88 protein-coding genes and 1 riboswitch (1 of these 89 cut by a window edge) are annotated in these 113,504 nt (G+C 74.4%); of the genes, 41 read left to right on the plus strand and 47 right to left on the minus strand.

The genetic code is table 11. The features are described 5' to 3' along the window. The 4 genes in view from B086_RS0111370 to B086_RS0111385 are tightly spaced (each overlapping or abutting the next) and all read right to left on the minus strand, a layout consistent with a single transcriptional unit that may run on beyond the window. Positions 1–1,234: the 5' portion of a beta-galactosidase gene (locus B086_RS0111370; RefSeq protein WP_018566532.1), read on the minus strand. It extends 608 nt beyond the left edge of the window; only the first 1,234 of its 1,842 coding nucleotides appear in the window; the start codon lies at positions 1,232–1,234; the stop codon falls past the left edge of the window. After that, complete coding sequence (locus tag B086_RS0111375) at positions 1,231–2,106, minus strand: carbohydrate ABC transporter permease (RefSeq protein ID WP_018566533.1); 876 nt, start codon at positions 2,104–2,106, stop codon at positions 1,231–1,233. The genes B086_RS0111370 and B086_RS0111375 overlap by 4 nt, the downstream gene beginning before the upstream one ends. Beyond that, complete coding sequence (locus B086_RS0111380) at positions 2,103–3,095, minus strand: carbohydrate ABC transporter permease (protein WP_018566534.1); 993 nt, start codon at positions 3,093–3,095, stop codon at positions 2,103–2,105. Before B086_RS0111380 ends, B086_RS0111375 begins: the two co-directional genes overlap by 4 nt. Next, positions 3,092–4,390, minus strand: coding sequence for an ABC transporter substrate-binding protein (locus B086_RS0111385; RefSeq protein WP_026252317.1), 1,299 nt, complete (start codon positions 4,388–4,390; stop codon positions 3,092–3,094). The genes B086_RS0111380 and B086_RS0111385 overlap by 4 nt, the downstream gene beginning before the upstream one ends. Positions 4,391–4,618: 228 nt before the next feature. On the opposite strand from B086_RS0111385, the gene B086_RS0111390 reads away from it, so the two are divergent. Next, a complete protein-coding gene (locus B086_RS0111390) occupies positions 4,619–5,668 on the plus strand; it encodes a LacI family DNA-binding transcriptional regulator (RefSeq protein ID WP_018566536.1) in 1,050 nt (349 codons plus the stop codon). A 13-nt stretch (positions 5,669–5,681) separates the two neighbouring features. Here B086_RS0111390 and B086_RS0111395 read toward each other — a convergent pair whose 3' ends face one another. Then, positions 5,682–8,768, minus strand: a complete 3,087-nt coding sequence (locus B086_RS0111395; RefSeq protein WP_018566537.1) for an NPCBM/NEW2 domain-containing protein — start codon at positions 8,766–8,768, stop codon at positions 5,682–5,684. A 211-nt stretch (positions 8,769–8,979) separates the two neighbouring features. Here B086_RS0111395 and B086_RS0111400 point away from each other — a divergent pair, with 211 nt between their 5' ends. Continuing rightward, complete coding sequence (locus B086_RS0111400; RefSeq protein ID WP_018566538.1) at positions 8,980–9,912, plus strand: aminoglycoside phosphotransferase family protein; 933 nt, start codon at positions 8,980–8,982, stop codon at positions 9,910–9,912. Between the two features lie 93 nt (positions 9,913–10,005). Here B086_RS0111400 and B086_RS0111405 read toward each other — a convergent pair whose 3' ends face one another. Together B086_RS0111405 and B086_RS0111410 are read right to left on the minus strand one after the other, a co-directional pair. Then, positions 10,006–11,727, minus strand: a complete 1,722-nt coding sequence (locus tag B086_RS0111405; RefSeq protein ID WP_018566539.1) for an MFS transporter — start codon at positions 11,725–11,727, stop codon at positions 10,006–10,008. A 174-nt stretch (positions 11,728–11,901) separates the two neighbouring features. Continuing rightward, on the minus strand, positions 11,902–12,360 hold the full coding sequence (locus tag B086_RS0111410; RefSeq protein ID WP_078531057.1) for a MarR family winged helix-turn-helix transcriptional regulator: 459 nt from the start codon (positions 12,358–12,360) through the stop codon (positions 11,902–11,904). Positions 12,361–12,472: 112 nt separating this feature from the next. Between B086_RS0111410 and B086_RS0111415 the strand changes: the two genes are divergently transcribed. Together B086_RS0111415 and B086_RS0111420 are read left to right on the plus strand one after the other, a co-directional pair. Then, the gene (locus B086_RS0111415; protein WP_026252320.1) at positions 12,473–13,825 is read left to right on the plus strand and encodes an ATP-binding protein; all 1,353 of its coding nucleotides are present in this window, start codon (positions 12,473–12,475) and stop codon (positions 13,823–13,825) included. A 28-nt stretch (positions 13,826–13,853) separates the two neighbouring features. Beyond that, entirely contained in the window at positions 13,854–14,966 is a 1,113-nt protein-coding gene (locus B086_RS0111420) for a tetratricopeptide repeat protein (protein ID WP_018566542.1), read from the plus strand. A 12-nt stretch (positions 14,967–14,978) separates the two neighbouring features. Here the strand turns inward: B086_RS0111420 and B086_RS0111425 are convergent, their stop codons facing one another. Further along, complete coding sequence (locus B086_RS0111425) at positions 14,979–15,986, minus strand: bile acid:sodium symporter family protein (RefSeq protein ID WP_018566543.1); 1,008 nt, start codon at positions 15,984–15,986, stop codon at positions 14,979–14,981. Positions 15,987–16,342: 356 nt separating this feature from the next. On the opposite strand from B086_RS0111425, the gene B086_RS0111430 reads away from it, so the two are divergent. Beyond that, on the plus strand, positions 16,343–20,284 hold the full coding sequence (locus B086_RS0111430; RefSeq protein ID WP_037873305.1) for a glycoside hydrolase family 2 TIM barrel-domain containing protein: 3,942 nt from the start codon (positions 16,343–16,345) through the stop codon (positions 20,282–20,284). Here B086_RS0111430 and B086_RS0111435 read toward each other — a convergent pair. The 6 genes from B086_RS0111435 to B086_RS0111460 form a co-directional block, all read right to left on the minus strand. Beyond that, complete coding sequence (locus B086_RS0111435) at positions 20,274–21,596, minus strand: MFS transporter (protein ID WP_018566545.1); 1,323 nt, start codon at positions 21,594–21,596, stop codon at positions 20,274–20,276. The two genes, B086_RS0111430 and B086_RS0111435, sit on opposite strands and share 11 nt — an antisense overlap. Beyond that, positions 21,574–22,125, minus strand: coding sequence for a GNAT family N-acetyltransferase (locus B086_RS0111440; protein WP_018566546.1), 552 nt, complete (start codon positions 22,123–22,125; stop codon positions 21,574–21,576). Before B086_RS0111440 ends, B086_RS0111435 begins: the two co-directional genes overlap by 23 nt. Before the next feature lies 1 nt (position 22,126). Beyond that, entirely contained in the window at positions 22,127–23,404 is a 1,278-nt protein-coding gene (locus B086_RS0111445) for a type III PLP-dependent enzyme (protein ID WP_018566547.1), read from the minus strand. After that, positions 23,401–24,747 carry a DUF6271 family protein gene (locus B086_RS0111450; RefSeq protein ID WP_018566548.1) on the minus strand — a complete coding sequence of 449 codons (1,347 nt, stop codon included), beginning with the start codon at positions 24,745–24,747 and terminating at the stop codon, positions 23,401–23,403. The genes B086_RS0111445 and B086_RS0111450 overlap by 4 nt, the downstream gene beginning before the upstream one ends. Next, positions 24,744–25,775 carry a phytanoyl-CoA dioxygenase family protein gene (locus B086_RS0111455; RefSeq protein ID WP_018566549.1) on the minus strand — a complete coding sequence of 344 codons (1,032 nt, stop codon included), beginning with the start codon at positions 25,773–25,775 and terminating at the stop codon, positions 24,744–24,746. Before B086_RS0111455 ends, B086_RS0111450 begins: the two co-directional genes overlap by 4 nt. Positions 25,776–26,069: 294 nt before the next feature. After that, positions 26,070–27,560 (minus strand): glycoside hydrolase family 3 protein, encoded by a 1,491-nt coding sequence (locus tag B086_RS0111460; protein WP_018566550.1) that lies wholly within the window; start codon positions 27,558–27,560, stop codon positions 26,070–26,072. Between the two features lie 1,247 nt (positions 27,561–28,807). Here B086_RS0111460 and B086_RS0111465 point away from each other — a divergent pair. The 4 genes from B086_RS0111465 (at position 28,808) to B086_RS0111480 (ending at position 34,533) form a co-directional block, all read left to right on the plus strand. Beyond that, positions 28,808–30,097 carry an AAA family ATPase gene (locus B086_RS0111465; RefSeq protein ID WP_018566551.1) on the plus strand — a complete coding sequence of 430 codons (1,290 nt, stop codon included), beginning with the start codon at positions 28,808–28,810 and terminating at the stop codon, positions 30,095–30,097. A 359-nt stretch (positions 30,098–30,456) separates the two neighbouring features. Beyond that, positions 30,457–30,675, plus strand: coding sequence for a hypothetical protein (locus B086_RS0111470; RefSeq protein WP_026252321.1), 219 nt, complete (start codon positions 30,457–30,459; stop codon positions 30,673–30,675). Between the two features lie 488 nt (positions 30,676–31,163). Further along, positions 31,164–32,438, plus strand: coding sequence for an MFS transporter (locus B086_RS0111475; protein WP_018566553.1), 1,275 nt, complete (start codon positions 31,164–31,166; stop codon positions 32,436–32,438). Positions 32,439–32,574: 136 nt separating this feature from the next. Then, positions 32,575–34,533, plus strand: coding sequence for a bifunctional metallophosphatase/5'-nucleotidase (locus B086_RS0111480; protein WP_018566554.1), 1,959 nt, complete (start codon positions 32,575–32,577; stop codon positions 34,531–34,533). 102 nt (positions 34,534–34,635) lie between these two features. Here B086_RS0111480 and B086_RS39780 read toward each other — a convergent pair whose 3' ends face one another. Further along, positions 34,636–36,201, minus strand: coding sequence for an MDR family MFS transporter (locus B086_RS39780; protein WP_086024204.1), 1,566 nt, complete (start codon positions 36,199–36,201; stop codon positions 34,636–34,638). Between the two features lie 102 nt (positions 36,202–36,303). After that, the gene (locus tag B086_RS0111490; RefSeq protein ID WP_037873282.1) at positions 36,304–37,029 is read right to left on the minus strand and encodes a TetR family transcriptional regulator; all 726 of its coding nucleotides are present in this window, start codon (positions 37,027–37,029) and stop codon (positions 36,304–36,306) included. 229 nt (positions 37,030–37,258) lie between these two features. On the opposite strand from B086_RS0111490, the gene B086_RS0111495 reads away from it, so the two are divergent. The 7 genes from B086_RS0111495 to B086_RS0111525 all read left to right on the plus strand — a co-directional run bounded on the left by B086_RS0111495 (position 37,259) and on the right by B086_RS0111525 (position 45,758). After that, the gene (locus tag B086_RS0111495; RefSeq protein WP_018566557.1) at positions 37,259–38,701 is read left to right on the plus strand and encodes an MFS transporter; all 1,443 of its coding nucleotides are present in this window, start codon (positions 37,259–37,261) and stop codon (positions 38,699–38,701) included. Positions 38,702–38,801: 100 nt separating this feature from the next. Beyond that, positions 38,802–40,346 (plus strand): FGGY family carbohydrate kinase, encoded by a 1,545-nt coding sequence (locus tag B086_RS0111500; protein WP_018566558.1) that lies wholly within the window; start codon positions 38,802–38,804, stop codon positions 40,344–40,346. A 69-nt stretch (positions 40,347–40,415) separates the two neighbouring features. Then, on the plus strand, positions 40,416–42,089 hold the full coding sequence (locus B086_RS0111505) for a glycerol-3-phosphate dehydrogenase/oxidase (protein WP_018566559.1): 1,674 nt from the start codon (positions 40,416–40,418) through the stop codon (positions 42,087–42,089). After that, positions 42,086–43,639 carry an FAD-binding oxidoreductase gene (locus B086_RS0111510; protein WP_018566560.1) on the plus strand — a complete coding sequence of 518 codons (1,554 nt, stop codon included), beginning with the start codon at positions 42,086–42,088 and terminating at the stop codon, positions 43,637–43,639. The genes B086_RS0111505 and B086_RS0111510 overlap by 4 nt, the downstream gene beginning before the upstream one ends. A 37-nt stretch (positions 43,640–43,676) precedes the next feature. Next, positions 43,677–44,303 (plus strand): glycerol-3-phosphate responsive antiterminator, encoded by a 627-nt coding sequence (locus tag B086_RS0111515; RefSeq protein WP_018566561.1) that lies wholly within the window; start codon positions 43,677–43,679, stop codon positions 44,301–44,303. Between the two features lie 7 nt (positions 44,304–44,310). Continuing rightward, complete coding sequence (locus tag B086_RS0111520; protein WP_018566562.1) at positions 44,311–44,613, plus strand: putative quinol monooxygenase; 303 nt, start codon at positions 44,311–44,313, stop codon at positions 44,611–44,613. Continuing rightward, positions 44,610–45,758 carry a zinc-binding dehydrogenase gene (locus B086_RS0111525; protein ID WP_018566563.1) on the plus strand — a complete coding sequence of 383 codons (1,149 nt, stop codon included), beginning with the start codon at positions 44,610–44,612 and terminating at the stop codon, positions 45,756–45,758. The genes B086_RS0111520 and B086_RS0111525 overlap by 4 nt, the downstream gene beginning before the upstream one ends. A gap of 40 nt (positions 45,759–45,798) precedes the next feature. Here the strand turns inward: B086_RS0111525 and B086_RS0111530 are convergent, their stop codons facing one another. Then, positions 45,799–47,001, minus strand: coding sequence for a cysteine desulfurase-like protein (locus B086_RS0111530; protein WP_018566564.1), 1,203 nt, complete (start codon positions 46,999–47,001; stop codon positions 45,799–45,801). 243 nt (positions 47,002–47,244) lie between these two features. Between B086_RS0111530 and B086_RS0111535 the strand changes: the two genes are divergently transcribed. The 3 genes from B086_RS0111535 (at position 47,245) to B086_RS0111545 (ending at position 50,258) form a co-directional block, all read left to right on the plus strand. Then, on the plus strand, positions 47,245–48,729 hold the full coding sequence (locus B086_RS0111535; RefSeq protein WP_018566565.1) for an NCS1 family nucleobase:cation symporter-1: 1,485 nt from the start codon (positions 47,245–47,247) through the stop codon (positions 48,727–48,729). Between the two features lie 25 nt (positions 48,730–48,754). After that, the gene (locus B086_RS0111540; RefSeq protein ID WP_018566566.1) at positions 48,755–49,480 is read left to right on the plus strand and encodes an aspartate/glutamate racemase family protein; all 726 of its coding nucleotides are present in this window, start codon (positions 48,755–48,757) and stop codon (positions 49,478–49,480) included. A gap of 118 nt (positions 49,481–49,598) precedes the next feature. Then, positions 49,599–50,258, plus strand: coding sequence for a GntR family transcriptional regulator (locus B086_RS0111545; RefSeq protein WP_026252323.1), 660 nt, complete (start codon positions 49,599–49,601; stop codon positions 50,256–50,258). 25 nt (positions 50,259–50,283) lie between these two features. Here the strand turns inward: B086_RS0111545 and B086_RS0111550 are convergent, their stop codons facing one another. The 9 genes from B086_RS0111550 to B086_RS46200 form a co-directional block, all read right to left on the minus strand. Beyond that, on the minus strand, positions 50,284–51,162 hold the full coding sequence (locus B086_RS0111550; protein ID WP_018566568.1) for an urease accessory protein UreD: 879 nt from the start codon (positions 51,160–51,162) through the stop codon (positions 50,284–50,286). Between the two features lie 59 nt (positions 51,163–51,221). Continuing rightward, the gene (gene ureG / locus B086_RS39785) at positions 51,222–51,926 is read right to left on the minus strand and encodes an urease accessory protein UreG (RefSeq protein WP_018566569.1); all 705 of its coding nucleotides are present in this window, start codon (positions 51,924–51,926) and stop codon (positions 51,222–51,224) included. A gap of 85 nt (positions 51,927–52,011) precedes the next feature. Next, entirely contained in the window at positions 52,012–52,698 is a 687-nt protein-coding gene (locus tag B086_RS0111560; RefSeq protein ID WP_037873310.1) for an urease accessory UreF family protein, read from the minus strand. A 106-nt stretch (positions 52,699–52,804) separates the two neighbouring features. Further along, complete coding sequence (gene ureC / locus B086_RS0111565) at positions 52,805–54,529, minus strand: urease subunit alpha (RefSeq protein ID WP_018566571.1); 1,725 nt, start codon at positions 54,527–54,529, stop codon at positions 52,805–52,807. Continuing rightward, the gene (locus tag B086_RS0111570; protein WP_018566572.1) at positions 54,529–54,951 is read right to left on the minus strand and encodes an urease subunit beta; all 423 of its coding nucleotides are present in this window, start codon (positions 54,949–54,951) and stop codon (positions 54,529–54,531) included. Before B086_RS0111570 ends, ureC begins: the two co-directional genes overlap by 1 nt. A 37-nt stretch (positions 54,952–54,988) precedes the next feature. Next, entirely contained in the window at positions 54,989–55,294 is a 306-nt protein-coding gene (locus B086_RS0111575; protein ID WP_018566573.1) for an urease subunit gamma, read from the minus strand. Between the two features lie 4 nt (positions 55,295–55,298). Beyond that, positions 55,299–56,261: an urea transporter gene (locus B086_RS39790; RefSeq protein WP_078531059.1), complete on the minus strand. Its 963-nt coding sequence runs from the start codon at positions 56,259–56,261 to the stop codon at positions 55,299–55,301. Between the two features lie 355 nt (positions 56,262–56,616). Continuing rightward, complete coding sequence (locus tag B086_RS0111585; RefSeq protein ID WP_018566575.1) at positions 56,617–58,035, minus strand: sulfatase; 1,419 nt, start codon at positions 58,033–58,035, stop codon at positions 56,617–56,619. Positions 58,036–58,227: 192 nt separating this feature from the next. Then, positions 58,228–58,323, minus strand: coding sequence for a putative leader peptide (locus B086_RS46200; protein ID WP_420712546.1), 96 nt, complete (start codon positions 58,321–58,323; stop codon positions 58,228–58,230). Between the two features lie 98 nt (positions 58,324–58,421). Between B086_RS46200 and B086_RS0111590 the strand changes: the two genes are divergently transcribed. Further along, complete coding sequence (locus B086_RS0111590) at positions 58,422–59,015, plus strand: hypothetical protein (protein WP_018566576.1); 594 nt, start codon at positions 58,422–58,424, stop codon at positions 59,013–59,015. A 43-nt stretch (positions 59,016–59,058) separates the two neighbouring features. Here the strand turns inward: B086_RS0111590 and B086_RS0111595 are convergent, their stop codons facing one another. The 5 genes from B086_RS0111595 to B086_RS0111615 all read right to left on the minus strand — a co-directional run bounded on the left by B086_RS0111595 (position 59,059) and on the right by B086_RS0111615 (position 66,517). After that, complete coding sequence (locus B086_RS0111595; RefSeq protein ID WP_018566577.1) at positions 59,059–60,006, minus strand: DUF4232 domain-containing protein; 948 nt, start codon at positions 60,004–60,006, stop codon at positions 59,059–59,061. Positions 60,007–60,129: 123 nt separating this feature from the next. Beyond that, the gene (locus tag B086_RS0111600; RefSeq protein ID WP_018566578.1) at positions 60,130–61,998 is read right to left on the minus strand and encodes a serine/threonine-protein kinase; all 1,869 of its coding nucleotides are present in this window, start codon (positions 61,996–61,998) and stop codon (positions 60,130–60,132) included. Between the two features lie 92 nt (positions 61,999–62,090). Further along, positions 62,091–63,122 carry an adenosine deaminase gene (add, locus tag B086_RS0111605; protein WP_018566579.1) on the minus strand — a complete coding sequence of 344 codons (1,032 nt, stop codon included), beginning with the start codon at positions 63,120–63,122 and terminating at the stop codon, positions 62,091–62,093. A 26-nt stretch (positions 63,123–63,148) separates the two neighbouring features. After that, a complete protein-coding gene (locus B086_RS0111610) occupies positions 63,149–64,918 on the minus strand; it encodes an adenine deaminase C-terminal domain-containing protein (protein WP_018566580.1) in 1,770 nt (589 codons plus the stop codon). A 45-nt stretch (positions 64,919–64,963) separates the two neighbouring features. Further along, the gene (locus B086_RS0111615; protein WP_018566581.1) at positions 64,964–66,517 is read right to left on the minus strand and encodes a purine-cytosine permease family protein; all 1,554 of its coding nucleotides are present in this window, start codon (positions 66,515–66,517) and stop codon (positions 64,964–64,966) included. A gap of 198 nt (positions 66,518–66,715) precedes the next feature. Between B086_RS0111615 and B086_RS0111620 the strand changes: the two genes are divergently transcribed. Continuing rightward, positions 66,716–67,777, plus strand: coding sequence for a LacI family DNA-binding transcriptional regulator (locus tag B086_RS0111620; protein WP_018566582.1), 1,062 nt, complete (start codon positions 66,716–66,718; stop codon positions 67,775–67,777). A 131-nt stretch (positions 67,778–67,908) separates the two neighbouring features. On the opposite strand, the gene B086_RS0111625 is transcribed toward B086_RS0111620, so the two are convergent. Further along, the gene (locus tag B086_RS0111625) at positions 67,909–68,445 is read right to left on the minus strand and encodes a GNAT family N-acetyltransferase (RefSeq protein WP_018566583.1); all 537 of its coding nucleotides are present in this window, start codon (positions 68,443–68,445) and stop codon (positions 67,909–67,911) included. A gap of 187 nt (positions 68,446–68,632) precedes the next feature. Here B086_RS0111625 and argG point away from each other — a divergent pair, with 187 nt between their 5' ends. Together argG and B086_RS45400 are read left to right on the plus strand one after the other, a co-directional pair. Next, the gene (argG, locus tag B086_RS0111630; protein ID WP_018566584.1) at positions 68,633–70,075 is read left to right on the plus strand and encodes an argininosuccinate synthase; all 1,443 of its coding nucleotides are present in this window, start codon (positions 68,633–68,635) and stop codon (positions 70,073–70,075) included. Between the two features lie 327 nt (positions 70,076–70,402). Continuing rightward, positions 70,403–71,881 (plus strand): DUF4157 domain-containing protein, encoded by a 1,479-nt coding sequence (locus B086_RS45400; protein WP_420712547.1) that lies wholly within the window; start codon positions 70,403–70,405, stop codon positions 71,879–71,881. Between the two features lie 30 nt (positions 71,882–71,911). Here B086_RS45400 and B086_RS0111640 read toward each other — a convergent pair whose 3' ends face one another. After that, entirely contained in the window at positions 71,912–72,298 is a 387-nt protein-coding gene (locus B086_RS0111640) for a VOC family protein (protein WP_018566585.1), read from the minus strand. Positions 72,299–72,453: 155 nt separating this feature from the next. Beyond that, the gene (locus B086_RS0111645; protein ID WP_018566586.1) at positions 72,454–73,113 is read right to left on the minus strand and encodes a TetR/AcrR family transcriptional regulator; all 660 of its coding nucleotides are present in this window, start codon (positions 73,111–73,113) and stop codon (positions 72,454–72,456) included. Between the two features lie 213 nt (positions 73,114–73,326). Here B086_RS0111645 and B086_RS0111650 point away from each other — a divergent pair, with 213 nt between their 5' ends. Then, a complete protein-coding gene (locus B086_RS0111650; RefSeq protein WP_018566587.1) occupies positions 73,327–73,965 on the plus strand; it encodes an SRPBCC family protein in 639 nt (212 codons plus the stop codon). 137 nt (positions 73,966–74,102) lie between these two features. Here B086_RS0111650 and B086_RS0111655 read toward each other — a convergent pair whose 3' ends face one another. Next, complete coding sequence (locus B086_RS0111655) at positions 74,103–75,722, minus strand: alpha/beta hydrolase (protein WP_051115813.1); 1,620 nt, start codon at positions 75,720–75,722, stop codon at positions 74,103–74,105. 142 nt (positions 75,723–75,864) lie between these two features. Next, positions 75,865–78,651 carry a helix-turn-helix transcriptional regulator gene (locus tag B086_RS0111660; protein ID WP_018566589.1) on the minus strand — a complete coding sequence of 929 codons (2,787 nt, stop codon included), beginning with the start codon at positions 78,649–78,651 and terminating at the stop codon, positions 75,865–75,867. Between the two features lie 188 nt (positions 78,652–78,839). On the opposite strand from B086_RS0111660, the gene B086_RS0111665 reads away from it, so the two are divergent. After that, positions 78,840–79,754, plus strand: a complete 915-nt coding sequence (locus B086_RS0111665) for an MBL fold metallo-hydrolase (protein WP_018566590.1) — start codon at positions 78,840–78,842, stop codon at positions 79,752–79,754. A 20-nt stretch (positions 79,755–79,774) separates the two neighbouring features. Continuing rightward, positions 79,775–81,385 (plus strand): carboxylesterase/lipase family protein, encoded by a 1,611-nt coding sequence (locus tag B086_RS0111670; RefSeq protein ID WP_018566591.1) that lies wholly within the window; start codon positions 79,775–79,777, stop codon positions 81,383–81,385. 71 nt (positions 81,386–81,456) lie between these two features. Here B086_RS0111670 and B086_RS0111675 read toward each other — a convergent pair whose 3' ends face one another. Together B086_RS0111675 and B086_RS0111680 are read right to left on the minus strand one after the other, a co-directional pair. Continuing rightward, on the minus strand, positions 81,457–90,279 hold the full coding sequence (locus B086_RS0111675; RefSeq protein ID WP_026252326.1) for a type I polyketide synthase: 8,823 nt from the start codon (positions 90,277–90,279) through the stop codon (positions 81,457–81,459). A gap of 145 nt (positions 90,280–90,424) precedes the next feature. Continuing rightward, positions 90,425–91,276: a LysR family transcriptional regulator gene (locus B086_RS0111680; RefSeq protein WP_018566592.1), complete on the minus strand. Its 852-nt coding sequence runs from the start codon at positions 91,274–91,276 to the stop codon at positions 90,425–90,427. 80 nt (positions 91,277–91,356) lie between these two features. On the opposite strand from B086_RS0111680, the gene B086_RS0111685 reads away from it, so the two are divergent. The 4 genes from B086_RS0111685 to B086_RS0111700 all read left to right on the plus strand — a co-directional run bounded on the left by B086_RS0111685 (position 91,357) and on the right by B086_RS0111700 (position 93,666). After that, positions 91,357–91,902, plus strand: coding sequence for a cupin domain-containing protein (locus B086_RS0111685; protein ID WP_018566593.1), 546 nt, complete (start codon positions 91,357–91,359; stop codon positions 91,900–91,902). Continuing rightward, positions 91,899–92,261, plus strand: a complete 363-nt coding sequence (locus B086_RS0111690; RefSeq protein WP_018566594.1) for a DoxX family protein — start codon at positions 91,899–91,901, stop codon at positions 92,259–92,261. Before B086_RS0111685 ends, B086_RS0111690 begins: the two co-directional genes overlap by 4 nt. 152 nt (positions 92,262–92,413) lie before the next feature. After that, the gene (locus B086_RS0111695; RefSeq protein WP_018566595.1) at positions 92,414–92,989 is read left to right on the plus strand and encodes a pyridoxamine 5'-phosphate oxidase family protein; all 576 of its coding nucleotides are present in this window, start codon (positions 92,414–92,416) and stop codon (positions 92,987–92,989) included. Between the two features lie 149 nt (positions 92,990–93,138). Then, positions 93,139–93,666: a DUF4232 domain-containing protein gene (locus B086_RS0111700; protein WP_018566596.1), complete on the plus strand. Its 528-nt coding sequence runs from the start codon at positions 93,139–93,141 to the stop codon at positions 93,664–93,666. 74 nt (positions 93,667–93,740) lie between these two features. Here the strand turns inward: B086_RS0111700 and B086_RS0111705 are convergent, their stop codons facing one another. The 3 genes from B086_RS0111705 to B086_RS0111715 all read right to left on the minus strand — a co-directional run bounded on the left by B086_RS0111705 (position 93,741) and on the right by B086_RS0111715 (position 95,414). After that, a complete protein-coding gene (locus B086_RS0111705; protein ID WP_018566597.1) occupies positions 93,741–94,415 on the minus strand; it encodes a TetR/AcrR family transcriptional regulator in 675 nt (224 codons plus the stop codon). 71 nt (positions 94,416–94,486) lie between these two features. Then, a complete protein-coding gene (locus B086_RS39800; RefSeq protein WP_018566598.1) occupies positions 94,487–94,996 on the minus strand; it encodes a 3-hydroxyacyl-CoA dehydrogenase family protein in 510 nt (169 codons plus the stop codon). A gap of 37 nt (positions 94,997–95,033) precedes the next feature. Further along, positions 95,034–95,414: a VOC family protein gene (locus B086_RS0111715; RefSeq protein WP_018566599.1), complete on the minus strand. Its 381-nt coding sequence runs from the start codon at positions 95,412–95,414 to the stop codon at positions 95,034–95,036. A gap of 125 nt (positions 95,415–95,539) precedes the next feature. On the opposite strand from B086_RS0111715, the gene B086_RS0111720 reads away from it, so the two are divergent. The 3 genes from B086_RS0111720 (at position 95,540) to B086_RS0111735 (ending at position 99,724) form a co-directional block, all read left to right on the plus strand. After that, positions 95,540–96,544, plus strand: a complete 1,005-nt coding sequence (locus B086_RS0111720) for a helix-turn-helix transcriptional regulator (RefSeq protein ID WP_018566600.1) — start codon at positions 95,540–95,542, stop codon at positions 96,542–96,544. Positions 96,545–96,771: 227 nt separating this feature from the next. Next, complete coding sequence (locus tag B086_RS0111725; protein WP_018566601.1) at positions 96,772–98,028, plus strand: hypothetical protein; 1,257 nt, start codon at positions 96,772–96,774, stop codon at positions 98,026–98,028. Positions 98,029–98,566: 538 nt separating this feature from the next. Continuing rightward, positions 98,567–99,724 carry an LLM class flavin-dependent oxidoreductase gene (locus B086_RS0111735; RefSeq protein ID WP_018566602.1) on the plus strand — a complete coding sequence of 386 codons (1,158 nt, stop codon included), beginning with the start codon at positions 98,567–98,569 and terminating at the stop codon, positions 99,722–99,724. Positions 99,725–99,747: 23 nt separating this feature from the next. On the opposite strand, the gene B086_RS0111740 is transcribed toward B086_RS0111735, so the two are convergent. The 6 genes from B086_RS0111740 to B086_RS0111765 form a co-directional block, all read right to left on the minus strand. Next, a complete protein-coding gene (locus B086_RS0111740) occupies positions 99,748–100,311 on the minus strand; it encodes a hypothetical protein (protein WP_158690383.1) in 564 nt (187 codons plus the stop codon). A 129-nt stretch (positions 100,312–100,440) separates the two neighbouring features. Beyond that, positions 100,441–101,844 carry a purine-cytosine permease family protein gene (locus B086_RS0111745; protein WP_026252328.1) on the minus strand — a complete coding sequence of 468 codons (1,404 nt, stop codon included), beginning with the start codon at positions 101,842–101,844 and terminating at the stop codon, positions 100,441–100,443. Then, a riboswitch (TPP riboswitch) is annotated at positions 101,834–101,929 on the minus strand. (Overlaps the previous gene by 11 nt.) A 75-nt stretch (positions 101,930–102,004) precedes the next feature. Next, complete coding sequence (locus B086_RS0111750; RefSeq protein ID WP_018566605.1) at positions 102,005–103,024, minus strand: DUF2891 domain-containing protein; 1,020 nt, start codon at positions 103,022–103,024, stop codon at positions 102,005–102,007. Beyond that, entirely contained in the window at positions 103,024–103,674 is a 651-nt protein-coding gene (gene pcp / locus B086_RS0111755) for a pyroglutamyl-peptidase I (protein ID WP_018566606.1), read from the minus strand. Before pcp ends, B086_RS0111750 begins: the two co-directional genes overlap by 1 nt. A 63-nt stretch (positions 103,675–103,737) precedes the next feature. Further along, entirely contained in the window at positions 103,738–104,712 is a 975-nt protein-coding gene (locus B086_RS0111760; RefSeq protein WP_018566607.1) for a DUF979 domain-containing protein, read from the minus strand. Continuing rightward, a complete protein-coding gene (locus B086_RS0111765; RefSeq protein WP_018566608.1) occupies positions 104,709–105,428 on the minus strand; it encodes a DUF969 domain-containing protein in 720 nt (239 codons plus the stop codon). The genes B086_RS0111760 and B086_RS0111765 overlap by 4 nt, the downstream gene beginning before the upstream one ends. A 217-nt stretch (positions 105,429–105,645) precedes the next feature. Here B086_RS0111765 and B086_RS0111770 point away from each other — a divergent pair, with 217 nt between their 5' ends. The 8 genes from B086_RS0111770 to B086_RS39805 all read left to right on the plus strand — a co-directional run. Next, positions 105,646–106,398, plus strand: a complete 753-nt coding sequence (locus B086_RS0111770) for a LamB/YcsF family protein (protein WP_018566609.1) — start codon at positions 105,646–105,648, stop codon at positions 106,396–106,398. Beyond that, the gene (locus tag B086_RS0111775; RefSeq protein WP_018566610.1) at positions 106,395–107,042 is read left to right on the plus strand and encodes a 5-oxoprolinase subunit B family protein; all 648 of its coding nucleotides are present in this window, start codon (positions 106,395–106,397) and stop codon (positions 107,040–107,042) included. Before B086_RS0111770 ends, B086_RS0111775 begins: the two co-directional genes overlap by 4 nt. Beyond that, entirely contained in the window at positions 107,039–107,914 is an 876-nt protein-coding gene (locus B086_RS0111780; RefSeq protein WP_018566611.1) for a biotin-dependent carboxyltransferase family protein, read from the plus strand. The genes B086_RS0111775 and B086_RS0111780 overlap by 4 nt, the downstream gene beginning before the upstream one ends. A 94-nt stretch (positions 107,915–108,008) precedes the next feature. Continuing rightward, positions 108,009–109,601: an SDR family oxidoreductase gene (locus tag B086_RS0111785; RefSeq protein WP_018566612.1), complete on the plus strand. Its 1,593-nt coding sequence runs from the start codon at positions 108,009–108,011 to the stop codon at positions 109,599–109,601. A gap of 44 nt (positions 109,602–109,645) precedes the next feature. Further along, on the plus strand, positions 109,646–111,022 hold the full coding sequence (locus tag B086_RS0111790) for a cryptochrome/photolyase family protein (protein ID WP_018566613.1): 1,377 nt from the start codon (positions 109,646–109,648) through the stop codon (positions 111,020–111,022). Positions 111,023–111,087: 65 nt separating this feature from the next. Further along, positions 111,088–111,792 (plus strand): TetR/AcrR family transcriptional regulator, encoded by a 705-nt coding sequence (locus B086_RS0111795; RefSeq protein ID WP_018566614.1) that lies wholly within the window; start codon positions 111,088–111,090, stop codon positions 111,790–111,792. A 119-nt stretch (positions 111,793–111,911) separates the two neighbouring features. Beyond that, entirely contained in the window at positions 111,912–112,445 is a 534-nt protein-coding gene (locus tag B086_RS0111800) for an SRPBCC family protein (RefSeq protein ID WP_018566615.1), read from the plus strand. A gap of 193 nt (positions 112,446–112,638) precedes the next feature. Beyond that, the coding region (locus tag B086_RS39805) for a PP2C family protein-serine/threonine phosphatase (RefSeq protein ID WP_018566616.1) at positions 112,639–113,504 on the plus strand (866 nt) is incomplete at its 3' end.

Raw genomic sequence — 113,504 nt, forward strand, 5'->3', positions numbered from 1 at the left:
GCAGCGGCTCGGCCGAGTACAGCACCAGGCCGGACGCCTGGCCCAGCTCCTCGAAGCTCAGCGGCAGCGGGGCGCGCACCGGCTCGGCCACCGCCCGCAGCGCGCTCAGCAGACCGGGGTGCCGGGTGACCTCCAGGGTGCGCGGCGCGAGCAGCGGGGCGTCGGCGGGCGGGTCGGGAAGCTCCCGGGCCGCACCGGCGCCGGGCGCGGCCAGCTTCTCCCGCAGGGCGTGGAACTTCGGGGTGAGCGCGCCGTGTTCGGCGATGGGCGCGTCCGAGTCGTAGCTCGTGACCGTCGGCTGGAGGCGCTCGCCGTCGTGGTTGGCACCGGCCCAGAGCCCGAAGTTCGTGCCGCCGTGCGCCATGTACAGGCTCACCGAGCCACCGGCGTCGAGGATGCGGCCCACGTCCTCGGCCGCGCTGACGGCGGACCGCACATGGTGCTTCTCGCCCCAGTGGTCGAACCAGCCGTTCCAGAACTCGGCGCAGACGAACGGCTCGTCGGCGCGCCGCGAGCGCAGCAGGGCCGCCGCCTCGTCCGGACGCGAGCCGAACGTCGCCGCCGCCAGCTCGCCGGGCACGCTGCCGCCGTCCTGCATCAGCGCCGTCGGCCCGTCCGCCGTGTACAGCAGCTCGGTGATCCCGCGCGCCACCAGGGCATCGCGCACCCAGCGCAGATAGTCCTGGTCGTCGCCGTAACTGCCGTACTCGTTCTCGATCTGCACCGCGACGACCGGTCCGCCGCGGCCCGCCTGGAGTGCGGCGACGCGCGGGATCAGCTCGTCGAACCAGCGGGCGACGGCGTCCAGGAAGGGCCCGTGGCAGGTGCGCAGCAGCATGCCCGGGGTACCGGTCAGCCAGGCCGGGAGACCGCCGTTGTCCCATTCGGCGCAGATGTACGGACCCGGGCGCACGATGACGTCGAGTCCCGCCTCCTGCGCCAGGGCCGCGAAGCGCGGCAGGTCCCGCCAGCCGTCGAACCCGGCCTCGCCCGGCACGCGTTCGTGGAAGTTCCACGGGACGTAGGTGTCCACGGTGTTGAGACCGAGCGCGGCGAGCCGGTGCAGCCGGTCGGCCCACTGGGCGGGGTGGACGCGGAAGTAGTGCAGCGAGCCGGCCAGGACGCGGTGCGGGCGGCCCGCCCGCAGCAGGGTGCCGTCCGCGTGGGTGAGCAGGGGCGGGGCCGCCTCCGGTGCGGCGGCGGTGTCCGCGGACTGCGGTGCTGAGGTGGTCACTTGACGGCTCCGGCGGTCATGCCCGCGCGCCAGAACCGCTGGAGCGCGAGGAAGGCGATCAGAAGCGGGACGACGGACACCAGCGAGCCGATGACGACCAGCGGGGGCGGCACCGCGACATGGCTGGCGTTCCAGCCGACCAGGCCGACCGTGACCGGCTGAAGCCGGTCGTCGCCGAGCACCATCGCGGGCAGCAGGTAGTTGTTCCAGATCTCCACGAACTGGAACAGGAAGATCGTCACCAGCGCGGGCAGCATCATCCGCACCCCGATGGTACGGAAGATGCGGAACTCGCCCGCGCCGTCCAGCCGTCCGGCCTCCAGCACCTCGTCGGGCACCGTCTGCGCGGCGAACACCCGGGAGAGGTAGACGCCGAACGGGCTGACCACGCTGGGCAGCAGCACGGCCAGCGGGTTGTCGATCAGATGCACCCCGGAGAACATCAGGTACAGCGGCAGCGTGAACAGCACCTTGGGCACCAGCACGGCCGCCAGGACCGCGCCGAACACCGCGCCGCGCCCGGGGAAGTCGTACTTGGCGAGCGCGTACCCGGCCAGCGCCGAGAAGGCGGTGCCGAGCAGGGCGCCGACCCCGCAGTACAGCACGCTGTTGAGCATCCAGCGCCAGAAGATGCCGCCGTCCTGGGAGCTGAGCCGGGAGAGGTTGCCGAACAGTCCGAAGCCGTCGAACCACAGGCCGTTGCCGGAGAACTGGTCGCCGAACGGCTTGGTCGCCGAGACCAGCAGCCACCACAGCGGGAAGAGGAAGTAGAAGGCGGACAGCCCCAGCAGCGCCATGACGGTGACGCGGCTCGCCGGGCGGCTCTCCCGGCGCGAGCGGACCAGGGCGGGCCGGGTGCTCAGCGCGCTCATGCCTGCTCCTCCCCGCGGTGGGTCAGCTTGAAGAACACGAAGGACACGACACCCACCAGGAGGGCCAGGAGGACGGACTGCGCGGCGGCGTACGGGTAGTTGCCCGCCGCGACCGCGTTCTGCGCGGACATGATCGGGGTGAACGTCGAGGAGATCGAGCCGTCGGAGACGGGCTGGAGCACGGTCGGCTCGTTGTAGAGCTGCGCCGAGCCGATGATGGAGAACACGGCGGTGAGGACCAGCGCGCCGCGCACCGCCGGGATCTTGATGCTCCAGGCGATCCGCAGGGCCGAGGCGCCGTCCATCCGGGCGGCCTCCAGCACCTCCGCGGGGATCGACTGGAGCGCCGCGTAGATGATGATCATGTTGTACCCGGCCCAGCTCCAGGTGACGATGTTCGCCACCGACCACAGCACCACCTCGCTGTGGAAGAACGGGATCGAGAAGCCGACCGGGTGCAGCAGCCGGTTGATCGGGCTGGACTGCGAGGAGTACATGAACGACCAGACCAGCGCGGCGCTCACACCGGGGATGGCGTACGGCAGGAAGCTGGAGAGCCGGAAGAAGCCCTTGCCGCGCGCGGAGCGGGAGTCGATCAGCAGCGCGAGGGCCAGGGCCGTGCCGAGCATCACGGGGACCTGGACCAGGCCGAACAGCGCGACCCGGCCGAGCGAGGACAGGAAGGCGCCGTCGCCGAACGCCCTGCTGTAGTTGCCGAGCGGGTCGAAGACCTTGGTCGGGGCGGTCAGGCCGAGGCCGGAGCGGTGCACGGTGAACAGGCTGCTGACCGCCGCGTAGACGATCGGCGCCACGTACATCGCGGTGAACAGGACCAGGAAGGGGGCGCAGAAGAGCAGGGGCCGCAGGCGGCGTGAGCGGGCCGGCCGCGCGGGCGCGGCGGCGGGCGCCGGCCGGGCGGCGCCGGCGGTGCGCCGGCCACCGCCGACGGCCGGCGTCGCGGGAGCCCCGTCGATCACGGACTCGTTCACTCGGCGACCTTCAGGCCCTGCTTCTTCATCTCCGACACGGTCTTGTCCTGCGCGCCGCTGAGCGCGCCCGCGATCGTGCCCTTGCCCGCCCATGCCTTGCCGAGGCCGTCGTCGAGGTCGGCGGCGGTCTTGGTCATCAGCGGGCCCCAGGTCCAGCTGGAGTTGACCTGCGGCGCGGCGGCGGCGAACACGTCGTAGATCTTCTGGCCGCCGAAGTACGGGTCGCCGCCCTTCAGCTGGGGCAGGTCGAGCAGCTTCTTGGCGGCCGGGTAGAGCGCGGCCTTCTCGACCAGCCCGCCGAAGGCGTCGCGGTCGGTGCCGAGCCAGTGCGCGAACTCCCAGGCGCCCTCGGGGTTGTCGCAGCCCTTGAGGACGGCGGTCGCGGAGCCGCCCGCGTTGCCCACCTGGCCGGCGCCCTTGCTCCACTGCGGCAGCGGTGCCACCGCCCACTGGCCCGAGCCGCTCTTCGCACCGCCCTTGATGACACCGGCCTGCCAGACCGCGCCGACGACGGTGGCGATGTCACCGTTGCCGATGCCCGTGTACCAGGCCTGGTCGTACATCGGGGCGCCGCTGATCAGCTTGTCGTCGGCGAGGCCCTGCCAGTAGTCGGCGACCCGCTTGTTGGCCGCGGACGCCATGGTCACCTGCCAGGCGTCGCCCTGGACGCCGAACCATCCGGCGCCGGTCTGCCAGGCGAGGCCCGCGTAGTCGTAGTCCAGGTAGGGCGAGGAGATGTAGCGGTGCGGGTCCGAGGCGTGGATCTTCTTGGCGTCCTCGCGGTACTCGTCCCAGGTGACGGGCGGCTTCAGACCGAGCGAGTCGAAGACCTTCTTGTTGTAGAAGAGTGCCATGGGGCCGGTGTCCACGGGGGCGCCGTAGACGGCGCCGCCGAGGGAGACCGACTGCCAGGCCGCGCTCTGATAGTCGCCCTGGTCGGCGGAGGCGTACTTGGTCACGTCCTTCAGGGCGCCCTGGGCGGCGAAGCTGGGCAGCGTCTCGTAGCCGACCTGGGCCAGACAGGGCGCGTTGCCCGCCTTCACCGCGTTGAGCATCTTCTGGTAGCCGCCCTTGGCGCCCGGCTGCACGGCCTGGTAGGTGACCTTGAGGTCCGGGTGGCTCTTGTTGAAGGCGGCGACGGCGTCCTCGTAACCGGGTGCCCAGCCCCAGAATGTGATCGATCCCTTGCCGGAGGCGGAGGACGAGCCGCCGTCGGATCCGCCGCATCCCGTGGCGGTGAGGGCGAGGCCCAACGCTCCCGCTATCCCGGCAATTCGGGTAATGGATCGCTTCACGGCTCCTCCTGAAGGGCTTGGGTGGTGCGGAGGAGGTGCCTCCGCGAGGCCAGGCGCACGGCATGGGGCAGAGGCCCGGCCGTGGGCCGGCGCGCTGAATGCCGAAACTATGGCAGAGAATGTTATCGATGCCAATAGTGGGGTCCAGGGAAAGCCCCGACCCGGTGAAAGAGCTGATGAACGGCCGTGTGGGCGATATCATCGACGTCCGGTACGAGGAAGGAACCCATGGCGAAGCTCAAGGACGGCGGGGGACGGCCGCCGGGGATGGCGGACGTGGCCCGGGTGGCGGGGGTGTCGGCGCAGACCGTGTCCCGGGTGCTGTCGGGCCACCCCAATGTGCAGGAGAAGACGCGCGCCAAGGTCCTGACCGCGGTGGAGCAGCTCGGCTACCGCCGCAACAACGCGGCCCGCATGCTCTCCTCGGGCCGCAGCCGCACCATCGGCGTGGTGACGCTCCAGACGAACTTCTACTCGCGGGCCGCGGTCACCTCGGGCATCGAGCACGCCGCCGAGGCCGCCGGGTACGCGGTCAGCACCGCGACCACCACCTCGCTGGACACCTCCGCCATCGAGGCCGCCCTGTCCCGCCTGGCCGACCAGGACGTGGAGGGCGTCATCCTGTCGGTGCCGCTGATCCACGGCAGCCCGCGCATCGAGCAGCTCACCCGGGCTACGCCCACCATCACCATCGACGGCTCGCGCACCGACGCCACCGAGGTCGTCGCCATCGACCAGGGCCTGGCCGCCCGGCTGGCCACCCGGCATCTGCTCGACCTCGGCCACGACACGGTCTGGCACATCGCGGGGCCCGAGGAGTGGCTGGAGGCCGCGGCACGGCGCGACGGCTGGCGCAGCACCCTTGAGGAGGCGGGCCGCCCGGTGCCGCCGCCGCTGGAGGGCGACTGGTCCCCGGCCTCCGGCTACCGCAACGGGCTGATCCTGGGCCGGATCCCGGACGCCACGGCGGTGTTCGTCGCCAGCGACGAGATGGCCTTCGGCGCCATCAGGGCCCTGCACGAGCTGGGGCGCCGGGTGCCCGAGGACATCTCCGTGGTCGGGGTCGACGACATCGAGCTGGCCGAGTACTGCTCGCCGTCCCTGACCACCGTCGCCCAGCCGTTCAGCCAGATGGGCACGCTCGCCGTGGCGCATCTGCTGCGGCTGATCGCCGACCCGGGCGCGGTGCCCGAACCGGCCTCGGTGGACCCGCAGTTGATCGTCCGGGCCAGCACCGCACAGGCCGGTGCCCCGGCCCGGGGGGCCGGGGCACCGTAGCGCGGCGGACCGGTCAGCCCGCGCAGTGGAACTTCGCGTCCGCCCAGTCCCCGTGGTCACCGGACTTGGTGCCGTCCGTGTCGGTCACCACCAGGTGGACATGGCGGGCCCCGGCCAGCGGCACGTTCACCGGCAGCGGGTCCGAGGCGCCGCTGACGGTGGGCGAGGACCACACCTTCTTGCCGTCGGCGACGACCGAGAACGACACTCCGCCGTAGCCGTTGATCTCGTCGTCGACACCGGCGGTCGCGGTCAGGGAGGAGCACTGCCCGCCGAGCCAGAACTCGATGTCGGAGTCCGCGTGCACCCCGATGCCCTTGGCGTACGTGGTGCCGTTCAGGGTGAGCGGACGGCCGTCGCCCGCCGCCGACTCCCCGTTGCTCTGATCGCGTTCGGCCGGTCCGTAGCCGTTGGTGGAGCCCAGCCAGGCCAGGTCACTGGCCCAGCTGTCGCCCTTGGGCGGCGCGGGCATGGTGCGCAGCGCGGTCCGCGCGGTGGCGGTGTGCTCCTCGCCCGCCGCCCGGTAGCGGGCGCCGCCGCTCAGCACGGCCTCGCCCGCCGTGGCACCGGCCGGGGCGGTCACGGTGAACCGCGCGCTCACCCGGCGGCCCGGCGCGACGCGGCCCAGCTCCTTGGCCGGTGACACCGTCCAGCCCTCGGGCGCGGTCAGGGACAGCCGGGTCGCGGTGGCGCCGGTGCGTCCCGCCGTGAAGTCCACGTTCACCTCGGCGGAGACCCCCGCGCCCAGCTCCTCGGGCGCGGTGACCGCGAGGTCGCCGGTGGCCCCGGGTACCTTGCCGCCCAGCGCGCTCGCCCCGGCGAGGTCGATCCGGAAGCCGTGCGCGGTGCTCAGCGCGCGGGTCTTCACCTGCACGACCCCGGCCCGGTCGGAGGGGTCGTACCACCAGCCCTGGCCGGCCGCGTCGAAGGCGGCCTTCGAGGTCAGACGGGGCAGCGTCCGGCCGTCCAGACCCACCTGGGCCGGGGCCGAACCGGTGTGCACGGTGAAGGCGTACGGGCGGCTCTTCTGCTTGCCGGTGAAGTCACCGGACTCGGCGCCGACCGCGATGCGCACGGAACCGGCGCCGCTGCGCGGAGCGGTCACCGTCACCGGCTGCTCGCCGTACTTCCCGGCGCGGTGCTGCCGGGTGACGCCGTCGTCCTCGTACAGGGTGAAGGTGCTGCGGCCCTGCGGGTAGACGTCCCAGGCCAGCGGGGAGCCGGCGGTGCGGTCCTGGTAGGAGTTGACGCCCGGCCACATCGGGATCGTGGCGCCCGCCCTGACGAACAGCGGCAGGGTGTCCAGGGGCGCCTGGTAGCCGTTCACGGTGACCGGCCCGTGGTAGGTCCTGCCGGTCCAGTAGTCCACCCAGTCGCCCTTGGGCAGGTAGATGCCGTCGCGGACCGAGGTGTCGCTGTAGACCGGCGCGACCAGGAAGTCCTTGCCGGTCAGGAACTCGTACTTGGCGGCGTCGCCCGCCGCCTTCGGGTCGTCGGGGTACTCCAGCGCCAGCGGGCGCACGGCGCCGACGCCGGTGCGGTTGGCCTCGGCCGCGTACGTGTACATGTACGGCAGCAGCGATTCCTTGAGCTTCAGGTACTTGCGGTTGATGCTGGTGTACGGCTCGCCGTACTGATAGGGCTGCTTGTCCTTGGCGGCCCAGCCGTCCATGGTCATCACGGCCGGCAGGAAGGACTTCCATTGCAGGTCGCGGGTGTACGTCTTGGCGCTGCCGCCGAAGATGCCGTCCACGTCACCGGAGGTGTAGGCCAGCCCCGACATGGTGGCGCCCGCGTACGTCGGGATCTGCCAGCGGATGTAGTCCCAGCTGCCGGACTGGTCGCCGCTCCACTGCACCCCGCAGCGCTGCGCGCCCGACCAGCTCTCCGGGGCCCAGGTGAAGCCGCGCGCGTCGCTGTTGTCCTCGATGCCCCGGTAGGCGGCCTTGCAGCCGTCCAGCGCGAACTTGTAGCCGTCGCCCACCCAGGCCACGTCCAGCTTGGCCACCCGCTGGCCCGCCTTGACCTGGTCGGCCAGCTTGTCCAGGCCGTCCTCGGTCCACAGACCCATCTGCATCTTGCGGGAGTTGAGGCCCTTGGCGGTCTCGGCGAGGTTCTCGTAGCCGCAGCCGTAGCCGTCGTTGACGAGCATCCAGCCCAGCGGCATGTCGTTCTTGGCGTAGTCGTCGGCGACCTTGAGCGAGTCCAGGGTGTGCCGCTCGCCGCGGTTGGCGTTGTGCAGGTAGCAGTCCGAGTCGCCCACCTCCAGGCCGTAGACCGGCGGGAGCATCGGGCGGCCGGTCAGCTCGGTGTACCGGCCGATGACGTCCTTGGCGGTGTTCCCGGCGAAGTAGTAGGCGTCGAAGCGGTTCTCCCGCTCGGTGGTGGTGACCGGGTCGGTGAAGGCGTAGGTGCCGGGCGCGTAGGTGTTGCGGTAGACGCCGTAGCCCGCTGAAGAGAGGTAGAACGGCACCGAGTTGGGGTGGCCGCCCTCGTTCCAGTTGTAGTCGACGCCGACCTGGAGCGTCTTGCCGCGGTGCGAGGTGTTGCCGCTGCCGTTCTGCTCGCCCGTGCCGTAGAACTGCTCGTCGGCGCCGCGCGCCAGGGTCTGGGTGGTGGCGGTGCCGTCCCAGCTGATGCCGCGCGACTCCTCCCACAGCCGGGTGCCGTCGGCGCGGTACAGGCCGAACCGCAGCGCCGACTTGTAGGCGCGCAGGGTCACCTTGTCCGTGGACAGCTCGTAGCGGTCGCCGCGGTCGCGCCAGCGGGTGGCGGGCGCCTTGCCCTGGGGCAGCACGATGTCGGCGCCGACCGGGTCGGTGAACGTGCCGTCGGGGGCGACCTCGATGCGGAAGGTGTCGGCCGTGACGAAGGTGACCCGCGCCTTGGCCGTGCCCGCCGTGAACGTGTAGGCGGCGCCGGAGTGCGAGAAGCCTGTGACCGCGCCGATCACGGAGGAGGCCGTGGCACCGGCCGACTCGGCCGCCAGGGCCGGTGTCGAGGGGCCGGCCGTGGTCGCGAGCACCGCGAGCACGGCCGCGGCCGCCAGTGCCGCCCCCGAGGAGCGGCGGGCCTTTCGTCTGCGGGGTGGAGCGGTCATGTCGATCCCTTCGCACACGTCACTGAACCGGACAATGATGATTGAACGTGCTTGGTAGGGTGCTCAAACAAGCAGAATCAATCACGCGAAGAAGGTATAGCGCACCGCCGTCCCGCTGACCAGAGTGCGCACCGACCCGTTCGACGGGCCTTTCCCGGCAAGGGAATTGCCGGTTCCCGGCAGTGCGCGGGGCCGACGGTAGGGTGCCCGGATGATCGTGGTTCCGGAGGCGTTGGCCCGGGGCACCGTCGCGCGCGAGGGGGCGCCGGGGGCGGCCTGGATCGCCGAGCTGCCCGCTCTGGCGGAGGAGTTGACGCGGCGCTGGGAGTGCGTGCCCGACGGGCCGGTGCTGCACGGGGGAGTCGGTCTTGTGGTCCCCGTGCTCCGGCCCGGCGGGCGGCCCGCCGTGCTCAAGGTGTCCTTTCCGCACCCCGGCAACGTCCATGAGCCGGACGCCTTCGCCGCCTGGCGCGGGCGCGGCGCCGTCCTGCTGCACGCGCGCGACGACGCGCGCTACGCGCTGCTGCTGGAGCGGGCCGGGACCACGCCCCTGGGCCGGCTCGCGGACGGCGACGAACTGGTCGCGGTCGCGGGCCGGCTGAGCCGGCGGCTCGCTGTCCCGGCACCGCCTTGGCTGCCCCGGCTCGCCGACCGTGCCCCCGAGTGGGAGGCACAACTGGAAGCGGACGCACGGGAGTTGCCGCACCGCCTCGCGCCGAGGGCGCTGGGCGCGGCGCTCGCCACCGTCCGTGAACAGGGCCGCGCCCAGCCGGAGCTGATCGTCCACGGCGACCTGCACGCCGGGAACATCCTGCCCGGCGAGCGGGAACCGTGGCTCGCCGTCGACCCCAAGGGATGTGCGGGGGATCCCGCCTACGACGGCGGGACACTGCTCAAGTCCCGGGCGCTGTCCCTCATCGGCGCCGACGACCTCGGCAGGGCCGCGCACCGGATCCTGGACGTCTTCTCCGAGGCCGCCGGGCTCCACCGCGCACGCGTCCGGCGGTGGGCCCAGCTCCATGCCGTCCAGGCGGCGTTCTGGGGGCGCCGCCACGGGTTCCGGGTGGCCCGCCGGGGAGCGGAGCTGGACCGGCTCACGGCGTTCGCCGAGGCGCTGGCGGAACTGCTCGCCGAGGGCGCGTAGAGCCCGCAGAGCGCGTGGGGAGGGCCCGGGGACACCGGCGGGCCGCGGCGCCCGGGGGTGCGCCGCGGCCCGTGCGGTACCGGACCGGCCGGGTCAGACCACGCTGTCGCGCAGTTCGCTCAGCGTGTCCTCGGTCAGCTTCCGGGGAGCGCTGTCGGCGTCGACGAGGACGACCGTGCACTCGGCGGCGCGGGTGAGGGCGGCGGTGAAGCTGCCGTCGGCGAACTGCGCGAGCGGCCCGCGCGGCGAGCGGCCCACGGCGACCGCGCGCGCCCCGACTCCGGCGGCGTGCCGGGCCAGGGCGCGGCCCGCGGCGGCGTGGTCGCCGACGCCGGTCAGGATCTGGCCGGAGGCAGCGACGCCCTGGGCGGCGAGCCGGTCGAGGTGGGCGGTGACCGTGGCCCGCGCCCGCTCGTCGGACTCGGTGTCGACGGCCTGCTCCTCCACCACGGCCGTCTCCTCGACGTGCACGACCTCCAGCGGGCTGCCGGTGTCGCGGGCGATGCGGGCGGCGGCGTCGACGACGGCGGCGGCCCCGTCATGGGCGCCGACGGCGACGACGACCGGCCGGGTACCGGCCGCGGCCGGTGCGCCCACGGGGGTGAGCGCCGGGGCGACGGGCTCGCCGTCACCGGTGTGCGCCTCGGCCCGGCGCAGCAGTCCGTGTCCGCTGGCGAGAACCGGGATGGCGAGCAGGAAGGTGGCGGCGCCCAGGTAGAAGGGGACGCTGAGGTCGGTGGCGTCGGCCAGCTTCCCGGCGACGTAGGGTGCCAGGCCGCCGCCGATGAAGCGCAGGAAGCCGTACGCGGAGGAGGCCACGGGGCGCTCGACCGGCGAGACGAGCATGACCGCCTGGGTGGTCAGGGTGTTGTTGATGCCGATGAACGCGCCGCTGACGATGACCGCGACGATGACCACGGTGGGGGTGGACACCCCGGCCGCGATGACCGCCATCACGATGCCGAGGCCCAGCAGGTTGGCGTACAGGACCGGGGCGGTGCCGTACCGCGCCTGGAGGCGGGGCGCGAAGAAGACGCTGAACGCGGCGACCAGCAGGCCCCAGCCGGTGAAGACGAGCCCGAGTTCATGGGCGCTCAGCTTCATCGGGTACGGCGCGTAGCCGAGCATCGTGAAGAAGCCCCAGTTGTACAGCAGGGCCATGATGCCCATGGTCAGCAGCCCTCGGTGGCGCAGCGCCCTGAGCGGGGCGAGCGGCGAGGTGGGCCGCTTCGGCTTGGGCAGCGAGGGCACGAGGACGAGGGTGGCGACCAGCGCGACGGCCATGAGGACGGCCACGCCGAAGAACGGGCCGCGCCAGCTGACGGCGCCCAACTCGCCGCCGAGCAGCGGGCCGACCGCGATGCCGAGGCCGAGCGCGGTCTCGTACAGGATGATCGCGCCCGTGAATCCGCCGCTGGCGGAGGCGACGATCACGGCCAGCGAGGTCGCGATGAACAGGGCGTTGCCGAGGCCCCAGCCGGCTCGGAAGCCGACGATGCCGTCGATGGAGCCGGTGCAGCCGGCCAGCGCCGCGAAGACGACGATGACGGCCAGACCTATGACGAGGGTGCGCTTGGCGCCGAAGCGGCTGGAGAACCAGCCGACGAACAGCATCGCCACGGCGGTGACGATCAGATAGCTGCTGAACAGCAGCGAGACCTGGCTCGGCGTGGCGTGCAGGCTGTCCGCCAGGGCGGGCAGGATCGGGTCGACCAGGCCGATCCCCATGAACGAGATCACGCAGGCGAACGCCACGGCCCAGACGGCCTTCGGCTGCCGGAACGGGCTGGCCGTCTTTCCGTGCGGTGCACTCATTACCGCTTCTCTCCACTCGGGTGTGTCGGGACGGAACGCTCTCGGGGCCCGGCGGGGCGGGCCGCCGCTGTGGCGGCACGGGGGCGGGTGCGCCGCACCCGTACGGCACGGGGCGGTCCGGGGCAGGCGCCGGTCCGGCGCAGGCCGGGGAGGCGTGTGTCAGGAAGGCGTGTGTCAGGAGGGCGCGGGCCGGTCCTGGACGGCGCGGGCCAGCGCGGGCAGGGCGACGCGCACCGCGTGCTGCTCGGGCCCGGTCAGTTCTCCGACGAGCCGCTCCAGGGCATGCATCCGCTCGGCCCGCCGCTGCCGGTAGACCTCCAGGCCCATCTCGGTGGCCTCCACCAGGACGCCCCGGCCGTCGGTCCGGTCGGCGGTGCGCCGCACCAGGCCCGCGCGCTCCAGACGGGTGACGAGCTGGGTCATGTTGGGCTGCGAGGCGTTCTCGGCGCGGGCGAGTTCGGTGAGCCGCTGCGGCCCCTCGCGGCCCAGCCGCCCGAGCGCCATGGAGGCCGCGGTGCTCAGACCGCCGGCCGTGGCGCTCTGGCGCACGTACCGGACCATCTGCTCCACGGCGTTCATCAGGTCCTCGGCGGTCGCGTCCGCCTCCGGCTGGTCCATAACCCGCTTATGCATAAGCACATTATGCATCTACGTGTACGCTGAAGCAAAGTTCGCGGGGGCGGGCCGGGAGCGGACCCGGGGGCGGGGCGCGGGCGTTGATCACGGCCTCCGTAGGCTGGACGCCATGGCGGAAGACTCTCCCTTGATCCAGAGCCTGCGATCGGCCGTCGCGGCGGCACCCGCGGACGTACCCCTGCGCCTGCACCTGGCCGAACTCCTCCTCGGCGCGGGCCGGTCCGACGCGGCGGTCGCCGAGGTCGCCGCGGCCCTCCAGCACGCGCCCGGCGACGCGCAGGCCCGGGAGCTGATGGCACGCGCCATGGGCATGCCCCAGCAGTCCCCATCCGCATCCGCGCCCGCTGCCGAGCCTCCGCCCGCTGCCGAGCCCCCGGCCACGCCCGAGCCTCCGGCCGCCCCCGGGTTCCCGGCCGCCCCCGCGCAGGAGTCCGCCGCTCCGCGCGGGCCCCGGCCGCCCGCCCCGGAGGGCTTCGACTGGCGGGCCGCCGAGGAGCAGGTCGGCGACATCGTGCCGCCGCGCTTCACCGAGACCCCGCTGGCCGCCGACGGGCAGGACGCACCGGGCGGCGCCGACGCCTGGGACGTGGACGCGCCCGGCACGGTGCGGCTCGCCGACGTCGGCGGGATGCGGGAGGTCAAGGACCGGCTGGAGGCGGCCTTCCTCGCCCCCATGCGCAACCCCGAACTGCGCAGGCTCTACGGCAAGAGCCTGCGCGGCGGACTGCTGCTGTACGGGCCGCCCGGCTGTGGAAAGACCTTCATCGCCCGCGCGGTCGCCGGTGAACTCGGCGCGGGCTTCCTGTCCGTGTCCGTCAACGACGTCCTGGACATGTGGGTCGGCAACTCCGAGCGCAACATGCACGAGATCTTCGAGACGGCCCGCCGCCAGGCGCCCTGCGTGGTCTTCCTCGACGAACTCGACGCGCTCGGCGCCAAGCGCAGCCGTACCGCGCACAGCGGCATGCGCAACACCGTCAACCAGTTGCTCACCGAGCTGGACGGCATCGACTCGGCGGCCAACGAAGGGGTGTTCGTGCTCGCCGCGACCAACGTCCCCTGGGACGTGGACCTCGCCCTGCGCCGCCCCGGACGCCTGGACCGCACCCTGCTCGTCCTGCCGCCCGACGCCCCGGCCCGCGAGGCGGTCCTCCGCTACCACCTGCGCGACCGCCCCGTCGAGAACATCGACCTGGGCCGTCTGGCCAAGGCCACCGACGGCTTCTCCGGGGCCGACCTCGCCCATGTGTGCGAGGCCGCCGCCGAGCGCGCCCTGCTCGACTCCGCGCGCACCGGCACCGTCCGCATGATCGGCACGAAGGACCTGCTGGCCGCGGCCCAGGACGTGGTGCCTTCCACCGGCCCCTGGTTCGCCTCGGCCCGCAACGTGGCCATGTTCGCCAACGAGGGCGGCATGTACGACGACCTGGTCGCCTATCTGAAGAAGAAGCGCAAGCTGTGACCGCCGTCCGGAAGGGGGTGGCCCGGCCGTGACCACCGCGCACCCGGCGCTCGGCCGGGCCGACGGGCTCCTGGGCCTCGGGCGGTACGAGGAGGCCGCCGCCCTGCTGGGCGGCCATCTCGCCGAGCACCCCGACGACGCCCGCGCCTGGCTGCTGCTCGGCCGCGCCCGCCACGCCCTCCAGCGGTACCGCGAAGCCCTCGACGCCTGCGACGAGGCGCTCGGCGCCGACCCGCAGTACGTCGACGCGCTGATCCTGCGCGGCACCGTGCTGCGGCACGTCGACGGCCGCTTCGAGGAGGCCGAGGAGGCGCTGCGCGCGGCGGTGCGCCTCGCCCCGCACCACTGGTACCCGTACGCCCGGCTCGCCGACCTCGTCTTCCGGGCCCGCCTGGTCCGCCGCGGCCAGGCCAGGGGCGGACAGCTGGAGGCGCGGGACCTGACCGAACTGGCGGCGGAGCCGGCCGCCCTCGCGCGCGAGGCGCTGCGGCTGGGCCCGGAAGAGGTGTACGCCCATGAGGTCGCCCAGCTGATCGCCCGGCTGTCGGGCGATACGGCCGCCGCCGACGCGCTGGACCGGGCGATCCTGCGGCTCGACCCGCAGCACCCGGAGGCGCTGGCCAGGCGCACCCGCAAGGTGGCGAGCGCGGCCGGTGTCAGGGCCGCCGAGGCAGCCGCCCTGTACGCGGACGCGCTCGCCGTCACCCCCGGCTCGGCCGCCATGCGGCAGGGCCTGGACCACGCCTCCTACCGCCTGCTGCGCGGGACCCGCTGGCTCGCCCTGCTCTGCGTGGCGCTCTCCGGCGCCGGTGTCGGGCTGTTCTCCTCGGACACCTCCCGCGCGCTGCCCCTCTCGCCGGGGCAGCGGCTGTGGGACCTCGTTCCGATGGCGGTGATCTGGGGCGTGGGCGCGCTGCTGCGCTACCGCAGGCTGCGCGCGGGCGTCCGGATCAATCTGCTCTCGCTGGTCCGCCGCCGTCTGTGGCCGCGGATCGTCCTGGGCCAGGCCGCCTGGGCGATGGTCTGCGCCCTGCTGCTCACCCAGGTGCCGTGGACGGAGCGCGCCGTGCCCGAGTTCCTGTTCTGGGCGGGGCTGCTGCCCACGTTCGTGACCGTCTGGTTCGACCGGAAGATGGGCTGAACCCGCCGGGGCTCACCCTTCGGCGGCGTCCGCGGCGCGGGGAGTGCGCCGGGCCATCCAGGCGGCGACCAGCGCGCCGGAGATGTTGTGCCAGACGGAGAAGACGGCGGCGGGCAGGGCGGCCAGCGGGCTGAAGTGGGCGGTGGCGAGCGAGGCGGCGAGGCCGGAGTTCTGCATGCCGACCTCGAAGGCCATCGCGCGGGAGGCGGGGCGGCCGAGCCGGGTGAGCCGGCCGCAGCCGTAGCCGAGGGCGAGCCCGCAGCCGTTGTGCAGCACGACCGCCAGCAGGACGGTCAGGGCGGCGGACTTCAGGGCGTGCGCGCTGCCCGCGACGACCACCGCGACGATCGCGGCGATGGCCAGCGAGGACAGCCAGGGCATGGCGCCGAGCACCCGGCCGATGTACCGCCCGGCGACCAGGCGCACCACCACACCGCCGAGCACGGGCAGCAGCACCGTCTTGAGGATGTCGGTCACCATCGAGCCCGCGTCGACGGGCAGGTACTGGCCCGCGAGCAGCAGGGTGAGCGGCGGGGTCAGCAACGGGGCCAGCACGGTGGAGACGGTCGCCACGGAGACCGACAGGGCCACGTCGCCGCGGGCCAGGTAGGTGACCACGTTGGAGGCGGTGCCGCTGGGCGCGCAGCCGACGAGGATGACACCGGCGGCGAGCGCGGGCGACAGGTGCAGCAGGTGCGCGATCAGCCAGCCGAGTCCCGGCATGATCACGTAGTGGGCGGCCAGGCCGAGCAGGACCACCCAGGGCCGTCGCGCCACGCCCTTGAAGTCCTCCAGGGACATGGTGAGCCCCATGCAGAACATGATCACGCCGAGCAGATAGGGCACGTCGGTGCCGTATCCGGCGAAGGTGCCGGGGAAGGCGAGACCGGCGGCGCCCGCGGCGATGACGAGGACGGGGAAGACGGTGACGGCCCGGCGGGCGGCGCGGTCGGCAGGGGAGGTCCCGGCCGGGGGCGTGGGGGTACCGGTGGGGGCGGTCGGGGTGTCTGGGCTGCGCATAAGACGCATGTAAATACCATGTATCAATATGCGGCAACGCTGTCTCATTATCCGGACACCGTGGTGAGGTGGGCCGATACGCTTCCGGCCGTTCACCAAGAACGAACACAGTCCGACAGCATCATTGCCTCGGTTGCGTCCGGGTCCTAGGGTGTGCCTGGTTCCACAGCCCCCTCTGCCACCAGCGTCAGCGATCTGTACCGGCGTCAACTTCCGTTCGACATACCGACATCGCTCCTGTCGCCGACCCGGCGACCGACGAAAGCTCGTGTTCGGTTTACCAACAGCATCGGACAGTTGCCGGCGCTCCGCTCCCCACGGCGGCGCACTGTCCAGCATCGAGGAAGGCCATGGTCATGCAGCACCCGCACCCGCCCGCCGCGCACGGTCCCGCCCGGCCGGTCGTCAGCCGCCGCCGTCTGATCGGAGCGGGAGCCGCGGTCCTCGGAGCCTTCGCCGTGCCCGCGCTCCCGGGCCCGGCGTCCGCGGCCGCCGCCGACGGGCCGACGGCCACCGGCGCGGAGTGGAACGGTCACATCGACGTCTTCCGGCTCGGGACCGAGCCCCCGCACACCACGCTCATGCCCTACGCCGGCACGGACCAGGCGCTCAGGGCCGACCGCACCCGCTCCCCCTACCGGCAGAGCCTCGACGGGACCTGGCGCTTCTCCTGGTCCGCCCGCCCCGACCAGGGCGACGACACCTTCTACCGCACCGACCTGGACGACTCCTCCTGGGACACCCTCCCTGTCCCCTCGGTGTGGCAGACGCACGGCCACGACTTCCCGATCTACGTCAACATCACCTACCCCTACTGGGGAGCCAACGGCCTGGGCGAGGAGCCGCAGCCGCCCGCCGCGCCCACCCGCTACAACCCCGTGGGCCGCTACCGGCGCACCTTCACCGTGCCGCGCGACTGGGCGGGGCGGCGGACGTTCCTGCACTTCGAAGGGGTCAAGTCCGCGCACTACGTGTGGATCAACGGCAAGCCGGCGGGCTACCACGAGGACTCGTACACCCCCGCCGAGTACGACATCACGCCGTACCTGGAGCCGGGCACCAACCAGATCGCCGTCGAGGTGTACCGCTACTCGGACGGCGACTGGCTGGAGGACCAGGACATGATCCGGGTGAGCGGGATCTTCCGCTCGGTCTACCTGTACTCCACGCCCGACGTCCATCTGCGTGACTTCAGGCTGGAGACCCCGCTGCGCGACGGGTACACCGCCGCCGACCTGGCGGTGACCGCGAGCGTACGGGCCTACGGCGGCGCGCACGAGGGCCGGTACACCGTGGAGACCCAGCTGTACGACCCGCGCGGACACGCCGTCTGGCCGCGCCCGCTGGAGCAGAGCGCGGACCTCGGCTCGGTGCCCGCCGGACAGGACGTGACGGTGCACGCCTCCCGGACCGTCCCCGCGCCCCGGCTGTGGTCGGCCGAGCACCCCGAGCTGTACACCGCCGTGCTGCGGCTGCGCGATCCGGCGGGCAAGGTGACCGAGACCCTCTCGCACCGGGTGGGCCTGCGCGAGTTCGCCCTGCGGGACGGGCTGATGCGCATCAACGGCAGGCCCGTCTCCCTGCGCGGCACCAACCGCCACGAGATGCACCCCGACCGCGGCACGGCACTGACCCGCGCGGACATGGCCGAGGACATCCGGACCATCAAGCGGCTGAACATGAACAGCGTCCGCACCTCGCACTACCCCAACAACCCGCACTGGCTCGAACTGGCCGACGAGTACGGGCTGTACCTGGTGGGCGAGACCAACCTGGAGACACACGGTATCCGCGACCGGTTCCCCGGCGACCACGCCGACTGGACCCGTGCCTGCGTCGCCCGCGCGCAGAACATGGTGCACCGCGACAAGAACCACGCCTGCGCCGTCATCTGGTCCCTGGGCAACGAGGCGGGCGGCGGCAGCACCTTCGTCGCCATGCACGACTGGATCCGCTCCTACGACACCACCCGGGTCATCCAGTACGAGGGCGACGACCGGCCGGGGATCAGCGACATCCGCTCCGCCATGTACGAGAGCCCCGCCCGGGTCGAGCAGCGCGCGGCGGACACGGGCGACACCCGGCCGTACGTGATGATCGAGTATTGCCACGCGATGGGGAACTCGAACGGCAACCTCAAGAAGTACTGGGACATCGTCCGCCGCCACGACGTGCTCCAGGGCGGCTGGATCTGGGACTTCGTCGACCAGGGCCTCAACTGGCCCACCCCTGAACGCACTTCGCTGACCGAGACGGGACCCGCCGGGCTCACCGGTGAGGTGCTGCCGGCCCACGCGGGCTTCACCCGCGGCGAGGGCGTCTCCGGCACCACCGTCTTCGCCCGCGACGACCGCCTCGACCTCACCGGCTCCCTCACCCTGGAGGCGTGGATCACCCCGCGCGTGACCGGCTACCACCAGCCGCTGATCGCCAAGGGCGACACCCAGTACGCGCTGAAACAGACCGACTCCCGGCTGGAGTTCTTCATCCACGCCGCCGGGCAGTGGATCACCGCGAGCTGGGAACTGCCGGACGGCTGGACCGGGACCGAGCACCACGTCGCCGGTGTCTTCGACGACCGGGCCGGCACCCTCACCCTGTACGCCGACGGCGCGGCCCGCGCCACCCGGGCCACCACCGTGCGGCCCGGCTCCACCACGGCGCCGCTCGCGCTCGGCGGCGACGTGGACAACCCGACCCGCGCGTTCAGCGGCACCATCCGCCGGGCCCGGGTGTACGCGCGTGCCCTGAGCGCGGCCGAACTCGCCTTGGACGCGCGCACACCGGGCGACGAGGGCGTACGGTTCTGGTTCGACGCCGCCACCGCCGGGGTGCGCCGCGAGCGGCCCGGGGAGCGGACGTTCCTCGCCTACGGCGGCGACTGGGGGGACAACCCGAACGACGGCAACTTCCAGGCCGACGGGATCGTCACCGCCGACCGCGGCCACACCGGCAAGGCGGCCGAGGTCAAGCGGATCTACCAGGCGATCGGCGTGAGCCCGGCCGCGGGCGCCGGGGCGCGCGCCTCCGGGGCCCTTTCCTCCGGGGCGCTCACTCTCACCAACGAGTACCTGTTCACCAACCTCCGCGAATTCGACGCGGGTTGGACGCTGGTGGCGGACGGGAAGGCGGTGCGCCGCGGCAGGCTGACCCGCGCGCAGCTCGACGTGGCCCCGCTGTCCCGCAAGGACATCACCGTGCCCCTCGTCCTGCCCGCCGCACCCGCCCCGGGCACCGAGTACTTCCTCGAACTCTCCTTCACCACAAGGGAATCCACCCCATGGGCGGACGCCGGGTTCGAGGTGGCCAAGGCACAGCTCCCCGTCGACGCGGGCAGCCCGGCCGTCACCCCGCGGCCGCTGGAGAGCGTCCCGGCCCTGCGCCACCGGGACGACGGACGCACGATCACCGTCACCGGCCGGGACTTCTCCGTGACCGTCGACCGGAGCACCGGCGTCATCACCTCCTACGAGGCCCGCGGCCGCCGCCTGATCACCTCGGGACCCGTACCGAACTTCTGGCGGGCCCCCACCGACAACGACCGCGGCAACGGCCAGCACACCCGCAACCAGACCTGGCGCGACGCGGGCGCCCGCCGCACGGTGACCGGCGTCGCCGTACGGACCCTGGGCGAGCGGGCCGTGGAGATCGCGGTCACCGGCACCCTGCCCACCACCGTCGCCTCGGCCTACACCACGACGTACACCGTGTTCGGCAACGCCGAGATCAAGGTGGACAACACCCTGCACCCGGGCGCGGCGAGCCTGCCCTACCTGCCGGAGGTCGGCACGCTGCTGCTCCTGCCGGGCCGCCTGGAGCACCTCCACTACTACGGGCGCGGCCCCGAGGAGAACCACTGGGACCGCAACGACGGCACCGACGTCGGGCTGTACTCCGGGACCGTGTCCGGCCAGTGGACCCCGTACATCCGCCCGCAGGAGAACGGCAACAAGACCGACATCCGCTGGGTCGCGCTGACCGACGGCGACGGCAACGGCCTGCTCGCCTCCGGCGAACCGCTGCTGGAGTTCAACGCCTCGCACTTCACCCCGGAGGACCTGTCGCTCGGCGCGCGCCACGACTACCAGCTCACCGCGCGCGAGGAGGTCGTCCTGCGGCTGAACCACCGCCAGATGGGCGTGGGCGGCGACAACAGCTGGGGCGCGCACACCCACGACGAGTACAAGCTGCTCGCCGACCGCGACTACCACTACACCTACCGGCTGCGTCCGCTGAGCGGCGTGCGCGGTGCGACCGGCGCGTCCCGCCGGCCGACCGCGACGACACTCAGGGAGTGAGGCCCTCGGCGACCGGCCGCTCCTCGGCCGCCCGCGGCTCCCCGGCCACCGGGCGGTCCCCGGCCGCCCGGTCGTCCGCAGCCGCCGCCGGGGCGGCCGGGGCGTGGGTGCTCCAGCTGATCCGGGTGCCCGCGAGAGAGACGATCAGCGCCGAGACCGCCACGGCGGACATGCCGACCACCAGACCGCCCCAGCCCGCGATGAAGCCGATCAGGGCGGGCCCGATCAGCAGACCGGTGGTGCCCATGGCCGCCACCAGCGCGAGCGCGTCCGAACCGCCCGCGGCGGCGGCCACGTACACGCACGGGGTGACGGCGGCGGCGCCCAGGCCCACGCAGGCGAAGCCGAGCAGGGTCGGCACGACACCGCCGGCCAGCAGCGCCAGGGCCAGTCCGACGCCCGCCACGGCGCTCCCGCAGACGACCACGCGGCCGTCGCCCCAGCGGGTGCGCCAGCGGTCGGCGAAGACACGGGCCAGCAGCATCATGACCGAGACGACGGCGATGCCCAGGGGTGCCACGGTCGCCGACGCCTTGGCGATGTCCTTCATGTAGAGCGCGGACCAGTCGTTCATGGCCCCCTCGGTGATGGTGCCGAACACCATCGCGCAGCCCATCCACAGGGTCGCGCGTCCGGGCAGGCTCAGGCCCTTGCGGCGCCGCCCGGCGGGCGCGTCCGCCGCCGCGTCCGCGCCCTCGGCCGCACCGGTCTCCTGAGGTGCCGTCCCCGCGGCCGGTTCGGGCTCGTCGAGCAGACCGCGCCGCGCGCAGGCCAGCAGCACCAGCAGCAGCACGAACGCCACGGCGAAGTGCGCCGTGACGGCCGAGGTCACCAGGTTCACCCCGGAGGCCAGCAGCGCGGCGCCCAGCAGGCCCGCGCTGAAGGTCGCGTGCAACTGGGACATCACCGTGCGCCGGAACCGCTTCTCCAGCGCGGCGCCCTGGGCGTTCATGGCCACGTTCAGCGCGCCGACGGCCACCCCGTCGGCGCAGATGATCACCAGCGCCACGGGGTAGTCCGGCGCCTTCGACAGGGCCGCGAGCAGCACCGCCAGGCACAGCCCGGACAGCAGCGACAGCCGCCGCGAGCCGAGCCGCCGCATGAGGTACGAGACCAGCGGGAAGGACACCGCCGCGCCCACCCCGCAGGCCATCAGCAGCAGGCCCAGCTCCTGTTCGGACAGGTCGAGCCGGCTCTTGAGGGCGGGCAGCCGGCTCGTCCAGGTGGCGTACTGGAAGCCGAGGAAACAGAACAGTGCCGCGACGGCCCACTTGGCGCGGGCCGACTCGTCACGGACGCGGAGCACCGTCATCGGCCCGCTTCTTCCTGTTGGAGGGGCCGCGCACAGGCACCCTGGTGGACATGTACAGCGCGTGGGGGCCGTAGCCGGACGGCACCTCGATGTCGCGGTGCGCCCGGTAGCCGAGCCCGCGCCAGAAGCCTTCGAGTCCGGCGACGGCGACCAGCGACATCCGTTCGAAGCCCCGGTCCGCCGCGACGGCGGTGAGATGCCCGGCCAGCCGGGCGCCCAGGCCCCGGCCGCGCAGGCGCTCGTCCACGACCAGGTCGTGCAGATGCAGGTTGGCGGTGCGGTGGGCGGCCCGCTCCGGTGCGGCCAGGTCGGGGAAGGCCGACTCCGGGTAGGGCAGGGCCAGGACGTACCCGCCGAGCCGGTCGCCCAGGTCGAGCACGAAGCAGGTGCCGGGCGAGACGCGGCCCCGGGACTCCAGCGCGGCCTGCCCCTCGGTGAGGCCGCTTCCGGCGTAGGCCGCCGCCTCCAGGGCGGCGACCCGCGGCCAGTCGGCGTCGGCGAGGGCGCGGACGCGCGGTGCGTGGTCCACGTCAGTCCGTCCCCTCCGGCCCGGCCGCCACCCAGGTGCCCGGCACGGCGTACGCCAGCGTGTCCGCCGTCGTGTCCGCCGGGGCGTCCGGCGCGGTGTCCGGCGCGGTGTCCGTCGTGGCGCAGTCCAGCGGGCGGAAGCCGTTGAAGCCCTGGGTCATGTAGCTGGTGGCGTAGGCACCGGCGGACAGGATCCAGACCGGGTCGCCGGAGGCGAGGTCCTCCGGCACCGGGCTCCGGTGGCCGTCCGCGCCGTAGGTGTCGTCGCTGTCGCACGTCGGGCCCGCGACCACCGCGGGCACCAGCGGAGCGCCGGTGCGGCCGGGGAAGACCAGCCGGTGGCAGAGCTGGTCCATCTCGTAGAGGCCGTTGAACTTGCCGCAACTGAGGTAGAGCCAGCGGGCGGTGGCGCCGCCGGGCTGCCGCCGGGTGGTCAGCCGGTACACGTGCGCGCGGACCGCGCCGTGGTCGGCGACCAGGTGCCGGCCGGGCTCCATGACGAAGTCCAGGGGCACGGGACTGCTCTCGCGCAGCCGCTCCATGCCCTCCCGGACGACGGCGAACATCTTGTCCAGGGGCGGGTCGAGCCGCTGGCCGTGCCGGTCGAGATAGCCGAGCGCGGGCAGCCCGCCGCCCAGGTTGACGAGACCGGGCACGATGCCCCGCGCGGCGAGCGCCGTCAGTACGTCGGCGAGGGTGTCGAACGCGTCCCGCCACGCCTCCGCCGTCATCTGCTGCGAGCCGACGTGCACGGACAGCCCGGCGGGGACGAGACCCGCCGCGCGGGCCGTCTCCAGCACCCGCACCGCGTCCTCGGCCGAGCAGCCGAACTTGCGGCTCAGCCCCCACAGCGCGCCCTGGCCGGTGGTGGACAGCCGGCAGAAGACACGGGAGCCGGGGGCGTGCGCGGCGAGGGCCGCCACGTCCTGGACGCTGTCGGTGGCGAAGGTGCGCACACCCAGGCGGTACGCCTCGGCGACGGCCGCGTCGGACTTCACGGTGTTGCCGTAGTGGATCCGCTCCGGGGGCACGCCCCGGGCGAGGCCCTGCTCGATCTCGGCGGGGCTCGCCGCGTCGAATCCGGCGCCCTCCCGGGCGAGGCAGTCCAGCACCTCGTCGACCGGGCACGCCTTCACCGCGAAGCGCACGCGTACACCGGGGAGTTCGGCCAGCAGGCGCCGGTACTGGTCCCTGATCCCGGCGAGGTCGTAGACGAGGCGGTCCGAGTCCGCGGCGGCCAGGGCGCGGGCCAGCCGCGCCGGTATGTCGTCCGTGCTCACCCGCTGGTGCTCCCGGTCCCGTCGGGCCCGGCCGCGTCCTCGCGGGCCGCGCGCGCGAGCGCCGCCCAGGAGTCGGTCAGCAGGGCGAACTCCTCGATGTCGCGCACGGCCTCGTCGAGCAGCAGCTCACGCCGTGTGCTCAGCGACTCGGCGAACTGCGCGTACCGGCCGCCGAGTTTGCGGTAGGCGGTGTCCACGCGGTCCAGGCGCCAGCGGTTCTCGTCCCGGTCCAGGCGCGTGCTCTCGCGCAGCAGTCCGGCGACCGCCTCGGGCCGGACCTGCTGGTCGTCGTCGAGCAGGGCGGGGCCCGCGGCGGCCATCCGCTCGTAGACGAAGTGGAAGTAGAGCATGGACAGCAGGAACTTCACGAACCGCGTCTGGTAGGCGTGGAATCCGGCGTCCGTGCGCCGCTCCGGGGTGTAGAAGTTCTCGATGTGCCGGTTGTGCAGCACCCCGGGCAGGGTGGCGTCGTGCACCAGGTGGATGAGGAAGTAGTCGCTGCCGATGGTGCGGGTGGCCGGGGGCAGCGGCACCCGTTCGTACACGGCGCTGCTGAAGGCGATGTTGCACATGTCGACCCGCATGGGGTCGACGAGCGTCAGCGTCGAGCGGTCGCCGGTGAACGGATCGGTCCCGGCGCCCCGGAAGGACTCCTCGACCAGCTCCCGCCGGCTCTCCTCGGACCAGTGGCCGGGCGCCCACAGGCTCACCACGTCGTGGTAGACGGCCGCGTCCAGCTCGGCCATCTCCCCGATGTCCACGGAGAGTTCACCGATGAAGGAGGCACCGGCCATGGAGACGGGACGCCGGGCGAGGGCCGGGTCGAGCACCGTCTCGGACACCAGCTCCGCCACCTGCGCGGCGGGCCGGCCCAGCGCGGCCACCTCGTGGTGGACGGGGAAGACGGGCGCGCCCTCGAAGGTCTGGTAGGCGCTGTCGGAGTCCCTGCGGTGCACCGAGCGGCAGCCGAGGGCGGCGGCGATCAGGAACACCCGGTCGGTGCAGGCGCCGTAGGAGACGTCGTCCGGCAGCAGCAGCGACAGCAGCCGGTCGGCGTCGGCACATCCGGAGCGTTCGATCACGCGCCGCAGGAAGACCCGCTGCCGTTCCTCGCCGAGGTGGTGGGTGACCACACCCGGCGCGGCGGGCAGCGCGGCCAGGACCCGGGCGTGCTCGGCGCGGGTCGGCTCGTCGCACGAGTCGAGCACGAGCAGGTGGACCTCGACGCCGAAGTGCCCGGCCGCTTGGGCGGCTTCGGCGGCGACGGCCGCGAGGGTGGGGGAGCACGCCCTGTTGGTGGGCAGGGCCAGGCAGATCCGCTCGGGTGCGCTCGGCCCGGTCACTCGGCGTCCTCGCGTCCGCTCCAGGAGTCGAGCCCGAGCAGCTTGCGGCCCAGGCCGTTCAGGGTGGCCGGGCCGTACCGGTCGGCCTCGGGCCGGACGGCGTCCCCGAGCAGCGTCGGGTTCCAGTCCGGGGTGCCGAGCGTGCGCCACGACTCCACGCGCGAGCGCCGCAGCTGCTCGTGCTCCTCCAGCGCGGGCATCATGGAGAGGTACTGCGCGGCGCGCACGCCCTGCTCGGAGACGTTGGGCGCCACCCCGTGCGCCAGCAGGCCGTTGAAGATGAGCAGGTCACCGGCGCGCAGCTCGGGCCGTACCACCGGGAACTCGGCGCGGTCGACGGCCGGCCGGATCGGGTCGCGGTCCTGCGGCTGCTCGATCCGCCACTGTTCGAACCGGCGGAACAGCTCGGGCGCGCACTGGAAGCCGCCGAGCGCCGCGTCGGTGTCGTTGAGGGCGAGGATGCCCTGCACCCGCTGCGGCAGCACACCGAGCGTGGTGTCGACGTCCCAGTGCAGCTCGATGTCGAAACCCTCGTCGGTGGGGGCGATCAGCGAGCGCGAACGGTTGCCCCGGTTGGGCGGGTTGAGGTTGAGCCGGTCGAGGGTGACCCACAGCTCCTCGCAGTCCCACACGTCCACGAAGGCCTCGTAGACCCGCTGGTCCTGCCGGTTGTCCCACAGCAGCTGGTGGTGGTACGCCTCGACGAAGCCGTACACATGCAGGTCGCGGTCCAGGTCCGAGCGGAACTCGCGCTCCTCGTACCAGGTATCGGGGCGGTCCGGGTCCAGGCCCTGGAACTCCCAGGCGAACTCCAGCAGGCTCTTGGCCGCGCCCGGCGAGACGGCGTCACGGACGACGACGTAGCCGTAGGTCTGCCAGAAGGCGAAGTCCTCCTCGGACAGCACGCGCAGCGGCCGGGACTTCTCGATGTCGCGCAGCGGTGTCTGGGCGAGGTAGGTCTCGCCGTCCGGGCTGAAGTAGGGGCGGGCCGAGGGAGCGCGATGCAGATACGGGGCGGATTCCGGCATGGGATCACTCCAGGGCGTGTGGTGCGTGCGGGGCCGAACGGCCGGAACTCGGCTCTGCGCGGGGGTCGTTGGGCGCGCTGGTCGAACCGAGGCCCTCCCAAGGTGGACTAGACCATTTGTGGTGTCAACGCGGGTCTGCCGAAGCTGCCCCCAAGTGCCTGTGAAGTGCCGGTCACCGGCCGCGCCCCTGCGGAACTGCCGGTACGCCGAAGGGCGGCGCGGAGGTACCGCGCCGCCCTGGTGAGGTGTTCCGCCGCCGGGTGTGCCGGGCGGCGGTGGACCGGCCGGTGCCGGTCAGCCCGCGACGATGCGCTCGGCGGCGGCCACCCCGCACACGCGGGCCGCGCCGTGCGTGGCGATGTGCACGGCGCCGCGCGCGGGGGACTGCGGGACGCCCATCTCCACCACGATCGTGTCCGGGCGGGCGGCCAGCAGCGTGTCCAGGGCCGACCGCATCCACGGGTGCCGGTGCTCGTCGCGCACCACGGCCACGATCCGGTGCCCGCCCGCCGCCTTCAGGGCCGCGGCCCCGGCGTCCGGGCCGGCCTCCGCGTCGGTGAAGGTGCCGGTCGTGGTGCCCGGCAGCAGCCGCTCCAGCTCGGCGTCGACCCCCCAGGGCGTCTCGTGTCCGACGGCGATGTTCGGGGCCGGGTTGAACGTGGCGACGTAGACCGGCGCGTCCACGCGGGCCGCCTCGCCGGTGACGGCCAGCGCGCGGCGGGCGGCGACGAGCCCCACCTCCTCGTCGGCCGCGACCTCGGCCTCCGCACGGGCCCGCGCCGTCCAGTGGGCCAGCTCGCGCACCCGCCGCGCGGCGTCCGCCAGCCGCTCCTCGGACAGTTCGCCCCCGCGCACGGCGGCGACCAGCGCGTCGCGCATGTTCAGCACGGTGGCCTCGTCGTGCAGTCCGCCGCCGACGCAGATCGCGTCCGCGCCCGCCTCGATGGCCAGTACGACACCGCGCTCCAGGCCGTAGGCGCGCGAGATGGCCTGCATCTCGATGCCGTCGGTCACGATCAGCCCGTCGTAGCCGAGTTCACCGCGCAGCAGCTCGATCAGGATCCGGTGCGAGAGGGTGCCGGGGCGCTCCGGGTCGAGGGCGGGCACCAGGATGTGCGCGCTCATGACGGCCCGGGTACCGGCCTCGATGGCGGCGCGGAACGGCACCAGTTCGCGCTTGTACAGCGTCTCGGCGTCGACGTCGATGCGCGGTATCGCGTGGTGCGAGTCGACGTTGGTGTCGCCGTGGCCGGGGAAGTGCTTGGTGCAGGCGGCGACGCCGCTGGACTGCATGCCGCGCACATAGGCGGCGGTGTGCCGGGCCACCAGGTCGGTGTCGGCACCGAAGGCCCGTACGCCGATGACGGGGTTGCCCGGGTCGGCGTTGACGTCGGCGGACGGCGCCCAGTTGAGGTTGACGCCGCACTCCGCGAGGCGGCGGCCCAGCTCGCGTGCGACGCGCCGGGTGAGGTCCGTGTCGTCGACCGCGCCGAGCGCGTGGTTGCCCGGGAAGGCGGAACCCGTCCGCACGTCCAGCCGGGTGACGTCACCGCTCTCCTCGTCGATCGCGACCAGGAGATCGTCCTTCTGCGCGCGCAACCGCGCGGTCAGCCCGGCCACTTGGCCGGCGGTGGCGACATTGCGTCCGAACAGGGCGACGGCGGCCAGGCCCTCGTCGATCCTGCGGTGCACCCAGTCGGGCGCCGTGGTGCCGGCGAAACCCGGCTGAAGCACCGCGAGGGCGTCGCGGGACAGGGACTCGTTGCCGGTGGCACTCATGGTCATCGGGGGCGTCATCCTTTCGCGGCGCCGTCGCTCGGACCGCGCTCACAGCCTTGCCTTGCGGGGTGGGGCGACCGGCCGGAACGGCGCCCCCGAACGGGCGGCCGCCCGGTCGTCGGCACCGTCCCGGTCGTCGCCGGGGACGGCGCCGGCACGGTCTCCTCGCGGACGTGCGGCAGGGCCCCCTCCTACAGGTCGTGCGCCGGTGTACGCCTGTCGGCGGGGGCCCGTTGCGCAGCACCGTCGGGTCGGTGAACGGGGCCCGGCACCGATTGGTGTAGACCTTCACCGGCGAGCTTGGCCTAGACTTTTACCCGGCGTCAAGGAGGTCCGACCACCGGGAATCCGTTGTCGCGGCCGGTCGTGCACCGGTGTGCCCGAAGGGGCACAGCCGACCCGTGGTTCACTCAACTGGACTGGACCAATGGCGGGTTGGGGGCTATAACGGGAGGCCGTTGAGGCGGCCGGGAAGGCGGGCCGCGGCCAACGATGTCATCGGCGCCCGGTGCGCGGCCTGCCACGGCCGTGCCGCTCGGGTGCCCGAACGCAACCGCAAGAGCAGCACGTTCTGAACGACGGAGGCGCTGGTGCCCCGCTTACGCAGGCCCGCCGAACCATGGCTCGCCCTCCGGCCCGCCCCCTCGCGCACCGCCGCCCGGCAGACGCCGGGCGACCGCGCGGGCGGCCGCCGGCCACGGCCCGGCCGCACCCCCGGGATCCCCGGCACGTACGAGGCTCCCGGCACCCCCGGAACCCGCGTCACGCGCGCGGCCCCCGAGCCGTCCGCGACGGGGTCGCACCGGTCGGCGCGCCGCCGCCCCGGCCCGCACCGGCGGCCCCCCGCCCCCGTATCGCCGCACACCCCGCCCGCCGAGCAGCACGGCACCCGCCCGGCCGCGACCGGACCGGCCGGCGCGCCCGTCCTCACGGCACCGGCCGCGCCCCGGCGCCGCGCCGACGACGGCCCGGTGCCGTCACGCCCGCGCCGTCTCCGTCCACGCCATCCCTGCCCACGCCGTTCCCGCCCCGCGCGCGACGGCGGCACCCCGCGGGTACGGACCCGCCACGCCCGGTCCCGCCCCCGCCGCCGCGCCCGCACGGCACCCTGACGAACCGCCCGCCGCCGAACCACCGCCGCGCCGCCCCCCGCCCTTGGCCGCGCGCCCTCCCCCTCCCGGCTCACCGACTTCCGCACCCCACGACACACCGATCCAGAGATGTCATGACAAGCACGACGAGATGGGCATGACGTGACCGACACCATCACCCTGGACGCGCTCGCGGCGACCCTGGTCGACGCACGGGAGGCGGCCTGCCTCACCCAGGAGGACCTGGCCCGCCGGTCCGGGCTGAGCGTCCGGGCCATCCGCAATCTGGAGACCGGCCACACCGCACGCCCCCGCAAGCAGTCCCTGCGCCTGCTCGCCCAGGCCCTCGGTCTGCCACCCGGCGAGGTCGGACACCTGCTGCGCACCCCCCGTCCCGAGCCGCGCCCCGCACCACGGCCCGCGGCCCTGTCCGCCGAACTCCCCGCGGCCCCCCGCCCCCGGCTGGCCGGCCGGCAGCCGCTCGTCGACTCCCTGCGCGCCCATCTCTCGGCCCGTGAACGCCCCGACCACCAGCGGCTCGCGGTCGTGGTCGGACCGCCCGGAGCCGGGAAGACCTCCCTGATCCTGCGCGCCGCCCACGGCCTGCGCGACCGGTTCCCGGACGGGCAGATCTTCGTCGACCTGCACCCGCCGGCCTCCGCCCCGCTCACCCCCGACCGGCTCGTCCGCCGCGTGCTGCGGTCGCTCGGCGGCACCCCCGCCCCGGACGGCCCCGAGGAGGCGGGCGCACGGCTGCGGGACATGCTCAGCAGGCGCCGGGTGCTCGTCGTCCTCGACAACGCCGACACCGAGGCACAGGTACGCCCTCTGCTCGTGGACGACGTGCGCAGCGCGGTGCTGGTCGCCGCCCGCCGCGAACTGTCCGCGCTGCCGGGGCAGTTCGCGCACCATGTGGGGGCACTCGGGCGCGCCGACGCCCACCAGATGCTGGAGGACCTCGTGGGTACCGCCCGCACCCGGGCCGAACGCTCGGCCGCCACCGCTGTCGTCGAGTTCTGCGCCCGGCTGCCGCTGGCCCTGCACATCGCCGGTCTGTGGCTCTCCACCCGTCCTCACCGCTCGCTGCGCGACCTCGCCCACCGCCTGGCCGACGAGGAGCAGCGGATCCGCTTCCTGCGCGTCGGCGACCTGTCGCTCCAGGACAGCGTCGCCGCCTACCACCGGGCACTGCCCGCGCACATCGCCGCCCCGCTGCACCGACTCGTCGACCTGCGCGGAGACTTCGGCACCGCGGAGGTGATGGCCCGCGTCACCCCGTCCAGGGAGCACGCGGTGGACCTCCTGGACGAACTGCTCTACCGCCAGGTCACCCACGTCAGCGGCACCGGCGACGACGGGGGAGCGACCCGCTACCGGCTGCACGACGCCGTCCGCCTCTACACCGCCCACTGCGTCCCCGGACCACCCGGCCTGCACGCCCCGGCGGCCTAGACAGCCGGATCCCCGGTGGCCGGGAACATCCGGTCCCGGCGACTTCCGCACCGCTCCGGGGCAGGCCGGGGCTGGTGCACGAGGGGCCGCGGCGGTGGCCCACGACGGAGCCCGAGCCGCGGTGGCGACCGGCCGGGACGAAGCGGCGGTCGCCCGGCTCAAGCCGGAGGAAGCCTGGTTGCAGGTGGCGGCGGGCCGGTGGGAGAGCGCCGCGGCGACCGCCCTCCGGCCCTGGCGCGAGGCGGCCCGCCCGCGCCGCCGTGCCGCGAAGGCCGGGACGGTCCGGTCCCCGTCGCGGCGGGACCTGGGACGGCCTGCCGAAGGCCGCGCCGTTCCACCTGCGCGGCCGGGCCCCACAGGTGCCGGACGAGTCCGCGCCGCGCGCCGAACCGGCCGACGTCACCGGCGATCCGGCGACGCGAGCCTGGCTGCCGCGCCTCCACCGGGCCCGGCTGCTGAGCGCCCTGCGGCGGTACGCGGAAGCCCTGGACACGGCGGGGGAGGCCCGCCGGGAGGCCGAACCCGTCGCGAACACCGCCCTGGACCGCCCCGGCACCCGCCACCGCACACGCCGCTGACGGCGTGGCGCCCGTCGCGGGCCGTCCTCCTTCCGTCGCCCCGCACCTGCTATTCTTCGTCCGATTCCCCGGGACACCTCGACGTCCCCGGCTCCGTACGACCGAGCTGTCGCGGATCCCGCCGCCCCAAAACCGATGATCCGGCGCCCTTCTGAGCGCGCCCACGGACCTGCGGGCGTACGGACCAGCGGGCGTACGCGACGGCGACCGGCCTCCCCGCAGCGGACCGGCGGTCACGGCCGACCACCCGCACAGCACATCTGTAGGGCACACCCGCACGACACACCCCGCTGGCTCCCGCCAGTGGGGTTTCGCTGTTTTTCCCCTCCCCGGTGACGCCGCCACGGCGCCGCCGGGCGACCACCTGTCCGCCGCGGCCCGGCCGCGGCTCACCCATCCCCTAGGGAGCCCCTGTGACGTCCTCGCCCCAGCGCCCGCCGGAACCGCCAACTGCCTTGACCAGCGAAGGCGTTGCCCTGAAAGAGAGCGTGCCCCTGCGCCGTGTCCCCGGCTTCCGCCACTTCTGGATGTCGCGTGCCGCCTCCGGGCTCGGCTCCGCTGTCACCGCCGTGGCGCTCCCCGTGCTGGCCTACCGGCAGACGCACTCGCCGCTGATGGTGTCCCTGGTCGCGGCCTGCGGGACCCTGCCCTACGTGGTCTTCGGACTGATCGCGGGCGCGGTGGCGGACCGGACGGACCGGCGCCGCCTGATGATCGTCAGCGACTGGCTCAACGCGGCCTGCCTCGCCTCCGTGCCCCTCGCCTCGGCCCTCGGCGTGCTGACCGGCGGCCACCTGCTCGTCGTCGCGTTCGCGTCGGCCGGGCTCGGCCTCTTCTTCGACGCCGGTGTCTACGGAGTCGTCCCGGACATCGTCGGCAAGGAGCGACTGGCGGCCGCCAACAGCTCCCTCCAGGGCACGGAGACCGTGGTACGGATCGCCGGGAACGCGCTGGCGGGCGGCCTGATCCTGGTGTTCCGGCCGGCCGGGACACTCGCGCTGGACGCCGTGTCGTACGCCGTGTCCGCGCTGCTCGTCCGGGCCGTCTCCCGCGGCGCCTACGGCCCTCGCGGCACCGACAGCACCGATGGCACCGACAGCACCGTCGGCACCGCGGCGGCGCACGGCACCGCCGCGCCGCCGCCGCGCCCGGCGTTCGCCGAGTCCGTCCGGGAGGGGCTGCGCTTCCTGCGCCGGCATCCCACCCTGCGCGTCATGACCGTGGTCGGCACCCTCCAGTCGTTCTCCGGCGGGGCGATCGTCGGCCAGCTCGTCGTCTTCGCCGACCGGGGACTGGGCATCCACGGGTCCGACGGGCGGATCGGGCTGCTGTACATGGCGTGGAGCGCCGGAGGCATCGGCGGGTCCCTGCTGCTGCCCCGGCTGCGCCGCCGCTTCGCGGCCTTCCCGCTGCTGCTCGGGGTGCTCCCGGCGGGGGCGCTGCTCGGCCTCGCCGTCGTCCGCGCCCCGGACTGGCGGCTCGCCGCGCTCGCGCTGGCCGCGTGGGGCTCGGCCTACCTCGTCGTCCTCGTCAACACCATGACGTACTCGCAGGAAGTGACCCCGGACGCACTCCAGGGCCGCGTCAACACCACCCGGCGCATGCTCTCCTCCGGCCTGGGCGTGCCGCTGGGCGCGCTGGTGGCGAGCGCGCTCACCGTGCGTCTCGGCGTCCGGGCCGGCATGTCCGTCGCGGTCGTGGCCGTCGCCCTGGCCGCCGCCGTCGTCTGGAGCGTCCAACTGCGCCGGTGGGTAAGGAAGTAGCACCAGCACGCTTCGTCCGACCGCGGTTCACCCGTCCCGTCCGCCCACTGTTCATGTGCGGTCCGCCCGACGGTGGCCGCGGGGCCCCGGAGGGCCGGTTGACTCCCGTGGTCGCTCCCATGACCCGGAGGGCCAGATGGCACGAGAGCTCGGACGGCGCACCTTCCTGACCGCGGCGGGCGGTGCGGTCACCGCCGCCGCGGTCGGCACACCCGCCTACGCCACCGACGACGCCCGGGACGCGGGCACCGCGCACGACCTGGTGGACGTACAACTGCTCAACATCACCGATCTGCACGGCTACTTGCAGGCGGCGCCGGGCAGCACCGCCGTCGTCACCGGCGCCGCCGGGAAGCAGTACACCGTGGGCGGGGTCGGCTATCTGGCCGCGCATCTGGAGCGGCTGCGCGACGGCCGCCGCAACTCGCTCTTCTTCGCGCCCGGAGACCTCTTCTCCGGCTGGGAGTTCGATGCCGAGAGCCTCGCCGACGAGCCCACCATCGAGGCGCTGAACCGGCTCGGACTGGACTTCGCGACCGCCGGGAACCACGAGTTCGACAAGTCACCGGCCTTCCTGAACGCGCACATGCAGGACGGCGTGCCCTTCCCGCGGATCGGCGTGGACGACGCCTTCCCCGACTCCACCGGCCGGCGCTTCCGCGGCGCCGACTTCCGCTACTACAGCGCCAACATGGTCTGGACGCGCACCGGCCGCACCGTGCTGCCGCCGTACAACATCGAATGGGTGGACGCCGGACGGGGACGCAGACTGCCCATCGGGTTCATCCATCTGACGGCCGTGGGCACCGACACCGGACCCACCTCCTACCAGCCCGCGCTGTCCTCGCTGGACGAGATCACCACCGTCGACCGCCGCGCCGCCGAGCTGAAGGCGCGCGGCGTCAACGCGATCGTGCTGAGCATGCACGACGGCGCGGTCGCCGGGAGCGACTTCACCACCGGGAGCAACCCCTCGGGCCCCGCCTACGACCTGGCGCTCAGGGTCTCCCCGGACATCGATGCCATCGTCACCGGCCACTGGCACTGCCGCTTCACCATGATGGTCCCGGACCCGGACGGCGTCCCCCGGCCCTTCGTCGAGGCGGGCTGCCACGGCCAGCTGATCAACGAGATCAGCCTGCGCCTCGACCCGCGCACCGGCAAGGTCGTCCGCGCCCTGACCACCTCGGTCAACCACCCCAACACCCGTGACATCGCCCCGGACCCCGAGGTGCAGCAGATCGCCGACTACTGGGAGGGCTACGCCGCGCGGCGCGCCCGTACGCCCATCGGCCGGCAGACCGCCTCCTTCACCCGGGCACGGGACGGCAGCGGCGAGAGCACCATGGGTGATCTGGCCGCCGACTGGGCGCTGTGGGCCGGGCGGCAGCCGCTCGGCCCGATGAACGACGGCAACGCCCACCCGAACACCCCGGCCGAACTCGCCCTGATCGTGGCCGCGCCGCAGACCGGGCAGAGCATCCTGGCCAGGGACCTCGTGCGGGACACCGCGTCCGGCGGGACCGTCACCCTCGGCCAGGCCTGGCAGAGCCTCGGCTACGGCGACCCGGTCCTCACCGTCACCGTCACCGGCGCCCAGCTCCACGACGCGCTGGAGCAGCAGTGGACCGAGGCGCCCGACGGCACCCTGCGCTTCGCGCCGCTGGCCGTCTCGCACAACGTGCGCTGTGCCTTCGACGCGGCCGGTCCGGCCGGTGACCGCGTCGACCCGGCCGACGTCCTGGTCGACGGGCGCCCGCTGGACCTCGGCCGACGCTACCGGCTGGCGGCGACCGCCTACACCCTGCTGGGCGCCGACGGGTTCACCGCCTTCGCCGGCTTCACCGAACCGGTGCGCCACACACGGGACTTCGAGAGCTTCGTGGCGTACGTCCGCAGCCGCGAGGTGCTCGCCCCGGCCGCCCTGGACCGGGTGACCGTCAAGAACGCGTCCGCCGCCGCTGCCCGGGTGGGCGAGGTCGCCCCGCCCCGCGCCGCACGGCGCGCCGACGGCACCGCGGCCGCTTCGCGCGCCGAGGCGGCGCAGCTCGCCCGCGCGGACGGCACGGAGCACGGGTTCCGCGTCCCCTGCTGAGGGCTGAGGGCTGAGGGCTGAGAACGGCGCGCGGCACGGGTCCGTACGCGGAAGGGGGCGGTGCGCACGGCACCGCCCCCTTCCGCCTGGGCGCTCGCGAGGTCAGGCGACCGGGGCCTGCGCGGGCTCGCCCGGCTCGGCGGCGGACTCCTCGGCCAGGCGCTCCATGCCGCTGGTGGTCTTCAGCGGCTTCTCCTTGATGAACACCACGGTGACCAGCGCCAGCAGCGCGCAGGGCGCGGCGACCAGGAACAGGTCGGCGGTGGCCACCCCGTAGGCGTGCTCGACGAGGGAACGCATCGGAGCGGGCAGGGACTTCATGTCCGGGACCCCGCCCCCGCCGCCCTCGCCCTGCCCGCCGGGGGCCGTGACACCGGCCGCCTTCAGGCCCTTGGCCAGCTCGGTGGTGACGCGGTGCGCGAGGATCGCGCCGAGGACGCTGGTGCCGACCGTGCCGCCCATGCTGCGGAAGAAGGACAGCACGGAGGTGGCCGCGCCGAGTTCGGTGGCGGGGACGTCGTTCTGCGCCGCCAGCACCAGGTTCTGCATCAGCAGGCCGACGCCGACGCCGAGGACCGCCATGTAGAGGCTGAGCAGCGCGAAAGGCGTGTCGGCGTCGATGGTGGACAGCAGGGCGAGACCCACGGTCATCGTGACGCCGCCCGCCACCAGGTACCGCTTCCACCGGCCCGTCCTGCTGATCACCTGGCCCGCCACGGTGGACGACACCAGCAGGCCGAGGATCAGGGGCAGGCTCATCAGACCGGCGACCGTGGGCGACTTGCCCAGCGACACCTGGAAGTACTGCGAGAGGAAGACCGTGCCGCCGAACATGGCGACACCGACGAAGAGGCTCGCGACCGTCGTGAGCGTCACCGTCCGGTTGCGGAAGATACCGAGCGGGATGACGGGCTCGGCCGTGCGCGCCTCCACGAAGACCGCGGCGACCAGCAGCAGCACGCCGCCGCCGGTGAGCGCGGCCGTCTGCCAGGATGCCCAGTCGAACCGGTTGCCGGCCAGGGACACCCAGATGAGCAGCGCGCAGACGCCGCCGACGATGAGGAAGGCGCCGAGGAAGTCGATGCGCACCTCGCGGCGGACCGTGGGCAGGGTCAGCGTGCGCTGGAGCAGCACGATGGCGAGCAGCGCGAACGGCACCCCGATGAAGAAGCACCAGCGCCAGCCCAGCCACGAGGTGTCGACGAGGACACCGCCGACCAGCGGTCCGGCCACCGTGCCCACGGCGAACACGGCGCCGAACATGCCGGCGTACTTGCCGAGCCTGCGCGGCGGGATGACGGAGGCCATGACGACCTGGGCCAGCGCGGTCAGGCCGCCGGCGCCGATGCCCTGCACCACCCGGCTGAAGATCAGCAGGCCCACGCCGTGCGAGAAGCCCGCCAGCAGCGACCCGACGACGAACATGCCGAGCGAGAGCTGGAGCAGCAGCTTCTTGTTGTACAGGTCCGACAGCTTGCCCCACAGCGGCACCGTCGCGGTCATGGACAGGAGTTCCGCGGTGACGACCCAGGTGTAGGCGGACTGGCTGGCGCCGAGGTCGGCGATGATCGTGGGCAGTGCGTTGGACACCACGGTGCCCGCGAGGATCGCCACGAACATCCCGGCCATCAGGCCCGACATGGCCTGGAGTATCTGCCGGTTGGTCATGGCGGTGGGAGGCGCCTGCTCGGACGCCTGGGGTGTGGTCACGTCAGCTCTTTCGGCATGGTCGAACGGGTGATGCGGGTACGGAGGGGGAAGGCGCGGGCGCTACGGGCGGGGCGGTGTGGGCAGCCCGGCGGCGAGCAGTTCGAAGACCTCGCGGAAGACGTCGGCGAAGGCGGCCTCCTGCCGGCGGGAACGCCAGTGCTCCACACTGACCCGCACGGCGGTGCTCGCGATCGCCGCCACCAGCCGCGGGTACAGGTCGAGCGGCCGGGCCGCGTCCGCCCGCTCTCCGGCGGCCGGGCCGGGGGAGTCCGCGCCGGGTCCGGCGCCGGTCCCGGCGGCGGGGGCCAGGCGTTCGGCGATGGTCTCGGCCAGCCGGGTCTCGTCGGCCATGTGGGCGCCCAGGGCGCGCACCAGCAGATGCGGCGCGGCGTGCAGGACGTCGGCGTGCAGCGTCCACAGTTCGTGGCTCTGCTCGACCCCGACCAGCTCGGCCGCCACCGCGTCGCGCACGGCCTCCAGCGGGGAGAGCGCGGTGTCCGCGTCGAGCACCGCCTGCCGGGCACGGGCGGCGGCGTCCGCGTCCAGGAGCAGGAAGGCGTCGTCCCGTGACTCGAAGTAGTTGAAGAACGTACGCACCGAGACACCGGCGGCGGCGCTGATGGCCTCCACGGTGACCTGGTCCACGCCCTGCTCGGCGGCCAGCCGCAGCGCGGCCTCGGCGAGAGCGGCGCGCGTCGCCCGCTTCTTGCGCTCCCGCAGCCCGCCCCGGGCCCGCGCGCTCTCCGCTGCCGCCTTCTCCACCATGACCTCCCCCACGACATGCATGGTATGCAAAAATGCACGCCGTGCAAATTCGGGCCACGGGCGATGCCTGATCCCGCCCGCCGCGGACTCTTGACGGCGCCGGTTACTTGTCCTTAACGTCATCCCAGCTTCCGCCGGACTTTCCGCGGAGCTTGGGCAGGCACAGACAAAGACCACCTGTCGGTGGCGTCGTCGTGCCTGTTTTTTCGTGCCCGCGTGCCGCCGGCAGGTCTTCCCCTAAGGCGGACTCATGGCACAGCGTCCAGGCGTCAACGGCGTCGCCGACGTCGTGGCCCTCATCGACGGGCTGGGAAGAATTTCCGGACGGGCGAGGGTCATCTGGTACCTGGTCTTCGGCGGACTGTTCCTCGACGCCTACTCCAACGCGGCGTTGAGCGCGGGCCTCGGACCGATGACCGCGCAGATGGAGCTGAGCAGCACCCAGGTCTCGGTGCTCACCGCCACCGCGCCCGCGCTGGCGATCGTCTTCAACCCGCTCGGCGGCTGGCTCGCCACCCGTATCGGCCGGGTCCCCCCGCTGCTGCTGGCGAAGGTGTTCGCGCTGGCCGGAGCCCTGCTGGCGGCGTTCGCCGGCGGCTTCACCACCGTCTGGCTCGGCCGGGTCCTGGTCGGCGTCGCCTACGGCATCGACTTCGCCGTCGCCATGGCCCTGCTCGCCGAGTACACCCCGAAGAAGCTCAGCGGCCGGCTCAACCTGTGGCAGGCCGTCTGGTACGTCGCCAGCACCAGCAACCTCGCGCTCGCCCTGGTCTTCTTCCACCTCGACGTCGGCTCCGACATCTGGCGCTGGTCGGTCGGCTCGGCCGGCGCGGTCGCCCTCGCGCTGCTCGCCGCCCAGGCCGTCATGCTCTCCGAGAGCCCCGCCTGGCTCGCCGGGAAGGGACGTCTCGCGGACGCCGTGCGCAGCCTCGACCGCATCTACGGCATCAAGGCCGAGGCCGGTACTCCCGCCGCCTCCGCGCGCGCCGCCGAACGCCACGGCGACGTCGGGATGCGCCAGGCGGGCGTGCTCTTCAGGGGCGCCTATCTGCCGCGCACCGTGCTCTCCTCGGTGATCTCCCTCGGCCAGTCCATGCAGTACTTCGCCGTCGGCTGGTACCTGCCCCTGATCAGCCTCGCGATCTTCGGCGAGAGCTTCGAGAAGGCCACGGTGGGATCGATGGTCTTCAACGCCTTCGGCATCATCGGCGGGCTGGCCTCCGCCTACTGCGGGCGCAGGCTCGGGCTGCGGCTCAGCTCGGCCGCCGGTTTCGCCGGGGTCTTCGTGGCGCTGGTGCTGATGGGGCTCACCTTCAACAAGGTGCCCACCGCCGTGGCGTTCCTGCTGCCGGTGCTCTTCATCCTGACCCACTCGGCGGGCCCCGGCGCCAACGGCAAGTCGATCGCCGCCCTCTCCTACAGCAGCGACGTACGGGCCCTGGGCACCGGCGTCACCGGCATGGTCGGCAGCTTCGGCAGCGTCGTCGGACTGTATGTCTTCCCGCAGATCAAGGACGCCCTGGGCCTCGGACACACCTTCCTCGTGCTGTCCGCGGTGCCGTTGCTCGGTCTGATCACCTGTCTGATGATCAAGTGGGACCCGATCAAGTCCGCCGGATCCGCCGCCGACCCGGACGCGGACCCGGGTGCCCCCGCCGCCGCGACCCCCGAGGCCACCGCCGCCACCGGCTGACCGGCGGGTCCGGCAGGACGGCCGGACCGCCGGCGCCGCCGCAGCAGGCCCGTACGCAGCCGTACGCAGCCGTACGCAGCACGAGGAAAGAGCCGCACAGATGCAGACGTCACCGCACCGCGCCCGCACGGGCCGCGCCGTGCTGGCCCTCGACGAGGGCACCACCGGCACCCGGGCCGGACTCGTCCTGGAGGACGGCTCCGCCCACGAGGTCCGCTACCGCGCGATCGAGGTCGACCACCCCGACGACCTCTGCGTGGAACAGGACCCGGTGGAGATCTGGACCGCCACGGTCGACGTGGCACGCGAAGCGGTCGCCCTCGCCCGCCGCGACGGCATCACCGTCACCGCCGTCGCGCTCAGCACCCAGCGCGCCACGGCGATGCTGTGGGACAGCGCCACCGGACTGCCGTTGCTGCCCGCCGTGGTCTGGCAGGACCGCCGCCACGCCACCGAGCTGGCCGGTCTCGAAGCCCGCTGGGACAGCGTGCTGACGGCACGCCAGGGGCGCCCGGTGGGCTCCCGCTCCCCGTTCCTGTGGGCCGCCCGGCAGCTCGCCCGCCACCCGGAGGTGGCCGCCGCCCACCGCGCCGGGCGCCTGCGGTTCGGCACCGTGGACACCTGGCTGATGTGGCACCTCACCGGCGGCGCCGTGCACGCCACCACCCCGACCAACGCCGCCTCCACCGGCGGCTATCTGCTCACCGCGCACGCCTGGGACGAGGAGTGGATCGACGCGCTCGGCTTCCCCCTCGACCTGCTGCCCGGCCTGCTCGCCGACGACGCCGTGTTCGGCGAGACCGATCCCTCGGTGCTCGGCGTACGGGTGCCGGTGGCCGCCTCCATGGGCGACCAGCACGCCGCGCTCGTCGCCCTGGGCGGCCTGGCCACCGGACAGGCCATGGGCATGTTCGGCACCGGCGCCTTCGTCGACGCCGCCACCGGCACCGTGCCCGCCCTGCCCCGCCCCGGCATCGCCGGGGTCGTCGCCCAGCCCGGCCGCCGCCAGGGCGGCACCACCCACTACAGCCTGGAGGCGTACACCTCCACGGTCGGCTCCGCACTGCGCTGGCTCTGCGAGGACCTGCGCCTGTTCGACTCGCCCCGCGAACTGGGCGAGGCCGCCGTCCGCGCCACCGCCCGGCCGGACGCCGGTCCCCGCTTCCTGCCCGCCTTCGCCGGGGTCCGTACGCCCCTGTGGCGGCCGGGCGCCACCGCGGCCCTCACCGGACTGACCCTGGCCACCACCCGCGACGACCTGGCCCGCGCCGTCCTCGACGGCATCGCGCACTCCGTGTGCGACCTCGTCGACGGCGTCGCCGGCACCCTGGGCGCCCCGCTCAGCCGGCTGCGCGTCGGCGGCGGCGTCTCCGGCAGCGACCCGCTGATGCAGACCCAGGCCGACCTGACCGGGCTGGCCGTCGAACGCGTCGCCGACTCCGCCACCGCCAGCCTGCGCGGCACCGCCTACCTCGCGGGCGTCGCCCAGGGCCTGTGGACCTCCCTGGAAGAGGTCGTCGAGGCCCAGCCGCGCGGCCGGACCTTCGAACCCGCGCTGGACACCGCGGGCCGCGCCGCACGCCGCGCCGACTGGCGCGCACTGCTCGACCACCACCTCGACACACCCGAACCGACCCCCCACTGACGGCACCCCCGTGCCGTCACGCGCGGACCGCCCGAGGACCGCGCACCGAACCACCCAGGAGTTGATGTTGTGATCACCATGCCCGCCCGGAAGCCGCGGCGCTCCGCCGCGGCGACCCGTCGAGCCCCGCTGCTGCTCGACCGCGCGGCGGCCAGGCGCAGGCTGGCCGACGACACCTACGACGTCCTCGTCGTCGGCGGCGGCATCACCGGTGCCTACGCCGCCCTGGACGCGGCCTCCCGGGGGCTGCGCACTGCGCTGATCGAGAAGGACGACTTCGCCTCCGGCACCTCCTCGAAGTCCTCGAAGATGGTCCACGGCGGTCTGCGCTACATCGAGCAGGGCAACGTCAACCTGGTCCGCCACTCCCTCCTCGAACGCCACCGCTTCCGCCGGAACGCCCCGCACCTGGTGCACCGGCTGCCGTTCCTCTTCCCGGTCCTGGAGAAGGAAGGCGTCTTCGACGCCCGCCTCGCCAAGGGCTTCGAGGGCCTGCTGTGGACCTACGACCTGGTCGGCGGCTGGCGCATCGGCAAGCTGCACCAGCGGCTCACCGTGCCCGAGGTGCTCGCCCAGGCCCCCACCCTGCGCGCCGAGAACCTCAAGGGCGGCCTGCTGTACTTCGACGCCCGCACCGACGACGCCCGCCTGGTGCTGACCGTCGCCCGCACCGCGGCGGCGCTCGGCGCCACCGTCCTCAACGGCGTCCGCGCCGACGGACTGCTGATGAGCGGCGGCCGGGTCGCCGGGGCGAAGGTCACCGCCGACGGCGACACCTTCGAGATACGCGCGCACGCCGTCGTCAACGCCACCGGAGTGTGGACCGACGAACTCGACGCGCAGGCCGACGCGGGACACGCCCCGCAGGTGCGGCCCGCCAAGGGCGTCCACATCGTCGTCCCCTGGGACAAGGTGCGCATCAACTGCACGGTCACCGTGCCCATCCCGGGCCGTGCCCGCCGCGCCACCTGCACCCGCTGGGGCAACACCGTCGTCCTCGGCACCACCGACGAGGACTACCAGGGCTCCCCGGACGACGTGCACTGCACCCGCCAGGAGATGGAGTTCCTGCTCGAAGGGGCCAACACCGCCTTCGAGGGCAAGCTCACCCCGGACGACGTGGTCGGCTCCATCGGCGGACTGCGCCCGCTGGTCGGCGGCAAGGAGGGCGCCACCCTCGACATGCGGCGCGACCACCACATCACGATCGGCCGCACCGGCATGGTCACCGTCACCGGCGGCAAGCTCACCACCAGCCGCCACATGGGCGAACTCGTCATCGACAAGGTGATGACCGTCCTCGGCCGCAGCGCCCGCAGCCGCACCGCCCGGCTGCCGCTGCTCGGCGGCGCCGGCTACGACGCCGAGGCCGTGGCCGCCTCCGGCGGACTCGCCGCCCACCTGGGCGAACGCTACGGCACCGAGGCCCGCTTCGTCGGCGATCTCGTCCAGGAGGACCCCACCCTCGCCGAACCGGTCGTCCCCGGACTGCCCTACACCCGCGCCGAGGTCGTCTACGCCGCCCGCGCCGAAATGGCCCGCTCCGTCGACGACGTCCTGTCCCGGCGCACCCGCGCCCGGCTGTTCGCCCGCGACGCCTCCGCCGGTGCCGCCCAGGCCGTCGGTGAACTCCTCGGCGCCGAACTCGGGTTCAGCCAGGCCCAGATCGAGCGCACCGTCGCCGACTACCTCTCCTCCGTCCGTCACGAACGGTCCATCCTCCTCGAAGGGGCAGCAGCATGATCAGCCGTCAGACCATCACCCACCCGTTCAACCGCGGCACCTACACGGTCGGCGCGCCCAGCCCCGCCAAGTGGGCCAGGAACACCCCGGTCGGCGACGGACCTGCGGCCCTCCAGACCGACCCGGTCCAGGTCCCCGACAGCGTCGTCGAGGCGCTGCGCGGCGCCGCCCGAGCCGTCCACACCGAACGCGCCGAGGTGGTCGCCCGCACCCGCGACTGGTGGGCCGGATCCATGATCGGCGAGACCGAGGGCCGCCCCGCCACCCCGGACGCGGTCGTCGTGGAGGCCGCCGACGCCGACCAGGTCGCCGCCGTCCTGCGCATCTGCCACGACGCCGGGATCCCCGTCACCCCCTCCGCCGGCCGCTCCAACGTGACCGGCGCCGCACTGCCCGTCTTCGGCGGCGTCGTCCTCGACCTGTGCGGCCTCGACCGGATCACCGGCTTCGACGCCACCTCCCACGTCGTCGACGTACAGGCCGGGATGTTCGGCGACCTCTTCGAGAAGCAGCTCCAGGAGGAGTACGGCGTCACCACCGGCCACTGGCCGTCCGCGTTCGCCCTGTCCACGGTCGGCGGCTGGATCGCCTGCCGCGGCGCCGGACAGCTCTCCACCCGCTACGGCAAGATCGAGGACATGGTCGTCGGCGTCGACGTCGTCCACGCCGACGGCACCCGCGCCACCTACGGCGACTACGCCCGCGCCGCCGTCGGCCCCGATCTGCGCCAGCTGTTCATCGGCTCCGAGGGCACCCTCGGCGTCATCGTCGCCGCCCGGCTGCGCGTCCACCCGCTGCCCGAGTACGCCCGCGCCCTCGCCTACGGCTTCGACACCTTCGCCGAGGGCCTGGACGCCTGCCGCGCCATCCTCCAGCGCGGCGCCACCCCGGCCGTGCTGCGCCTGTACGACAAGCTGGAGTCCGGCACCCACTTCGGCCGGCCGGACACCAACCTGCTGCTCATCGCCGACGAGGGCGATCCGGCCGTGGTCGACGCCGGGATGGACGTGGCCGCCGAGATCTGCTCCGCCCACGGCCCCGAACTCGACTCCGAGGCCGTCTTCGCCCGCTGGCTCGACGAGCGGATGCTGGTCGGCAAGTCCTCCGACGGCTTCACCCCGGGCCCCGGCTTCGTCGCCGACACCCTGGAGATGGCCGCCTCCTGGAAGGACCTGCCCGCCGTCTACGACGAGGTGGTGGCCGCCGTCGAGGCGGTGCCCGGCACCCTCGCCGTCTCCGCGCACCAGTCCCACGCCTACACCGACGGCGCCTGCGTCTACTTCTCGCTGCGCGGCGAGGTGGCCCCCGAGGACCGCCGCACCTGGTACCGCGCGGTGTGGGACGCCGCCAACGCCGTCCTCGTCGCCCACCGCGCCGCCCTCAGCCACCACCACGGCTGCGGACTGCTGCGCGGCCCCTACGTCGCGGACTCCCTCGGCGCCGGCTTCGCCACGTTCACCGCGGTCAAGGCCGCCCTGGACCCGGCAGGCATCCTCAACCCTGGCAAGCTGGGACTCTCCAGCCGCTTCGGTACGCCGCCCCTCTCCTGACCCGCGCGTACCCCGTCCCAGGAGTCAGGCCACCGCCATGAACCCCGCCGCCCGGCCCAGCGCCGCCCTCGACCCGCGCCTCGCCCGCGCCTTCGCCGACGTGCCCGTCGTCGCGTCCGTCGTGGGCGGCAAACCCCTGCGGGACTTCCTGACCGCCCCCGTCAGGGTGTGCATCCTCGCCTCCTTCGCGGTCGGCGAACTGCCCAAGGTCGTGGGGGCGCTGGGGCGGGCCCAGCGGATCGTGTTCGTCAACGTGGACAGCAGCCCGGGACTGGCCCAGGACCGCGGCGCGCTGGAGTTCCTCAAGGAACTCGGCGCGCACGGCGTGGTCAGCACCCGGCTCAACCTCATCGAGAAGGGCCGCCCGCTCGGGCTGCTGACCATGATGAAGGTCTTCGTCACCGACCGCTCCAACCTGCGCCGCAGCCTGGACGCCGTCGCGCACGGCGGCCCCGACCTGGTCGAGATCATGCCCGCGCCGATCACCGGCCGGATGAGCCAGGAGGCCCGGCGCGCCCTGTCGCCGTCCGTCGCCGCCGGCTTCGTCGAGACCGCCGAGGACGTGGCCCTCGCCCTCTCCCTCGGCTCGGTCGCCGCCGCCACCTCCGACCCCCGCCTGTGGCATCTGCGCCGCGACCACCTCCCACCCGCACCCCAGGAGTAGTCCCACCGTGAGCTTCACCGTCATCGCCCGCTACCGCTGCCTGCCCGGCCGCCAGGACACCGTGCTCGGCCTCCTGGACCGTATGGCGGCGGCCTCCCGCGCCGAACCCGGCTGCCTCGGCTACCGCGTCCACCAGGGCACCGAGGACCCCCGCGCCATCGCCCTGTACGAGGAGTACGCCACCGAGGCGGACTTCACCGCCCACTGCGCCGCCGCGCACTTCCAGGACATCGTCCTCGCCCAGGTCGTACCGCTCCTGGAGAGCCGCGACGTGCTGCGCTGCGCGCCCCGCCCGGAGGTGAGCGCGTGAAGACCCGCGCCGCCGTCCTGCGCGAGGTCTCCCGCCGCCGCCCCTACGGCGGGACCCGCCCCCTCGAGATCGAGGAACTGGACCTCGGCGCCCCGCGCGCGGGCGAGGTCAGGGTGCGCACGGCCGCCGCCTCGCTGTGCCACTCGGACCTGTCCGTCGTCAACGGCGACCGGGTCCGGCCGCTGCCCATGGCCCTGGGCCACGAGGCGGTCGGCGTGGTCGAGGAGACCGGCCCCGGGGTCGACCGGCTCGTCCCCGGCGACCATGTGGCGCTCGTCTTCGTGCCGAGCTGCGGCTACTGCGCACGGTGCACCGAGGGCCGGCCCGCCCTGTGCGACCGGGCCGCCGCCGCCAACGGCTCCGGCGCCCTGCTGCACGGCCCGTCCCTGCTCACCGACGCCGCGGGCGAGCGGGTCCACCACCACCTCGGCGTCTCCGCGTTCGCCGAACACGCCGTGGTCGCCCAGGAGTCGGTGGTCCCGATCCCCGCCGACGTGCCGTTCGCCGTGGCCTCGCTGTTCGGCTGCGCCGTCCTCACCGGCGCCGGGGCCGCCATCAACACCGCACGCCTGGGCCCCGGCCGCTCCGCCGTGGTGTACGGGCTCGGCGGGGTCGGCCTGTCGGCCGTGCTCGGGGCCCGCGCCGCGGGCGCGGGCCCGATCGTCGCCGTCGACCCGGTGCCCGCCAAACGCGACCTCGCGCTCCGCCTCGGCGCCACCCACGCCTTCGCCCCCGACGAGGCGCTGGAGGCGGTGCGCGACCTGACCGGCGGGGGAGCGGAGGTGGCCATCGAGGCGGTCGGCAGCCCGCAGGTGATGGCGGCCTGCCTGGACGCGGTGGGCCGCGGCGGCACGGTCGTCCCGGTCGGCCTCCCGGCGCCCGGCCGGTCCCTCGAAGTGCCCGCGCTGGCCTTCGCGGGCGAGGGCAAGAGCATCGTCGGCTCCTACATGGGCGACGCGGTGCCGCGCCGCGACATCCCCCGCTTCCTCGGCCTGTGGCGCAGCGGCCTGATGCCGGTGGAGCACCTGCACACCGGCACCCTGCCGCTGGACGGCCTCAACACGGCCCTGGAGGAACTCGCCTCGGGCCGCGCGGTGCGCCAGGTCGTCGACACCTCGGGACTGCTGTCCGCGACCGCGTCCTGACCCCGCCGTCCCCGCCGCGCCACCGGCCCGTCTCCGCCCGTCACCGGGGGAGGCGGGCCAGCGCAGTCAGCAGCCGGTCGACGTCCTCGGCGTTGCTGTACGGCGCGAGTCCCACCCGTACGCCGCCCCCGTCGCCCAGGCCGAGGTGGCGCGAAGCCTCCAGCGCGTAGAAGGACCCGGCGGGCGCGTCCACGCCGTGCCCGGCCAGATGCGCGGAGACCTCGGCCGGGCGCAGGCCCGCCACGGTGAACAGCAGCGTCGGGGTGCGGTGCGCCGCGCGCGAGTGGACGGTGATCCCGCCGAGGTCCGCGAGCCCCCGTTCGATCCGCTCCCGCAGCACGGACTCGTGGGCCTCCAGCGCGGCGAAGGAGGCGGCCAGACGCGCCCGGCGGCCGCCGCGCGCCGCGCCGTCCAGACCGGCGAGGAAGTCCACGGCGGCAGCGGCCCCGGCCAGCAACTCATAGGGCAGTGTGCCCAGTTCGAAGCGCTCGGGCACGGCGTCACTGGACGGCAGCAGCTTGTCGGGCCGCAGCCCCTCCAGGAACTCGGGCCGGGCCGCGAGCACTCCCAGGTGCGGCCCGAGGAACTTGTACGGCGAGCACACCAGCGTGTCCGCGCCCAGCGCCGCGAGGTCCACCGCCGCGTGCGCGGCGTGGTGCACCGCGTCCACGTGCAGCAGCGCCCCGGCCCCGTGCGCCAGCGCGGCGACGGCCGGGACGTCGGGGCGGGTGCCGATGAGGTTGGACGCCGCGGTGAGCGCGACAAGACGGGTGCGCGGGGAGAGCACCGCCGCCACACGCCCGGGGTCCAGTTCGCCGGTGTCCGCGTCGAAGTCCGCGCACCGCACCGCCGCCCCGGCCGCCTCGGCCGCCTGGATCCAGGGCCGGATGTTGGAGTCGTGGTCCAGGCGCGTCACCACCACCTCGTCGCCCGGCCCCCAGGTCCGGGCGAGCGTGCGGGACAGGTCGTAGGTCAGCTGGGTGGCGCTGCGGCCGAAGACCACGCCCCGCGGGTCGGCGCCGAGCAGATCGGCCAGCGCGCCGCGCGCCCGCGCGACGATGCCGTCCGCGTTGCGCTCGCCCTCGGTGGTGCGGCCCCGGTTGGCCAGCGGACGGGACAGGGCCTCGGCGACGGCGTCGATGACCGGCTGCGGTGTCTGGGTGCCGCCGGGCGCGTCGAAACGCGCCGAGCCGGACTTCAGGGCGGGGATCCGCGCGCGGACCGCGTCGACGTCGAGGGCCATGGGAACTCCTGGTGGGCGCGGGCGGCTCCGGGCGGCGTCGGCTGACGCGGCGCTCCCATGATCGCAGCCAGGACCGCTCCAGGGCAGGGGCAGGCACCGCGAAAAATGGTATTCCATTTTTCGGTCCCGGCTCTTGACGGTGCTCTGCGGCGCTCATTACGTTCTGGTCCACCCGGAAGCGCTCTTCCGTTCTGTGGAAATCACGCACCCCCTCGTCCCTCCCCCCGATCCCAGGAGTCCTGCATGACTGCCCTGGAAGACCGGTCGTCCGTACACAGCGGCACCATGGCCACCAGCTCCGCCCTCTACACCCACGACCTCGCCCCCACGAAGCGGGAAGGGCGCCGCTGGGGCGCCTACAGCGTCTTCACGCTGTGGGCCAACGACGTGCACAGCCTGGGCAATTACGCCTTCGCCCTCGGCCTGTTCGCCCTCGGTCTGAATGTGTGGGGCATCCTGGCCGCCTTCGCGCTCGCCTCCGTCCTGCTCTTCCTCCTGCTGACCCTCTCCGGCTTCATGGGCCACCGGACCGGAGTCCCCTTCCCCGTCATGAGCCGGATCGCCTTCGGCGTCAGGGGCGCGAAGATACCGGCCGCCGTCCGCGGGGCCGTCGCCATCACCTGGTTTGGTATCCAGACCTATCTCGCCTCGTCCGTCCTGAGCATCCTCCTGGTCGCGCTCGTCCCCTCGCTGGGCCGCCTGGACACCAACTCCCTGCTCGGCCAGTCCACCCTGGGCTGGATCACCTTCCTGGCGCTGTGGGCGCTACAGGTGCTCATCGTCAGCTACGGCATGCGGATGATCCGCCGCTACATGGCCTTCGCCGCGCCCACCACCCTGCTCACCATGTGCGCCCTCGCGGTGTGGATGTTCGTCCGCGCGGGCGGCTCCGTCTCCCTCGACGACGGCGCCCCGCTCACCGGCGGCGCCATGTGGCTCCAGGTCTTCCAGGCCGCCGCCCTGTGGGTGGTCGTCTACGGCACGTTCGTCCTCAACTTCTGCGACTTCACCCGCTCCGCGCGCAGCCGCGCCGCCATCGTCCGCGGCAACATCGTCGGCATCCCCGTGAACATGCTCTTCTTCGCCTGCATCGTGGCCGTCCTCAGCGGAGCCCAGTTCACACTGGACGGCCGCGTCATCACCAGCCCCACGGACATCGTCCGCACCGTCCCCCACATGTTCCTGCTGGTCCTGGCCTCGCTCGCCCTGATCGCCCTCACTGTGGCGGTCAACCTGCTGGCCAACTTCGTGGCGCCCATCTACGCCCTGGTCGACCTGTTCCCCCGCAGGCTCGACTTCCGGCGGGCCGGCCTGGTCAGCGCCGTCCTCGGCCTGGTGATCACGCCCTGGAACCTGTACGACAGCCCGGTCGTCGTCAACTACTTCCTCGGCGGCCTCGGCGCCCTCCTCGGCCCGCTGTTCGGCGTGATCATGGCCGACTACTGGCTGCTGCGGAAGGCGCGGGTGAACGTGCCCGCGCTCTACACCGAGGACCCGGACGCCGACTACCACTACCGCCGCGGCTACAACCCGCGCGCCGTCGCCGCGTTCCTGCCGAGCGCCGCCGCAGCCGTCACCGTCGCCCTGGTGCCGTACTTCCACGCCCTGGCCGGCTTCTCCTGGTTCGTCGGCGCCCTCCTCGCCGCCCTGCTCCACACGGCCGTCGCCGACCGCTCCGCACCCGTCCGCGACCTCGACGGCGAGGCCATCGCCGTCGCCGCGGAATAGCCCGACCGAACAGAAGGCCCCCGCCATGCGCATCCTCGTGGTCAACGTCAACACCACCCGGTCCGTCACCGACGCCATCGGCGCGCAGGCCGCCGAAGCGGCCGGTCCGGGCACCGAGATCGTCCCGCTGACCCCCGCCTTCGGCGCGGAGTCCGTCGAGGGCAACTACGAGAGCTACCTCGCCGCCGTCGCCGTCATGGAGACCGTGCGCGCCCACCCCGGCCCCTACGACGCGGTCATCCAGGCCGGATACGGCGAGCACGGCCGCGAGGGACTCCAGGAACTGCTGGACGTCCCCGTCGTCGACATCACCGAGGCCGCGGCGAGCACCGCCCGGTTCCTGGGCCGCCGCTACTCCGTCGTCACCACCCTCGACCGCACGGTCCCGCTGATCGAGGAACGCCTCGACGTGGCCGGACTGAGCGCCCGCTGCGCCTCCGTACGCGCCACCGGCCTGCCCGTGCTCGACCTCGAACGCGACCCGCGCGCCGCCGCCGACGCCATCACCGAACAGGCCCTGCGCGCAGTGTCGGACGACCGCGCCGAGGTGATCTGCCTGGGCTGCGGAGGCATGGCCGGCCTCGCCGGGCAGGTCGCCGAGCGCACCGGGGTCCCGGTCGTCGACGGGGTGAGCGCCGCCGTGACGATCGCCGAGTCACTGGTCCGGCTCGGCCTCACCACCTCCAAGGTGCGCACCTACGCCCCGCCGCGGCCCAAGAAGCTCGCCAACTGGCCGCCGCGCACGGCCTGATCCCGCCGACCGCGGCGCCCGGAGCCGCCGCGGCCCCGGGGTATCCTGACGGGCCGCCCCGCCGCGCGTCCGCACGGACCCGGCCGGTGCCGCGGCGAACGGCGGACGAAGGACGAAGATGACGGAGCCAGGGGACTTCATGCCCGAGTCCGAGCGGGTGACCCGGCAGTTGCGCGACGAGATCCTGGACGGGGTACGGGGACCCGGCAGCCGTCTGGTGGAGCGCGAACTGGCCGAGGCGCTCGGTGTGAGCCGGCTCCCGGTGCGCGAGGCGCTGAAGACCCTGGTGTCCGAGGGCCTGGTGACCCCGCGCCCGCGCACCTGGGCGGTGGTGCGCGAGTTCACCGCCAGCGACGTCGCCGATCTCGACGAGGTCCGCTCGGCCCTGGAGACCCTGGCCTTCCGGCTCGCCGCCCAGCGCCACACCCGCGACGGTCTGCGGCGGCTGCGCGCCGACCTGGACGCCGAGCTGGAGGCGGCCCGCGCCGGTGACGCGGTCCGGGCCCGCCGGTCGGCGGCCGACTTCCACCAGACCGTCACCGCCCTGGCCGCCAACGAACTGCTGAACGAACTCGACCGCGTCCTCAGCAGCCGCATGCGGTGGTTCCGCGGCCGCCACGACGACCTGCTGGGGGTGGCCCGGGAACACGAGGACCTGTACCAGGCGATCGCGGCCCGCGACGTCGCCCGCGTCGAGGCCCTCGTCCTGCACCACCTGGCCACCGGCCGCACCGCGGCCCTCGGCCACCGCGCCCACGACACCCGCGGCGACGCCTGAACGGCCGCGCCGCCGGACCCCCGGGTCAGGTCTTGCGCAGGTCGGGGGCCGGGACGCCGATCAGCAGGCGGCGTACCGCGTCCCAGGCCCCGCGCAGGGCGCGGGCCACCTCGGGCGGGTCGCTGCCCATGATCCGGACCCACGCCCCGCAGTCCTCGGGCAGCACGCTCACGCCGAAGGCGGGCCCGGCGCCGCGCAGGGCCTCGTGCAGGGTGTCGGCGACCTCGGCCGCGGGGGCGAGCGGGGTCAGCACATGCAGGGTGGCCATCAGGTCGTGACCGCCGAAGACCGCGGGACCGGTCACCGCGCCCGCCGCGCCCGGATCCAGACGTACGGTGTCCACCACCAGCGGTTCACCGTCCGGGCGGGTGATCTCCAGATCGCTGAAGAGCAGCCGGTAGGCGTGCCGTTCCCCGCGGGCCAGCCGGCCGGCCGCGACCGTCTCGCCCAGCAGCACGGTGGCCGTCGGATCGGCGGTCACCAGGGTCTGCTGGTAGAAGCGGGCGTCCCGGTAGGGGATCAGCGGGTCGGGCAGGTACTCGACGTAGCTCTCCGCCCCGGCGGTCAGGTGGACGACCTGGGTGGCGTGGTCGAACTCCGTCCGGTGCAGCTTGGTGGCCGCCTGCGTCGTCAGGTGCACGGCGGTGCCCGCTCCGCAGTCGATGTCGATGCGGTTGCGGTCGGCCTGCACGATGCCGCCCCCGGTGGACATCAGATAGGTCACCGGCATGTCCGGCCGCAGCGGGTCCACGTACAGCGGCCGCATGATCTGCAACGGCGACTTCTGGTAGCGGTCCACGAGTTCGGTGCGGTCGCCGACCCGGGCGTAGCGCAGTTCGAGCAGGCCGACCTTGCCGGGGCGCCCGGCGGCCAGGGTGTCCGGCGCGCCGGTCAGCTCGCGCATCCGGGCCGGCACCCGCCGGGGTTCGTAGTGGGCGGGGTCCAGCCGCGCGGGCGCCCCCCTCACGCGGACGCCGCCGGGGCGCCGGCCGGGTCGGCGGCCTCGTGGGCGAGCACGAAGTCGGCGATGGTGTCCAGGCCGTCGCCGGTCAGGGAGTTGGTGAGCACCACGGGCCGGCCCTGCCGTACCGCGTAGGCGTCCGACTCCATCTGCGCCAGGTCGCAGCGCACGTACTGGGCGATGTCGACCTTGTTGATGACGAGGAGTTCGCACTCGGTGATGCCCGGACCGCGCTTGCGGGGCATCTTGTCGCCCTCGGCGGTGTCCAGCACGAACAGGAACAGGTCGACGAGGGCCGGGCTGAAGGTGAGCGTCAGGTTGTCGCCGCCGCTCTCGAAGAGCAGCGTGTCCACCTCCGGGTGGCGTTCCAGGATCTCGTCGGCGGCGGCCTGGTTCATCGTCGGGTCGTCCCGGACGGCGGTGTGCGGGCAGGCGCCCGTCTCGACGCCGACGATGCGGTCCGCGGCGAGGATCCCGTCCAGGGTGCGCCGTACGTGCGCGGCGTCCTCGGAGGTGTAGATGTCGTTGGTGATCACGGCCGGGGTGCGGCCGCGTCCGATCAGCACCGGGACCAGCGCCTCGATCAGCGCGGTCTTGCCGGAGCCGACCGGCCCGGCGACACCCACGCGCAGCACACCGTCGGGGGTGCGCCGGACGAGGTCGTCGTCGTGGTGGTGGGAGCCCTTGACCTGGGTGGGGTCGTGCATGGTGATCCTTGTCGGACGTAGGGACGGGGGAGGGGGGAAGAGGAGGCGGAGGGGGAAGGGAGGCGGTGACGGGGGGCCGGGGCGCTCAGCTCGCGAACAGCCGTGCCTCGGCGCGTTCGTGACGGCCCGCCATGACATCGGCCACCGGGACGCAGCCGCCGAGGTCGGCGAGCTCGCGGTCCAGGGCCGCCGCCACGGTCTCCTCGATCACCGGGGCGGCGCCGTGCAGCACCACCTGCGCCCGCCGGTGGTCGGTGAGCCGGAGCCGCAGCGCGGCCCCGGTGAAACTGGCCGCGAAGGCGAACAGCTCGCAGGTGACGGCCTGTTCGACGGTGAGCCCGTTGCCCGCGTGGACGACACCGGCGACCACCGGCTGGCAGCCGCGCACCGCGCCGTCCCGGTACAGCTCCCGGTAGCGCTCGATCGGGGCCGTGCCGTAGACCTCCGCGGCCAGGTCGAGCAGCTGCCGCCCGGTGCGCACCGCGGCCTGCCGCGCCTCCCGGCCCAGCTTGGTGGCGTGCAGCCGCCGTTCCACGGCCACCACCTCGTCCCAGTCGCCCGCGCCGGCCGCGCGATGGGTGAGGGCGAGCGCGGTGGCGTCGGACGGGCCCACGCTGTGGCGGAGCAGGTCCGCGAGGAGCGCGGGCAGGGTGCGCGGGGTGACCGCGCGCGCCTGCTGGAAGCCCTCCAGGCCGTGCGAGAGGGTGTAATAGCCGCTGGGAAAGGCCGAGTCGGTGAGCTGGAGCCCGGTCAGCAGCGCCGGGATCGGCATCGGGTCGTTCACGCCGGGTGTCCGTTCCTGCCGGGGCCGTCGGTCGCCGTCCGGCCGCGGGGGGACCGCGGGACGCCGGGCGCCCCGCGGACCGTCATGGGTGGGGTCAGACGATGTAGAAGAGCTGGTTGAGCGGAAGGCGCTCGGCCGGTTCGATGGTGGCGGGTTCGCCGTCCACGGTGACCTTGTACGTCTCCGGGTCGACGTCGATGCGCGGCAGCGCGTCGTTGCGGACCATGTGCTGCTTGCCGACGGTGCGGCAGCGCTGCACCGGCTCGATCCGCCGCTGGAGCCCCAGCTCGCCGGGGACACCGGCGGCGATGGACGCCTGCGACATGAAGGTGACCGAGGTGCGCGACCTGGCCCGGCCGTAGCTGCCGAACATGGGCCGGTAGTACACCGGTTGGGGCGTGGGCAGGGAGGCGTTCGGGTCGCCCATCAGCGCCCAGTTCACCATGCCGCCCTTGATGACCAGCTTGGGCTTGGCGCCGAAGGAGTTGATCGGCCAGAGCACGATGTCGGCGAGCTTGCCGGGCTCCAGCGAGCCGATCACATCGGCCGCGCCCACCGCGATCGCCGGGTTGATGGTGAGCTTCGCCAGATAGCGCAGCACCCGCGCGTTGTCGTTGCGGGAGCTGTCCTCGGCCAGCGCGCCGCGCATCTCCTTGCAGTGGTGCGCCGTCTGGAAGGCACGCGCGAAGGACTCGCCGACCCGGCCCATGGCCTGGGAGTCGGAGGAGAAGATGCTGATCACGCCGAGGTCGTGCAGCACCGTCTCGGCGGCGATGGTCTCCGCGCGCACCCGGCTGTCGGCGAAGGACACGTCCTCGGGGATGTCCCGGGACAGGTGGTGGCAGACCATCACCATGTCCAGCAGCTCGTCCACCGAGTTGATGGTGTACGGCAGCGTCGGGTTGGTGGACGCCGGCAGCACGTTGGGCTCACCGGACACCCGCATGATGTCCGGGGCGTGGCCGCCGCCCGCGCCCTCGGTGTGGAAGGTGTGGATGGTCCGGCCGTCGATCGCGGACAGGGTGTCCTCGAAGAAACCGCCCTCGTTGAGGGTGTCGGTGTGGACGGCCATCTGCACGTCGTACTCGTCGGCGACGCGCAGCGCGGTGTCGATGGTGGCCGGGGTGGCGCCCCAGTCCTCGTGCACCTTGAGCCCGGCGACGCCCGCCTCGACCTGCTCGCGCAGCGCCTCGGGCAGGCTGCCGTTGCCCTTGCCGAGCAGCCCCACGTTGACCGGCAGGTCCTCGACGGCCTCCAGCATGCGGTGGATGTTCCACGGGCCGGGGGTGCAGGTGGTGCCGTTGCTGCCGTCGGTGGGGCCGGTGCCGCCGCCGAAGAAGGTGGTGATGCCGTTGGACAGGCCCTCCTGGGCCTGCTGCGGCGAGATGAAGTGGATGTGGGTGTCGATGCCGCCGGCCGTGGCGATCAGGTGCTCGCCGGAGACGACCTCGGTGCCGGGGCCGATCACCAGTTTGGGGTCGACGCCGTTCTGCACATGCGGGTTGCCGGCCTTGCCGACCCCGACGATCAGACCGCCGCGGACGCCGATGTCGCCCTTGACCACGCCCAGCACCGGGTCGAGCACCACGACATTGGTGATCACCAGGTCGAGGGCGCCCTCGCGGTTGAGCGCGGCCGGGTCCTGGGCCATGCCGTCGCGGATGGCCTTGCCGCCGCCGTAGACTGCCTCGTCGCCGTAGGAACCGGCGTTGTGGTCGTACTCGACCTCGACGACCAGATTGGTGTCGGCCAGGTGGAACCGGTCGCCCACGGTGGGGCCGAACAGGTCCGTGTACTGCTTGCGCGGGATGATCGCCATCAGCGGTCGGCCCCCTCGTTCTCGGTGTCGGCGTCGGTGACGCGGTCGGTGCCGTCGGCGGTGAATCCCCGCTCGGTGGCGCGGCGCACGGCGGCGCGCCGGGTGTCGGCGGCGTTCAGACCGCCGTTGACCAGGGCGGCGAAGCCGACGAGCCGCCGGGTGCCGCCGAAGGCGACCAGCTCGACCTCGCGGGTGTCCCCGGGCTCGAAGCGCACGGCGGTGCCGGACGGGATGTCCAGGTGCATGCCGTAGGCGGCCTCGCGGTCGAACCGCAGGGCGCGGTTCACCTCGAAGAAGTGGTAGTGCGAGCCGATCTGCACGGCGCGGTCGCCGGTGTTGGCGACGGTCAGACTGGCCTTCGCCCTACCGGGGTTGATCTCCACGGGGTCGTCCCCGTAGAGGTAGTGGGCTCCACCCGACATCGTTGTCTCCTAGTTCCAGGCGGTGAATCAGGCGGGCTCAGGCGCTGATGGGATCGTGGCAGGTGACGAGCTTGGTGCCGTCCACGAACGCCGTCTCGACCTGGAGGACGGTGAGCATCTCGCGCACCCCGGGCATGACGTCGTCGGCGGTGACGACCTTGCGGCCCAGCTCCATGCACTCGGCCACGGTGTGCCCGTCGCGGGCGGCCTCCAGGACGGCCTCGGTGATCAGCGCGGCGGCCTCGCTGTAGTTGAGCTTGGTGCCCCGGGCCCGGCGGCGGCGGGCCAGGTCGGCCACCACGTAGACGTGGAGCTTGTCGATTTCGCGCGGTGCGAGGTTCATGGCGTCACTTCGCTTTCTCCAACGAGATGCCGGGCCGGTCCAGGGCTGGAACGGCCGCGAGGAAGAGCCAGGTCGTCACGACGAACGGCCAGGTGAAGGGGGACCCGCCGGACGGCTGGGCGAACGCCTGCCAGGCGGCGGTGAAGGGCACCGAGGCCACGGCGGCGAGCGCGGCGTACCCGGCGGTCCACGGGGTGAGGGGCAGGAAGGTGGCGGCCAGGGCTATCGCCACCAGGACCGCGTTGTAGCCGTACAGACCGGCCTCGATCCGGTCGGCGGGCAGGCCCATGGCACAGGCGGTGAGGACCGCGACGACGCTGCCGCAGACCGCGGCGACGGCGGCGGTGCGGGAGGCGACGAGCAGCCCCGCGAGCAGGATCAGGCCCGCGTACCACTGGTCGAGCAGGAAGATCTGCGCGATGCCGTCGCAGCAGGCCCGGCCGAACTCCGCGGCGGACAGGGCGGTGAAGCCGTCCGCGGCGACCGGCGGCGCCGCGGCGGCCGGTGCCGTGGGCAGGGCGATCGCCAGCACCCCGGCGACCAGGCAGAAGGGGGCCGTCAGCGCGGGCAGCCCGATCCGGCCGAGCAGCCGCCCGGCCGCCGCGCCGATCACCGCGCACACCGCGGCGGCCAGCACGGCGAGCACGGCGGTCCGCCACGAGGCGCCGAGCCGGACGACGACCGCGATGCCGGTGAGGCAACCGCAGTAGCCCTCAAGGCCCTTGGCCAGTCCGCCCCGGTCGGCACCCAGGACCGCGGCGGCCGCGGTGGACGAGACCACGCCGAGCAGTCCGTAGACGCCGATGCGCCAGCCGCCCGCGAACAGCGCGAGCGCGAACAGCAGTCCGGTCCAGGCACTGGGGCTGAGGGCGACCTGCGCGATGCCCCGCAAGTGGGTCCGTCCCAGCCGCCCCACGTCGGCGGGTACCCAGCCTCCGGACTGTCCACCCCGCCCTCCAGCAGGCATGCCTTCTCCTCGTCAGGGAACATCTCGGGGCACCAACGAACGCTGACGCACGACGAGAAGCTGCGTGATCAACAACTTGTTGAAGGCTACGCCTGGACCTGACGGGGGAATTTCACCAGCACGATGTGACAGCGCGGTTACGTTTGGAGATCGCCGCTGTTGAACGGGGGTCGGAACGGCGGCCGCCGGGACAGAACTTGATCATGGATTCGAAACCTTGGCACGCCCTTGGGGGTTTCCGGAAGAAAAACCGACCAAAGCGTGAAGGGTGGGGGCGCCGCGTGGGGCGGCTGGTGCGCGCGGCGGGCGGTGCGCCGGGAGGACCCGGCCCGCGCACCGCCCGCCGGCTCGCCGCTCAGGCCGCCGGATAGGGCAGCAGCGTGCTGTCGATCCGCTCCCAGGCGGACCTCAGCCCGGCGAGCAGCGCCGGGCGGTCCGCGGCGAGGTCGGCCTGTTCGCGGGCGTCCGCGACGAGGTCGTACAGATGGTCCCGGCCGTTCGCGTCCCGGTAGTACTTCCAACGGCCGCGCCGCAGCGCCCGGTTGCCGCGCACCCGCCAGAACAGGTCGCGCTCGGGCAGGTCCTCGCCGCGCAGCAGATGTCCGGCGAGGCTGTGTCCGTCCAGCGGGTACGCCGGGTCAGGGCGGGCACCGCCCAGCTCCAGCAGGGTGGCCGTCCAGTCGGGGGAGTACACCGGTTCGTGGCTGACCTGCCGGGCGTCGACGGCGGCCGGCCAGCGCAGCACGGTCGGCACCCGGATACCGCCCTCCAGCAGCTGCGACTTGCCGCCGCTGAGCGGCCACTGGTACGAGAAGCGCTCGCCGCCGTTGTCGCTGGCGAAGACGACGACCGTGTTCTCCTCCTGCCCCGAGCGGCGCAGCGCGGCGAGCACCCGACCGACCGCGGCGTCCAGGTCCTCCACCATCTGCCGGTACTTCTCCACCGAGCCGCCGTCGCTGTGCAGAAGAGCGCCGAGCACGTCGCCCGCGCGGATCCGCCCCGCGATCCGGGCCGCCGTCTCCTCGTCCCCCTCGGTCAGCCAAGGCCAGTGCGGAGTGGTGAAGTTGAGGTTCAGCAGCCAGGGCCTGCCGTGCGGGCGTGCCACGTACTCGGCGGCCCGCTCGGTCAGCACGGTGGTGTAGTAGCGCAGGTCCTGGTAGGTGGCGTCGCCCTCGTACAGGTCGTAGTCGCCGAGCTGGCCCAGCTTGGAGAAGTACTCCAGCGCGCCGCCGAAGTTGCCGAAGAACTCGTCCCAGCCCGACTTGGTGGGGCTGTGGTCGGGCAGCCAGCCGCAGTGCCACTTGCCGATCAGCGCGGTGGCGTACCCGGCCTTCTTCAGCAGCGACGCCACAGTGGGGTGGCCAGGGTCCAGGCCCTGCGTCCGGTCGCCGATGGGCTCGGCCAGACCGCCCCGGGTACGGCCCGGGTAGCGGCCGGTGTAGAGGCTGAACCGGGTGGGCGAGCAGGTCGCCGAACCGGCGTACGCGTCGGTGAAGCGCACTCCCTGGGCGGCCAGCCGGTCCAGGTTCGGTGTCCGGATGTGCGGGGCTCCGTAGGAGGAGAGGTCCGCCCAGCCCAGGTCGTCGCCGAGGATGAACAGGAAGTTGGGGCGCCCGCCGGGCCGGGCGCCCCGGCGGGCTCTGAAGGGCCGTTCGTCCCGGTCCTGGGCGGGCACCGTCGCCGCGTCGGCGGCCGGGGCGGCGACGGCGCCGACCGCGCCGCCGCCCACCAGACCGCCGAAGGCGCGGCGGGAGATGTTCGAAGTGTCGGGCATGCGGGATCCTTGTCCGGGCGCTCCCGGGGGCGGGGCGCGCATCAGTGGAGGGAGCGCCGCCGCGTACGGCGCACGGCACGCCCGGCCCTGCGGACCCGGGCGCGCGGGGCGCGCGGCGACGGCGTACGAAGACGCTCCCCGGAACCGGGAAGCGGGATCACTGCGAGGAGAGGGCCGAGGGCCCTTGAGGGCTCAGCGACAGATCGCGCTGGACTGACGGCACAGATCGACGTGCCGCCGCTCCACGAGCGCGGCGCACGCACCTCGGCGAGCAGCGGACGGCCTCATGCCGAGCGAGGCTGCCAGCCACCCGTCGGCCCGTCAAGAAGGGTCCGGATAGCGGGAATCGGCCGGGGCCGTGCCCGCACACGACCCAGGCTCACGTCGTGGCCCTCCCCGGAGCGGAAGAGATCCGTGCGCTGCACCTGCGGCACGCCCCGACGCAGGAGGCGTTCGACCTGGTGCACACGCACCGCGTGATCGTGCGGCACCTCACCCGCGCACTGCTCGCCCGCGCCCCGGTGCGCGCCGGCACCGAACCGGCGCCGGCCGGTGCGCTCCTCCACGACATCGGCGTCCGCCGGTTCTACGGCCCCGACGGCACCCTGGACGGCGCGGACCACGTCCGGCACGGCGTGCCGGGGCACGAACTGCCGTGCGAGGAAGGGCTGCCGGAGGAACTGTGCCGCTTCTGCTCCCCCCACACCGGTGTCGGCCTCCCCGCACACGACGTCCGCGCCCAGCGGCTCCCGCCACCCGGGGACCGCCTCGCGGAGACCATGGAGGAGCGGGCGGTGATGTACGCGGACACGTTCCACAGCAGGACCGCGCCGCCGGTCTTCCTGACGGCGGCGGCCTACGCCCGCCACGTCGTCGGGTTCGGCGCGGACAAGGTCCGCTCCTTCGACCGGTTGCGCGCGGAGTCCGGCGAGCCCGATGTGCGGGCGCTCGCCGCGCGCTTCGGACACGCCGTGCGGTGAGAGCCGCGGCGGCCGGGGCGGAGCGGCCGTGCGAGGGGGCCGCTCACCCGGTGGTCCCCGGGTCGCGGGTGGCGGGCCGGTCGGGAGTCGTGTCCTTCTGCCAGGCACCGGTGCCGAGCTTCCCCGTGGTGCCGAGGTCCAGTTCGGGGGTCACGGTCACGGGGGCGGCGCCGGGCCCGGCGACCACCCGCACATAGGGCGCGTCGACGGGATCGCTCTCCAGGCCCGTGGTGTTGCGCCAGACCAGCGTGGCACGCGCGCTCTCCCCGGGCGCCAGCACCAGGGGCGTGGGCTCGCCGTCGGCGCCGGTCCCGGTGGCGATCGCGGCGCCGCCGTGCAGGACGCGCACACCGTCGACCGGCCGGTGCCGCTGGTCGAACAGCCGTAGCTGCGGATAGCCGTCGAGCCGGTAGGCGCGCGTCCCGCAGTTCGCCAGATGCAGCCCCACGACGCGCAGCCCCATGGCGGCGTCGCCCCGGTCGGCGTAGACACGTACCCCGGACGGCGGGCAGGGGCCTGTTTCGGACGGTGCCTCGGCGGTGGGGACGCTCCTCACCTTGATGACCCGTACCTGCGCCACGCCGTCCGAGCCCGGGGGCAGCACACCGGGGTCCACCGTGCGCCGCACGGTACGGCCGGGCGCGACCGGCGTCACCGTCTGCACCGCACTCACCTGGGCCGTCGCGGAGTTGGTGAGCAACTGGTAGGTGATCGTGTAGGTGAGGGTCTGCCGCGTGTCGTTGGTGACCTCGAACGCCGGGCAGCCGTTCTCGATCACGGTCCTGACCCGGTCCGTCGCCGTGTAGTCGGGGTTCGCGCCGGTGCCGGGGGTGCCGGGAGCTCCGGACGGGGCGGGTACGGCGCAGGCGGCGGAGGGCCGGCCGGGCGCGGCGCCGGGCCCTCGGGCGGCGGACTGCTCCGTGCCGCAGGCCGTGAGCAGCAGTCCGCCGGTGGCGAGGGCGACGGGGAGGACGAGGAGAGCGCGGCGCATGGGCCAAGTCGATCATCCGCGCCGCCCCGGGGCTGTGACGCACGGCACGTTCGTCCGTCACGGAGGTGTCACGACGTCAGGGAACGGGCGGCTCCGGTTCCCACCTCCGTCCCACCGGGCGCCTCAGTCCTTGTCGTTGGGCATCGTCCGGGTGACCCGGCCGCGGGCGGTCGCTTCGAGATAGCCGCTCTCGTGGTACTTGTTGCTCAGATAGACGGCCATGCCGAGCGGGGTGTCCCACGTCGGGTTCGGGGCCCGTACGTCGACGTAACGGCTCGACACCTCCTTCACGTTCAGGACCTTGTCCGCACGCTTCAGGAGGGCGGGGACGGCGTCCCAGTCGAGGTCGTCGATGTCGAACGGACTCTCCAAGGGGGTCACCGTGCCGCTGATGATGCCCTTTTGCGCGCCCTGGCCGGGGCGGTAGGTCCAGTTGTCGTAGCGGGTCTTGCTGCCCGCGACCATCACACTGGCCGACGCGTGGTCGGAGTAGACGACGAAGGAACTCATCCGGTCCGTGCCCGTCGCGGTCTTGAGCGCCTGCACGGCGGAGCGGATACCGGCCGGGGTCAGCAGGTCGGTGTCCTCGGCCCGCGCGGACGGCGCCGTCCCGGTGCCGCTCACCGTGGACGACGCGGACGGACCCGAGCTGGACGTGCCCGGCGTGGACCTGCCCGAGGCGGTCGCGGCCGGGCCGCTGCCGCGGTCGCCCGCGTCGGCGGAGTCGCCGTCCGGGAGGAACGTCCACAGCAGGGTGACGGCGAGCGCGGTCACGGTGACGGAGGCACCGAGCGCGAACCACCGCCGCTTGCCGGGCCAGGACACCCCGGAGGGGTGAAGGGGGCCGCCACCGTCCGGCACCGGCCGCCCGGGATCACCGCCGGGCACCGGCCGACTCGGGCCGGGCCCGGGCGCCGGGCGTCCGGGGACGGCGTCCTGGACGTCCTGGACCGACCGGACGGGGACGGCGTCCCGGACGGAGGCGGAGGCGGTCGTCGCGCCGGGTCCGCCGGCCGCGGGCGGAGCCAGGGGGTACGAGGTGGCGGTGGCCCCCGCACCGGCCGCGGGACCGGGTGTCCCGGCGGGCACGGCGCCTGCCGCGGGACCCAGACCGGGACCGGGTCCGGACGGGGCACCGGCGGCGGGCGGCCCGTCCTGCGCCGCCTCGGCGAGCATCGCGTCCACCGCCGCCGGACCGGGGCGCGCGGCGGGATCCTTGACCAGCACGGCGGTCAGCAACGGGGTGAGCACACCGGCCCGCTCGGGCGGCGGGAGCGGTTCGTTGAGCACGGCCGCCAGGGTGGCGAGCGTCGACGCCCGGCGCAGCGGGTGACGGCCCTCCACGGCGACGTACAGCATCATCGCCAGCGACCACAGGTCCGCCCCGGGGCCGCCCTCGCCGCCGGAGACCCGCTCGGGCGCCATGTAGTCGGGGGTGCCGATGACCGAGCCGGTCGCGGTGAGCGCGGTCGCCTCGCGGACGGCCGCGATGCCGAAGTCCGTGAGGACCGGGCGCCCGTCCGGCCGCAGCAGTACGTTGGCGGGCTTGACGTCGCGGTGCTCGACGCCCGCCTCGTGGGCGGCGCGCAGCGCGGCGAGGACGTCACGGCCCAGGCGCGCCGCCTCCCGCGGCTCCATCGGGCCCCGGGCGAGGCGGTCGGCGAGCGAGCCGCCGGTCACCAGCTCCATCACGAGCCAGGGGTAGGTGCCCTCGCCCGCGTCGACCACATGGTGGATGGTGACGACGTTGGGGTGGTCGACGCGGGCCAGGGCACGGGCCTCGCGCAGGACCCGGGCGCGCAGCAGGGCCGCCGCCTGCGGGTCGTACTCCGCGAGCGTCGGGTCGGGCGGCCGTACCTCCTTGAGCGCCACGACCCGGTCGAGCACCAGGTCGCGCGCCCGCCAGACCGTGCCCATGCCTCCGCCGCCGAGCCGTGCCTCCAGCTCGAAGCGGCCGTCGATGACCCGCCGCACGGAACCCCCCTCGCTCATGACCCGAGCCTACGAGACACCTGTGACACCACCCGCACCGGGCCGCCCGCCGGACCCCGTCCCGGCGGAGCGGGGCCCGGCCGGGCCGGAGGTCACCGCGCGGCGTTCTCCGCGTACGCCGCCAGTTCCGCGAGGAACTCCTCGCGCACGGCGGGCGCCGCCCAGGAGATCTCGATGGCGTTGCGCTGGAGCCGCACCAGGTCGGCGTCGGACAGCTGCGCCGGACCGCGCAGGGCGGCCAGGTTCTCCGCGACATAGCCCGGGAAGTACGCCGGGTCGTCGGAGTTGACGGTCACCTTCACGTCCGCGTCGAGCAGGGCGCGGATCTCGGCGGCCTTCATGCCGTCGGTGACATGGGCGTTGGAGATCGGGCACACGGTCAGCCCGAGGCCGCGCTCGCGGATCCGGGCGAGCAGGGCCGGGTCCTCCAGGGCGTTCACGCCGTGGTCGATGCGGTCGGCGCCGATCTCCTCGACGACCTGGCGGATGTGCTCCGTGGAGTTCTCCTGGTCGACGTCGCAGTGCATCGTCAGCCGGTAGCCCTCGGCCCGCGCGCGGGCGAACACCTCGCGGAACTTCACCGGCGGGTTGCCCGCCTCGTCCGAGTCCAGGCCGACGCCGACGATCCACTCCTTGTACGGCATCGACTGCACCAGCGTGGCCATCGCGAACTCGGCCTGGAAGTCGCGCAGGAAGCACATCACCAGGCGGCCCCGGAACCCGGTGGCGCGCTCGGCGTCGTCCAGTGCCCGGGTCAGTCCGCGCACGACGGTGTCGAAGGCGACCCCGCGCGCGGTGTGCGCCTGCGGGTCGAAGAAGATCTCCGCGTACCGCACGTTCTGGGCGTGCGCCTTGGCCGCGTAGGCCGCCGCGAGGTCGTAGAAGTCCTGCTCGGTGCGGAGCACGGACATCCCCTCGTAGTAGACGGCGAGGAAGCCGGGCAGGTCGTGGAAGTCGTACGCGGCGCGCAGCGCGCTCTCGTCGGCGTACGGCAGCGCGATGCCGCCGCGCTGCGCCAGCGCGAACTTCAGGGCGGGCTCCAGCGTGCCCTCGATGTGCAGGTGCAGCTCGCACTTGGGCAGGCCGGCGATGAACGCGTCCACGGGTGCGGGAGCGGTGGTCATGACGGTGAACTCCTCTGCGGGTGAGGTCAGTTGGCGGGGCGGACGATGTCGACGACGTCCTGGGTGCGGTAGTTGACGACACCCAGGTCGGTGACGGCGTACTCGGGGATGGCGGTGATCTCCAGGAAGATCAGATAGCCGAAGGCGGACGGCAGCGCGCAGCCGAGGGCACGCGCGGCGGCCTCCAGGCGGCCCTCGGCCGCGGCCATCTCCTCCGGCGCGAGGTCGGCGACGATGCCGGCCACCGGCAGCGGCAGGAACTCCCTGATCTCGCCGCCGTCCACGACGACCTGTCCGCCGCCCCGCTCGGCCAGGTGGTTCACCGCGAGGGCCATGTCGGCGCGGTCGGCGCCCACGCAGACGATGTTGTTGTCGTCGGGGGCGGCGGAGGAGGCGATCGCGCCGGAGCGCAGGCCGAACCCGTTGATCATCGCGGTGACGGTCCCGCCGCCGTTCTTCCCGTAGCGCTCGGAGACCGTGACGTACAGGGCGTCCTGGGCCGGGTCGGCGCGGACCGTGCCGTCCACGACCGGCAGCGTCAGCTCCACGCCCTGGCGCACGAACGGCACCGTGCGGTCCATCTCGACCACCAGCACCCGGGCCTCGTCGCCCTCGGCCGCCACCCCGATCGACTCGCCGGTGAGCGGCTTCACCCGGAAGGCGGGGGAGAGGGCGGCCGAGCGCTCGGGAGCGCGCGGCGCCTCGGTGGTGCGGCCGTCGCGCGCGACGAGCTTCCCGCGGGCGAACACCTGCTCCACCCGGAAGGACTCGGGGGAGTCGATGATCAGCACATCCGCGTAGCGGCCCGGCGCCAGCGAGCCGACGAGGTGGTCGATACGGTACATCTCGGCGCAGTTGAGCGTCGCCATCTGGATCGCCTCGACGGGCCGGACCCCCGCGGCGATCGCCATGCGGACCAGCTTGTCGAGGTGGCCCTCGCGCAGGATGTCGGCGACGTGCATGTCGTCCGTGCAGAAGCCCACGCGCCGCGACTGGGCGCCGAACTCGGTGACGGTGCGCACGTTCTCGTTCATGAAGTGCGCCACCGACGACTCCCGGATCAGCAGCGACATGCCCGCGCGCAGCTTCTGGAGCGCCTCCTCGGCGGTGTAGCTCTCGTGGTCGAGGCGGACTCCGGCGGCGGACAGGGCGTTGATGGTGGTGGGCGCGGCCATCGGGGCGCAGCCGAAGACGGGCAGCCGGTTGCGGTGGGCCAGTTCGAGGGCGCGCAGCACCTTCTCGTCGCGGTTGAGGACGAACTCGGCGACCGTCTCCCACACGCCGAAGCAGTCCGCCCAGCCCTGCGTCTCGGCGTGCTCGTCGGGCCCGAAGGTGAAGCCGACGGTGGTCTCGGGCAGCGTGTAGGGCGTCTTGAACGGGGCGCCCCAGAAGATCTTCATGGGGCCGGCCTCCGCCTCGCGCAGCGCCTCGCGCACCCCGTCAAGACCGGCGACCACGAGGAACTGGTCGAGCCCGGAGACGACCGAGGTGGTGCCGTACCGGACGACCGCGTCGGCGAACATCGTCACCGACAGCTTGGAGCACTCCAGGTGCAGATGCCCGTCGATGAGCCCCGGCGTCAGGTACTTGCCGCTCGCGTCGACGAACTCGGTGTCCGGTCCCACGTACGCGCTCACGTCACCGGTCGCGGCGATGCGGTCGCCGGTGACGGCGACGTCGGCCGGGTAGATCTCGCCGGTGCAGACGTTGACGAGCTGCCCGCCCCGGATGACGCGGTCCGCCTTGGTCACGCCCTCGGAGGCGTCGATGAGCTGGCGCAGGGTGGGGTGGTTCATGGAGTGGCTCCAGAGAGTGGGAGGTGCGGGAGGTGCGGGGCCGGCTCAGGCGGCGGTCGCGGGTACGGGCGCGGTCGCGGCTTCGGCGCGTACGGTGTGGCGGGCCAGCAGCCAGTACACGCCCCCGGCGACCAGGGCGCCCGCGAACACGGAGAGGTCCAGGCCGCCCGCGGCGCGCGAGAGCGGACCGGTGAAGACGGCCGAGTCGACCCAGAGCACGGCGGCGGCGCAGCCGAGCAGCACGGCGAGCAGTCCGGCCGGGCGGACGCCGCCCTTGTGCCAGTAGACGCCCTTGCGGCCGGTCCCGTCGGGGAACAGCGAGGGCACGTCGTAGCGGCCCCGGCGCAGCGCCCAGTCGGTGAGGTAGACGGCGGCCCAGGGGGCGAGCCAGAGCACGATGAGGCTGAGGAAGTCGGAGAGCAGGGTGTAGAAGTCGGCGGAGAAGACCGCCCAGAGGGTGATGCCGGTGCACAGCGAGAGGTCGACGAAGACGACCATCCAGCGCTTGACGGGCAGACCGACGGCCAGCAGGTTCAGGCCGGAGGAGTACATGTCCGTGGTGTTCACGGCGAGCAGCGAGACGATCGCCAGCAGCAGGTACGGGGTGGTGAACCAGCCGGGCAGGATCTGCGGCAGCCCGGAGACCGGGTCGGCGGCGTCGGTGGTCGCGGTGGCGACGGCGGCGCCGAGGATCTGGAGCAGGACGTTGGGGACCATGCCGCCGAGCGCGGCACAGGCGAACACCTTGCGGGGCGGGGAGCCGGCCGGCAGGTAGCGCGAGTAGTCGCTGCCCATGTCCGCCCAGGACAGGCCGCCCGAGGCGGTGACCATCGCGAGGACCAGGGAGACGGTCACCAGGGAGGGCGCCTGGCCGTGTCCGGCGAGGTCGGCCTTCGGGAAGACGAGGACGGCCATGACCGCGAACATCGCCGCGAAGATCCAGGCGAAGTACTTCTGCACCTTCATGATCAGGTGGTAGCCGGCCAGCGGCAGCAGCATCTGGAGCCCGGCCGCGGCGGCGATGACGAGCACCTTCACGGGCGTGGTGGCGGTGATGCCGGCCTGGCCGAGCAGGGCGAGCCCGGCGAGCACGATCAGCACCATGCCGCCCGCCTCGAAGCCGACGAGCATCACCCAGCTCAGCAGGGCCGGGAGCTTCCCGCCGCGCGGCCCGAACGCGGCCCGGGAGACGGAGTGCGTGGAGGTGCCGGTGCGCGGCCCCTGGAGGCTGGTGAGACCGGTGACCGCGAAGCCGAGCACATTGCCGACGACGATCAGCGCGACGGCGTACCAGAACGACAGCCCGAAGGAGACGACGAGCGCCCCGTAGACGACGGTGAAGACGGTGGTGTTGGTCCCGGCCCACAGGCCGAGCAGCCGGCTCGGGCCGCCCTGGCGCTCCTCGGCGGGCACGGCGTCGATGCCGCGCTGCTCGACCGCGAAGACGGACGTGCCGGAGGCGCCGGGGGCACCGGAGGCGGCAGATGCGCCGGACGTGCCGGAGGCGACGGACGGAGCGGACGCGGAGGGTCCGGGAGAACCGGCGGGCGCGGAGGTCCCGGGCGGTCCCGGCGGGGCGGCGGCGTTGGCCTCGGCCATGGGTGCAGGCGTCCTTTGCGGACTCGCGTCCCGGCCTGGAGGGACGGGACGGGCGGGCGTACGGGGAGGTCCGGCGCGCGGCCGGAAGAGGTGCCGAAACGTTTTGGCAAAAAGCCGGGCGACGCTGCCCAATCGTTTTGGCATTGAGGTGGACGGTACTGCCCAAACGTTTTGGCAGTCAACCGGTAGGCTCGCCGCATGCCAGACGTCACAGAGCCGACCAGCCACCGCGCCCCGCGTGCGGCCAAGGGGGGCGGCGGGCTGCGCGAGGTCGCCCGCCGGGCCGGTGTCTCCGTCACCACCGCCTCGCACGCGCTCAACGGAGTGGGCCGGGTCGGCGCCGAGACCCGCGCCCGCGTCCTCGCGGTCGCCGCCGAGATCGGCTACCGCGCCAACCCCAACGCGCGCGGCCTGCGCGGCGCCCGCACCGGACTGCTGGGCCTGACCCACCGCACCGCCGTCGAGGGCGGCATCACCGACATCGAGTACTTCGTCAAGATCGTCAATGCGGCCACCTGGACGGCGATGGCGCACGAGTACTCGCTGGTGCTGGTGCCGCCCTCGCTCGACGGCCGCCCCTTCGACTCGCTGCCGCTGGACGGCACCATCGTCATCGACCCGCTCACCGACGACCCGCTGCTCACCCGGCTCTCCGCCATGGGCGTGCCCGTCGTCACCACCGGCCGCGACCTGTCCCGCAAGGACACCTTCCCCTCGGTCGACAACGAACTGTCCACCTGTGCCGTCTCCGCCTTCGACCACCTCGCCGCCACCGGGGCCCGCCGCATCGGGCTGCTCACCGGATCCACCGGCCAGTCCTACGACGAGGACGCGGCGAGCGCCTACCGCGACTGGTGCGCCCGCACCGGCCGTCCCGTCCTCATGGACCGCGCCGAGCCCGGCACCGACTCCACGGCCGCCGCCCGGCGTTTGCTCACCCGCCCCGACCGGCCCGACGCCCTCTACGTCGTGATGGAGAAGTTCGGCTTCGCCACCGTGGCCGTGTGCCGGGAACTCGGTCTCACCGTCCCGGACGACGTGCAGATCGTGGTCGGCGCCGACGGGGAGTTCGCCCGCGGCGCTCGCCCCGCCCTCACCGCCCTCGACCTCGCCCCCGAGGAGATCGGCCGGCAGGCCGCGGAACTCCTCATCGACGTGATCCGCCACCCACCGGCGCCCGGCACCGCCCCCCGCCACCGCCTGGTCCCGGCGAAACTGCTGCCCCGGGCCTCGACCAGGCCGGTACGGGCACAGGACTGAGCCGTACGCGAGCGCGCCCTCCGGGCGCTCTCAGTGCCGGATGAATCCCGGTGCCCGATGAGGATGAACCCGATGAAGATGAAGGGGAAGCGGCGGAAGGACGTGGAAGCGGCGGGAGGGGGCGCGGCGCGTCACAGACCGCGGCGCCAGATGCGGTCGTCGTCGATGCGGTCGCCGAGGGTGAAGGTGCAGTGTCCGGCCTCTGTGAACCCGTACCGGTGGTAGAAGCGCTTCGCGCGCTCGTTGTGGTCGAAGACCGTGAGGTAGATCTCCGGGGCCCGGTCGGCGGTGGCGGTGGTCAGGGCCCACTCCATGAGGCGGGCGGCGACCCCGCGGCCGTGCCATTCGGCGAGGACGTAGATCTGCTGGAGTTCGAGAGCGCCGGGCGACGGGGCCGGGGCCGGGGCCCGGAGCGGGGTGAGCTTGGCGAAGCCGACCGGTGCGGACCGGTGGGAAGCCACGAGCCAGCGGACCGCCGGGTCCCCGAGATCCTGCTCCATGGCGCCCCCGGGTCCGTAGGCGCGGTCGAGGAACGCGGTGAATGGGTCGGCGTCGTACAGGTGTCCGAAGGTCGCGGAGAACGACGTGCGTGCCATCGCCCTCAGCGCCTCGTGGCGGTCCGCCTCGGGGGCGGCGTAGGTGATCGACTCGTTCGTGTCCGGATGCACGGGGCGTCTCCCTGTGGGGGTAGACGCCCTTCGAGTACAAGGGAGTCCGAGCGTGGCGGGACCGGCCCGGTGCAGCGTCTCTCGGACTCGGCTCGGAGGGTAGCAACGTCCCGAGCGGGCCGTCCATCACGACGGCGCGCGGACGGGCGGCTTTGCATGGTCATGCGTGAGGGTGCATACTCTTCCTATGTCAAAGGTCCTCACCTCCCTTCCGGCCGGCGAGCGCGTCGGTATCGCCTTCTCGGGCGGCCTCGACACCTCGGTCGCCGTCGCGTGGATGCGCGACAAGGGCGCCGTCCCGTGCACGTACACCGCCGACATCGGCCAGTACGACGAGCCCGACATCGCCTCGGTGCCCGGCCGTGCGAAGACCTACGGCGCCGAGGTCGCGCGTCTGGTCGACTGCCGTGCCGCGCTGGTCGAGGAGGGCCTTGCCGCGCTCACCTGCGGTGCGTTCCACATCCGCTCCGGCGGGCGCTCCTACTTCAACACCACCCCGCTCGGCCGCGCCGTCACGGGCACGCTCCTGGTGCGGGCGATGCTGGAGGACGACGTCCAGATCTGGGGCGACGGCTCGACCTTCAAGGGCAACGACATCGAGCGGTTCTACCGCTACGGCCTGCTCGCCAACCCGCAGCTGCGGATCTACAAGCCCTGGCTGGACGCGGACTTCGTGACCGAGCTGGGCGGCCGCAAGGAGATGTCGGAGTGGCTGCTCGCCCACGACCTCCCCTACCGCGACAGCACGGAGAAGGCGTACTCCACCGACGCCAACATCTGGGGCGCCACCCACGAGGCCAAGACGCTGGAGCACCTGGACACCGGCGTGGAGACCGTGGAGCCCATCATGGGCGTGCGGTTCTGGGACCCCGAGGTCGAGATCGCCACCGAGGACGTGACGATCGGCTTCGACCAGGGCCGCCCGGTGACCATCGACGGCAAGGAGTTCTCCTCCCCGGTCGACCTGGTCATGGAGGCCAACGCCATCGGCGGCCGGCACGGCATGGGCATGTCGGACCAGATCGAGAACCGCATCATCGAGGCCAAGAGCCGCGGCATCTACGAGGCGCCCGGCATGGCCCTGCTGCACGCCGCCTACGAGCGCCTGGTCAACGCGATCCACAACGAGGACACCCTCGCCCAGTACCACACCGAGGGCCGCCGCCTGGGCCGCCTGATGTACGAGGGCCGCTGGCTGGACCCGCAGGCGCTGATGGTCCGCGAGTCGCTCCAGCGCTGGGTCGGCGCGGCCGTCACCGGCGAGGTGACCCTGCGGCTGCGCCGCGGTGAGGACTACTCGATCCTGGACACCACGGGCCCCGCGTTCAGCTACCACCCGGACAAGCTCTCCATGGAGCGCACCGTCGACTCGGCGTTCGGCCCGGTGGACCGGATCGGCCAGCTCACCATGCGCAACCTCGACATCGCCGACTCGCGCGCCAAGCTGGAGCAGTACGCGGCGATCGGCCTGATCGGCAGCGGCACCCCCGCCATCGGCGCCGCCCAGGCCGCCGCGACCGGCCTGATCGGCAGCATGCCCGAGGGCGGCGCCGAGGCCATCGCCTCGCGCGGTGAGGGCTCCGACGACGAGATGCTGGACCGGGCCGCCATGGAGTCCGGCACGGACTGACGGCACACCGACCGCGGGCAGCGGCGTGTACCGGCCCCGGTGGGAGGGCCCGGCGGGGCCGACACCCGCCGGGCCCTCCCACCGTACGGTCGGGTGTCGGTACCGCCCCCGGGCCGGGCCGCTCCCGGCCGACGCGTCCTCCGCCGGTCCGTGTGCCCGTGTGCCCGTACGGTGCCCGGCTGTCCTGCCCCCGGCCCTGCCCGAAAGTGCCTTGCCCCGGGTGCCCCCGGCCCCTTCCCATGGAGGGAGAGCTACCGGAGGAGTGGACTGACCGTCATGCGCGCGCGCCCGCAGGACAACTCGGAACGGGACAGGGGCACGCGGCCCGTGAAGGACCGCACGGGCCGCCCGCCCGCCGCCGGACCGGAGGCCGTCTCGCTCCTGCACCTCCAGCGCACGGCGGGCAACGCCGCCGTGGCCCGGATGCTCGACCAGGAACGCCACAGCCACGGTCCGGGCTGCGGACACGGCACCGCAGCGGACGAGGCGGCGCCCGTCCAGCGCTCCGCCGTGCACGAGGTGCTGCGCACTCCCGGCGCGCCGCTGGAAGCGGGGCTGCGCTCCGAGATGGAGGCCCGGCTCGGCGCGGACTTCTCGGACGTGCGCATGCACACCGACCAGGCGGCACGGCGTTCGGCCGCCGAGATCGGCGCCCGCGCGTACACCTCCGGCAGCCATGTCGTCGTCGGCGAGGGCGGCGCCGACCGGCACACCCTGGCCCATGAGCTGACCCATGTCGTCCAGCAGCGCCAGGGACCGGTCGCCGGCACCGACCACGGCGACGGCCTGCGCGTCAGCGACCCCAGCGACCGGTTCGAACGCGAGGCGGAGGCGAACGCGCACCGCGTCCTGGCCGCCGCGCTCCCCACGACGGCGCGCGAGGACACGGGCCGGACGGGCGGGGCCGCGCAGCGGCGGTCCGCGCCGGAGGCCGCCGTGCAGCGCGCCCCCTCGTTCCGGCAGACCGAGGAGTCCGGCGAGTCCGACCGGGACGCCGCCCTGCGGATGCTGGACCGGGTGGCCCGTACCGCCGAACGCGTCATCCTCGCCACGGACCCGCGCGCCGGGAAGAAGTTCACCCCGCACCTGGCCGTCAACCTGCTGCCCGACGGCACCCTGGGCATCGCGGGCAACACCGGCAAGCGGGTGGTCACCGAGCAGCAGCGCCAGGCGATCGACGCCGAGGTGCGGGGCTTCGCCGGGGGTGCCGCGCCCAGGGCGGGCCACCACGGCTGGGGCTCGGCCCCGGCGGAGCGGCAGCGCGAGCGGCAGGACCGCAGCAAGCTCCGCGCCCTGGACGCCGGTTCGTACGCCGCCCAGCACGCGGAGTCGCCCGAACTGGAGGCCATCCGGGCCGCGTTGCACAAGCCGCTCACCTGGTACGCGATCAGCGCGCCGGTCAAGAAGGGCGTCCCCGCCCAGCACGGCGAGATGACCCTGCTGGGCGAGCAGGTCGCCGCGTGGAAGAAGGCGCCCAGGGACCCGGGCGACCCCAAGACGGTGTACATGGGCGGGGTCAAGCTGGCCTGCGTCGCCTGCCAGTGGGCCTTCGAGGCGGTCAACGAGCACATCGGGCGGCAGCTCGGCTACCGGGTGGTCGCCGCGGGCGCCCACGGGCAGTTCTTCCCCAACTGGCTGATGCCGCAGTGGATGCGCGGGGAGCGGGCCGTCGTCGACGCGATCCGCTCGCGCGCCGGTGACGTGGGCGCGCGGCTGACCGGCGAGTGGGTGGTCGACGGCGACATGGCCAAGGGCGACTTCGTCCATGTACCGCCCGACTCGGAGTCGGAGTACGAGTCCGACTGACCGTCCCGCGCGCTCACCCGGCGGGCGGGCTCACCGCGACTGGACGAGCTGGATCAGATTGCCGCAGGTGTCGTCCAGCACCGCCGTGGTGACCGGGCCCGTCTCCAGCGGCTCCTGGACGAAGCGCACACCGAGGCCGCGCAGCCGCTCGAACTCGGTGCGCACGTCGTCCACTGCGAAGGAGGTCGCCGGGATGCCGTCCTGGACGAGCGCCGACTTGTACGGCCGTACCGCAGGGTGGCCGGAGGGTTCGAGCAGTAGCTCGGTGCCGTCCGGTTCCTCCGCCGAGACCACGGTCAGCCAGCGGTCCGGGCCCACCGGGACGTCGTGCTTCTTCACGAAGCCGAGCACCTCGGTGTAGAAGCGCAGGGCCTTCTCCTGGTCGTCGACGAAGACGCTGGAGAGATGGATCCTCATGAGGGTGTCCTCCGGGTCGTCGGGGCGCGGTCCGGTCGGGGGAGCGGTCCGCCGGGAACGGATCGTACGGGCGCCGGGCGCTCCGGCGGCGGAGGTCCCGGCGGGAGAGGTCCCGGCGGAAGGTCCCGGCGCGGTGCCCCGACGTCATGGCCGTGTCAGGCGCGGTCCGTGAGGTCGGCCAGTTCCGCCGCGAAGAACAGGGCCGGGTCGAAGGCCATGCCGGTGAAGTGTCCGGCGAGTTCCAGGGACAGCAGGCCGTGCAGCCGGGTCCAGAAGGACAGGGCGCGGTGCAGGGCCTCGGGCGGGGCGGGATGGTCACGGGCCCAGTCCCGGTGGTCCGCCAGATGGGCGCCGAACGGAGTCGCGGGGGCGTCCGGGGCGAGCGCCGCCGTACAGGCGTCGAGCAGGGTCGCCATGATCCGCGCGGAGGTGTCGGTGGTGTCCTGCGGCGCGTGGTAGCCGGGGACCGGGGTGCCGTAGATGAGGAAGTACCGCTGCGGGTCCGCCAGGGCCCACTCGCGCAGTGCGTGCGCCAGTCCGGCCAGGTCCGCGCCGCCGGACGCGGCGGCGGTGAGTGTCTCGTCGAGGCTGCGGTACGCGTCCCGGATCAGCTCGGTGATCAGGTCGTCGCGGTTGGCGAAGTAGCGGTACAGCGCGGGTCCGCTCATGCCCATCTGCCGCGCGATCGCGTTGAGGGAGAGCGCGGGCACCCCCGCGGTGGCGATCTGCTCCCAGGCGTGCTCCTTGATCTCCGCCCGGACCTGTGCGCGATAGCGCTCCCGCGGGTTCCTGGCCTCCGCCGCCGTCTCCGCCATGGTGCCTCCTTCCCCGTCGCCTCGGCTATGTGCTCAAGGATTCGTTAGAAGGTATCACGAAGGCTGTTGACCGGCCGATCCGCCGCACGTTATAACTTCTCACGAACGGACGGGGCTCTAGCCATTGCTGGCTACGCCCGGCCCCGTCCCGCCGCGTCTGTCGCCTCTGCCGCGTCTGCTGCCTCCGGCCACCCCTCGACACAGGAGAACGCCATGTCCCGCACGCTCCGCTCCGCCCTGCTCGCCGTTCCGCTCGTCGTCGGTGTCCTCGGCACCGCCGCCGTACCCGCCGATGCCGCCTCGGCGCACCCCGGCCGCCCCGCCGCCTCCCTCACCTGCCGCGGGGCGGGCGTCGACCCCGGCGCGCGGGTCCGCCACCGGACGGAGACCGTGATCCACGCGCCCCTGCACACCGTCTGGAAGGTCCAGACCGACATCGAGCGCTGGCCTGCCTGGCAGGCCGCCGTCACGACCGCGCAGCGCCTCGACCACGGCCCGCTGCGGCCCGGCTCGGCCTTCCGGTGGACCACCCCGGTACCGCCCAACCCCTCGACGCCCGCCACCCGCCTGGACATCACCTCGACCGTCCGTCAGATCCGGCCCGGCGACTGCATCCGCTGGACCGGACCCGCCGACGGCGAGGGTCTGCACATCGACGGCGTCCACGTGTGGAACTTCACCGAGGTCAGGGGAGGTGTCCTGGTACGCACCGAGGAGACCCACACCGGCCCCCAGGTGGACGCCGACGTGCCCACCGCGACCGCGATCCTCCGCCAGGGCCTCGAACAGTGGCTGCTCGACCTGAAGTCCACCGCCGAGGCCCGCGCCCACCACCACCACCGGACGCACTGACCCGGCGGTCCGCGGCAAGGCCCCGGAACCCACCGGTGAGGTGAGGTCCGGGGCCTGCCCTTGAGGGCTGTGAGGGCTGTGAGGGCCGTGAGGGCCACAAGGTCCGCGCGTGCGCCGGGTCAGTCGGGTCAGTCGCGTCAGTCGGTGTAGACCGTGCCCCGTGGCGGGGTCCGGCCGGTGAGCAGGTAGTCGTCGATGGCATCCCGTGTACGGCTGGTGCCGTGGGCCAGATAACTGGTGTGGCCGTCGCCGTCGCGGGTCGCCAGCACACCGGAGGGCAGCGCGCGCTCCAGCCGCACGGCCCACGGGTACGCCGTCGACGGGTCGTGGGTCGCGTTGGTGATCAGGATCGGCGGGGCACCGCGCACATGCAGCGGCCGGGGCGGATTCGTCACCGGCGCGGGCCAGCCGGCGCAGCCCGCCAGAATGGTCCACGACTGCGACGCGCCGCCCAGCCGGGGCGCCGCCGCCTGCCCGTCCCGCCGCAGCCGCCGCAGGTCGTCCAGGGTCCGCACCGGCGTCGGCCAGTCCTGGCACTCGATCGCGAGGGGGCTGCCGTTGGCGATGGGGTCGCTCGGACCGGTGGCCAGGGCCGGGGAGAACGCGGAGGCGTCACCGTCGCGCGCCCGGCCCAGCGCGAGGGCCAGATCCGCCCGGCGGGCCGGGAACAGCAGCAGGTTCTGCACATTGAGGAGGATGTCCTCACCGGTCACCGAGGTCCGGCAGTCGCCGTCCTCGGCGCACTGCGGGGCCGGGATCGGGGTGCGGTCGGCCTGCGCCACCAGCGCGTCCACGAGAGACCCCACGTCGGTGCCGTGCAGCGAGCACGAGATGTCCCGCGCGCACCAGTCGGCGAACCGGTCGAGAGAGTCCTCGTAGGCGTGGGTCTCGCCGCGCATCAGCGCCGGTGTGGACAGCGAGTGGTCGAGGGCGCCGTCCAGCGCCATGGTCCGGATGCGGTCCGGGAACAGCTCGGCGTAGGTCGCGCCGAGCTGCGAACCGTAGGACAGGCCGAGGTAGTTGAGTTTGCCCTGCCCCAGGGCCCTGCGCAGCAGTTCGAGGTCGCGCGCCGCGCTGACCGTGTCCACATGGTCCAGCAGCGGGCCGGTCAGCCGGCGACAGCTCTCGCCCAGCTCCCGGTTCCGGTCCACCAGGCGCCGGAACGCGGCCTCGTCCTCGGGGAAGAGCGACACCCGCCGGTCGAGCAGCGCCGGATCGCACCGCACCGGACTGCTCAGACCGACACCGCGCGGATCCACACCGATCACGTCGAAGTGCTCCCGGGTGGCGGCGGAGAACAGCCGCGTGCCCATGGCCTCGCCGTACAGGAATTCCGTGCCCGACCCGCCCGGACCGCCCGGGTCGAAGAACAGGCTGCCCACGGGATGCGCGCCGGTCGCCCGCAGCCGGTCCACCGTGACCGTCGCCTTCGGCCCGTCCGGGTGCGCGTGGTCCACCGGCACCTCGATGGAGGCGCATTGCAGCTCGGCGGGGGCGTCGGGGTACGGGCAGGAGGTCCAGTGCAGGGCGGGCACCGCGGGCCCGGCGCCGGTGCGCGCGGCGGCGGCCGTCGCCACGGACGCGGTGGACGCCGCGGACGCGGCGGGCGCCGTCAGTGCCGTGGTGGCGAACGCGGCCAGCGCGGCGACGCCCGCGGCCAGGGCCGCCCCGCGCCGCCCCGGCGGCCGCAGTCGTCCCGTCGGCTGGGCCGCGCCGCCCGGCTTCCACGCGTCGGCCGAGTGGAGTGATGTTCTCATGCGGATCACTCTTCCCTGTTCCGGTCGCGCAGACCCTGGAGCCAGCCGGAGAGCCGGGGGTGGGGTACGCCCCCCTCTCGCGGCAACTCCGCTCCGGACACAGCCGGTTCGCCCGGCGCGGACAGGGGGGCCGGGCCGTCCGTCAGGGCCGGCGGACCGGTGCCGTGGCGGTCTTCTCGACGAGGTCGCGCAACTGGGAGCGGGCGGTGATCCCCAGCTTGGGGAAGCTGCGGTAGAGGTGCGAGCCGACCGTGCGCGGGGAGAGGAACAGCTTCTCGCCGATCTCGCGGTTGGTCAGCCCGCGCGCCGCCAGCCGCACGATCTCCTGCTGCTGCGGCGACAGCCGGGCGAGCGCGTCCGGCTGCCGGTCCATGCCCCCGAGACCCGCGGCCCGAGCCTCGGCCCGCGCCCGCTCGGCCCATGGGCGCGCCCCGAGACGCCGGAAGGTCTCCAGGGCCTCGCCGAGCGGCGCCCGCGCCTCCGCGATACGCCGCCGGCGCCGCAGCCACTCGGCGAAGTCCAGCCGGGTCCGCGCCAGTTCGAAGGGCCAGTGCTCCAGCACCGGGTCGGCCAGGGCCGCCCGGAAGTGCGCCTCGGCCGCGTCCTCCGCACCGGCCAGCAGCCCCCGCGCCCGGCTGACCAGCGCCCGCAGCCGGGGCGAGGCGCCGTCCCCGAGGCCGCGTGCGCAGCGCTCCACGACCACCGCGGCCTCGGCCCGCCGCCCGCTGCGCGCCGCCGCGGCGGCCAGCTCCGCCAGCGCCGGACAGGAGGCGTGGTAGTGGACGGGCGCGCCCTCGGCGGTGAAGACCGTACGGAGCCGGTCGTACGCCGCTTCGAAGTTGCCCTCCGCGAGGTCGGCGGCACCGAGCGCGCGCCGGGCGTAGACCGTCACCGAACGGCTCTCCAGCGGGTCGACCAGCGCGAGCGCCTCCGCGGCGCGGGCGCGGGCCGCCGCCGTGTCGCCCTGGTGGGCCAGCACCATGGCGTCCACGGCCGCGGCGCAGGACACGGCGTGGTCGAGGCCCGTCGCCGCCGCGAGGGCGGCGCTGCGCGCAACGGCCTGCCGGGCGCGCTCCCAGCGGCCCTGGTCCACATAGCTCCAGGCGGCCGCGCCGCCCAGACCGTCCGGCAGCGGCCCGCGCGAACCCCAGCGGTCGAAGGCCTCGTCGAAGGCGCGGACGGCCAGCGGCGTCTCGTCCAGCAGCCAGGCCATCACTCCGAGAGCGGCCAGCCGGTCGGGCCGCCGCCGCGCCTCGGCCGCCATCCACGGCAGTACGCCGAGCAGTTCCGCCCGGTCCGCGAACGGATCGCACACGGCCCGCACCCAGGTGCGCAGCCAGTCGCGCGACGGATCCTCCGGCAGGCGCCGCAGCAGGTCCTCGATCCGCCGCCGCTGGACGTCGCGCCCGCAGTAGAAGCGGACCACCACGGCGTCGGCGAGGAGGTCCAGCGCGGTGTCGGGCCGTACGAGGCACAACTCCTCGGCGGCGTCGGCCAGTCGGGCGAAGACCACGCTGTGCCGTACGGTCAGTGCCGCCAGCCGGCCCACCAGGGCGGCGGTGTCCGCCAGCAGCGACGGGTCGTCGGTGCGGGCCCGTACCGCGGCGGCCAGGTCCTCCACCCGGGCGAGGTCGCCGGTGAGCACGGCCTCCTCGGCGGCGGCCACCAGCAGCCGCGCGCCGTCCGCGCGGTCCGGCGCCAGCTCCGCCGCACGGTGCAGCGCCTCGGCCGCCGCCGCGTGCCCGCCCCGGCGGCGGGCCGGTCCCACGGTCCGCTCCAGTTCGGCGGAGACGGCCGCGTCCGGGAGCGCCGTCGCGGCGGCCAGGTGCCAGGCCCGCCGGTCCGGTTCCTCGCCCAGCAGGCCGGCGAGCGCCAGATGGGCCTCGCGCCGGGCGTCGAAGGGCGCGGCGTGGTACACGGCGGACCGCAGCAGCGGATGACCGAACCGCGGGCCGCCACCGGTGCGCCGCACCAGACCGGCCTGTTCGGCGGCCGCCCACACCGCGTCCCCGGCGTCCGCGAGCACGGCCGCCGGAGCGGCGGGGGAGTCGGCGGGTTCCAGCGCGGCGAGGCGCAGCAGGGCCCGGCGGGCGGCGGCGGGCAGCGCGCCGAGCGGGGCCGCGTGGATCCGCTCCAGATGGGCGGCGAGCGGCAGCGGGCCCGCCGCTCCGGCCGCGTCCGCGGTGGCGGTCCGCGCCAGTTCGGTGAGCGCCAGCGGATTTCCCGCGGCCTGCGCGAGGATCCGCGCCCGGAGCCGGCCGACGGGGCGGTCCGGACGCAGGTCCAGCAGCCGGTCGGACGCGGCGGCGTCGAGCGGCCCCAGGGTGAGTGCCGCCGCCCGCGGGCCGAGGACCGGCAGGGTGTCGGCGGGGCGGGCCGCGAACAGCATCGTGACCGGCTCGCCCGCCAGCCGCCGGGCCACGAACGACAGCACCTCCAGGGAGGCGCGGTCGCACCACTGCGCGTCGTCCACCACCACGAGCAGCGGGCACCGGCCGCCCAGGGCCGAGAGCAGCTCCAGCACGGCGACACCCGCCGCCATGACACCGCCGTCCGCCGCGACCGGCCGGGCCGCGAGCACTGCGCGCAGTACTTCCCGCCGCTCCCCGGCCAGCTCCAGCCCGTCCCACTCCGCGGCCGAGGGCCGCAGCAACTGGTGCAGCGCGGCGAACGGCAGCCCCTTCTCGGGCTCGCTGCCCTCGGCGCGCAGCACGCGCGTGCCCGCCGCCGGGGCCCGGCGCACCGCCCGCTCCAGCAGCGCGCTCTTTCCCGTGCCCGGCTCGCCGAGAAGCAGCAGCACCGGATCGGGCGACGGCACGTCCGCCGCGCGCAGGACACGGGCCAGTTCCGCGTCCCGGCCGACGAGCGGCGGGTCCCCGGCCGCCTCGGGGCCGACGGCCGCCCGGCCGCCGTCCGTGTGTTCGTCCACGGGGTCTCCCGGAGTCGTGGCCCGCCGATCGGAGCCGCCTCGCCCTTGCCCGCACCAGGCTACCGGCGGGTCCGCCCGGCCCCCGGGGTGCTCGGGCGGGTGCAGTCACGTGACCGATACCCGCCGCACCGGCGCCGCTCCTACGGTTCTGGAAAAGCCCGCACACCGGTGAGAACGAGAGAAGAGAAATGGAAAGCATCGCATTCGGCGACATCACCGTCACCCGGATCCGGGAATATTACGGACCCATCGGATTCGCCCCCGCGGACATCGTCCCGGACATACCGAAGGAGACCTGGGAGAACGCGCGTTCCTGGCTCGTCCCGCATTTCCTGGACCCCGGGACACAGGTGGTGAACGCCGCCGTCCAGACGTGGCTGATACGCAGCGAAGGCAGGAACATCCTCGTCGACACCGGCGCGGGCAACCACAAGGAACGTCCGTACGCGCCGCTCTGGAGCCACCTGGACACCGACTTCCTGGCCCGGCTCGAACAGGCCGGAGTCCGCCCCGAGGACGTCGACCTCGTGATCAACACGCATCTCCACAACGACCACGTCGGCTGGAACACCTACCTGGAGGACCGGCACTGGGTCCCCACTTTCCCCAATGCCACCTATCTCATCCCGAAGACCGAATTCGACTTCTGGAACCCGGACAACGGCCACACCCCGAGAATCGGCCGCGGACATCAGAACGTCTTCGAGGACAGCGTGGCCCCCGTGCACCGGGCGGGCCTGACCCTGCTGTGGGAGGACAGCCACCGCATCGACGCCGGGCTGCGTCTGGAGGCGGCGCCCGGACACACCCCGGGCTCCTCCGTGCTGACCCTGGCCTCCGGGTCCGACCGCGCGGTGTTCGTCGGCGATCTGCTGCACAGCCCGGCGCAGATCCTCGAACCGGACGCCAACAGCTGCTTCTGCGAGGACCCCGCGGGCGCCCGCGCCACCCGCCGCAGGATCCTCGGCTGGGCCGCCGACCACAACGCCCTCGTCGTCCCCGCGCACTTCGGCGGCCACGGCGCCGCCGAAGTCGTGCGGGACGGAAGCAAGTTCGCCGTCAAGGGCTGGGCGCCGCTCACCCCGTACACCGACCACGACTGAGCCCCGTGAAAGGCACACCCGTGCACCATCGCCCCGACCCCGTCGTGACCACCGGACGGGGAGCCGTCCGCGGCCTGCGCCAGGACGACGGCACCCTCGCCTTCCACGGCATCCCCTACGCCGCCCCGCCCCGCGGCGGCGGCCGGTTCACCGCCCCGCGGCCGCACCCGCCCTGGTCCGGAGTACGCGACGCCACCGCGCCGGGACCCACCGCGCCCCAGTCCGCCCGAAGCCTCGGCGGAGTCGACATGTCCCCCTACTTCGCGCCCGGTTGGGTCCGCGGCGAGGACTACCTCACCGTCGACGTCCGCACGCCCGCCGCCCCCGGTGTCCCCGGCGCTCCCGGTTCCCCTGGCACCGCCGGTACCCCCGGCACCCCCGATAGCCCTGGCACTCCCGATAGCCCTGGCACTCCCGATACCCCCGGCACCCTCAAGGCCGCCGAACACGGCCTGCCCGTCATGGTGTTCGTCCACGGCGGCGGATTCGTCGCCGGATCGACCCGCTCGCCGCTGTACGACGGCACCGCGTTCGCCCGGGACGGCGTCGTCCTCGTCACCGTCAACCACCGGCTCGGCATCGCCGGGTTCCTCGACCTGCCCGGGGCACCCGCCAACCGCGGCCTGCTCGACGTGATCGCCGCCCTGCGCTGGGTCCGCGCGAACATCGCCGCGTTCGGCGGCGACCCCCGCAACGTGACCCTGTTCGGGCAGTCGGCCGGGGCGACCCTCGTCGGCGGTGTCCTCGCCGCCCCCGAGGCCACCGGCCTGCTCCGCCGGGCGATCGTCCAGAGCGGCAGCGGCCTGGGCGCGTTCACGCCCGAGCAGGCCGCCCGGGTCACCGCGGCCGCCGCCGGGATCCTCGGCGTCGCACCGCACGCGGACGGCTTCGCCGGCCTGCCCGACGAACACCTGGTCGAGGCCGCCGCCGGGCTCGCGGGCATCGACCTGCGCACCGCCACCGACCACGACCCGCTCATGGGCCTCAGCCCCTTCGGCCCGGTCCTCGGCACCCAGCCCGCCCGGTCCGTGGCCGCCGGGCTCGGCTCCGGCGTCGACCTGCTCATCGGGACCAACTCCGAGGAGGGAAACCTCTATCTGGTCCCCGTCGACGCGTACGCCCGCTCCACCGACGCGGACGTGCACGACACGGCGGCCCGCGCCCACCCCGACCCGGACCGGCTGGTCGCGGCGCACCGGACCGCGCGCCCCGGGGCGTCACCCGGCGCCCTGCGGTCCGCCGTCCTCGGCGACGCCCTGTTCGGCGCGGGCAGCCGCGCCCTGGCGGAGGCCCACGCGGCACACCCCGGATCGAACACCTACGCCTACGAGTTCACCTGGCGCTCCACCGCCCTGGGCGGCGCGCTCGGCGCCGCCCACGCGGTGGAACTCCCCTTCGTCTTCGACCGCGTCCACCTGCCCGCGCTGCGCGGCGCCGACGGCCTGCTCGGCCCCGCCGAACCCCCGGCAGGGCTCGCGGCCCGGATGCACGGCGCCTGGATCCGCTTCGCCCGCACCGGCGACCCCGGCTGGGACCCGTACGGCACCGGGCGCCGGACCACGATGCGCATCGGCGCCGAATGGACACAGGCCGACGATCCGCACCGCGCCGAACGGCTGGCCTGGACCTGACCGGGGCGGGGGCGCACGCCCCGAGGCACCCGGACGCCCTCGCCCTCGCCCCGTCGCCGTCGCCGTCGCCGTCAGATCGCACCGGCCGCCAGCCAGTCGTGGACGGCGAGCGCGGTCGTCCGGGCATGCTCCTCCAGCAGCGTGAAGTGGTCGCCGGGCACGGTGACCTCGGTGTGCGGCAGCGGCCAGGGCGGAGCGGACCCGGTACCGGGCAGCGGATCCCGCGCGCGGACGAACAGGGTGGGCGCGGCGAGCCGCCGGGGCACCCAGCCGGCGAACAGCTCCGCGTACCGGGCCATGGCCGTCAGCCGGTCCGGCTCGGCGGAGGCGAACCGCGCCGCCCGGTGCAGCATGTCCACCGTCATCGCGGGCAGCGCCCGATCCCGGTCCGCGTCCGGGCTCGGGTGGGTGTCCAGCAGGACCACGGCCTGCGGCGCGGCCCCCGCGGCGGCCAGCCGCTCCGCCACCGCCTGCGCCACCCAGCCGCCCGCCGAGCGGCCCAGCAGCACCACCGGACCGCCGTCCGCGACCGCCCGGACCGCCGCCGCCTGGGCGGTCAGAAGGGCGTCCAGGGTGGCGGGCAGCGCCTCCCCGGCGCCGAACCCGGGGTGCCGCAGCGCCGACACCGGGCGCAGGTTCCGCAGTCCGGCGCCGAGACGGGCGTACTCCTGCGGTCCGGAGAGCGCGCTGAGGGCGGGGAAGCAGACCACCCGGGGCCCGGCCGTGTCCGGTGCGAGCGGCACCGGGCCGTGCGCCTTCCCGGTGGCCCCGGCACGGTCGAAGACCGGCCGGAAGCGGGCCGCGACGGTCAGCAGCACCATGCCGTCCCAGGTCCGCCCCTGGTCGCAGGCCGTGCGGAAGAGCCCGCCCAGGGAGTCCGGCGCGGGCCTGTCGTGCGCCGGGGACTCCTCGGGCGCGTCGGATCCGCCGTGCGCGTCGGGGGAGCCGTCGCGTCCCGGAGTCGGAGTCGGAGCCGGGGCCGGGGCCGGAGCGGGGGTAGGGGCAGAGGCCGGGGCCGGGGTCGGGGTCGGTGCTGCGGCGGGGGCGACCCTCTCCGGGGCGGCCGCCTCCCGGGCGTACCGCTGCGCCAGTTCGGCGGCGACCGCGCGCGGGGTCGGGAAGTCGAACAGCAGGGTGGCGGGCAGCGTCAGTCCCGTGGCGGCCGTGAGCCGGTTGCGCAGTTCGACGGCGGCCAGCGAGTCGAGGCCCTGGTCCGCGAGCAGGTCGTCCGGGTGGACGGCGTCCGCCCCCTCCGGGTGGCCCAGCACCGAGGCCGCCAGCGCCCGCACCTGCGCGAGCAGCGGTCCGGGCCGCCGGGCGAGCGGGTCACCGGCCGGGTCCGCCGGACCGGGCACCGGCCGCGGCGCGCGATGCCCGGCCGCCGGACCACCGGGGTGCGGTGCGGCGGGATGACCGGCGCGCAGGGCGGCCGGGTCGAGGCGGGCCGCCACCACCACCGGATCGTCCCCCGCCACCGCCGCGTCGAACAGGGCCAGTCCCTCGTCGTCGCCGAGCGGGCCGAACCCGGCGGCGGCCATCCGCCGCAGGTCCGCGTCGGTGAGGTGCGCCATCATGCCGTCGTGCTGCCGCCAGGGGCCCCAGGCGATCGAGGTGCCGGGCAGCCCGAGCCGCCGCCGGTGCCGCGCCAGCGCGTCCAGGACGCAGTTCGCCGCCGCGTAGGTGGCCTGCCCCGCCGAGCCGAACGTGCCCGCCACCGACGAGAACAGCACGAACATCGCCAGGTCGCGCCCCCGGGTCAGCTCGTGCAGGGCGAGGGCCGCGTCCGCCTTCGGCCGCAGCACCCGCGCCAGCCGGTCGTCGGTGAGCGCCGGGACGATCCCGTCGTCCAGCACCCCGGCGGCGTGCACGATCCCGGTCAGCGGACGGTCCTCCGGTACGCCGTCGAGCAGGGCGGCGAGCGCCGTGCGGTCCCCGACGTCGCACGCCCGGACGCTCACCCGGGCCCCCGCGGCGCGCAGCTGCGCGACGAGTCCGTCCACCCCCGGCGTCCGCGGCCCGCGTCGGCCGGCCAGCACCAGATGCCGTACACCGTGGGCGGCGACCAGCTGCCGGGCCACCAGCGCGCCCAGGGAGCCGGTACCGCCGGTGACCAGCACGGTGCCGCCGGGGTCCGGTCGCCGCCCGGCCCGCCGCCTCGTCCCGGCCGGGGCCAAGGGCACCCGGACCAGCTCCGGGACGTGCGCCACGCCCCGCCGTACGGCCGTCTCCGGGGCGGGGGAGGCCGCCAGGGCGGGCAGCAGCCGCCACGAGGCGGGGTCCCCGTCGACGTCGACGAGCGCGAAGCTGCCCGGGTTCTCCCGCAGCGCCGAGCGGACCAGGCCCCACACCGGCGCGTGCGTCGGCAGGGACGGCTCCGCCGCTGCCGGTACGGACCCGGTGCCGTCCGCCGGAGCGAGATCCGCGTCGGCCGGGGGGACGGCGTCGCGGGTCACCAGGACCAGGCGGGATGCCGCCAGGCGCGGTGTGGCGAGCCACTCCCGGACCAGCCGCAGCGCCCAGGTGGCCGCCCACCGCGTCCGCCCCGCGTCGTCCTGTGTTCCCGCGGCCGGGTCCGGCGGCGCCGGGCACGGCGCGACGACCACGGGCGGCGGGGAGCCGAGGGAGCCGAGCGCGGTGAGGGCCGCATGCACGGGAACACCGAATCCCGGGGGAGCCAGGGCGTCCACCAGCGGGGTGCCGGTCTCGCCCAGCACCCCCCAGTGCCGCACCGCCTCCGGCGGCGGCGCCCCGTCCGCCGGTACCCAGTCCACCCGGTGCAGTCCTCCGCCGAGCGGGGCCGCCGACTGCGAGGGAAGCGAGGGAAGGTGACGCAGCGTCAGTGCATCGACGGACACCACCGGCACACCCGCCTCGTCGGCCAGGTCCACCCGCCACCGTCCCTCCCGGCCGGGAGCGATCCGCACCCGCAGCCGCCGCACACCGGCCGTCGGCCTGTGCGGGCGGACCCCGTCGAAGGCGAAGGGCAGGGCGGGACGGGACGTGTCACCACCGGGCCGGTTTCCGGAGTCCGCGGAGTCCGCGGAGCCCGCGGAGCCCCCGGAGTCCGCGGAGCCCCCGGAGTCCGTGGTGGTGCTGTGGAGCGCCAGGATGTGCAGCGCGGCGTCGAACAGGGCGGGATGCAGGGCGAAGTCCTGGCCGAGGCCCTGCTCGGGACCGGCCGCCGGAGCCTGGGCGACTGCGGCCGTCGGCAGGACGACATCGGCGTACAGCTCCTGCCCGCGCCGCCAGCCGGCCCGCAGGCCACGGAAAGCGGGCCCGTAGCGCAGCCCGTCCCCGGCAAGGCGCTCGTACGGATCCTGCTCCGCGCCCCCGGCGGACGGCGGCGACGGCAGCGGGAGCGCGCCGGACGGCGGCCAGGACGTCCCCTTCCCGGACCTGGCGGATCCCGCGCCCTCCCCGCCGCCCGCACACGGATCCGCAGGGGTGCGCCCCGGTGGCTCCAGCGTGCCCGAGGCATGCCGCTGCCACGGCCGGTCGCCCGCCGGAGTGTGCGGCCGGGCGTGGAACAGCACGGTGCGCCGCCCCGGCTCGTCCGGTCCCGACACCTTGACCTGGACCTCGACCGCGCCGTCGGACGGCAACGGCAGGGGCGCGGTCAGGGTGAGTTCGCCGAGGACGGGCGTTCCGGTCGCGGCACCGGCGTGCAGGGCCATCTCCACGAAGGCGGTCGCGGGCAGCAGGACCGACCCGGCCACCACGTGATCGGCCAGCCAGGGGTGGTCGCGCACCGACAGCAGCCCGCCCAGCAGCAGCCCGCCGTCGTCGGCCGTCGTGACGCGGGTGCGCAGGAACGGATGGACCGGACCGGCGCCCGGGAGCGCGGCGGTGCCGGACGGCGTGGCCGCGGATGCCGTGGAACGGTGCGGCGGGGCCGCGTCGAGCCAGTGGCGGCGGCGCTGGAAGGCGTACGTGGGCAGGGGGACGCGCCGTCCGCCGCGACCGGCGAACACGGCCCGCCAGTCGACCGGCACCCCGTGGGTGTGCAGCGCGGCCAGGGCGTCGAGGACGGACTCCGCCTCCGGCCGCGCCCCGCGCAGCGCGGACAGCAGCAGCGGCGGCGCGGCCCGCCCGGCACCCGCCCCCGTTCCGGCACCGTCCCTACCGTCCCCACTGCCTGTGCTGCCTGTGCCGTCTGCGCCGCCCCCCTGCTCCGGGGCCGACGGGTCCGCTCCGGGCGCGGCCAGGCAGCGGCGGACCAGGCCGGTGAGCACGGCGTCCGGGCCCAGTTCGACGTAGTGCGCCGCGCCCCGCTCCCGCAGCAGCGCCACGGAGTCGGCGAAGCGGACCGGGCGGCGGACGTGGTCCACCCAGAACTCCGCCGTGCCCAGATCCGCGTCGGTGGCCGCCCGGCCCGGCCGCACGGCCATGACCAGCGGCAGGCGCGGCGCGGCGAAGGCGAGGTCGCGCACCGCCTCCGAGAAGCCGGACAGCATGGGCTCCATGCGCGCGGAGTGGAAGGCATGGCTCACCCGCAGATGTGTCACCGGCCGGCCGCGTTCCCGGAAGGACGCGGCCGTCTCCCGCACCGCGTCCAGGTCCCCGGAGACGACCACCGAGGCGGGCCCGTTGACCGCGGCGATCTCCACCGCGCCGCCCGTCCCGGCGATCGCGGCGGCCACCTCGTCGGCACCGGCGGCGACGGAGGCCATGCCGCCGCCCGGCGGCAGCGCGTCCATCAGCCGCCCTCGGGCCGCCACCAGTGTGCAGGCGTCCGCCAGGGACAGCACCCCGGCGGCATGGGCGGCGGCCACCTCGCCCACCGAGTGCCCGGCCACCAGGTCCGGGCGCAGCCCCCACGCCTCGAACTGCCGGAACAGGGCCGTCTCGACGGCGAAGAGCGCGGGCTGCGCGAACCGGGTCGCCTCCAGCAGCGCCGCCTTCTCCGTGCCGGTGTCGGCGAACACGACGTCCCGCAGGGGCACGGGCAGCAGCGGATCGAGCAGCGCGCAACACGCCTCGAACGAGCGGGCGAAAGCGGGGAACTGTACCCGCGCGGCATACAACTCGCGCCCCATGCCCAGGCGTTGGCTGCCCTGTCCGGTGAAGAGGAAGGCCAGTGGGCCACGGCTGCGGGAACTTCCCCTGCGCACCCCTGACCGGGTCTCGCCGTCCGCCAGCAGCCGCAGTGAGTCGAGCAGTCCGGCGCGGTCGCGGGCCACCGCCACGGCCCGGTGCTCGAAGGCCGTGCGGGTGGTGGCGAGCGAGTGGCCGAGGTCCACCGGTGCGGCGTCGGGGCGGGCGCCGACGTACTCGTACAGCCGCCGTGCCTGGGCCCGCAGGCCGGTCTCGGTCCGCGCCGACACCGGGAACGGCACGGGAACCGGTTCCGGGGGCGCCGACGTGGGCGGCAGCACCGCCGCCGCGTCCGTCGTCGTCATCGGCGGGGAAGCATCGTGATCCGCCGGGGGCTCCTCCAGCACCACATGGGCGTTGGTGCCGCTGATCCCGAAGGAGGACACCCCGGCCCGGCGCGGGCGGTCCGTCACCGGCCACTCCACCGGCCGGGTCAGCAGCGCCACCCGGCCCGACGACCAGTCGATCCGAGGGGAGGGTGCGTCGGCGTGCAGCGTGCGCGGCAGCACACCGTGCGCCATCGCCTGCACCGTCTTGATGACACCGGCCACCCCGGCGGCGGCCTGCGTGTGCCCGATGTTCGACTTCACCGAGCCCAGCCGCAGGGGGCGTTCGCGCGGCTGCCGCCCGTACACCTCCAGGAACGCCTCCGCCTCGATGACGTCGCCCAGCCGGGTGCCCGTACCGTGCGCCTCCACCGCGTCGATGTCCCCGGGCGCCAGGCCCGCGTCCGCGAGGGCCTGCCGGATCACCCGCTGCTGCGCCGGGCCGTGCGGTGCCGTCAGGCCGTTGCTGGCCCCGTCCTGGTTCACCGCCGTGCCGCGCACCACGGCCAGGACGGAGAGGTCCGCGCGCCGCGCCTGCGAGCGGCGGCACAGCAGCAGCATCCCGGCGCCCTCGGCCCACCCCGTGCCGTCGGCGGACGCGCCGAACGCCTTGCAGCGGCCGTCCGGTGCCAGCGCCCGCTGACGGCTGAACTCCACGAACGACGAGGGTCCCGACATCACCGTCGCCCCGCCGGCCAGCGCGTACCCGCATTCGCCCCGGCGCAGCGACTGCGCCGCCAGGTGCAGGGCCACCAGGGACGACGAGCACGCCGTGTCCACGGTGACCGCCGGGCCTTCGAGCCCCAGGGTGTAGGCGATCCGGCCGGAGGCGACGCTCCCCGCGTTGCCGATGCTCAGATACCCCTCGACCTGCTCGGGCGTCTGCGCGAGCCGGCCCGCGTAGTCGCTGTACATCAGACCGGCGTAGACCCCGGTCGCGGAGCCGCGCAGGGCACGCGGCAGCAGCCCGGCGTGCTCGACGGCCTCCCAGGCCACTTCGAGCAGCAGCCGGTGCTGCGGGTCCATGGCCGTCGCCTCGCGCGGGGAGATGCCGAAGAAACCCGGATCGAAGAGGTCCACGCCGGACAGGAAGCCGCCCTCGCGCACATACGTCCGGCCCGGCCGCCCCGGGTCCGGGTCGTACAGCGCCTCGGTGTCCCAGCCGCGGTCGGCGGGGAACGGGCCGATGGCGTCCCGCCCCTCGGCGACCAGCCGCCACAGCTCCTCGGGGGAGGTCACGCCCCCCGGGTAGCGGCAGGCCATCCCCACGATCACCACCGGGTCCTCGTCCGGCGGGACCGCGGTACGGCGCGCGGGCAGGAGCGCGACGGGCGCGGCGGCGGTCCGCGACCGGAGATGGGCGGCGAGCGCGGCGGCCGTGGGGAAGTCGAAGGCGACGGCCTCGCCGAGCGGCAGGCCGGTCGCCGCCGCCAGCCGCTCGCGCAGCGCCGTCGCCGCCAGCGAGTCCATGCCCAGGTCCCGCAGTGCCGTCCCCGGATCCACCGCCCCCGGCGCACAGCCGAGCACAGCCGCCGCCTCCCGCCGCACGAGGCCCAGCAGATCCGGGGCCGTCCCTCCGGCCGGGGGCGTTCCTCCGACCGGGATCGTCCCTCCGGTCGGGGCCGTTCCTCCGGCCGGGGTCAATACTTCGCCCTCGCCGGGCTCTCCTGCCGCGCCTGTTCCTCCGGCCGTACCCGGTCCTCGTACCGGATCCGGCCCCCCGGCCGCCACCACCGGCGCGCCGGTCATGTCGTCCGCCTCCAGCAGCCGTGCCGGGCGGTCGGCGAGGGCGGACCGCAGGATCTTCCCGGAGGCGGTACGGGGGATGTGGCCGACCTCGTACAGGCCGGCGGGCACCTTGGCGGCGGACAGCTCCGCGCGGCAGGCGGCGAGGATCCGGCCCCGGTCCAGCCGGGCACCGCCCGGCGTGGCGACCAGCTGGGCCACCGGCACCTCACCGAAGAGGGGGTGGGGGCGCCCGTACACCGCGGCGTCCGCCACCTCGGGCAGCCGCCGCAGCACCGCCTCCACCTCGGCCGGATGCACGTTCACCCCGCCCCGGACGATCAGGTCGCCCGCCCGCCCGGTGATCACGATGTCGCCGCGGGCGTCGATCCGGGCCAGGTCGCCCGTGCGGAACCAGCCGTCGCGCAGCACCTCGGCGGTGGCCTCGGGGCGGTCGTGGTAGCCGGGCATGACGCCGGGCCCGCTCACCCACAGCTCGCCCTCGCCGGTGTCCCGACCGTCCGGGCCGCCGCCGACCCGGACCCGGGTGCCGGGCAGCACCCGGCCGCACGAACCGGCGGCGGTCGCCTCGCCCGGCGCCGCCATGGTGACGGGCCCCGCCTCGGTGCTGCCGTAGTGCTCCAGGAACGGCACCCCGCAGACCGCCTCGAACGCCCTGCGGAACGCGGCGCCCGCCGGGGCACCGCCGCTGACACAGCCCCGCAGCGCCGGTGTGCCCAGCCCGCGCCCGTTCCCGTTCCCATCCCCCTCTTCGTCTCCGTCCCCATCCCCCTCTTCGTTCCCGTCTTCGGCTCTGTCGCCCGCCTCGCGCCGGACCGCGTCGAGCAGCGCCGAGTAGGTCGTCGGCACCCCGCCGAGCAGCGTGTACGGGGCGTCCTCACGGCGCAGTTCGCCGAGCGTCTCCGCCACCGAGAACCGGTCCGGCAGCATCGCGCTCGCCCCGCTCGCGGTCACTCCGAGGACGCAGACCACCTGGCTCATGGCATGGTGCAGGGGCAGCGGCCACAGCAGCCGGTCCCGTTCGCCCAGACCCAGGACGCCGACCAGGCCCGCGGCGACGCACGACAGACGGTTGCGCTGGGTGGACAGGACCCCCTTGGGCACACCGGAGGACCCGGACGTGTAGAGCAGCCAGGCCACCTCGTCGAGACCGAGGTCGTCGCGTGCGGGTACATCCGGCTCCGTACCAGCCAGTTCCTCGTACCGCAGCACGCGCGGGACACCGGCCGTCGTCGCCGCTTCCCCGGGGCCGCTCCCCGCCTCGCACTCGGGGTCCGGCCCGCGCTCGGGGTCCGCCTCGCGCACGGGGTCCGTCCCGTCGCCGGACACCGCGACCACCGTGAGCCCGGGGCGGGAGAGCAGCGCGCGGTGGCGCGCCAGACGGCCGTCGTCGGTGACCAGCACACGTGCCGCGCAGTCGTCCAGCAGCCGGGCCGCCTCCGCCCCGGTGCTCCCGGGATCCAGCGGTACGCCCACACCACTCGCACGGGTGACGGCGAGCAGGCTCTCGACGGCCTCCACCCGGTTGCCGAGCAGGATCGCCACCCGCTCGCCCCGCGCCAGGCCGAGCCCCGCCAGCCGGCCGGCCAGCCGCCGGGTGCGCCGCTCCAGCGCACGGTAGGTCAGCCGCGTACGCCGGTCCTGGAACGCGGTCTTCTCCCCGAGGAGCCGCGCGTGCTCCCGCAGCGTCTCGTGCAGCGGCCTGAGGACTTCCGTGTCATCGGTCACCCGCTCGAACCCTCCTCTGTGCACCCGTGGTTGAGGAGACGGTGGCACAGGGGGACCGGTTGCCCGGAGGTGGAGGCTTGTGCAGTAAGCAAGTTGACGCCGTGTCAGTTCACAGGCGCCCCGACCGGCGACCGGTGGCGGGGGTTCAGTCGCGGTAGGCGGCGACCGCGATCCGCACGAAGGAGCGGACCAGCGGATCGGTGTCGTCCTCGTGCCACGCCACCACCACCGGGCTGGGCGGCATGTCCACCAGCGGCACCACGGTCAGTCCCGCGGGCGGCACATGGTCCAGGAGCGTCACGCCGACCGTGCCGTTCCACAGGACGGCCTGCTGGCACTCCTGGACGGTGCGCACCACCGGGCCGAGGCGCGGCTCACCACCGCTCCAGTACGTCTGCCAGGCGGGGTCGGTGCCCTCCGGGAACAGGAACCAGCGGCGGTCGGCCAGTTCCGCGAGCCGCAGGCCGCCCCGGCGGGCCAGCGGATCGTCGGCGCGCAGCAGCGCGCCCACCGGATCGGCGCGCAGCTCGCGCACGGTCAGGCCGGTCCCGTCGAACGGGCCCCGGGTCAGGGCGACATCGACCAGACCCGCCGTCAGCCCGCAGGCCGGGTCGGTCAGATCGGTGTCGCGGACCCGGACCTCCACCTGCGGGTGCCGCCGCCGGTAGGCACCGGCCAGCCGGTTGGCGCCCGGATCGGAACTGTCGCCGAGGATGCCGACGGTGAGAACGGCGGTCCCGGCTGCCGCGGCCACCCGCACCCGCACCCGGTCGGCCTGGTCGAGCAGGGCGCGCGCCTCGTCGAGCAGCACCGCGCCCGCCTCGGTGAGCGCCACACCGGTGGGCGAGCGGTCGAACAGCGCGGCGCCCAGGTCCGCCTCCAGCCGCTTGACGGCCCGGCTCAGCGGGGGCTGGCTCATATGCAGCCGCGCGGCGGCCCGGCCGAAGTGCAGCTCCTCGGCCACCGCCACGAAATACCGCAGGGTCCGCAGCTCCATGCTGCAACGATACCCGTACGGTATCGACGCCGCGGAACAGGTCTTGGACAGCGCGGGCGGCCCGGCCGTGGAATCGGAACATGACACATGAACCGCACTCCGGCGCGTCCGCCGGCCTCCCGAAGCACCAGCGCGCGACCACCGCCCCGGCCGTGTCGGTGGTCGGCCCGGACGAGGGTGAGACGATCTGGCTGGGCACCACGCGCATGCGCGTCCTGGAGGACGGCAGCACCACCGGGCACCGCCTCGGCCTCGCCGAATCCGTCCTCGCCCCGCACACCCCCGGCCCGCCGCAGCACCGCCATGCCCAGCACGACGAGGGCTTCTACATCGTCTCCGGCACGGTGCGCTTCACCGTCGGCCACGAGGTCCACGACGCCACCGCGGGCACCCTCGTGATGGTCCCGCCCGGCGCCCCGCACACCTTCGCCAACATCACCGGCGAACCGGCCGTCATGGTCAGCACCTTCACACCGGACCTGTACGTGCAGTACTTCCGTGACCTGCGGGACCTGTACGCCGGGGACGGGACGCCCGACCCGGGGGAGACCGTCCGCACGATGCGCCGCTACGCCACGGAGCCCGCCACCGACCTCGCCCCGCGTCCCGGGGAGCGCCCCTCATGACCCTCGCCTACGGCGTCGTCGCCGGTCTGCTCGCCCTGTTCTCCTTCTACTCGGGCGCGCTGAAGGCGGTCCGCAGCCGTGCACAGCTCCAGCCGATGATGGCCTGGGTCGACACCATGCCGATGCCCGCCGTCAGGGCCCTCGGCGCGGTCGAGGTGCTCGGCGCGCTCGGACTGGTCCTGCCGCCGCTCACCGGCATCGCCCCCGGGCTCGCCCTGGCCGCCGCCCTCGGGTTCGTCGTCCTCCAGACCGGCGCGACAGGAGTCCACCTGCGCCGCGGGGACCGCGCGATCGGCCTCAACGTCACCCTGCTGCTCACCGCGGCGCTGACCGTCTGGCTCGCCACGGTCTGGGTGTGACACGACCGGCTGTACGAGTCCGTCGGGTCGCGCGGGTCTGTCGTAGGCGATCTGTCGTACGGCGATGACTCCGGAGCGGCCCGGCGGTCGTTGTACGGGAGAGGAACACCGAGAAGGAACGGAACCGAGAAGGAACGGAAAGGAACACCGCCATGCCCGTACAGCAGCCCACGACCGACTTCGACGCCCGCTACAGCTCCGCGCTGCGTCCCCGCCCGGGTGCCGCCGAGGCCACCGCCACCCCGTGGTCCGAGGCCGAGCGGCGGCTGCGGGCGGCCGAGATCTTCTGGGTCTCCACGGTGCGCCCCGACGGCAGGCCGCACGTCACGCCCGTGATCGCGGCCTGGCACGACGGCACGCTGTACTTCTCCACCGGCCCCGGGGAGCAGAAGGCCAGGAACCTCGCCCGAAACGCGCACTGCGCGCTGACCACCGGGGCGAACGCGCTCACCGAGGGGCTCGACCTCGTGGTCGAGGGGTGTGCCGAACAGGTCACCGATCCGGCCCTCCTGGAGGAGGTGATCGGGGCCTACGAGGCGAAGTACGGGCCGCACATCACCTCGCCCGAGGGCACCTTCCACGGCATCGGTGACGCCTTCCGCGACGGCGGCGCGGTGGTCTTCGCGGTGGCCCCGGCCACGGCGTACGGCTTCGGCCGCGACCAGGGTGTCTACACGCACACCCGGTGGACCTTCCCGGCGGCGGAGGCGGCCGGGCCGGAGTCCTGAAGCCGCCGGGACACCCGCAGCGGGCCCCCGGCCGCCTGTGGCAGTCCTGAGACATTCCCGGTCCGGGGGAGGGGGCAGAGATGGTGTCGACCATGGTTCCGGCGGAGGACACCCGGCGGGACCATCAAGCAAGGCAAGGAGTGTTCAGCATGCGTTCCCACACGAAGTACGCGATCGCCGTCGCCACCGCCGCGCTCACGGGGGCCGCCTGTACGGGCGTCGCGCAGGCGTCCCCCACGGCGCACCGCACCGCCTCCGCGGCAACCCGCGCCGCCGCCCCCTCGGCCTGCCGTCCGGCCAACCATCTCGCCCGGGTCACCCAGGACCAGGCCAGCTCCGGACACAGCCACTACCGCGTGACCCTGACCGCGCCGCGCGGGTACGAGCCGTGCACACTGGCCGGCTCGCCCACCGATGTGCGGTTCTCCCGCAACGGCGGACAGGTCGCCGTCGCCGCGGGCCGCTACGGGGATCAGAAGGCGCCGGTGACCTTCGGACCGGGCCACCCGGTGCACTTCGACATCCAGGTGCCCGGCCAGGGCCGCGGGGCCGCCGCCGACGGGGTCGCGTTCACGCTGCGCGCCCCGGACGGGGAGATTCCCGGCACGTCCGTCGGTGAGGGCACCCTCACGGTGACCCCCGGCACCCTCGTCGGACCGGTCCAGAGCGGCGCCTGACCCGCCCGCCCGGTGCGTCCCGGCGCGGTGCTCGCGCACCGCCGGGGACGGGACGCGCCGGGCACCTTCGCGGCTCACCCCTGGAACGGCCCGCCCACGCTGTCGTCCGCCGGGGTCCGGGCGGGCGGCGCGGTCGTCCTCGGCGCCTCCTCGGTCAGGGCCTCGATCAGGTGCGGGACGAGGCGGTGGGAGAGGCCCCGGACGTCGCCGTCCCGGGTGCTCCGGATCAGATGGAGCGCGGTCAGGCCCTCGGACAGCGCCACGATCAGCCGGGTCAGGTCCTCGGCGGGCACGGACGGCCGGCGGCCGGTCGCGCTCAGCGCGCGCAGGACCAGGCGCGACAGGCCCTCGGTGAGCCGTTCCTCGTGCGCGGCCAGCGCCCGCGCGGTCTCCGGGGAGCGCGCCGCGTGCAGCGTGAACTCCATCGAGACCACGAACCAGCGCCGCTCCTCGGGACGCTCCGCGATCCGGTCCAGGAACTGCGCCACGGGATCGGCCCGCGGGTCCAGCCCCGCCGCCGTCTCCTCCAGCCGGGCCAGCAGCCGGTCGGTGTGCGCGTCGTACAGGGCGAGGAACAGCTCCTCCTTGTCCCGGTAGTTGGAGTAGAAGGCGCCGCGGGTCAGTCCGGCCCGCTCCACGATGTCGCTCACCGAGGTGGCGTGGAAGCCCTTCTCGGTGAACAGGGCCAGCGCGCTCTCCAGCAGGCCGGCGACGGTGCGGGGACGTCGTTTCGTGGGTGACTTGGGCACGACGGGACCTTTCGTACGGCGGTGGCGCGAGGGCCTCTGCGGGACCAGTGTCCAACGGCGCGCCCGGTGCTTCAGCCGCCGGTGCCGTAGTCGTCGGAGAAGCCCCGGCCGCTCTTCACCCCGAGGTGCCCGGCGTCGACGTACCGGTGGAGCAGTTCGCGCGGGCCCGCGGGCAGTTCCGGGCGCTCGGCGGCGTAGTGGTCCTCGATGTCCAGGACCACGTCGAGGCCGACCTTGTCCATCATGCGGAAGGGACCGGCCTGCGAGCCGCTGTTGATCTGCCACATGCGGTCCACCTCCTGCGGGGTCGAGACGCCCTCGGCGACCACGGCCAGCGCCTCGCGCTTGATGGCCGCCCAGATGCGGTTGAAGATGAAGCCGGTGCTCTCGCGGCGGGCCTCGAAGGGGTGGATCCCGTACCCGGGCAGCACCCGCAGCAGCAGGTCGAGGACCGCGCGGTCGGTGAACTGCCGCGCCGGGTACGACGAGGAGTTGCTGGCGAGGATCGCGTCCGGGTCGGCGAGCGCGGGCTCCGGACGCGGATGACCGCTAAGCCATACACCCCGTATCGGATACACCATGTATCCGATACGGGGTGTATGGCAAACGGTCCGGCCCTCACTCCGCGGCGGCCGGCGGGGTGAAGAAGTTGACCAGGTTGCCGTCCGGGTCGCGGAGCAGCAGCGAGCGGTTGCCCCAGGGCATGGTGGTCGGCTCGGTGACGAAGTCGGTGTCCGTACCGGCCAGGTCCCGGTGGACGCGGTCCACGTCGTCGACCCGGAACTCGACGATCACGCTGTGGTTGTCGGCCGGGCGGGCGGAGCCCGGCGCGAAGAGCGGCACGGTGCGGGTGCCCGCGACGGCCAGGGTCGCGGTGGGGGTGCGCAGCTCGGCGAAGTCCTCGGTGGCCCAGGTCGCCGCCACCTGGGTGGCCCGCTCGTAGAAGGCGACGAGGCGTGCGACGTCGGCGGTGATGATGCGGATCGAGACGAAGTCCATGGCGTTCTCCTGTGCTTCTGCGGCATGCCCGATGGGGCGGTTGCGGCTCGTGCGGCCGCTGCGTCTTCGAAGGTAGGACAGATAGTGGACAGAACCGGTCCACTATTGCGGCTAGCCTCCACGGCATGACCCGACCCACCGGACGCGTGCTCACCCTCCTGGAACTGCTGGAGTCGGGCGGCACCCGGACCCTCGCGGAACTCGCCGACCGGCTCGGCGTGGACCCGCGCACCGTGCGGCGGTACATCGGCCATCTGCACGACCTCGACATCCCCGTCGAAGCGGTGCGGGGCCGCTACGGGGGCTACCGGCTGGCCCCCGGCCACCGGCTGCCGCCGCTCATGCTCGGCGACGGCGAGGCGCTCGCCGTCCTGCTCGGCCTGGTCGCCGCGCACCGGACCGGTCTGACGGCGGCGACGGCCACCGCGAGCGAGACGGCGGCGGCCAAGATCCGCCGCGTGCTGCCCCGCCGTCTGGCGCACCGGCTCGACGCGGTGCTGGACTCGCTCACCTTCACCGGGCCGCCCGGCCCCGGCCCGGCCGCCGCCCCCGACGCCGGTGTCCTGCTCACCGTCGCCGACGCGGTACGCCACCGCAGGCCCCTGTCGATCAGGTACACCGACCGGCGCGGCAGGCACAGCGAGCGCACTCTGCACGCGGACGGTCTGGTGGTGCACTCGGGCCGCTGGTACGTCACCGGAACCGACCCCGGCATCGGGGAGGAGCGCACGTTCCGTCTGGACGGCATCACCGGCGCGCGCACTCTCCCCGGGATGTTCGAGGCGCCCGCCAGCGGGCCCGAACCGGCGGAGCGGGTCCTCACCGGCTTCGCCACCGCCGCCTACCGGCACGAGGTGGTGCTGCACGTCCACGGGACGCTCGCCCGCATCCGGACCCGGCTGCCCGCCTCCGTCGCGACCGTGGAGGAGGCGCCGGACGCGGATCCTGTCCCCGAACGCTGGTACCGCGTCACCCTGCGCGTGGAACGGCTCGACTGGCTGCCCCCGGTCCTCGCCTCGCTCGACCTGCCCTTCGCCGTCGAGCGCCCCGGCGAACTCCGCGACCTCGTCGCCGCGTTCGCGGACCGCGTCGCCGAGAGCGCCCGCCGGACGCTCCCCGGGCCGCCCTGACGCACGCGCCGTACGGACCTGTCGTGCGCGCGCCGCCCTGGCCACCGGTCGGATCCCCGCGTCCCCGCGTCCCGAGGCGCGGGACGGCCATGTCCGCCTGGCGGACGCCCTCTTGCCGGGGCCGTGCCGCGCGCTCAGGATGATTCCCTACTTATCCGATAGGAAAAATGGAGAATGGTGGGGGTCGCCGTGAGCACACCCGTTGCGCGTCCGTCCGGGGTACGACGATGAGCGGGGCCGCGGAGGCCGGCGCCGCCGGTGGCACCGACGACGCGGCCGGGGGGACCGGGATCTGGCAGCGGGTCGCCCAGGACCTCGCCGACGACCTCGCGGTGGACGCGATCGACCGCGACCGGGCGGGGAAGCCGCCCTACGACGAGGTGGCCCGGCTGCGCGACTCCGGCCTCACCGCCGCCCTCGTACCGCCGGGCGCGCGGGGCGCGGGCACCGGGTGGCGGGACGCCTGCGACATCGTCCGCCGGATCGCGGTCGCCGACGGCTCGATGGGTGAACTCCTCGGCCGCCACTACGTGCTGTCCTGGACCGCCCGCTTCCTCGCCGAGCCGGGGCGCGCGGCCGACCTGGAGTCCCGTGCCGCGCACGAGCAGTGGCTGCTGGCGGGCGGCACCGGACCGGACGGCACGGACGAGACCCGGCACCCCGGCGACCCGGGCGCCGGCCTGACCCTGACCCGGACCGGTGACGGCTACCGCCTCAACGGCCGGCGGGCCCTGCCCACCGCCGTGGACACGGCCGACCGGCTCGTCCTGGACGCGGTCCGCGTGTCAGGCGGCGACGCCCTCGTCGTCCTGGTGGACCCGCACCACCCCGGGGCCGGCCGCACCCCTGTGACCGACCGGCTGGGCCAGCGGCTCACCGGCGCGGGCACGGTGGTCTTCGAGGACGTCCCGGTCGGCCCGTCCGACGTCATCGGGGCCGCCGCGCACGACGAGGACGCGGTGGCTCCCTCGGCCACCCTCGCCCCGCTGGCCCTGCGGCTCATGCTCGCCCAGGTCGTCCTCGGCGTGGCCGAGGGCGCGCTCGCCGAGGCGCGCGACCTGGCCCGTGCCGCCTCCCACGCCCGGCCCGTGAACGGAACGGGGCTCTGTCCCGACCTGCCCCCGGGCGCGGACGCCGACGTGCTGTTCGCCTTCGGGGAACTGGCGCTGGCCGTGCACAGCGCCTCGGCGGTCGTCGACCGCGCCACGGCCGCCATGGCACGGAGCCTGGACGCCGGACCGGAGCTGGACACCGAGCGGCGCGCGGACACCGCCGCCCTCGTCGCCGCCGCCGAGACCGTCACGGCGCGGTCGGCCCTGCACGCCGGGGAAGGGGTCCTGGAGCTGGCGGACGCCGAGGGGCTCGACCGGTTCTGGCGCAACATCCGGGTGCTCACCGGACGCGGCCCCGCCGCCCCCCTCCTGCGCTCCCTCGGCGACCACTTCCTGCACGGCGCGCGGGCCTCTGCGGCCCCCTGGAGCTAAGCCCCCGGCCCGCCGGGCCCCGCCACCACCCGCCCCGGCCGACCGCCCCGCCGACGGCCCGTCAGCCGCCCCGCCGACGGCCCGTCGGGCGACCCGTCAGCCGGCCCGTCGGGAAGGGTCCGGCATCCGGTCACCTGTTGACGCGCGGCGCGATCTCTTGCTCAATGGAGGGCATGACGGCCCGGCAGCAGCGCTTGACCACGCGCGACCACATCGACTTCGGTCGGGTGTGGTCCGCGGCGTGTCGCGCCTGACCCGGCAAGGGCCCGCCCGACCGGCCCGCCCCGCTGCCTCCGGGTGACCCCACCGCGGACCGAGCGGCTTCCGCGCACGTCCGCGGTCCCCGGCGCTTCCTCTGCGCAGCGCACCTGTCCGTACCCGACGCCCGGATCCGCACCCGGCGCCCGAAGCCGTCGCATCGTCCCGCTCCGCTTCCCCGCCGCGCTGAACCGGCGGCGCGGCGAGCCGACGCCGCCACGCCCGCGCGCCCACCGCCACCCCGGCTTCTCCCCGGCCCAGCAGACGAAAGGCCCCTCGCATGCCCGTGGAATTCCTCGGCATCGCCGCCACCAACGACGGCTCCGAGACCACCCCGCGCTCCGGCGCCGCCTTCGACAAGGACCACACGCTCCGCCTCGCCCGAGCGCACGAGGAGTACGGCTGGGACCGGGTGCTGTTCGCCTACGGCTCCGGATCCCCGGACCCCGCGCCGGCCGCCGCGTACGTGGCGAGCCGGACCGAGCGGCTGGGGATCCTGCTCGCCCACCGGCCCAACGTCTCCTATCCCACCTTCGCCGCGAAGACCTTCGCCACCCTGGACCAGATCAGCGACGGCCGGCTGACCGTCCACTTCATCACCGGCGGCAGCGACCACGAGCAGCGCCGCGAGGGCGACACCCTGACCAAGGACGAGCGCTACGCCCGCACCCGCGAGTACATCGGCGTCGTCAAGAAGATCTGGACCACCCGCGAACCCTTCGACCACGAGGGCGAGCACTACCGCTTCCACGACTTCGTCAGCGATGTCTTCCCCGTCCAGCAGCCGCGTCCCGGCGTCTCGTTCGGGGGCTCGTCGCCCGCCGCGTACGCCGCGGGCGGCGCCGAGGCCGACATCTACTGCCTGTGGGGCGAGCCGCTGGCCCGGACCGCCGAGCAGATCGAGTCCGTGCGCGCCGCCGCGCGGGCGGCGGGCCGCACCGACCTCCCGCGCATCCAGGCCGCCTTCCGCCCGATCATCGCCCCGACCGAGGAACTGGCGTGGGAGAAGGCCCACCGCACGGTCGGCGCCATCCGGGAGCGGCGGGCCGCCGGTGCGGTACGGCACCACCGGGGCGACGCGCCGCAGAACACCGGCTCCCAGCGGCTGCTCGACATCGCCGCGCAGGGCGAGCGCTACGATCGCGCGCTGTGGACCCCCACCGCCGCCGCGACCGGCGGTGCGGGCAACTCCAACGCCCTGGTCGGCACCCCGGAGACGGTCGCCCGCGCGCTGCTGGACTACTACGACCTCGGCGTCGACATCCTCTCCGCCCGGGGGTACGACCTGCTGGACGACGCGATCGACTTCGGCCGGTACGTGATCCCGCTCGTCCGCGAGGAGGTCGCCAGGCGCGACGCCGAACGCGCGGCCACGGCCGCCGCCGACGCGGCCGGGCAGGGTTCCCGGGTGCTGGCGCAGGCGGGTGAACGGGCGTGAGACACAGGCGACCTGAGCGGCCGTCAGGTGTGTGCGCCGCCCGCGAGCGCGACCCTGGCGATCTCGACGGCGGTGGCGTCCGACGCCATGGAGCACAGCACCTGCCCGCCGACGTGCTGGAACCGTATGCGCTGGACGGTCATGCGGTTGCCGCCCTGGCCGACCGTCGTGGTCTCGGCGCGCTCCACCACGCGGATGTCCCGCCAGGGGTGCGCGACGGCCTCGTCCCTGCCGGTGAGGACGAGGCCGCCGTCGAAGGCATGCATGCGGGGCAGGCGGCCGTCGCGGTGCCTCTCGTGGCGCAGGGCCGCGAGGGGCAGCGCGACGGCGAGGGCCAGGAAGGCGGCGCCGAGCGCGGTGACCGCCGTGCCGTGGGAACCGGCGGTCAGGCCGATCCCCGGCGCCAGCAGGACGACTCCCGCCCCGAAGCCCGCGCAGCCGACGTCCCCGCCGCCGAGCGCACGGGTGGCGCGGTGCGCGCCGAACCCGTGCCGCTCCGCGACCCGGGCCGCATGCTCGGTCGCGGCAACCGCCCCGGACCGCGCGGCCCGCGCCCCCGTGGCGTTCCCCGCCTTCTCGTGCGCCACCCGGCCCACCGCCTTCCCCTGCGGCCCCGCCCGGCCCGTCCGCGGGACACCTCGCTGCGGTGAGCATGCCCAACTACGGGTTGGCGCGCACGGTTTCGGCGAGATCGGTGCTCTCGGCGGCCGGTGCCGTCAGCGCCGCAGCCGCAGCCCCCGCAGCGGCGCGTAGACGAGCAGCGCGGCCACGAACGCCACCGGATAGGCGAGGTCGGCGCCGTGCAGCGCCTCGGCGGCCGGACCCAGGTAGAGGCCGGTGTTCATGAAGGGCACCGCGGCGGCGAAGGCGACGGCGAACGCCGTCAGCGCGGGCCACCACGGCTGCGGGCGGGCCGTCTCCTCGGCCAGGTCGACCGGGCGGCCGCCGCGGGCCCGTGCGCGGGCGGCCCAGTCGACGATGACGACGGCGCAGAACCCGGGGATCCAGTACCCGACGAAGAGCAGGACGTTCTGGAAGCGGGCGGTGGTGTCGGCGGCGTGCATCCAGAGCACCAGCGGGAAGCCGAGGACCGCGGCGAACGCGGCGGCCACCGGGCGTGGCAGGCGCACCCCCATCGTCTGGAGGGCCAGCGAGCCGCTGTAGTCGTTCATGGCGTTGCTGCACAGGGCCGCCAGGGCGACCGCGAGCAGCCCGAACGCGCCGAGGGCGCCGCCGCCGAGGAGCCGGTCGACGCCCCGGGCGGTCTGGTCGGTGAACTGGGCGGCACCCCACAGGCCGAGCGCCTGCACCGCGACGAACGACAGGCCGATGCCGAGCAGGGTGCACCAGAACATGCGCGGACGGGAGGCCGTCCGGGGCAGATAGCGGCTGAAGTCGCTGGCGTAGGGGGCCCAGGACAGGGCGAGGCTCAGCGCGACGGTGCAGGTCAGGACGAACGCCCCGGCCCGGTCGGCGCCGTGCGCGGTGGCGCTCGCGCCGGTGTGGCCGCCGTCGGCGAGCTTGACGGCGACGACGGTGAAGGCCGCGGCGAGCCCGAACGTCATGACCGTCTGGAGGCGGTGGATCGCCTCGTAGCCGAGCACGCCCAGCGCGCCCTGTCCCGCCATCATCACCAGCACCCCGGCCCAGAACGGCCAGCCGCAGAGCTGGGCCAGCGCGTCCCCGCCGAACAGGCCGATCAGGGCGTCCCAGGCGATGGAGGACAGCCATTGCAGCGCGCCCGGCACCGTGACGGCCCGGCCGAAGGCGAGGCGGGCCAGCGGCAGCTGCGCCGCACCGGTCCGGCTGCCCCAGGTGCCCAGGTAGGCGGTCGGCACCGCGCCCAGCAGGGTGCCGAGGACGACGGCGGCCAGCGCGGTCGGGAAGTCCAGGCCGAGCGTGATGCCGACCGTGCCGGTGAACACGCCGGTCATGGTCAGATTGGGGGCGAACCAGACGGTGAACAGCCGCGCGGGGCTGCCGTAGCGGGCGTCCTCGGGGACCGGGGCGATGCCCCGCGCCTCCATGCGCAGATCGCCCGGGGCCGTCGGCATCCGCCCGTCGAAGACGTGCCGGGGATCTCCGGGGGCCGCTTCACCGCGGGCATACGGCACTGACATGTGACATCCCTCCGCCAGTCCTAACTGGTTCAGGTTCGACGGGTGTGATCTCAGCCCCCGTGCGGGGGCACCCCGTGTCCAGGTACGCCGGTCAGGATAGCCCCGCCCTCCCCGGCGGCGTCGGGGAGGGCGGGGCAGGGCGGGGGAGGGGAGGGGCGGGTCAGCGGCCGGTGCCGGGCTCCGGGTCCAGGGCGAGGACGGCGAAGGTGGCCAGCCAGTGGTCGGTGGTGAAGTCGCCGCGCTCCACGGCGGGCAGGCCCGCCGCGAGATGGGCGTCGGCGGCCCCGGCGAGCCGGGCGCGGACCGGTCCGTCCGGCAGCGCCGCCGCCAGGGAGCGCAGCGCGGCGGCCCGGCTGAGGGCGAGGCCGAGCAGATGGCCGATCTGCGGATCGGTGTGGTCGGAGACCACGGGCACGTCCAGCGGCGGGCAGGGCGCCCCGGTGCCCAGGGCGGGCAGGAACCGGTCGAGCCAGGACGCGAACCGCTCCGGCTCCAGCACCCGGCGCACGGCGTCGGCCTCGGTCAGGGCGGGAGACAGGAAGTCCTGGCCGGAGGGCTCCCAGTGCGCGGGCGCGTCGTGGTCGTCGGCGAACCAGGCCAGCAGCCGGTCCCGCACGGCACGGTCGGTCGCGGGGGACAGCTCGCCCGAGTCGAGGGCGAGGCCGAGCGCGAAGGCGCTGTTGGGGTGGTTGCCGTGGCGTACGGGATAGGTGGCCTTGGGCAGCCAGTCGGCCAGCAGCCGGTCGACGGCGGCGACGCCCGGTGCCAGCGCCGCGGCCCAGCGGGCGCCCGGCTCGCCGCCGTGGGCGCGGCACTCGGCGGCGAGCGCGAGGAGCCAGGCCCAGCCGTAGGGCCGCTCGAAGGAGGGCCGGTCGAGCAGGTAGGCGGCCTCGGCGGCGATGTGCCCGGTGCTGAGGTGCCGGTCGAGCACGGCGGTGAACGGCGCGGTGCCGGGCAGCGCGGGGGTGCCGCCGTAGCGGCGCAGCAGCCGTACCAGCAGCCAGTGCATGTGGACGCTGGAGTGCCAGTCGTAGGCGCCGTAGAAGGCCGGATGGAGGGTGCTGGGCCGGGTGTCCTCGTCCGGGGCGGCCACCAGGTGGGCGGGGAAGTTGGGGTACTCGCGGGTGATGTTGGCCAGGGCGAGCCGGGCGAAGGGCGCCGCGTGGGAGGCGAGGGGCATCAGTGGGTGGCCCCCTCGGTGACGCGCAGGTCCTGTCCGGCGGGTGTGCTCGCGGCGGCGGCCAGCAGGGCGCGCAGCCCGCGGGCCACGGTGGCGGGCTCCAGGGCGGGCGCGGAGCCGTCGGTGACCTGCTCCGGCGCCCAGGGCACGTGCACGAAGCCGCCGCGCACCCCGGGGAACTCGGTGGCGAGCAGATGGCCGAGGCCGTAGGCGACGTGGTTGCAGACGAAGGTGCCCGCGGTGTTCGAGACGGCGGCCGGGACACCGGCGGCGCGCAGGGCGGCCACGCACGCCTTCACCGGGAGTGTGGAGAAGTAGGCGGCGGGGCCGCCGGGGATCACGGGCTCGTCGACGGGCTGGGCGCCGGCGTTGTCGGGGATGCGGGCGTCGTCGATGTTGACGGCGACGCGTTCGACGGTGACGGCGGGCCGGCCGCCCGCCTGGCCCAGGCACACGACGAGGTCGGGGGCGCTCGCCCGGACGGCGTCCCGCAGCGCGTCGAGGGCGGCACCGAAGACGCAGGGCAGCTCGGCGGCGGTGACGCCGAGGCCGGTGGGCGGTTCGGCGGCCAGCAGCGAGGCCGCCTGCCAGGACGGGTTCACCTGTTCGCCGCCGAACGGGGCGAAGCCGGTGACGAGCACACGGGTCATGGGGCTTCCTTGAGGAGGTACGAGGGCCAGGGGGCGGGACGGCGGGCGCGGCGGCCCGCGGGCTCAGAAGGCGAAGACCGCCATGATCACGATGCAGCAGCCCAGCAGCGGGATCGCCGTGGGTATCTGCGCCTTGATCGGCCCGTACTGGTCCTTCAGTTCGAGCAGGGTGGCCGGGACGATGTTGAAGTTGGCGGCCATCGGGGTGCACAGCGTTCCGGCGAAGCCCGCCAGCATGCCGATCGCGAGGACGGCGGCCTCGTTGCCGTGCATCTGCTGGATGAGGACGGGCCAGCCGATCGCCGCGGTCATCACCGGGAACGCGGCGAACGCGTTGCCCATGATCACGGTGAACAGGAACATGCCCAGGCAGTACGCCAGCACGGCGAGGTACTTCGAGTTGTCCGGCAGCACATCGTCCACGATCTTGCCGACCTGGGTGCCGACCCCGGCCAGCGCGAAGATCGACCCGAGCACGGCGAGCAGCTGCGGCAGCAGCAGCGCGGAGCCCATCGCCTCCAGCATCGAACGCCCGGAGTGCAGCGGGACGGAGATCTTCCGCTCGCCGGTGACCAGCATGCCGACGACGAGGGCGACCACGCAGCCGACCCCCAGGCCGATCAGGGTGGCCTTGCCCGTCTCGAACAGGCCGGAGTCGTCGAGCACCGAGGCGCAGATGATCGCGACGACCGGGATCGTGAGGGCCGGAACGAAGATCTTGCTGCCCAGCCGGGCGGCCGAGGTCTCGCGCTGCTCGGCGGTGGTGGTGACCGGGACGCCCTTGCCGAGGAAGTTGAATCCGGCGAGCACGATCAGCACGAGGACCGCCACGCCGAGCGGTTCGGCGGGCAGCGTCCAGCCGCCGTTGTGCGCCTCGCCGTTGGCGACGCCGGTGCCGTAGGGGAAGGTGAGCCCGAGCAGGCCCCAGAACGCGGCGGAGGTCCACCGCTTCGGGTTGCTGCGGTCGGCCGCCATCTGCACGGCCATCACGACGAAGACGAGCCCCACCAGCCAGTAGAGCCATTCGACCTTGATCACTTGGCGGTTCCCTTCGGGAGCGGCAGCTCGTGCTCGGCGGCGGCCAGCGCCATGTCGCGTTCCAGTTGCCGGTCCAGGAGCAGCAGCCGGGCTCCGTGGATGAGGAAGGCGCACACGGCGAGCGGGATCGCCCACAGGGCCAGCTGGGTCGGTTCCAGTTCCTGGTGGTACGTCGAGTTCACGAATCCGGTGATCAGGAGGATCGAGCCGATCGCGATGAAGCAGTCCTCGCCGAAGAAGACACCCACGGTGTCGGCCGAGGCGGCGTAGGAGCGGACCTTCTCGCGCATCCGCTCGGGCAGCGCCGCGCCCGTGGTGCGCTCGGCCGCGGCCTCGGCCATGGGGGCGACGAGCGGCCGTACGGTCTGCGCGGGGCCGCCGATGCTGTTGAGGCCGAAGGCCGCGGTGACCTGGCGTACCAGCAGATAGACGGTGAGGAACCGGCCGGCGCTGAGGCTGCCGAGGCGGCCGATGAGATTGCGGGCCTGTTCGCGCAGGCCGTAGCGCTCCAGGAGGCCGATCACCGGGAGCACGATGGCGAAGACGGTGACCGAGCGGCTGTCGGCGAAGGACCGGCCGAAGGCCGCGAGGACCTCCTGCGGGTTCATCTTGCCGAGCAGGCCGGTGACGATCCCGGCGACGCCCACGACCAGGACGGGGTTGCGGCGGGTGACGAATCCGAGGATCACCACGACCACACCGAGGAGAACGATCATGCGCGGCCTTCTTCGGGCGTTGGGGACGGGGGCGCCCCGCGGGGGACGCGGATCCGGGACCGGATCCATGGGGAAGATGCACGGACCTTAGGCGATCGTTGAACGATCGAACAAGGGGTGAATTCACACTGCTGCCATCGGGCCGACATGTTCCCCCTTCGCCGGATCGTCCGCCACCCCCTTGTCGGATCGTTCAACAATCGTCTACGTTCAGGGTGTGATCGACCTCAACGCGGACCTCGGTGAAGGCTTCGGCCGCTGGACCCTCACCGACGACGACGCCCTCCTGTCCGTCGTCACCAGCGCCAACGTCGCCTGCGGATTCCACGCCGGCGACCCCGCCGTGATGCGCCGCGTCTGCGACCTCGCCGCCGAGCGCGGCGTACGCATCGGCGCCCAGGTGTCCTACCGCGACCTGGCCGGGTTCGGCCGGCGCGCCATGGACGTGCCCGGCGACGAACTCGCGGCCGAGATCGCCTACCAGATCGGCGCCCTCAAGGTCTTCGCCCAGGCCGCGGGCGCCGACGTGGTGTACGTCAAACCGCACGGCGCCCTCTACAACCGTACGGTCCACGACGCCGGACAGGCCGCCGCGGTGATCGCCGGAGTGCGCCTGGCCGGTGGTGAGCTGCCCGTGCTCGGCCTGCCCGGCTCCCAGCTGCTCGCCGCCGCCACAGAGGCCGGCCTCACCGCCGTGCCGGAGGCGTTCGCCGACCGCGCCTACACCCCGGAGGGCACCCTTGTGCCGCGCCGCGAGCCGGACTCCGTGGTCACCGACGAGGACACCGTGGTGCGGCGCGCCCTCGCCTTCGCGGTGGACGGCGCGGTCCGCGCGGTCGACGGCAGCACCGTCGCGGTCGCCGCCCGCTCGCTGTGCGTGCACGGCGACACGCCCGGCGCCGCCCGGATCGCGGCCCGGGTCCGTACGGCCCTGGAGACCGCCGGCGTCCCGGTCGGTGCCTTCGCATGAGCCCGGACCGGTCCCCGACCCTGCGCCCGGCGGGCCGTCACGCCCTGCTCGTCGACCTGCCCGACGCCGAACGGACCGCCGCCTTCCACGCCGAACTGCTGCGGCGGCGCGCGGCCGGCACCCTGCCGCCCGTCGAGGAGATCGTGCCCGGCGAGCGGACCGTGCTGCTGGACGGCGTACCGGACCCGGACGCCCTCGCCCGCGCCCTCACCGGCTGGGACGTGCCCGACCGGGCCGCCGACACCGGCGAGGTGGTCGAGATCCCCGTGCGCTACGACGGCCCCGACCTCGCCGACGTGGCCGCCCTGTGGGGGATCGGCGCCCACGAGGTCGCCGCCCGGCACTCCTCGTACACCTACCGCGTCGCCTTCTGCGGCTTCGCGCCCGGATTCGGCTACCTCACCGGGCTGCCCGAGCCCCTGCACGTACCGCGCCGCGCCACCCCCCGCACCCGGGTCCCGGCCGGTGCGCTCGGCCTCGCCGGTCCCTACAGCGCCGTGTACCCGCGCGCCACCCCCGGCGGCTGGCAGCTCATCGGCACCATGCCGGACCCCGCCGCGCTGTGGGACCTGACCCGGGACCGGCCCGCGCTCCTCACCCCCGGGACCCGGGTCCGGTTCGTCACCGAGGACACCGCCGCATGAGCACCACCGTCACCGTCGTCCGCCCCGGCGCCCTCACCACCGTGCAGGACACCGGCAGACGCGGCCACGCGCACCTGGGCGTGCCGCGCTCCGGCGCCCTGGACGCCCCCGCGGCCCGGCTCGCCAACCGGCTGCTGGGCAACGAGCCCGGTGCCGCCGTCCTGGAGACCACCGTCACCGGCTGCGCCCTGCGCCCCGACCGCCCCGTCACCGTGGTCGTCGGCGGTGCGCCCTGCCCGGTGACCGTCGACGGCCGGCCCGCCGCCTGGGGCGCCCCGGTGCATGTGCCCGCGGGAGCGGTCCTCGACGCGGGCCCCGTCACCGCGGGCGTGCGCGCCTACGTCGCCCTCGCCGGGGGCATCGCCGTCGCCCCCGTCCTCGGCAGCCGCTCCACCGACCTGCTCTCCGGCCTCGGCCCGGCCCCGCTGCGCGCGGGCGACGTCCTCCCGCTGGGCGACAGCCCCCCGCCGGACGCGGCCGCCCGCACCGCCGCGCTGCCCGGCGCCGCCCCCTGGCCCGCGCCGCCCGCCGAACTGGTCCTGCCGCTGCGGCCCGGCCCCCGCGCCGACTGGTTCACCCCGGCGGCGCTGCGCACCCTCTTCTCGGCGGCCTACCGCGTCTCCCCGCACAGCAACCGCGTCGGCCTGCGCACCGAGGGACCGCCGCTGGAGAGGGCCGTGCCCGGCGAGCTGCCCAGCGAGGGCATGGTCCTCGGCGCGCTCCAGGTCCCGCCGGACGGCCGCCCCGTGGTGTTCCTGCACGACCACCCCACCACCGGCGGCTACCCGGTGATCGGCGTCGTCGCCGCGTCCGGCCTGGCCGCCGCCGCCCAGGCGGCGGTCGGCACACCGGTCCGCTTCACACCCGGCTGAGCCGCCCGCCGCCCGGCCGGTCCGGTTGGACCGCCCGCGCGGTGGAACCCGTACCCCCGACCACGACACCCCGGAAGGCGGCGGAGGCGGGACCATGCACGAGGAGCGGACCACCGGATCCAGCGGGGACGAGCGGCCGGATCGCCGGGGCACAGGGACGGCCGGCCGCGCCCCGCTGTGCCTGGTCACCGGCGCCACCGGCTACATCGGCGGCCGCCTGGTCCCCGAGCTGCTGGACGCCGGGTACCGGGTGCGCTGCCTGGCCCGCACTCCGGCCAAACTGCGCGACCACACCTGGGCGGACCGGGTGGAGACCGTCCGCGGCGACGTCACCGACGCGGACTCGGTGGCGCGCGCCATGGAAGGCGTGGACGTCGCCTACTACCTCGTGCACGCCCTCGGCACCGGCCGCGACTTCGAACGCACCGACCGCGAGGCCGCCCGCGTCTTCGGCGAACAGGCCCGCAGGAGCGGCCTGCGCCGCATCGTCTACCTCGGCGGACTCACCCCCGAAGGCGTCCCCGAGGACCGGCTCTCCCCGCACCTGCGCTCCCGCGCCGAGGTCGGCCGCATCCTGCTCGACTCGGGCGTGCCCACCGCCGTGCTGCGCGCCGCCGTCATCATCGGCTCCGGCTCCGCCAGCTTCGAGATGCTGCGCTACCTCACCGAACGCCTCCCGGTGATGGTCACCCCGCGCTGGGTGCACACCCGCATCCAGCCGATCGCCGTACGCGACGTGCTGCGCACCCTCGTCGGCTGCGCCGCCCTGCCCGGTGACGTCAGCCGCGCCTTCGACATCGGCGGCCCGGAGATCCTCACCTATCTGGACATGATGCGCCGCTACGCCGCCGTCGCCCGGCTGCCCCGTCGCCTCATCGTGCCCGTGCCCGTGCTCACCCCCGGCCTGTCCAGCCACTGGGTCGGTCTGGTGACCCCGGTACCGGCCTCGATCGCCCGCCCGCTCACGGAGTCCCTGCGCCACGAGGTGGTCTGCCGGGACCACGACATCGAACGGTACGTGCCCAGCCCGCCCGGCCACCCCTTCGGTGTCGACCGGGCCCTCTCCCTGGCCCTGCAACGCATCCGGGACGCCCAGGTCAGCACCCGCTGGTCCTCCGCCTCCGTACCGGGCGCGCCCAGCGACCCGCTGCCCACCGACCCCGACTGGTCCGGCGGCAGCCTCTACACCGACGAACGCGAACGCGAGGCCGACGTGCCGCCCGGCGCCCTGTGGGACGTCGTCGAGGGCATCGGCGGCGAGAACGGCTGGTACTCCTTCCCGCTGGCCTGGGCGGTGCGCGGCTGGCTGGACCGGCTCGTCGGCGGGGTGGGACTGCGCCGGGGCCGCAGGGACGCCCGGCGGCTGCGCGTCGGCGACTCGCTGGACTTCTGGCGGGTGGAGGAGATCGAGCGCGGCCGGCTGCTGCGGCTGCGCGCCGAGATGCGGCTGCCGGGCCTGGCCTGGCTGGAGATGCGCGTGGACGGCGACGGCGCCGGACCCGTCCGCTACCGGCAGCGGGCCCTGTTCCACCCCCGCGGTCTGCTCGGCCACCTGTACTGGTGGAGCGTCTCGCCCTTCCACGCCGTCGTCTTCGGCGGCATGGCCCGCAACATCGTCCGCGCCGCCTCCCGCGCCCAGGAGGACCGCCCCGCGCCGGTGCCGCACCCGGCGGCCGCGAGCCGGTAGCGTCGCCCCGGGCCGGGCCCGGCCACGGAGGAGGAACTGAGCCCATGCGTGTTTCGGTCGTCCTGTTCACCTCCGACCTGCGGGTGCACGACCATCCGCCGCTGCGCGCCGCCCTGGCGGGCGCCGACGCCGTCGTCCCGCTCTTCGTGCGCGACCGCGCCGTGACGGCCGCCGGGTTCGACCCGCCCAACCGCGCCGCCTTCCTCGCCGACTGCCTGGCCGACCTGGACGCCGCGCTGCGCGAGCGCGGCGGACGGCTCGTGGTGCGCGGCGGCGATCTGGTGGAGGAGGTGTGCCGGGTGGCGGCCGAGGCGGACGCCGCCGAGGTCCATCTGTCGGCCGCGCACAGCCGGTTCGCGGTCCGCCGCGAGGAGCGGCTGCGCACCGCGCTGGAGGCCGCCGGGCGCCGCCTGACCGTGCACGACGCGGTCACCGTGGCGGTACCGCCCGGCGAGGTGACCCCCGCCTCCTCCGACCACTTCGCCGTCTTCACGCCGTACCACCGGCGCTGGGCGAAGGCCCCGCTGCGCGCGGCCGCGGCCGCCCCGCGCCGTGTCCCGGTCCCGGACCACGTGCACGGCGAACCGCTGCCGCGGCGTGCCGACGTCGGCGGCCTCTCGCCCGCCCTGCCGCCCGGCGGCGAGCGCGAGGCCCGCCGCCGCGTCACCGCGTACTGGCGCAGCGGCCTGGACGACTACGAGCGCACCCACGACGACCTGGCGGGCGACGCCACCTCCCGGCTCTCCGCCCATCTGCACTTCGGCACCCTGTCCCCGGTGGAACTGGTGCACCGGGCCCGCCGCCGCGGCGGCCCGGGAGCCGACGCCTTCGTACGGCAGCTCGCCTGGCGCGACTTCCACCGCCAGGTCCTCGCCGCCCGCCCCGCCGCCGCCCACGCCGACTACCGCACCCGGCACGACCACTGGCGCCCGGAGCGCACCGCGCGGGCCGACATCGAGGCATGGCGCGAGGGCCGCACCGGCTACCCGGTCGTCGACGCGGCGATGCGCCAACTGCGCCACGAGGGCTGGATGCACAACCGCGCCCGCCTGCTCACCGCGAGCTTCCTCACCAAGACCCTCTACGTCGACTGGCGCGTCGGCGCCGCCCACTTCCTGCACTGGCTGGTCGACGGCGACATCTCCAACAACCAGCTCAACTGGCAGTGGACGGCCGGCACCGGCACCGACAGCCGCCCCAACCGGGTCCTCAACCCGGTCACCCAGGGCAGGCGGTACGACCCGGACGGCGCCTACGTCCGCCGCTGGGTGCCCGAACTGGCGGACGTCGACGGCCGCCGGGTGCACGAGCCGTGGAAGCTGCCGGGACCCGAGCGCGCCGCGCTCGACTACCCCGATCCGGTGGTCGGGCTGTCCGAGGGCCTGGCGCGCTTCCGCCGGGCCCGCGGCCGCCCGCACTGAACCGCCGCCGTCCGCGCGGGCCCCTTGTGGTGGACACCGGCCGGGACAGGGGAGGATGAGCGGTCATGAGCAAGACACCCACGCGGATCCGGCTGGCGGACGCCGCCTTCGCGCTCTTCGACGAGCGCGGGTACGAGCAGACGACCGTGGACGACATCGCGGAACGGGCCGGAGTGGGACGTACGACGTTCTTCCGGAACTACCGGTCCAAGGAAGCCGTCGTCTTCCCCGACCACGACCGGCTGCTGGAGCTGATCCGGGACCGGCTGGCGACCTCCAGCCACCGCACCGCCCTGGCCGCCGTCTCGGACGCGGTGCGCCTGGTCCTGCTGCACTACGTCGAGGAGGGCGGCCTCGCCCGCCGCCGCTACGCGCTGACCAGCAGGGTGGCCGTCCTGCGCGACCGGGAGATCGCGAGCGTGGCGCGCTACCAGCGGCTGTTCCGCGAGTTCATCGCCGAGTGGATGGGCGCCCCCACGGCGTCGGCGTCGCTGCGCGCCGAGCTGATGGCGGCCTCGGTCGTCGCCGCCCACAACCATGTGCTGCGGCGGTGGCTGCGCGGCGAGTCGGCGGACCCGGTGGCGGAGATCGACGAGGCGATGCGCGAGGTGCTGGACCTGTTCCCGGCACCGGGCACCCGCCCGCACCCCGCGGAGGGCGGCGACGGCGGCACCACCGTCGTCGCCTTCCGCACCGGGCAGGACCTCGACGCGCTGCTGCCCTCGCTGCGCCGCCTGGTCGAGGGGACCGCGGGGACCGAGGGAGATTGAAACGGGAGATGGAACACACCCGCGCGGGCGGCGCGTTGGACTAGCCTGCGCATGATCGGCCTGCCCGCGGACGCGGGACCCGGTGGCCGGTCGGCGACGGTTCTCACCTGGGGGAAGAGATGCACGATGCCGAGGGTCTGCGCGTCCGCTGCGAGGTCCGCGTCCGGGCGGATCCCGCCCGGGTGTGGCAGCTGGTGACCGACATCCACCTGCCCGCCCGGCTCAGCCCGGAACTGCAACGGGCCGAGTGGCTCGACGGCGCCGACCGGCCCGCCCTCGGAGCACGCTTCGAGGGCCACAACAGCAACCCCCTGGCCGGTGACTGGCGCACCGTCTCCCACGTCGTCGAACTGGACGAACGGCGCGTCTTCGCCTGGGCCGTCACCGACCCGGACGGCCGCTACGGCGCACCGGCCCAGGACCTCGCCCAGGCCCTCGCCTTCTGGCGCTACGAGCTGGAGGCGGACGACGGCGGCACCCTGCTGCGCCAGTCGATGCGCGGCGGACCCGGCCGCAGCGGGGTCACCGTGGCCATCGAGCAGCGGCCCGACCGGAAGGAGGCGATCCTCGCCTACCGCCGGGACGAACTGCGCCGCGGCATGGAGGCCACCCTCCAGGGCATCAAGCAGCTCGCCGAGGAGACCGGCGGCTGACACACCCGGCGCCGCGCCAATACCGCTGCCCGCGCCCGCCCCGCGCCCGGCGCTCCGCCGACGACCTCCCGGCCGCCCGGCGCGCCCGGATGTCCTCGGCCCGCCGGAGCCGCAGACTGGAGGCGATCCGCCGGTCCCCCCGCCGTCCCGCACGGCGGCGGCACCGGCGGCGGCGCCGTCAGGAGGGAGCGTGATGAAGCGGGAGCCCGCACCGCCGGGAGGACCGTCCGGCGAGCCGGTACCGGAGCCCGCGGCGGCCCGGCTGCGGCTGCTGGCCGAGGCGAGCCGGGCGCTGGCCTCGGGCCTGGACGCGGAGGAGGCACTGCGCCGCCTGGCCCGGGTGGTGGTGCCCAACCTGGCCGACGCCTGTGTGGTCGACGTCGTCGACGGCGAGGGACTGCGCCGTCTCACGGTCACCGACCGGGACCCGGAGCGGGCGCTGCGGGTGCTGCCGGGGGGATTCCTGCCCGGCCCGGACGACTCGGGCGCCGCCGTCGCGAAGGTGCTGCGCGGAGCGGGCCCGCTGGAGATCACCGACTTCGGCGAACCCGACCCGCAGGACCCCCTCAAGGCCGCCCAGCGGGCGCTGTACCGCATGCTGGGCGCCGGGACCGCGCTGATCGTGCCGATGCGCGTACGACGGCAGACACTGGGCGCGCTGACGTTCGTGCGGCGTGCGCCGGGTGCCGTGTTCGACGAGCAGGAGCAGGCGCTGGCGGCGGATCTGGGGCACCGGGCGGGGCTGGCCCTTGACAACGCCCGGCTGTACGCGCTCCAGCAGTACACCGCCGAGCAGCTCCAGCTCTCGCTGCTGCCCGACCTGACCGGTCTGGCCCGCCTCCAGCTCGCCGCCCGCTACGTGGCCGCCCGCGAACGCGCCGAGGTCGGCGGGGACTGGTACGACGCCTTCCCGCTNCCCGACGGCTCGGCGGTGCTCGCCATCGGCGACGTCGTCGGCCACGACCTGGCCGCCGCCGTCCGCATGGGCCAGCTGCGCAACATGCTCCGCGCCCTCGCCTACGACAGCGGCGACGACCCCGCCGGAGTGATGAGCCGCCT

The sequence above is a fragment of the Streptomyces sp. PsTaAH-124 genome, assembly GCF_000373685.1.
Taxonomy (GTDB): domain Bacteria; phylum Actinomycetota; class Actinomycetes; order Streptomycetales; family Streptomycetaceae; genus Streptomyces; species Streptomyces andamanensis.

Excerpts from the sequence above, each read along its gene's own strand:
- B086_RS0111585 (WP_018566575.1), bottom strand. The coding sequence starts at position 58,035 with ATGCCCGACACTTCGAACATCTCCCGCCGCGCCTTCGGCGGTCTGGTG.
- B086_RS0111745 (WP_026252328.1), bottom strand. The coding sequence starts at position 101,844 with ATGTCAGTGCCGTATGCCCGCGGTGAAGCGGCCCCCGGAGATCCCCGG.
- ureG (WP_018566569.1), bottom strand. The coding sequence starts at position 51,926 with ATGCACGACCCCACCCAGGTCAAGGGCTCCCACCACCACGACGACGAC.
- B086_RS0111785 (WP_018566612.1), top strand. The coding sequence starts at position 108,009 with ATGCACGAGGAGCGGACCACCGGATCCAGCGGGGACGAGCGGCCGGAT.
- B086_RS0111735 (WP_018566602.1), top strand. The coding sequence starts at position 98,567 with ATGCCCGTGGAATTCCTCGGCATCGCCGCCACCAACGACGGCTCCGAG.
- B086_RS0111515 (WP_018566561.1), top strand. The coding sequence starts at position 43,677 with ATGAACCCCGCCGCCCGGCCCAGCGCCGCCCTCGACCCGCGCCTCGCC.
- B086_RS0111480 (WP_018566554.1), top strand. The coding sequence starts at position 32,575 with ATGGCACGAGAGCTCGGACGGCGCACCTTCCTGACCGCGGCGGGCGGT.
- B086_RS0111665 (WP_018566590.1), top strand. The coding sequence starts at position 78,840 with ATGGAAAGCATCGCATTCGGCGACATCACCGTCACCCGGATCCGGGAA.
- ureC (WP_018566571.1), bottom strand. The coding sequence starts at position 54,529 with ATGGCGATCATCCCGCGCAAGCAGTACACGGACCTGTTCGGCCCCACC.
- B086_RS0111390 (WP_018566536.1), top strand. The coding sequence starts at position 4,619 with ATGGCGAAGCTCAAGGACGGCGGGGGACGGCCGCCGGGGATGGCGGAC.
- B086_RS0111405 (WP_018566539.1), bottom strand. The coding sequence starts at position 11,727 with ATGAGTGCACCGCACGGAAAGACGGCCAGCCCGTTCCGGCAGCCGAAG.
- B086_RS0111775 (WP_018566610.1), top strand. The coding sequence starts at position 106,395 with ATGAGCCCGGACCGGTCCCCGACCCTGCGCCCGGCGGGCCGTCACGCC.
- B086_RS0111435 (WP_018566545.1), bottom strand. The coding sequence starts at position 21,596 with ATGACGGTGCTCCGCGTCCGTGACGAGTCGGCCCGCGCCAAGTGGGCC.
- B086_RS0111400 (WP_018566538.1), top strand. The coding sequence starts at position 8,980 with ATGATCGTGGTTCCGGAGGCGTTGGCCCGGGGCACCGTCGCGCGCGAG.
- B086_RS0111790 (WP_018566613.1), top strand. The coding sequence starts at position 109,646 with ATGCGTGTTTCGGTCGTCCTGTTCACCTCCGACCTGCGGGTGCACGAC.
- B086_RS0111410 (WP_078531057.1), bottom strand. The coding sequence starts at position 12,360 with ATGCATAAGCGGGTTATGGACCAGCCGGAGGCGGACGCGACCGCCGAG.
- B086_RS0111460 (WP_018566550.1), bottom strand. The coding sequence starts at position 27,560 with ATGACCATGAGTGCCACCGGCAACGAGTCCCTGTCCCGCGACGCCCTC.
- B086_RS0111495 (WP_018566557.1), top strand. The coding sequence starts at position 37,259 with ATGGCACAGCGTCCAGGCGTCAACGGCGTCGCCGACGTCGTGGCCCTC.
- B086_RS0111800 (WP_018566615.1), top strand. The coding sequence starts at position 111,912 with ATGCACGATGCCGAGGGTCTGCGCGTCCGCTGCGAGGTCCGCGTCCGG.
- B086_RS39800 (WP_018566598.1), bottom strand. The coding sequence starts at position 94,996 with ATGGTGTATCCGATACGGGGTGTATGGCTTAGCGGTCATCCGCGTCCG.
- B086_RS0111550 (WP_018566568.1), bottom strand. The coding sequence starts at position 51,162 with ATGCGCGAGCTGACCGGCGCGCCGGACACCCTGGCCGCCGGGCGCCCC.
- B086_RS0111500 (WP_018566558.1), top strand. The coding sequence starts at position 38,802 with ATGCAGACGTCACCGCACCGCGCCCGCACGGGCCGCGCCGTGCTGGCC.
- B086_RS0111530 (WP_018566564.1), bottom strand. The coding sequence starts at position 47,001 with ATGGCCCTCGACGTCGACGCGGTCCGCGCGCGGATCCCCGCCCTGAAG.
- B086_RS0111685 (WP_018566593.1), top strand. The coding sequence starts at position 91,357 with ATGACACATGAACCGCACTCCGGCGCGTCCGCCGGCCTCCCGAAGCAC.
- B086_RS0111780 (WP_018566611.1), top strand. The coding sequence starts at position 107,039 with ATGAGCACCACCGTCACCGTCGTCCGCCCCGGCGCCCTCACCACCGTG.
- B086_RS0111575 (WP_018566573.1), bottom strand. The coding sequence starts at position 55,294 with ATGAACCTCGCACCGCGCGAAATCGACAAGCTCCACGTCTACGTGGTG.
- B086_RS39780 (WP_086024204.1), bottom strand. The coding sequence starts at position 36,201 with ATGACCAACCGGCAGATACTCCAGGCCATGTCGGGCCTGATGGCCGGG.
- pcp (WP_018566606.1), bottom strand. The coding sequence starts at position 103,674 with ATGACCCGTGTGCTCGTCACCGGCTTCGCCCCGTTCGGCGGCGAACAG.
- B086_RS0111610 (WP_018566580.1), bottom strand. The coding sequence starts at position 64,918 with ATGAACCACCCCACCCTGCGCCAGCTCATCGACGCCTCCGAGGGCGTG.
- argG (WP_018566584.1), top strand. The coding sequence starts at position 68,633 with ATGTCAAAGGTCCTCACCTCCCTTCCGGCCGGCGAGCGCGTCGGTATC.
- B086_RS0111750 (WP_018566605.1), bottom strand. The coding sequence starts at position 103,024 with ATGCCCCTCGCCTCCCACGCGGCGCCCTTCGCCCGGCTCGCCCTGGCC.
- B086_RS0111765 (WP_018566608.1), bottom strand. The coding sequence starts at position 105,428 with ATGATCGTTCTCCTCGGTGTGGTCGTGGTGATCCTCGGATTCGTCACC.
- B086_RS0111415 (WP_026252320.1), top strand. The coding sequence starts at position 12,473 with ATGGCGGAAGACTCTCCCTTGATCCAGAGCCTGCGATCGGCCGTCGCG.
- B086_RS0111680 (WP_018566592.1), bottom strand. The coding sequence starts at position 91,276 with ATGGAGCTGCGGACCCTGCGGTATTTCGTGGCGGTGGCCGAGGAGCTG.
- B086_RS0111375 (WP_018566533.1), bottom strand. The coding sequence starts at position 2,106 with ATGAGCGCGCTGAGCACCCGGCCCGCCCTGGTCCGCTCGCGCCGGGAG.
- B086_RS0111795 (WP_018566614.1), top strand. The coding sequence starts at position 111,088 with ATGAGCAAGACACCCACGCGGATCCGGCTGGCGGACGCCGCCTTCGCG.
- add (WP_018566579.1), bottom strand. The coding sequence starts at position 63,122 with ATGACCACCGCTCCCGCACCCGTGGACGCGTTCATCGCCGGCCTGCCC.
- B086_RS0111425 (WP_018566543.1), bottom strand. The coding sequence starts at position 15,986 with ATGCGCAGCCCAGACACCCCGACCGCCCCCACCGGTACCCCCACGCCC.
- B086_RS0111490 (WP_037873282.1), bottom strand. The coding sequence starts at position 37,029 with ATGCATGTCGTGGGGGAGGTCATGGTGGAGAAGGCGGCAGCGGAGAGC.
- B086_RS0111720 (WP_018566600.1), top strand. The coding sequence starts at position 95,540 with ATGACCCGACCCACCGGACGCGTGCTCACCCTCCTGGAACTGCTGGAG.
- B086_RS0111645 (WP_018566586.1), bottom strand. The coding sequence starts at position 73,113 with ATGGCGGAGACGGCGGCGGAGGCCAGGAACCCGCGGGAGCGCTATCGC.
- B086_RS0111620 (WP_018566582.1), top strand. The coding sequence starts at position 66,716 with ATGCCAGACGTCACAGAGCCGACCAGCCACCGCGCCCCGCGTGCGGCC.
- B086_RS0111715 (WP_018566599.1), bottom strand. The coding sequence starts at position 95,414 with ATGGACTTCGTCTCGATCCGCATCATCACCGCCGACGTCGCACGCCTC.
- B086_RS0111615 (WP_018566581.1), bottom strand. The coding sequence starts at position 66,517 with ATGGCCGAGGCCAACGCCGCCGCCCCGCCGGGACCGCCCGGGACCTCC.
- B086_RS0111695 (WP_018566595.1), top strand. The coding sequence starts at position 92,414 with ATGCCCGTACAGCAGCCCACGACCGACTTCGACGCCCGCTACAGCTCC.
- B086_RS0111595 (WP_018566577.1), bottom strand. The coding sequence starts at position 60,006 with ATGCGCCGCGCTCTCCTCGTCCTCCCCGTCGCCCTCGCCACCGGCGGA.
- B086_RS0111700 (WP_018566596.1), top strand. The coding sequence starts at position 93,139 with ATGCGTTCCCACACGAAGTACGCGATCGCCGTCGCCACCGCCGCGCTC.
- B086_RS0111455 (WP_018566549.1), bottom strand. The coding sequence starts at position 25,775 with ATGCCGGAATCCGCCCCGTATCTGCATCGCGCTCCCTCGGCCCGCCCC.
- B086_RS0111570 (WP_018566572.1), bottom strand. The coding sequence starts at position 54,951 with ATGTCGGGTGGAGCCCACTACCTCTACGGGGACGACCCCGTGGAGATC.
- B086_RS0111535 (WP_018566565.1), top strand. The coding sequence starts at position 47,245 with ATGACTGCCCTGGAAGACCGGTCGTCCGTACACAGCGGCACCATGGCC.
- B086_RS0111655 (WP_051115813.1), bottom strand. The coding sequence starts at position 75,722 with ATGAGAACATCACTCCACTCGGCCGACGCGTGGAAGCCGGGCGGCGCG.
- B086_RS0111510 (WP_018566560.1), top strand. The coding sequence starts at position 42,086 with ATGATCAGCCGTCAGACCATCACCCACCCGTTCAACCGCGGCACCTAC.
- B086_RS0111395 (WP_018566537.1), bottom strand. The coding sequence starts at position 8,768 with ATGACCGCTCCACCCCGCAGACGAAAGGCCCGCCGCTCCTCGGGGGCG.
- B086_RS0111640 (WP_018566585.1), bottom strand. The coding sequence starts at position 72,298 with ATGAGGATCCATCTCTCCAGCGTCTTCGTCGACGACCAGGAGAAGGCC.
- B086_RS0111650 (WP_018566587.1), top strand. The coding sequence starts at position 73,327 with ATGTCCCGCACGCTCCGCTCCGCCCTGCTCGCCGTTCCGCTCGTCGTC.
- B086_RS0111690 (WP_018566594.1), top strand. The coding sequence starts at position 91,899 with ATGACCCTCGCCTACGGCGTCGTCGCCGGTCTGCTCGCCCTGTTCTCC.
- B086_RS46200 (WP_420712546.1), bottom strand. The coding sequence starts at position 58,323 with ATGAGGCCGTCCGCTGCTCGCCGAGGTGCGTGCGCCGCGCTCGTGGAG.
- B086_RS0111430 (WP_037873305.1), top strand. The coding sequence starts at position 16,343 with ATGCAGCACCCGCACCCGCCCGCCGCGCACGGTCCCGCCCGGCCGGTC.
- B086_RS0111600 (WP_018566578.1), bottom strand. The coding sequence starts at position 61,998 with ATGAGCGAGGGGGGTTCCGTGCGGCGGGTCATCGACGGCCGCTTCGAG.
- B086_RS0111725 (WP_018566601.1), top strand. The coding sequence starts at position 96,772 with ATGAGCGGGGCCGCGGAGGCCGGCGCCGCCGGTGGCACCGACGACGCG.
- B086_RS39790 (WP_078531059.1), bottom strand. The coding sequence starts at position 56,261 with ATGCCTGCTGGAGGGCGGGGTGGACAGTCCGGAGGCTGGGTACCCGCC.
- B086_RS0111540 (WP_018566566.1), top strand. The coding sequence starts at position 48,755 with ATGCGCATCCTCGTGGTCAACGTCAACACCACCCGGTCCGTCACCGAC.
- B086_RS0111560 (WP_037873310.1), bottom strand. The coding sequence starts at position 52,698 with ATGCCGATCCCGGCGCTGCTGACCGGGCTCCAGCTCACCGACTCGGCC.
- B086_RS0111545 (WP_026252323.1), top strand. The coding sequence starts at position 49,599 with ATGACGGAGCCAGGGGACTTCATGCCCGAGTCCGAGCGGGTGACCCGG.